Annotated in this window: 117 protein-coding genes, 3 tRNA genes and 2 pseudogenes (2 of these 122 running past the window's edge); 60 read left to right on the top strand and 62 right to left on the bottom strand. The window is 72.0% G+C overall.

The window, feature by feature from the left end; genetic code table 11:
* From ACYVHQ_RS06955 to ACYVHQ_RS06945, 3 genes are all read right to left on the bottom strand, one after another.
* Positions 1–128, bottom strand: the beginning of a protein-coding gene (locus ACYVHQ_RS06955; protein ID WP_460511478.1) for an ArsR/SmtB family transcription factor. 169 nt of this gene lie to the left of the window's left edge; the window shows 128 of its 297 coding nt (coding positions 1–128); it begins with the start codon at positions 126–128; the stop codon falls past the left edge of the window.
* Positions 129–417: 289 nt separating this feature from the next.
* Complete coding sequence (locus ACYVHQ_RS06950; protein ID WP_460511477.1) at positions 418–579, bottom strand: zinc transporter permease; 162 nt, start codon at positions 577–579, stop codon at positions 418–420.
* 574 nt (positions 580–1,153) lie between these two features.
* A complete protein-coding gene (locus ACYVHQ_RS06945; protein ID WP_460511476.1) occupies positions 1,154–2,158 on the bottom strand; it encodes a helix-turn-helix transcriptional regulator in 1,005 nt (334 codons plus the stop codon).
* A gap of 204 nt (positions 2,159–2,362) precedes the next feature.
* On the opposite strand from ACYVHQ_RS06945, the gene ACYVHQ_RS06940 reads away from it, so the two are divergent.
* From ACYVHQ_RS06940 to ACYVHQ_RS06915, 6 genes are all read left to right on the top strand, one after another.
* Positions 2,363–3,076, top strand: a complete 714-nt coding sequence (locus ACYVHQ_RS06940; protein WP_460511474.1) for a GAF and ANTAR domain-containing protein — start codon at positions 2,363–2,365, stop codon at positions 3,074–3,076.
* The gene (locus tag ACYVHQ_RS06935) at positions 3,073–3,792 is read left to right on the top strand and encodes a GAF and ANTAR domain-containing protein (RefSeq protein ID WP_460511472.1); all 720 of its coding nucleotides are present in this window, start codon (positions 3,073–3,075) and stop codon (positions 3,790–3,792) included. Before ACYVHQ_RS06940 ends, ACYVHQ_RS06935 begins: the two co-directional genes overlap by 4 nt.
* A 188-nt stretch (positions 3,793–3,980) precedes the next feature.
* Entirely contained in the window at positions 3,981–4,307 is a 327-nt protein-coding gene (locus tag ACYVHQ_RS06930) for a hypothetical protein (protein WP_460511470.1), read from the top strand.
* Positions 4,308–4,494: 187 nt separating this feature from the next.
* Positions 4,495–4,650 (top strand): hypothetical protein, encoded by a 156-nt coding sequence (locus ACYVHQ_RS06925; protein WP_460511468.1) that lies wholly within the window; start codon positions 4,495–4,497, stop codon positions 4,648–4,650.
* A 175-nt stretch (positions 4,651–4,825) separates the two neighbouring features.
* Positions 4,826–6,082, top strand: coding sequence for a DUF2254 domain-containing protein (locus tag ACYVHQ_RS06920; protein WP_460511467.1), 1,257 nt, complete (start codon positions 4,826–4,828; stop codon positions 6,080–6,082).
* A 44-nt stretch (positions 6,083–6,126) separates the two neighbouring features.
* Complete coding sequence (locus ACYVHQ_RS06915; protein ID WP_460511465.1) at positions 6,127–6,783, top strand: HAD-IA family hydrolase; 657 nt, start codon at positions 6,127–6,129, stop codon at positions 6,781–6,783.
* Between the two features lie 22 nt (positions 6,784–6,805).
* Here ACYVHQ_RS06915 and ACYVHQ_RS06910 read toward each other — a convergent pair.
* From ACYVHQ_RS06910 to ACYVHQ_RS06895, 4 genes are all read right to left on the bottom strand, one after another.
* Positions 6,806–6,879 (bottom strand) — tRNA-Gly (locus tag ACYVHQ_RS06910).
* Between the two features lie 138 nt (positions 6,880–7,017).
* Positions 7,018–7,491 carry a hypothetical protein gene (locus tag ACYVHQ_RS06905; protein WP_460511463.1) on the bottom strand — a complete coding sequence of 158 codons (474 nt, stop codon included), beginning with the start codon at positions 7,489–7,491 and terminating at the stop codon, positions 7,018–7,020.
* Positions 7,488–8,204 (bottom strand): Asp23/Gls24 family envelope stress response protein, encoded by a 717-nt coding sequence (locus ACYVHQ_RS06900; RefSeq protein ID WP_460511461.1) that lies wholly within the window; start codon positions 8,202–8,204, stop codon positions 7,488–7,490. Before ACYVHQ_RS06900 ends, ACYVHQ_RS06905 begins: the two co-directional genes overlap by 4 nt.
* Positions 8,201–8,752, bottom strand: a complete 552-nt coding sequence (locus tag ACYVHQ_RS06895; RefSeq protein ID WP_460511459.1) for an RNA polymerase sigma factor — start codon at positions 8,750–8,752, stop codon at positions 8,201–8,203. Before ACYVHQ_RS06895 ends, ACYVHQ_RS06900 begins: the two co-directional genes overlap by 4 nt.
* Before the next feature lie 143 nt (positions 8,753–8,895).
* Between ACYVHQ_RS06895 and ACYVHQ_RS06890 the strand changes: the two genes are divergently transcribed.
* From ACYVHQ_RS06890 to ACYVHQ_RS06870, 5 genes are read left to right on the top strand one after another with little or no spacing between them, the layout of a single operon-like run.
* A complete protein-coding gene (locus tag ACYVHQ_RS06890; RefSeq protein ID WP_460511457.1) occupies positions 8,896–9,453 on the top strand; it encodes an Asp23/Gls24 family envelope stress response protein in 558 nt (185 codons plus the stop codon).
* Positions 9,450–9,641 carry a hypothetical protein gene (locus tag ACYVHQ_RS06885; protein ID WP_460511455.1) on the top strand — a complete coding sequence of 64 codons (192 nt, stop codon included), beginning with the start codon at positions 9,450–9,452 and terminating at the stop codon, positions 9,639–9,641. Before ACYVHQ_RS06890 ends, ACYVHQ_RS06885 begins: the two co-directional genes overlap by 4 nt.
* Positions 9,638–9,985: a hypothetical protein gene (locus ACYVHQ_RS06880; RefSeq protein ID WP_460511453.1), complete on the top strand. Its 348-nt coding sequence runs from the start codon at positions 9,638–9,640 to the stop codon at positions 9,983–9,985. Before ACYVHQ_RS06885 ends, ACYVHQ_RS06880 begins: the two co-directional genes overlap by 4 nt.
* Positions 9,982–10,563, top strand: coding sequence for a hypothetical protein (locus ACYVHQ_RS06875; protein WP_460511451.1), 582 nt, complete (start codon positions 9,982–9,984; stop codon positions 10,561–10,563). The genes ACYVHQ_RS06880 and ACYVHQ_RS06875 overlap by 4 nt, the downstream gene beginning before the upstream one ends.
* Positions 10,560–11,171, top strand: a complete 612-nt coding sequence (locus ACYVHQ_RS06870) for a hypothetical protein (protein ID WP_460511448.1) — start codon at positions 10,560–10,562, stop codon at positions 11,169–11,171. Before ACYVHQ_RS06875 ends, ACYVHQ_RS06870 begins: the two co-directional genes overlap by 4 nt.
* A 65-nt stretch (positions 11,172–11,236) precedes the next feature.
* On the opposite strand, the gene ACYVHQ_RS06865 is transcribed toward ACYVHQ_RS06870, so the two are convergent.
* Positions 11,237–12,217 carry an NAD(P)H-quinone oxidoreductase gene (locus ACYVHQ_RS06865; RefSeq protein WP_460511446.1) on the bottom strand — a complete coding sequence of 327 codons (981 nt, stop codon included), beginning with the start codon at positions 12,215–12,217 and terminating at the stop codon, positions 11,237–11,239.
* A gap of 38 nt (positions 12,218–12,255) precedes the next feature.
* Between ACYVHQ_RS06865 and dcd the strand changes: the two genes are divergently transcribed.
* Positions 12,256–12,858 carry a dCTP deaminase gene (gene dcd / locus ACYVHQ_RS06860; protein WP_460511444.1) on the top strand — a complete coding sequence of 201 codons (603 nt, stop codon included), beginning with the start codon at positions 12,256–12,258 and terminating at the stop codon, positions 12,856–12,858.
* A gap of 189 nt (positions 12,859–13,047) precedes the next feature.
* Here the strand turns inward: dcd and ACYVHQ_RS06855 are convergent, their stop codons facing one another.
* Positions 13,048–14,025: an AraC family transcriptional regulator gene (locus ACYVHQ_RS06855; RefSeq protein WP_460511443.1), complete on the bottom strand. Its 978-nt coding sequence runs from the start codon at positions 14,023–14,025 to the stop codon at positions 13,048–13,050.
* Between the two features lie 174 nt (positions 14,026–14,199).
* On the opposite strand from ACYVHQ_RS06855, the gene ACYVHQ_RS06850 reads away from it, so the two are divergent.
* Positions 14,200–15,231: an aldo/keto reductase gene (locus tag ACYVHQ_RS06850; protein WP_460511441.1), complete on the top strand. Its 1,032-nt coding sequence runs from the start codon at positions 14,200–14,202 to the stop codon at positions 15,229–15,231.
* Between the two features lie 102 nt (positions 15,232–15,333).
* Here the strand turns inward: ACYVHQ_RS06850 and ACYVHQ_RS06845 are convergent, their stop codons facing one another.
* The 4 genes from ACYVHQ_RS06845 to ACYVHQ_RS06830 all read right to left on the bottom strand — a co-directional run bounded on the left by ACYVHQ_RS06845 (position 15,334) and on the right by ACYVHQ_RS06830 (position 19,013).
* A complete protein-coding gene (locus ACYVHQ_RS06845) occupies positions 15,334–16,245 on the bottom strand; it encodes a tryptophan-rich sensory protein (RefSeq protein WP_460511439.1) in 912 nt (303 codons plus the stop codon).
* A 143-nt stretch (positions 16,246–16,388) separates the two neighbouring features.
* Positions 16,389–16,853, bottom strand: a complete 465-nt coding sequence (locus tag ACYVHQ_RS06840; RefSeq protein ID WP_460511437.1) for a DUF3817 domain-containing protein — start codon at positions 16,851–16,853, stop codon at positions 16,389–16,391.
* A gap of 682 nt (positions 16,854–17,535) precedes the next feature.
* A complete protein-coding gene (locus tag ACYVHQ_RS06835; protein ID WP_460511435.1) occupies positions 17,536–18,438 on the bottom strand; it encodes an FAD-binding oxidoreductase in 903 nt (300 codons plus the stop codon).
* The gene (locus tag ACYVHQ_RS06830) at positions 18,435–19,013 is read right to left on the bottom strand and encodes a molybdopterin-dependent oxidoreductase (RefSeq protein ID WP_460511433.1); all 579 of its coding nucleotides are present in this window, start codon (positions 19,011–19,013) and stop codon (positions 18,435–18,437) included. The genes ACYVHQ_RS06835 and ACYVHQ_RS06830 overlap by 4 nt, the downstream gene beginning before the upstream one ends.
* Before the next feature lie 102 nt (positions 19,014–19,115).
* Here ACYVHQ_RS06830 and ACYVHQ_RS06825 point away from each other — a divergent pair, with 102 nt between their 5' ends.
* Together ACYVHQ_RS06825 and ACYVHQ_RS06820 are read left to right on the top strand one after the other, a co-directional pair.
* Positions 19,116–19,736, top strand: a complete 621-nt coding sequence (locus ACYVHQ_RS06825) for a superoxide dismutase (protein ID WP_460511432.1) — start codon at positions 19,116–19,118, stop codon at positions 19,734–19,736.
* A 491-nt stretch (positions 19,737–20,227) separates the two neighbouring features.
* The gene (locus tag ACYVHQ_RS06820; RefSeq protein ID WP_460511431.1) at positions 20,228–21,346 is read left to right on the top strand and encodes a glycoside hydrolase family 6 protein; all 1,119 of its coding nucleotides are present in this window, start codon (positions 20,228–20,230) and stop codon (positions 21,344–21,346) included.
* Between the two features lie 90 nt (positions 21,347–21,436).
* On the opposite strand, the gene ACYVHQ_RS06815 is transcribed toward ACYVHQ_RS06820, so the two are convergent.
* Positions 21,437–21,790: a MerR family transcriptional regulator gene (locus ACYVHQ_RS06815; RefSeq protein ID WP_460511430.1), complete on the bottom strand. Its 354-nt coding sequence runs from the start codon at positions 21,788–21,790 to the stop codon at positions 21,437–21,439.
* 143 nt (positions 21,791–21,933) lie between these two features.
* Here ACYVHQ_RS06815 and ACYVHQ_RS06810 point away from each other — a divergent pair, with 143 nt between their 5' ends.
* Positions 21,934–23,433, top strand: a complete 1,500-nt coding sequence (locus ACYVHQ_RS06810) for a SulP family inorganic anion transporter (protein WP_460511429.1) — start codon at positions 21,934–21,936, stop codon at positions 23,431–23,433.
* A gap of 180 nt (positions 23,434–23,613) precedes the next feature.
* Here ACYVHQ_RS06810 and ACYVHQ_RS06805 read toward each other — a convergent pair whose 3' ends face one another.
* Complete coding sequence (locus ACYVHQ_RS06805; RefSeq protein WP_460511428.1) at positions 23,614–24,930, bottom strand: C40 family peptidase; 1,317 nt, start codon at positions 24,928–24,930, stop codon at positions 23,614–23,616.
* Between the two features lie 95 nt (positions 24,931–25,025).
* Here ACYVHQ_RS06805 and ACYVHQ_RS06800 point away from each other — a divergent pair, with 95 nt between their 5' ends.
* Positions 25,026–25,898, top strand: coding sequence for an alpha/beta hydrolase fold domain-containing protein (locus tag ACYVHQ_RS06800; RefSeq protein ID WP_460511427.1), 873 nt, complete (start codon positions 25,026–25,028; stop codon positions 25,896–25,898).
* Between the two features lie 233 nt (positions 25,899–26,131).
* On the opposite strand, the gene ACYVHQ_RS06795 is transcribed toward ACYVHQ_RS06800, so the two are convergent.
* The 5 genes from ACYVHQ_RS06795 to ACYVHQ_RS06775 all read right to left on the bottom strand — a co-directional run bounded on the left by ACYVHQ_RS06795 (position 26,132) and on the right by ACYVHQ_RS06775 (position 30,402).
* The gene (locus tag ACYVHQ_RS06795; protein ID WP_460511426.1) at positions 26,132–26,944 is read right to left on the bottom strand and encodes a DnaJ family domain-containing protein; all 813 of its coding nucleotides are present in this window, start codon (positions 26,942–26,944) and stop codon (positions 26,132–26,134) included.
* Complete coding sequence (locus ACYVHQ_RS06790) at positions 26,944–27,435, bottom strand: MarR family winged helix-turn-helix transcriptional regulator (protein ID WP_460511425.1); 492 nt, start codon at positions 27,433–27,435, stop codon at positions 26,944–26,946. Before ACYVHQ_RS06790 ends, ACYVHQ_RS06795 begins: the two co-directional genes overlap by 1 nt.
* Before the next feature lie 83 nt (positions 27,436–27,518).
* Entirely contained in the window at positions 27,519–28,274 is a 756-nt protein-coding gene (gene surE, locus ACYVHQ_RS06785) for a 5'/3'-nucleotidase SurE (RefSeq protein WP_460511424.1), read from the bottom strand.
* A 2-nt stretch (positions 28,275–28,276) separates the two neighbouring features.
* A complete protein-coding gene (locus ACYVHQ_RS06780) occupies positions 28,277–29,200 on the bottom strand; it encodes a 1-phosphofructokinase family hexose kinase (protein WP_460511423.1) in 924 nt (307 codons plus the stop codon).
* Positions 29,201–29,376: 176 nt separating this feature from the next.
* Positions 29,377–30,402 (bottom strand): hypothetical protein, encoded by a 1,026-nt coding sequence (locus ACYVHQ_RS06775; RefSeq protein WP_460511422.1) that lies wholly within the window; start codon positions 30,400–30,402, stop codon positions 29,377–29,379.
* Between the two features lie 458 nt (positions 30,403–30,860).
* Here ACYVHQ_RS06775 and ACYVHQ_RS06770 point away from each other — a divergent pair, with 458 nt between their 5' ends.
* The 3 genes from ACYVHQ_RS06770 to ACYVHQ_RS06760 all read left to right on the top strand — a co-directional run bounded on the left by ACYVHQ_RS06770 (position 30,861) and on the right by ACYVHQ_RS06760 (position 31,977).
* On the top strand, positions 30,861–31,100 hold the full coding sequence (locus ACYVHQ_RS06770; protein WP_460511421.1) for a hypothetical protein: 240 nt from the start codon (positions 30,861–30,863) through the stop codon (positions 31,098–31,100).
* Positions 31,101–31,286: 186 nt separating this feature from the next.
* Entirely contained in the window at positions 31,287–31,601 is a 315-nt protein-coding gene (locus tag ACYVHQ_RS06765) for a DMT family transporter (RefSeq protein WP_460511420.1), read from the top strand.
* Position 31,602: 1 nt separating this feature from the next.
* Positions 31,603–31,977 (top strand): DMT family transporter, encoded by a 375-nt coding sequence (locus ACYVHQ_RS06760; protein WP_460511419.1) that lies wholly within the window; start codon positions 31,603–31,605, stop codon positions 31,975–31,977.
* 101 nt (positions 31,978–32,078) lie between these two features.
* On the opposite strand, the gene ACYVHQ_RS06755 is transcribed toward ACYVHQ_RS06760, so the two are convergent.
* The 3 genes from ACYVHQ_RS06755 to ACYVHQ_RS06745 all read right to left on the bottom strand — a co-directional run bounded on the left by ACYVHQ_RS06755 (position 32,079) and on the right by ACYVHQ_RS06745 (position 34,805).
* Positions 32,079–33,347, bottom strand: a complete 1,269-nt coding sequence (locus tag ACYVHQ_RS06755) for an NADP-dependent oxidoreductase (protein ID WP_460511418.1) — start codon at positions 33,345–33,347, stop codon at positions 32,079–32,081.
* A gap of 145 nt (positions 33,348–33,492) precedes the next feature.
* A complete protein-coding gene (locus tag ACYVHQ_RS06750) occupies positions 33,493–34,446 on the bottom strand; it encodes a hypothetical protein (protein ID WP_460511417.1) in 954 nt (317 codons plus the stop codon).
* Positions 34,443–34,805 carry a PadR family transcriptional regulator gene (locus tag ACYVHQ_RS06745; protein WP_460511416.1) on the bottom strand — a complete coding sequence of 121 codons (363 nt, stop codon included), beginning with the start codon at positions 34,803–34,805 and terminating at the stop codon, positions 34,443–34,445. Before ACYVHQ_RS06745 ends, ACYVHQ_RS06750 begins: the two co-directional genes overlap by 4 nt.
* A gap of 244 nt (positions 34,806–35,049) precedes the next feature.
* Between ACYVHQ_RS06745 and ACYVHQ_RS06740 the strand changes: the two genes are divergently transcribed.
* The 3 genes from ACYVHQ_RS06740 to ACYVHQ_RS06730 all read left to right on the top strand — a co-directional run bounded on the left by ACYVHQ_RS06740 (position 35,050) and on the right by ACYVHQ_RS06730 (position 37,582).
* Positions 35,050–36,006: a glycoside hydrolase family 16 protein gene (locus ACYVHQ_RS06740; RefSeq protein ID WP_460511415.1), complete on the top strand. Its 957-nt coding sequence runs from the start codon at positions 35,050–35,052 to the stop codon at positions 36,004–36,006.
* Between the two features lie 188 nt (positions 36,007–36,194).
* Positions 36,195–37,226, top strand: coding sequence for a hypothetical protein (locus ACYVHQ_RS06735; protein ID WP_460511414.1), 1,032 nt, complete (start codon positions 36,195–36,197; stop codon positions 37,224–37,226).
* Positions 37,223–37,582 carry a GntR family transcriptional regulator gene (locus ACYVHQ_RS06730; RefSeq protein ID WP_460511413.1) on the top strand — a complete coding sequence of 120 codons (360 nt, stop codon included), beginning with the start codon at positions 37,223–37,225 and terminating at the stop codon, positions 37,580–37,582. Before ACYVHQ_RS06735 ends, ACYVHQ_RS06730 begins: the two co-directional genes overlap by 4 nt.
* A gap of 94 nt (positions 37,583–37,676) precedes the next feature.
* On the opposite strand, the gene ACYVHQ_RS06725 is transcribed toward ACYVHQ_RS06730, so the two are convergent.
* Positions 37,677–38,207 (bottom strand): hypothetical protein, encoded by a 531-nt coding sequence (locus ACYVHQ_RS06725; RefSeq protein ID WP_460511412.1) that lies wholly within the window; start codon positions 38,205–38,207, stop codon positions 37,677–37,679.
* Positions 38,208–38,485: 278 nt separating this feature from the next.
* Between ACYVHQ_RS06725 and ACYVHQ_RS06720 the strand changes: the two genes are divergently transcribed.
* Together ACYVHQ_RS06720 and ACYVHQ_RS06715 are read left to right on the top strand one after the other, a co-directional pair.
* Positions 38,486–39,541, top strand: coding sequence for a S41 family peptidase (locus tag ACYVHQ_RS06720; protein ID WP_460511411.1), 1,056 nt, complete (start codon positions 38,486–38,488; stop codon positions 39,539–39,541).
* Between the two features lie 41 nt (positions 39,542–39,582).
* Positions 39,583–39,845: pseudogene (locus ACYVHQ_RS06715) on the top strand (cobalt transporter); the annotation flags it as partial.
* Positions 39,846–39,966: 121 nt separating this feature from the next.
* Here the strand turns inward: ACYVHQ_RS06715 and ACYVHQ_RS06710 are convergent.
* Both ACYVHQ_RS06710 and ACYVHQ_RS06705 read right to left on the bottom strand, forming a co-directional pair.
* The gene (locus ACYVHQ_RS06710) at positions 39,967–41,343 is read right to left on the bottom strand and encodes an ABC transporter permease (protein WP_460511410.1); all 1,377 of its coding nucleotides are present in this window, start codon (positions 41,341–41,343) and stop codon (positions 39,967–39,969) included.
* Entirely contained in the window at positions 41,340–42,083 is a 744-nt protein-coding gene (locus tag ACYVHQ_RS06705; protein WP_460511409.1) for an ABC transporter ATP-binding protein, read from the bottom strand. The genes ACYVHQ_RS06710 and ACYVHQ_RS06705 overlap by 4 nt, the downstream gene beginning before the upstream one ends.
* A gap of 441 nt (positions 42,084–42,524) precedes the next feature.
* Here ACYVHQ_RS06705 and ACYVHQ_RS06700 point away from each other — a divergent pair, with 441 nt between their 5' ends.
* The 6 genes from ACYVHQ_RS06700 (at position 42,525) to ACYVHQ_RS06675 (ending at position 46,615) form a co-directional block, all read left to right on the top strand.
* The gene (locus tag ACYVHQ_RS06700) at positions 42,525–42,866 is read left to right on the top strand and encodes a hypothetical protein (RefSeq protein WP_460511408.1); all 342 of its coding nucleotides are present in this window, start codon (positions 42,525–42,527) and stop codon (positions 42,864–42,866) included.
* A gap of 14 nt (positions 42,867–42,880) precedes the next feature.
* Positions 42,881–43,468, top strand: a complete 588-nt coding sequence (locus ACYVHQ_RS06695; RefSeq protein ID WP_460511407.1) for a GNAT family N-acetyltransferase — start codon at positions 42,881–42,883, stop codon at positions 43,466–43,468.
* A gap of 73 nt (positions 43,469–43,541) precedes the next feature.
* Complete coding sequence (locus ACYVHQ_RS06690; RefSeq protein WP_460511406.1) at positions 43,542–44,066, top strand: hypothetical protein; 525 nt, start codon at positions 43,542–43,544, stop codon at positions 44,064–44,066.
* Positions 44,067–44,232: 166 nt separating this feature from the next.
* Positions 44,233–44,841 (top strand): RNA polymerase sigma factor, encoded by a 609-nt coding sequence (locus ACYVHQ_RS06685; RefSeq protein WP_460511405.1) that lies wholly within the window; start codon positions 44,233–44,235, stop codon positions 44,839–44,841.
* Positions 44,842–44,913: 72 nt separating this feature from the next.
* On the top strand, positions 44,914–45,567 hold the full coding sequence (locus tag ACYVHQ_RS06680; RefSeq protein ID WP_460511404.1) for a class I SAM-dependent methyltransferase: 654 nt from the start codon (positions 44,914–44,916) through the stop codon (positions 45,565–45,567).
* 64 nt (positions 45,568–45,631) lie between these two features.
* Positions 45,632–46,615 carry a hypothetical protein gene (locus tag ACYVHQ_RS06675; protein WP_460511403.1) on the top strand — a complete coding sequence of 328 codons (984 nt, stop codon included), beginning with the start codon at positions 45,632–45,634 and terminating at the stop codon, positions 46,613–46,615.
* Between the two features lie 31 nt (positions 46,616–46,646).
* Here ACYVHQ_RS06675 and ACYVHQ_RS06670 read toward each other — a convergent pair whose 3' ends face one another.
* Complete coding sequence (locus ACYVHQ_RS06670) at positions 46,647–47,696, bottom strand: App1 family protein (protein WP_460511402.1); 1,050 nt, start codon at positions 47,694–47,696, stop codon at positions 46,647–46,649.
* Positions 47,697–47,785: 89 nt separating this feature from the next.
* Here ACYVHQ_RS06670 and ACYVHQ_RS06665 point away from each other — a divergent pair, with 89 nt between their 5' ends.
* Together ACYVHQ_RS06665 and ACYVHQ_RS06660 are read left to right on the top strand one after the other, a co-directional pair.
* Positions 47,786–48,070 carry a type II toxin-antitoxin system Phd/YefM family antitoxin gene (locus ACYVHQ_RS06665; protein ID WP_460511401.1) on the top strand — a complete coding sequence of 95 codons (285 nt, stop codon included), beginning with the start codon at positions 47,786–47,788 and terminating at the stop codon, positions 48,068–48,070.
* Positions 48,067–48,339 (top strand): type II toxin-antitoxin system RelE family toxin, encoded by a 273-nt coding sequence (locus tag ACYVHQ_RS06660; RefSeq protein ID WP_460511400.1) that lies wholly within the window; start codon positions 48,067–48,069, stop codon positions 48,337–48,339. The genes ACYVHQ_RS06665 and ACYVHQ_RS06660 overlap by 4 nt, the downstream gene beginning before the upstream one ends.
* Before the next feature lie 208 nt (positions 48,340–48,547).
* Here the strand turns inward: ACYVHQ_RS06660 and ACYVHQ_RS06655 are convergent, their stop codons facing one another.
* Entirely contained in the window at positions 48,548–48,898 is a 351-nt protein-coding gene (locus ACYVHQ_RS06655; RefSeq protein ID WP_460511399.1) for a hypothetical protein, read from the bottom strand.
* Between the two features lie 298 nt (positions 48,899–49,196).
* Here ACYVHQ_RS06655 and ACYVHQ_RS06650 point away from each other — a divergent pair, with 298 nt between their 5' ends.
* Positions 49,197–49,628, top strand: a complete 432-nt coding sequence (locus tag ACYVHQ_RS06650) for a LexA family protein (RefSeq protein ID WP_460511398.1) — start codon at positions 49,197–49,199, stop codon at positions 49,626–49,628.
* The gene (locus ACYVHQ_RS06645; protein ID WP_460511397.1) at positions 49,621–50,925 is read left to right on the top strand and encodes a Y-family DNA polymerase; all 1,305 of its coding nucleotides are present in this window, start codon (positions 49,621–49,623) and stop codon (positions 50,923–50,925) included. Before ACYVHQ_RS06650 ends, ACYVHQ_RS06645 begins: the two co-directional genes overlap by 8 nt.
* Positions 50,926–50,952: 27 nt before the next feature.
* Here the strand turns inward: ACYVHQ_RS06645 and ACYVHQ_RS06640 are convergent, their stop codons facing one another.
* Positions 50,953–51,429, bottom strand: a complete 477-nt coding sequence (locus ACYVHQ_RS06640) for a hypothetical protein (RefSeq protein WP_460511396.1) — start codon at positions 51,427–51,429, stop codon at positions 50,953–50,955.
* Positions 51,430–51,608: 179 nt separating this feature from the next.
* Here ACYVHQ_RS06640 and ACYVHQ_RS06635 point away from each other — a divergent pair, with 179 nt between their 5' ends.
* Positions 51,609–52,133, top strand: a complete 525-nt coding sequence (locus tag ACYVHQ_RS06635; RefSeq protein ID WP_460511395.1) for a hypothetical protein — start codon at positions 51,609–51,611, stop codon at positions 52,131–52,133.
* Between the two features lie 121 nt (positions 52,134–52,254).
* Here the strand turns inward: ACYVHQ_RS06635 and ACYVHQ_RS06630 are convergent, their stop codons facing one another.
* Together ACYVHQ_RS06630 and ACYVHQ_RS06625 are read right to left on the bottom strand one after the other, a co-directional pair.
* Positions 52,255–52,611 (bottom strand): GNAT family N-acetyltransferase, encoded by a 357-nt coding sequence (locus tag ACYVHQ_RS06630; RefSeq protein WP_460511394.1) that lies wholly within the window; start codon positions 52,609–52,611, stop codon positions 52,255–52,257.
* A 9-nt stretch (positions 52,612–52,620) separates the two neighbouring features.
* Positions 52,621–53,019 carry a pyrophosphatase gene (locus ACYVHQ_RS06625; RefSeq protein WP_460511393.1) on the bottom strand — a complete coding sequence of 133 codons (399 nt, stop codon included), beginning with the start codon at positions 53,017–53,019 and terminating at the stop codon, positions 52,621–52,623.
* Positions 53,020–53,134: 115 nt separating this feature from the next.
* On the opposite strand from ACYVHQ_RS06625, the gene ACYVHQ_RS06620 reads away from it, so the two are divergent.
* Positions 53,135–53,452, top strand: a complete 318-nt coding sequence (locus tag ACYVHQ_RS06620; protein ID WP_460511392.1) for a BsuBI/PstI family type II restriction endonuclease — start codon at positions 53,135–53,137, stop codon at positions 53,450–53,452.
* 95 nt (positions 53,453–53,547) lie between these two features.
* Here ACYVHQ_RS06620 and ACYVHQ_RS06615 read toward each other — a convergent pair whose 3' ends face one another.
* Positions 53,548–54,207 carry a DCL family protein gene (locus tag ACYVHQ_RS06615; protein ID WP_460511391.1) on the bottom strand — a complete coding sequence of 220 codons (660 nt, stop codon included), beginning with the start codon at positions 54,205–54,207 and terminating at the stop codon, positions 53,548–53,550.
* 202 nt (positions 54,208–54,409) lie between these two features.
* On the opposite strand from ACYVHQ_RS06615, the gene ACYVHQ_RS06610 reads away from it, so the two are divergent.
* Complete coding sequence (locus tag ACYVHQ_RS06610; RefSeq protein ID WP_460511390.1) at positions 54,410–54,880, top strand: hypothetical protein; 471 nt, start codon at positions 54,410–54,412, stop codon at positions 54,878–54,880.
* 34 nt (positions 54,881–54,914) lie between these two features.
* Here ACYVHQ_RS06610 and ACYVHQ_RS06605 read toward each other — a convergent pair.
* From ACYVHQ_RS06605 to ACYVHQ_RS06590, 4 genes and pseudogenes are all read right to left on the bottom strand, one after another.
* A pseudogene (locus ACYVHQ_RS06605) lies at positions 54,915–55,412 on the bottom strand (recombinase family protein).
* Positions 55,413–55,948: 536 nt separating this feature from the next.
* Positions 55,949–56,422: a hypothetical protein gene (locus ACYVHQ_RS06600; RefSeq protein WP_460511389.1), complete on the bottom strand. Its 474-nt coding sequence runs from the start codon at positions 56,420–56,422 to the stop codon at positions 55,949–55,951.
* Entirely contained in the window at positions 56,419–57,390 is a 972-nt protein-coding gene (locus ACYVHQ_RS06595; protein WP_460511388.1) for a caspase family protein, read from the bottom strand. The genes ACYVHQ_RS06600 and ACYVHQ_RS06595 overlap by 4 nt, the downstream gene beginning before the upstream one ends.
* Positions 57,380–57,757 carry a TIR domain-containing protein gene (locus ACYVHQ_RS06590; RefSeq protein WP_460511387.1) on the bottom strand — a complete coding sequence of 126 codons (378 nt, stop codon included), beginning with the start codon at positions 57,755–57,757 and terminating at the stop codon, positions 57,380–57,382. The genes ACYVHQ_RS06595 and ACYVHQ_RS06590 overlap by 11 nt, the downstream gene beginning before the upstream one ends.
* Before the next feature lie 435 nt (positions 57,758–58,192).
* Here ACYVHQ_RS06590 and ACYVHQ_RS06585 point away from each other — a divergent pair, with 435 nt between their 5' ends.
* The gene (locus ACYVHQ_RS06585) at positions 58,193–58,894 is read left to right on the top strand and encodes a hypothetical protein (protein WP_460511386.1); all 702 of its coding nucleotides are present in this window, start codon (positions 58,193–58,195) and stop codon (positions 58,892–58,894) included.
* Between the two features lie 303 nt (positions 58,895–59,197).
* Here the strand turns inward: ACYVHQ_RS06585 and ACYVHQ_RS06580 are convergent, their stop codons facing one another.
* The 11 genes from ACYVHQ_RS06580 to ACYVHQ_RS06530 form a co-directional block, all read right to left on the bottom strand.
* Positions 59,198–59,860, bottom strand: coding sequence for a PIN domain-containing protein (locus tag ACYVHQ_RS06580; RefSeq protein WP_460511385.1), 663 nt, complete (start codon positions 59,858–59,860; stop codon positions 59,198–59,200).
* Between the two features lie 180 nt (positions 59,861–60,040).
* A complete protein-coding gene (locus ACYVHQ_RS06575) occupies positions 60,041–61,075 on the bottom strand; it encodes a DUF6414 family protein (protein WP_460511384.1) in 1,035 nt (344 codons plus the stop codon).
* A 298-nt stretch (positions 61,076–61,373) separates the two neighbouring features.
* Positions 61,374–61,802, bottom strand: coding sequence for a hypothetical protein (locus ACYVHQ_RS06570; protein ID WP_460511383.1), 429 nt, complete (start codon positions 61,800–61,802; stop codon positions 61,374–61,376).
* Positions 61,803–61,994: 192 nt separating this feature from the next.
* A complete protein-coding gene (locus ACYVHQ_RS06565) occupies positions 61,995–62,723 on the bottom strand; it encodes a hypothetical protein (protein WP_460511382.1) in 729 nt (242 codons plus the stop codon).
* Between the two features lie 722 nt (positions 62,724–63,445).
* Entirely contained in the window at positions 63,446–64,837 is a 1,392-nt protein-coding gene (gene dnaB, locus ACYVHQ_RS06560; protein WP_460511381.1) for a replicative DNA helicase, read from the bottom strand.
* A gap of 785 nt (positions 64,838–65,622) precedes the next feature.
* On the bottom strand, positions 65,623–66,075 hold the full coding sequence (rplI, locus tag ACYVHQ_RS06555; RefSeq protein WP_460511380.1) for a 50S ribosomal protein L9: 453 nt from the start codon (positions 66,073–66,075) through the stop codon (positions 65,623–65,625).
* Between the two features lie 14 nt (positions 66,076–66,089).
* Positions 66,090–66,350, bottom strand: a complete 261-nt coding sequence (rpsR, locus tag ACYVHQ_RS06550) for a 30S ribosomal protein S18 (RefSeq protein WP_043595327.1) — start codon at positions 66,348–66,350, stop codon at positions 66,090–66,092.
* A 51-nt stretch (positions 66,351–66,401) separates the two neighbouring features.
* Complete coding sequence (locus tag ACYVHQ_RS06545; protein ID WP_460511379.1) at positions 66,402–66,965, bottom strand: single-stranded DNA-binding protein; 564 nt, start codon at positions 66,963–66,965, stop codon at positions 66,402–66,404.
* A 3-nt stretch (positions 66,966–66,968) separates the two neighbouring features.
* Complete coding sequence (gene rpsF / locus ACYVHQ_RS06540; RefSeq protein ID WP_460511378.1) at positions 66,969–67,358, bottom strand: 30S ribosomal protein S6; 390 nt, start codon at positions 67,356–67,358, stop codon at positions 66,969–66,971.
* 182 nt (positions 67,359–67,540) lie between these two features.
* Positions 67,541–68,104 carry a hypothetical protein gene (locus ACYVHQ_RS06535; protein ID WP_460511377.1) on the bottom strand — a complete coding sequence of 188 codons (564 nt, stop codon included), beginning with the start codon at positions 68,102–68,104 and terminating at the stop codon, positions 67,541–67,543.
* Positions 68,105–68,158: 54 nt separating this feature from the next.
* Complete coding sequence (locus ACYVHQ_RS06530) at positions 68,159–69,640, bottom strand: CCA tRNA nucleotidyltransferase (RefSeq protein ID WP_460511376.1); 1,482 nt, start codon at positions 69,638–69,640, stop codon at positions 68,159–68,161.
* 107 nt (positions 69,641–69,747) lie between these two features.
* Between ACYVHQ_RS06530 and ACYVHQ_RS06525 the strand changes: the two genes are divergently transcribed.
* The 6 genes from ACYVHQ_RS06525 to ACYVHQ_RS06500 all read left to right on the top strand — a co-directional run bounded on the left by ACYVHQ_RS06525 (position 69,748) and on the right by ACYVHQ_RS06500 (position 77,729).
* On the top strand, positions 69,748–71,979 hold the full coding sequence (locus ACYVHQ_RS06525) for a DUF6049 family protein (protein ID WP_460511375.1): 2,232 nt from the start codon (positions 69,748–69,750) through the stop codon (positions 71,977–71,979).
* The gene (gene murJ / locus ACYVHQ_RS06520) at positions 71,976–73,643 is read left to right on the top strand and encodes a murein biosynthesis integral membrane protein MurJ (protein ID WP_460511374.1); all 1,668 of its coding nucleotides are present in this window, start codon (positions 71,976–71,978) and stop codon (positions 73,641–73,643) included. The genes ACYVHQ_RS06525 and murJ overlap by 4 nt, the downstream gene beginning before the upstream one ends.
* Positions 73,644–73,801: 158 nt before the next feature.
* Positions 73,802–74,824 (top strand): thioredoxin-disulfide reductase, encoded by a 1,023-nt coding sequence (trxB, locus tag ACYVHQ_RS06515; protein WP_460511373.1) that lies wholly within the window; start codon positions 73,802–73,804, stop codon positions 74,822–74,824.
* 113 nt (positions 74,825–74,937) lie between these two features.
* A complete protein-coding gene (gene trxA / locus ACYVHQ_RS06510) occupies positions 74,938–75,264 on the top strand; it encodes a thioredoxin (RefSeq protein ID WP_460511372.1) in 327 nt (108 codons plus the stop codon).
* Positions 75,265–75,398: 134 nt separating this feature from the next.
* A complete protein-coding gene (locus ACYVHQ_RS06505; protein WP_460511371.1) occupies positions 75,399–76,703 on the top strand; it encodes an aminotransferase-like domain-containing protein in 1,305 nt (434 codons plus the stop codon).
* Positions 76,704–76,763: 60 nt separating this feature from the next.
* Entirely contained in the window at positions 76,764–77,729 is a 966-nt protein-coding gene (locus tag ACYVHQ_RS06500) for a D-alanine--D-alanine ligase family protein (RefSeq protein WP_460511370.1), read from the top strand.
* 2,586 nt (positions 77,730–80,315) lie between these two features.
* Here the strand turns inward: ACYVHQ_RS06500 and ACYVHQ_RS06495 are convergent.
* The 8 genes from ACYVHQ_RS06495 to rpmH form a co-directional block, all read right to left on the bottom strand.
* The gene (locus ACYVHQ_RS06495) at positions 80,316–81,269 is read right to left on the bottom strand and encodes a ParB/RepB/Spo0J family partition protein (RefSeq protein WP_460511369.1); all 954 of its coding nucleotides are present in this window, start codon (positions 81,267–81,269) and stop codon (positions 80,316–80,318) included.
* Positions 81,269–82,177 (bottom strand): ParA family protein, encoded by a 909-nt coding sequence (locus ACYVHQ_RS06490; protein ID WP_460511869.1) that lies wholly within the window; start codon positions 82,175–82,177, stop codon positions 81,269–81,271. Before ACYVHQ_RS06490 ends, ACYVHQ_RS06495 begins: the two co-directional genes overlap by 1 nt.
* Before the next feature lie 880 nt (positions 82,178–83,057).
* Positions 83,058–83,693 carry a 16S rRNA (guanine(527)-N(7))-methyltransferase RsmG gene (gene rsmG, locus ACYVHQ_RS06485; RefSeq protein ID WP_460511368.1) on the bottom strand — a complete coding sequence of 212 codons (636 nt, stop codon included), beginning with the start codon at positions 83,691–83,693 and terminating at the stop codon, positions 83,058–83,060.
* Between the two features lie 34 nt (positions 83,694–83,727).
* Positions 83,728–84,366, bottom strand: a complete 639-nt coding sequence (locus ACYVHQ_RS06480) for a Jag family protein (RefSeq protein ID WP_460511867.1) — start codon at positions 84,364–84,366, stop codon at positions 83,728–83,730.
* A gap of 23 nt (positions 84,367–84,389) precedes the next feature.
* Entirely contained in the window at positions 84,390–85,352 is a 963-nt protein-coding gene (yidC, locus tag ACYVHQ_RS06475) for a membrane protein insertase YidC (protein ID WP_460511367.1), read from the bottom strand.
* A 9-nt stretch (positions 85,353–85,361) separates the two neighbouring features.
* Complete coding sequence (gene yidD, locus ACYVHQ_RS06470) at positions 85,362–85,742, bottom strand: membrane protein insertion efficiency factor YidD (protein WP_460511366.1); 381 nt, start codon at positions 85,740–85,742, stop codon at positions 85,362–85,364.
* Positions 85,739–86,074 carry a ribonuclease P protein component gene (gene rnpA, locus ACYVHQ_RS06465; RefSeq protein ID WP_460511365.1) on the bottom strand — a complete coding sequence of 112 codons (336 nt, stop codon included), beginning with the start codon at positions 86,072–86,074 and terminating at the stop codon, positions 85,739–85,741. The genes yidD and rnpA overlap by 4 nt, the downstream gene beginning before the upstream one ends.
* A 7-nt stretch (positions 86,075–86,081) precedes the next feature.
* The gene (rpmH, locus tag ACYVHQ_RS06460) at positions 86,082–86,219 is read right to left on the bottom strand and encodes a 50S ribosomal protein L34 (RefSeq protein ID WP_157157687.1); all 138 of its coding nucleotides are present in this window, start codon (positions 86,217–86,219) and stop codon (positions 86,082–86,084) included.
* Between the two features lie 338 nt (positions 86,220–86,557).
* On the opposite strand from rpmH, the gene dnaA reads away from it, so the two are divergent.
* The 10 genes from dnaA to ACYVHQ_RS06410 all read left to right on the top strand — a co-directional run bounded on the left by dnaA (position 86,558) and on the right by ACYVHQ_RS06410 (position 97,876).
* A complete protein-coding gene (dnaA, locus tag ACYVHQ_RS06455) occupies positions 86,558–87,970 on the top strand; it encodes a chromosomal replication initiator protein DnaA (protein ID WP_460511364.1) in 1,413 nt (470 codons plus the stop codon).
* Between the two features lie 501 nt (positions 87,971–88,471).
* Entirely contained in the window at positions 88,472–89,620 is a 1,149-nt protein-coding gene (gene dnaN / locus ACYVHQ_RS06450; protein WP_460511363.1) for a DNA polymerase III subunit beta, read from the top strand.
* 58 nt (positions 89,621–89,678) lie between these two features.
* Positions 89,679–90,566 carry a phosphogluconate dehydrogenase (NAD(+)-dependent, decarboxylating) gene (gene gnd / locus ACYVHQ_RS06445; protein ID WP_460511362.1) on the top strand — a complete coding sequence of 296 codons (888 nt, stop codon included), beginning with the start codon at positions 89,679–89,681 and terminating at the stop codon, positions 90,564–90,566.
* A gap of 17 nt (positions 90,567–90,583) precedes the next feature.
* Positions 90,584–91,843 (top strand): DNA replication/repair protein RecF, encoded by a 1,260-nt coding sequence (recF, locus tag ACYVHQ_RS06440; RefSeq protein ID WP_460511361.1) that lies wholly within the window; start codon positions 90,584–90,586, stop codon positions 91,841–91,843.
* Entirely contained in the window at positions 91,840–92,373 is a 534-nt protein-coding gene (locus ACYVHQ_RS06435) for a DciA family protein (RefSeq protein WP_460511360.1), read from the top strand. Before recF ends, ACYVHQ_RS06435 begins: the two co-directional genes overlap by 4 nt.
* 164 nt (positions 92,374–92,537) lie before the next feature.
* Positions 92,538–94,511: a DNA topoisomerase (ATP-hydrolyzing) subunit B gene (gene gyrB, locus ACYVHQ_RS06430; protein WP_460511359.1), complete on the top strand. Its 1,974-nt coding sequence runs from the start codon at positions 92,538–92,540 to the stop codon at positions 94,509–94,511.
* 62 nt (positions 94,512–94,573) lie between these two features.
* Positions 94,574–97,243, top strand: a complete 2,670-nt coding sequence (gyrA, locus tag ACYVHQ_RS06425) for a DNA gyrase subunit A (RefSeq protein ID WP_460511358.1) — start codon at positions 94,574–94,576, stop codon at positions 97,241–97,243.
* Positions 97,243–97,650 (top strand): DUF3566 domain-containing protein, encoded by a 408-nt coding sequence (locus tag ACYVHQ_RS06420; RefSeq protein WP_460511357.1) that lies wholly within the window; start codon positions 97,243–97,245, stop codon positions 97,648–97,650. The genes gyrA and ACYVHQ_RS06420 overlap by 1 nt, the downstream gene beginning before the upstream one ends.
* Positions 97,651–97,700: 50 nt before the next feature.
* Positions 97,701–97,774 (top strand) — tRNA-Ile (locus ACYVHQ_RS06415).
* 29 nt (positions 97,775–97,803) lie between these two features.
* A tRNA-Ala gene (locus tag ACYVHQ_RS06410) sits at positions 97,804–97,876 on the top strand.
* A gap of 195 nt (positions 97,877–98,071) precedes the next feature.
* On the opposite strand, the gene ACYVHQ_RS06405 is transcribed toward ACYVHQ_RS06410, so the two are convergent.
* Positions 98,072–98,614, bottom strand: coding sequence for a hypothetical protein (locus ACYVHQ_RS06405; RefSeq protein ID WP_460511356.1), 543 nt, complete (start codon positions 98,612–98,614; stop codon positions 98,072–98,074).
* A gap of 120 nt (positions 98,615–98,734) precedes the next feature.
* Between ACYVHQ_RS06405 and ACYVHQ_RS06400 the strand changes: the two genes are divergently transcribed.
* On the top strand, positions 98,735–99,274 hold the full coding sequence (locus tag ACYVHQ_RS06400; RefSeq protein ID WP_460511355.1) for a peptidylprolyl isomerase: 540 nt from the start codon (positions 98,735–98,737) through the stop codon (positions 99,272–99,274).
* A complete protein-coding gene (locus ACYVHQ_RS06395; protein WP_460511354.1) occupies positions 99,275–100,126 on the top strand; it encodes a rhomboid family intramembrane serine protease in 852 nt (283 codons plus the stop codon). It abuts the gene before it with no gap.
* A gap of 191 nt (positions 100,127–100,317) precedes the next feature.
* Here the strand turns inward: ACYVHQ_RS06395 and ACYVHQ_RS06390 are convergent, their stop codons facing one another.
* The gene (locus ACYVHQ_RS06390; RefSeq protein ID WP_460511353.1) at positions 100,318–100,569 is read right to left on the bottom strand and encodes a cell division protein CrgA; all 252 of its coding nucleotides are present in this window, start codon (positions 100,567–100,569) and stop codon (positions 100,318–100,320) included.
* A gap of 104 nt (positions 100,570–100,673) precedes the next feature.
* On the opposite strand from ACYVHQ_RS06390, the gene ACYVHQ_RS06385 reads away from it, so the two are divergent.
* From ACYVHQ_RS06385 to ACYVHQ_RS06375, 3 genes are read left to right on the top strand one after another with little or no spacing between them, the layout of a single operon-like run.
* Positions 100,674–101,435, top strand: coding sequence for a class E sortase (locus ACYVHQ_RS06385; RefSeq protein ID WP_460511352.1), 762 nt, complete (start codon positions 100,674–100,676; stop codon positions 101,433–101,435).
* A gap of 1 nt (position 101,436) precedes the next feature.
* The gene (locus ACYVHQ_RS06380) at positions 101,437–101,598 is read left to right on the top strand and encodes a hypothetical protein (RefSeq protein WP_460511351.1); all 162 of its coding nucleotides are present in this window, start codon (positions 101,437–101,439) and stop codon (positions 101,596–101,598) included.
* Positions 101,595–102,233 (top strand): anthranilate synthase component II, encoded by a 639-nt coding sequence (locus ACYVHQ_RS06375; RefSeq protein ID WP_460511350.1) that lies wholly within the window; start codon positions 101,595–101,597, stop codon positions 102,231–102,233. Before ACYVHQ_RS06380 ends, ACYVHQ_RS06375 begins: the two co-directional genes overlap by 4 nt.
* 54 nt (positions 102,234–102,287) lie before the next feature.
* On the opposite strand, the gene pknB is transcribed toward ACYVHQ_RS06375, so the two are convergent.
* From pknB to ACYVHQ_RS06350, 5 genes are all read right to left on the bottom strand, one after another.
* Positions 102,288–103,991 (bottom strand): Stk1 family PASTA domain-containing Ser/Thr kinase, encoded by a 1,704-nt coding sequence (gene pknB, locus ACYVHQ_RS06370; protein ID WP_460511349.1) that lies wholly within the window; start codon positions 103,989–103,991, stop codon positions 102,288–102,290.
* Positions 103,992–104,153: 162 nt separating this feature from the next.
* Positions 104,154–105,950 carry a protein kinase domain-containing protein gene (locus tag ACYVHQ_RS06365; RefSeq protein WP_460511348.1) on the bottom strand — a complete coding sequence of 599 codons (1,797 nt, stop codon included), beginning with the start codon at positions 105,948–105,950 and terminating at the stop codon, positions 104,154–104,156.
* On the bottom strand, positions 105,947–107,419 hold the full coding sequence (locus tag ACYVHQ_RS06360; RefSeq protein ID WP_460511347.1) for a peptidoglycan D,D-transpeptidase FtsI family protein: 1,473 nt from the start codon (positions 107,417–107,419) through the stop codon (positions 105,947–105,949). The genes ACYVHQ_RS06365 and ACYVHQ_RS06360 overlap by 4 nt, the downstream gene beginning before the upstream one ends.
* Positions 107,419–108,855 (bottom strand): FtsW/RodA/SpoVE family cell cycle protein, encoded by a 1,437-nt coding sequence (locus ACYVHQ_RS06355; RefSeq protein WP_460511346.1) that lies wholly within the window; start codon positions 108,853–108,855, stop codon positions 107,419–107,421. The genes ACYVHQ_RS06360 and ACYVHQ_RS06355 overlap by 1 nt, the downstream gene beginning before the upstream one ends.
* Positions 108,842–109,820 carry the 3' portion of a PP2C family protein-serine/threonine phosphatase gene (locus ACYVHQ_RS06350; RefSeq protein ID WP_460511345.1) on the bottom strand. 269 nt of this gene lie beyond the right edge of the window, so only the last 979 of its 1,248 coding nucleotides appear in the window; its start codon lies off the right edge, out of view; its stop codon occupies positions 108,842–108,844. Before ACYVHQ_RS06350 ends, ACYVHQ_RS06355 begins: the two co-directional genes overlap by 14 nt.

The raw sequence follows: 109,820 nt of genomic DNA, 5'->3' as shown, positions 1-109,820 counted from the left end.
GAGGCCTCGACCAGCGCGGAGACGGTGGCCGTCTCGACGTCGAGGAGCCGCAGCAGCCGCAGGCGCGACGCCGACGACAGGGCCTTGAAGAGGTCGGCCGCGGCCTCGAGCCGTTCGTCGTCGGACATGCGGTCCAGGGTAGTCCGGCCCGGCACCGCGGCCGGGCAGCAGCCCCGCCCCCACGGGCCAGGGCTGGCCCGGGACGCGGGCGGCTCCGTCGCCGACGGGCGACCGCGGCCGCCCGCCGACGACGCACTCGCCCACCCTCCGGCGACGGCCCGGCGAGCCGCCGGCACGACGGCGCGGCCGGCCCGCACGCACGACGGAGGGCCCGCCTGTCGGCGGGCCCTCCGGGGTGACGGTCCTGACGGACCGGGGTGCGCCTCCTGCCCGCGTGGGCCACGGAGGCGCGAGCGCTCAGTGCTCGTCGTAGTGGTCGGCGTGCTGCGCGTGCTTGTGGTCGCCGTGCACGTAGTCGACGTGGTCGTCGTGCTGCACGGTCTCGTGGCCGCAGGCCTCGCCGTGCTGGTGCTCGGCGACGGTGTGCTCGGCGTGGGTCTCGGTCTGGGTGTCGGCCATGGTGGCCTCCTTCGTGTCGCGGGCGGGTCGGTGGTCCCAGTAGAGCAGACACATGCACGCATTGCAATGCGTCGATGCAATCGATGACGAGAACGATCATCACCCGCAGCAGCCCGGGCCCGCTCCCGGTCCGGCGCTCGGCGCCAGCTCGTCCGCCCCGCCCGACCCGGGCCGCCCAGCCCGCCAGCCAGCTCGTCCCTCCCGCCCGTTCCGGTCCGCCTGTCCCGGTCCACCCGGCCCGACCCGAGGGTGTCCACGACACGCTGACGGAGCAGCGCGGGACCAGCCGATCGTGGGCACCCTCCTCGCGGGCGTGTCCACGATCGGCGGGTGCAGCGCGCCCGACCCAGCACATCGTGGACACCGTCGACAGCACCCAGCACCCAGCACCCGGCACCGGGCACCCGGCACCGGGCACCGGGCCCGATCGAGGTGTCGCGAACTGCTGCGCCAGGAGGCCCGAGCCCGCATCCCGGGTCACATCGATGTTCCGCGCAGCGTGGGCGGGCGGGCGGGCGCGCGCGCAGCGGGGGCGGGCGCGCGCGCAGCGTGGGCGGGCGCGCGCGCCCCGCGCTCAGCGCCCGCGGCGCAGCGTGTCGCTCGGGTACTCGCCGAAGCGCTCGGCGTACGTCGCGGAGAAGCGGCCGGCGTGCGAGAACCCCCAGGAGCGGGCCACGACGGCGACCGTGGTGGCGTCGACGTCGCTCTGCAGCAGCTCGTCGCGCACCCGCTCGAGCCGCACCTCGCGCAGGTACCCCATCGGGGTGCGGTCGAGCGCGGTCTGGAACATCTGCTGCACGGCCCGGACGCCGAGGTTCGCGCTGGCCGCGATGTCCATCACGGTGAGCGGGAGGTGCGCGTGCGCGTGCACGAACTCGACCGCCTGGCGCAGCGTCGCGTTGCGCGGGTGCAGCAGCTCGGGGGGCAGGCGCGCACCCTGCGGCTGGTAGAGGCCGAGGAAGGCCAGCGAGGTGCGCCGGGTGAGCTCGGCCCACAGGACGCGCGAGACCTGTCCGGCGCCGAGCGCGGACGAGACCTCCGCGACGGTCGCGCGCCACGCGGCCACGGCCTCCTGCGTCACCGGGGCGGTGTGGTCGAAGCGCAGGCCCGCGGCGCCGCCCAGGTGCCCCTGCTCGGCCGCGACCTCCGCGACGCGGTCCTTCGACAGATGCACGATGCGCTGGTCGTAGTCCTCGTAGGTGAACGTGAAGTGCTCGTGGGCGGGGAAGAGCAGGGGCACCCCGGGGCGCACCTGCTGGACGTCGTGCCCGTCGTCGACGACGGCGCGCCCGTGCGAGATCCACTGCACGACGAGCTCGTCGCCCGGGGGGATCTGCCCGGTGAGCCGCCCCTGGATCGCCGACGTGCGCAGCGACATGCCGCTGTCGCCCGCCGCGGTGTAGCGGAACGTGAAGTCGCTCTCCGTCGTGTCGGCCCGCCAGTCGACCCCGTCGTAGAGGGGGGCCAGCTCGATCCGGGCGGCGTCGAGGTCGTGGCCGAGGGCGCGGATGCGGACGCGGTCACCGAGCGGGCGCTCCCCCGGGGACGCGCCGCCGGGGCGGGAGGAGAGATCGGGCACAGCGGTCCGCCCTCCTGGGCCCCGAGGCCCTGTCGCCACCAGGAGCCGCGACGGGCTCCGCACCGGCCTCGACGGCCGGACGGGGCAGCACCACGGCGCCCCTGACGGGACTCGAACATAACATCGAGCGGGCGCGCCGATCCCGGTTGTCCGCTCAGCGCACGGGCGCGATGGGGCACACTGGAGGTCGACGGGGAGGTGCCCATGGGCGACGCACGGTTCAGCGAGGCGGTCCAGCTCCTCGACGGCCTGTCGGGCACGGACGGCCTGCACCGCCCGTTCCTGCACGGGCTGACGGTCGACGGTGCCTCGGTCGCGACGCTCGGCTCGCCCCTGGGCAGCGAGACCGTCGCCGGCAGCGACGACCTCGCCCTGCGCATCGACGAGCTGCAGTTCGACCTCGGCGAGGGCCCCTGCTGGGACAGCCTCGCGACCGACGCACCCGTCATCGAGCCCGACGTGCGCGGCCTGCCGCGGCGCGAGTGGCCCGCCTTCTCGGAGGCGATCCGCGAGCTCGAGCTGGGCGCCCTGTTCGCCTTCCCCCTCCGCGTGGGGCCCCTCCGCCTCGGCGCGGTCGACCTCTACCGGGTGCGGCCCGGCACCCTCAGCGACGACGACCAGGCGCACGCCCTGCGGGTCGCCGACCTCGTCGGCCGTCGGGTGCTGCGGCAGGCCATCGTCGACGCCGCCGACCACGACGACGAGGGCCCGCGCGCCTCCCGCTACACGCGGCGCGCCGTGCACCAGGCCACCGGCATGGTGCTCGCCCAGCTCGGCACGACGCCGGAGGACGCCCACCTGCTGCTGCAGGCGCACGCCTTCGCCACCGGCAGGCCCCTGCGGGAGGTGGCGGAGGAGGTGCTGCGGGGCATCGTGTCCTTCTCCGCGGACGACGACGGGATCGAGGACGACCGATGATCGAGAGCACGCGCGAGGCCCGCATGGTCGACCTCTTCACCACCATGGCCGACACGCTCGTCGACTCCTACGACGTCATCGAGCTGCTGCAGACCCTCGTCGACTCGTGCGTGGACCTGTTCGACGTGGCCGCCGCGGGCCTCCTGCTCGCCGACGACCGGGGCGAGCTCGACGTCGTCGCCTCGACGAGCGAGGCGAGCCGACTGGTCGAGGTCATGCAGGTCGACGCCGCCGAGGGCCCCTGCACCGAGTGCTTCGCCACCGGGACCGTCGTGTCGGTCGAGGTCATCGGCGAGGGAGACCGCCCCTGGCCCCGCTACGAGCGCTGCGCGCTCGACCAGGGCTTCCGGTCGGTGCACGCCATCCCGCTGCGGCTGCGCGACACGACCATCGGCGCCCTCAACCTGCTGCGCACCTCGACGGGGCCGCTCAACGCGCGCGACGTGCGCGCGGCGCAGGCCCTCGCCGACGTCGCGACGATCGGGATCCTGCACGAGCGCGTCCTCCAGGAGGCGGGGCTCGTCCAGGCCCAGCTGCAGGAGGCGCTGGACACCCGGGTGGTGATCGAGCAGGCCAAGGGCGTGCTGGCCCACCAGCACGGGGTGAGCACCGAGGAGGCCTTCCAGCTGCTCCGCAGGAGCGCGCGGTCGACCGGCACGAAGCTCTCCGAGCTCGCGCGGGACGTCGTGGCCCGGCGCGTGCGCGTCCCCCGCTGAGCCGCGCCACCCGGGCAGGAGCCCGGGCGCCGGGCGACGCGTAGCCGACCCCCGACGGCAGCACCACCCCTCTCGGACGGAGCCGCGGCGGCGGTAACGTTCTCGGTGGTCGGAGAACCGACCCCGGACGTCAGCCCAGACCCCGCTCCCGCCTCGGACGCCACTCGGACGCACCACGAGGACCCCCCATGCTCCAGACGCTCCTGACCATCGACGGGCACCGCTACGAGCTGTCGCCCGAGCAGGACCTCGACGTGCTCAAGGCACAGCTCCTCGACGCGGCGAACGGTGGCGCCCGGTTCGTCGAGCTGCTCGTCGCCGGCCAGGGCCGCTGCACCGTCTCGGTGCTGGTCACCCCGCGGGTCTCCGTCCAGCTCGAACGTCGCGAGGTCGACGTGCTGGAGCCCACGGCGGACGAGCACGACCTCTGGCCCGTCGAGCTCGGCCTCCACGACGCCTCGCCGCTCGGGGCGAGCACCCTCCCCCGGAGCACCGGCACCGGCACCGACGGCTGACGCCGGGCGTCGCGCGCCCGGCCTCGGCGCCGCGGCGCAGGCCCGCGGCGGCACGGGCGGGCGGACCTGGGTGCGCGACGCGGCCCGGGGCGTAGACAGCAGGGGACGGGGAACGTCGCGACGGACCCAGCGCCTCCCGGCGCAGGACGACTCAGCGACGAGACGCCCCGTCGGGAAAGAGCCACTCATGGCGAAACCGACGCCGCCCCCCGGTCAGAGCACCACGGGTCCGAGCACGTCCGACCCGAGCGAGACCGATCCCACCACGGCCGACCCGACCACGGCCGACCCCGACACGGGCACCGCGCCCGGTGGCGCGCCCGTCGAGAACCCCTCGGGCTGACGCGCACCGCAGCGCACGCCCTCCCCGCGACGCCGGCCTCCGCCCAGGAGGCCGGCGTCGCGTCGTGCGGTGCCGGTCACGGCACGGTGCAGGAGGCCCGGCCGCGTCGCGAGGGACCGGCCCCGCCTAGGGTGCAGGGCATGGACCTCCTGCTCGATGCCCCGCCCGTGCGCGCATGACCGGCGCCCTGCTCAGGGTCCGGGAGTCGTTCTGGTTCCTGCCCGCCTCGCTCGGCCTCCTGGCCGTCGTCCTCGCCGAGGCGCTCGTCCTCCTGGACCGCAGCCTGCCCGCGCTCGCCACCGACCGGGTGTTCTTCCTGGACTCGCTGAGCGCCTCCGGCGGCCGCTCGCTCCTGTCGGTCATCGGGTCGTCGATGCTCACGGTGGCCGGCACCTCGTTCTCGATCACGATCTCGGTTCTCGCGACGACCTCGTCGACGTACGGCCCGCGGCTCGTGCGCAACTTCATGGCCGACCGCGCGAACCAGTTCGTGCTGGCGACGTTCACGTCGACGTTCCTCTACGCGATCGTCGTCATGCGGACCGTGCACACCGAGGTCGACGACGCGAGCGCCTTCGTGCCGGTCATCGCGGTGCACGTCGCCGTGCTGCTCGGCGTGCTCGACGTCGGGGTGCTGGTCTTCTTCATCCACCACATCGCCCGCTCGGTGCAGATCACGTCGCTGCAGGGGCGCGTGATGGACGACCTCCGCGGCGTCGCCGCCTTCGTCTACCCGGACGAGCCGGGCGAGGGCCTCAGCACCGACCCCGCGCGGGCACGCCCCACGGACCCGGACGCGGGCACGGCCCACGGCACGCTCGTCGGCGGGGCCGACGGCACGAACGTCAGGGCCGCCTCCGACGGCTACGTGCAGGCGGTGGCCTGGGAGCAGCTGCGGCGGTCCGCCGATGGGGCGGGCCTCGTCGACGTCGTCGCGATGCCCGGGAGCCACGTCATCGAGGGCGACGTGCTCGTGACGACGGACCGCCCGGCGCCCTCGGCGACCGTGAAGGCCCTGCGGCGCGCGTTCACGCTCGGCGTGGCGCGGACGCCCCACCAGGACGTCTCGTTCGCCCTGCAGCAGCTGGTCGAGATCGCGGTGCGGGGCCTCGCCTCGGGCAGCAACGACCCCTACACGGCGGTGAGCGCGCTCGACCACGCCGCGGGCGTGCTGGTCCCGCTGTGGCGGCGCGGCGAGGCCGTCACCGCGCTCGTCGACGACTCCGGGGCCCCGCTCGTGCGGTGCTCGTGGCCCGCGGTGGAGGAGCTGGTCGACAGCGTGTTCGACGCGGTCGACACCTACGCGCAAGACCAGCCGGCCGTCCTCGAGGCGGCCACGCGCCTCCTGCGCCGGCTCGACGCGGTCGCCCCGCCGACGCGCGAGGGCCGCCTGTCGGCCCACGAGGCGCGGCTCGAGCGCGCCCTCGCCTGAGCACGAGCGCAGGAGGCGCGGCCCCGGGGCACCAGGATGGTCCCGTGACCACTCCCACGACGCTCACCGCCCGCGCCTTCCTCTTCGACATGGACGGCACCCTCGTCGACTCGCTCGCGACCGTCGAGCGCATCTGGACCGGGTTCGCCGAGCGGTTCGGCCTGGACCCGGCCGAGGTGCTGGCCGCCGTGCACGGGGTCCGCGGCCAGGACAGCATCGCCCGCTTCGCCCCCGCCGGCCTCGACCACGACGCGCTGCTCGCCGAGCTGGCCGCCGGTGAGCTCGAGCTCGCCGGCACGACGGTCGAGGTCCCCGGCGCCCGGGACCTGCTCGCGGCCCTGCCCGCGACCGCCGTCGCGCTCGTCACCTCCGCCGACGCCGAGCTCGCGCACGCCCGCACGTCCGGCGCCGGCGTGCCCCTGCCGGAGGTCGTGGTCACCGCCGACGACGTCGCCCGTGGCAAGCCCGACCCCTCGGGCTACCTCCTCGCGGCGTCCCGGCTCGGCGTCGAGCCCGGCGACGCGATCGTGTTCGAGGACGCCGAGGCGGGCATCCGTGCCGGCCTCGCGGCGGGCATGCGCGTGGTCGTCGTCGGCGGCCACGAGAGCCCGACGACGCAGGGGCTGCCGCGCGTGCGCGACCTGCGCCAGGTGCGCGCGGCGGTGGCGGGCGACGGGAGCGTCGAGGTCTCGATCAGCTGACCGCGGTGCTCGTCGGGGGATCTGGAGCGAGTGACGGGAATCGAACCCGCGCTACCAGCTTGGGAAGCTGGAGTTCTACCATTGAACTACACTCGCGCAGCACGCCGGGGCGTGCGCGACCACTCTAGCAAGGTCGCCGCCGGGCGTGGGGCGGGCCTCCTGCGATCGTGGCCGAGACCGGCCGGTGCAGCGCCACCGGGCCGGGCCGGGCCGCGCCGCGCCACCGGGCCGGGCTCAGGGGTCGACGCCGACGACGCGCAGGTCGACGGACGCGGGCGGCAGCCCGGCGAGGGCAGGATGCGCGAGGAGCGCCTCCGCGACGCGGCGGGCGACGGCCGGGGCGGTGGCCGCCTCGGCGACGCAGAGGTCGACCGTGAGGCGCACCTCGACGTCGGAGAGCGCGATGCCGACGACCGGGCCCGACGGTCCCGCGGTGCGGTCGACGGCCGCCCCCCGGTGCCCGACGAGCGACCGGAGCCCGCCGACCGCACCGCCCAGGGCGCCCTGCACCATCTCGCCGAGGCCGGTGCGCGGCTGGACGCGGGTGACGCCCTCGACGGCGGCGGCGACCGCGCCGAGCGCCGCTCCGAGCGCGTCGGGGTCGACGGGGCCGACGATGTCGTCGGGGCCAGGGCCGGGGGCGACGGGCTCGAGCGGCCCCGCCGGCTCGGGCGGCCCCGCGGGGTCGAGGTGGCGTCCGTCGCTCATCGGGCACCTCCGGTCGGTCCGTCGTCGGTGGTCCGGGGCTCGACGTGCACGTCGCGGACGAGCACGTCGAGGGCCGTGACGACGAGCTCCGTCTGGGCGGCGAGCGCCGCGTGCACGGCGGTGCGCACCCCGTCGGCGACGGTGTCGGCCGCGGCCCCGTACCGGACGCTGACGGCGACCTCGACGGTGACCGGCGCCTCCGGCACGGTGACGTCGCCGGCGAGCGTGCACGACAGCACGATCGCGCCGGGCACGCCGTCGCCCGCGTCGCGGACGAGGGCCCGCACGGCGCCCTCAGTGATGCGGAGCTCGCTGCGCGGGTCGGGCGAGGCCAACGGGATCTCCCGGCCCGAGCGCGCCTCGAGGCGCACGCGGTCCATGATCCCGGCGATCCAGTGCGGTTCGGGCGCGGGCTCGGCGGCGGCCTCGGCGGCGAGCACGTCGCCCGTGACGGCACGGAGGCGCTCGAGCGCGGCGAGCTGGGCGCGGTTGCCGGGGTGCTCCTCGAGGAGGGGGTCGTAGGGCTGGCGGCAGGCGTCGAGGTAGTCGGAGAGCCTCTCGTAGCTGGCGCTGCCGGGCTCGTCCGAGGCCGCGTCGACGGCGGCGCGCGCGTCGGCCTGCGCCTGTGCGGCGGTCGCCGCCGCGGCACCGGGGTCGACCCCGGGCAGGGCAGGAGGCGCGAGGTCCCGCCCGTCGGGTGTGCGCTCGCTCATCGGAAGGCCTCCATCTCGCGCGTCAGCGTCTCACGGGCGCGGGCGAGCTGGCCCCGCACGGCGGTCACGCTCGTGCCGGTCCGCGCCGCGATGTCCTGGTACGACTCCCCGCCCACCTCACGGAGCAGCCACGCCCGTCGCTGCCCGGCCGGCAGCCTCCTGAGGGCCGCGCGCAGCGCCGTCATGGCGTCGCCCGACTCGGCGCTGCGGAGGGGGTCGTCGGTGCCGGTCGTCGGGAGCTCGAGGTCGTCGACGTCGCTCGCGGGCTTGCGGGCACGGATGAGGTCGAACGCCTTGCGGGCGACGATGCGCATCAACCACCCGCGGACCGCCTCCGGCGTGCGCAGCTCGGGCAGCTCCCGCCAGATGACGATCGAGGCCTCCTGCACCGCGTCGACGGCGTCGGCGCGCGAGCCCGTGAGGCGCGTCGCGTAGGCCGTCATGAGCGACAGGTGCCGCCGCAGCAGCACCTCGAAGGAGCGCTCGTCGCCGTCGGCGGCCCGGCTGGCGAGGGTGCCGTCGGACGCCTGCTGGAGGTCCGTGGCCATCTCGCCTCCCCTGCTCGGTCCGGGCCCGGTCGCAGGGCGTCCGGGCGTAGCGTGACGAAAGGACTGGCCGTTGCGTCCCGTCCTTGGTACACCAGCCACGGGCCCCGGTACCGGGGCCGTCCCAGAACGAACGAGGAGCGACCATGGCCGACACGACGAACCCACCCGCCACCGACGCGCTCGGCGTCCCCACCGCAGGAGGCACGACCGCCCCCGGCGGGGCCGCGTCGGCGAGCGCGTCGCCCGGCTCCGGCGCCTCCGGCTCCTCCGTCGCGTCGTCCCCGCGGGCGTCCTCCGCCGGCGCTCGCGACGCCGTCGGGGCCGCACCCGGTCGCACGGTCGTCGCGGACGCCGTCGTCGCGAAGGTCGCCGGACTGGCCGCCCGCGAGGTGCCCGGCGTCCACGCCCTCGGTGGCGGCACGGCCCGCGCGTTCGGGGCGCTCCGCGGCGTGGTCGGCGGCAGCGACGCCGCCCAGGGCATCGCGGTCGAGGTCGGCGAGACGCAGGTCGCCGCCGACGTCACCCTCGTCGTCGAGTACCCGGTGCCGATCCACGACGTCGCCGAGCAGGTGCGCGCGAGCGTGGCGCAGGCGATCAGGCAGCTGGTCGGCATGGAGGTCGCCGAGATCAACGTCGCCGTCGACGACGTGCACATCCCCGGCGACGACGCTGGCGGCGAGTCCGAGGGCCGCGTGCGATGACGACGACGCAGGTGGGCCTCGCGGTCGGCGCCGTCCTCGGCGTCGTCGCGGTCGCGTTCGGCCTCGGCGAGATGCTCGTCGTCGCCGCGTTCCTCGCGGTCGGCGGCCTCGTCGGCCGGGTCGTCTCCGGCCGCACCGACGTGCACGCCCTGTGGGACGCCCTCCGCGGGCGGCGTTCCTCGTCGTGAGCGAGCACGGCCCGGTCGTGCCCGGGCACGTCTCGGTGCGCCCCAGGGTGCTGCAGCGCGTGGCCGGTGCGGTCGTCGCCGAGCAGCTGCGCGTCGAGCGGCACGACGTCCGCGTCGACGCCACGGACGACGGCGGCGACCTGGCGCTCCACGTCGCGACGCCCGTGAGCGTGCCCGCCCTCGACCGTGCGTCCGAGCTGCCCGAGGGCGGCGTCCTGGGCCTGGTCCGCGAGCTGCAGGGCACCGTCCGGTCGCGCGTGCGCGAGCTGACCGGGAGGTCCGTCTCGCGCGTCGACGTCGTCGTCACGGGCGCCCGTGCCGAGGCCCGCCGGAGGGTGTCGTGACCGATCACCGCGCCCTGTACCACCGCCTCCTGCGCCGGGCGACGCACGCGTCGCGGTCGGTGCCCACGGTCGTCGTGGCCCTGCTGCTGCTCGTGCTCGTCGCCTGGGTCGGCACGGAGTCGGCACTGGCCGCGCTCGGCCGGCCCGCCCTGCTGGCGTCGCTCGTCGACCTGCCCGGCACGCTGGCGCGGACCGCCACGGACGCCCCGGCCCTCGTGCTCGCGGTCGGTGCCGTCACCGTGCTCGTCGGGCTCGTGCTGCTCGTGCTGGCCGTGGCACCCGGACGTCGCGGGCGCCACGCGCTCGACGACGCCCGCGTCGCGGCCGTCGTCGACGACGAGGTCATCGCCGCGGCCGCCGCCCGCCGAGCCCGCAGCGCCGGCCGCCTGGGGGCGTCGCAGGTGCGGGCCTGGGTGTCGCGGCGCCGGGTCGGGCTCGACCTGGTCCGCAGCTCGGGCGTCGCCCTCGACGACGAGGCGGTGCTCGCCGCGGTGCGCGACGACCTGGCCGCCGACCCCTGGCGGCCGCCGCTCGAGGTCACGGCCCGGGTCGGGCGGCACGGGAGGATCGGCGCATGAGCCGCAGCAACCGCGCTCTCAGCAGGCTGTTCCTCGCCGTCGTCGGCCTCGTCACCGTCGGCGCGGGCGCGGCCCTGCTCGCCACGGCGAGCGCGGGCAGCGTCGGTCGCGTCCTCCGCGAGGCGCTCGGGTCGACGGGCGACGGCCTGGCCGACCTGCTCGCCCGTACGCCGCTCGACCCCGTGGGCGGCACCGGCGGCAGCTGGCTGCCCCTCGCGCTCACGGTGGCGTGCCTGGTCGTCGCGCTGCTGCTGCTCTGGGCGGTCCTCGCCCATGGCGGCGGCCGCACCGACCGCGTGGTGAGCGTCGACGAGCCCGCGGGCAGCATCGCCGTGTCGGCGTCGTTCGCCGGGACGGCGCTCGTGCACGCGCTGGAGCACCGCCGCGACGTCGCCGCCGTGCACGTCACCGCGTTCCGGGCGGACGGGAGGCCCGCCCTGCGCGTCCGGGTCCGCGTCACGTCGGGCGCGTCCCCCGCGCCCGTCGTCGCCGCGGCGTCGGAGGCCGTCCGCGGGCTGGACCTGCTCCTCGGCACCGACCTGCCGGTGCTCGTGGAGGTCTCCGGCGGGGGCGTCGCGCGCCGCGGCGCGGACTCGCGCGTCGCGTAGCGGACCGCGCCCCCGCGGCGCCCCCTGTCCGCACCGCACCCCGGACGCACCGCACCCGCGGGGCGCTAGCGCACCGCGAGCAGGATCTTGCCGAGGTGCCCGCCGGACTCCATGCGGCGGTGGGCCGTCGCGGCGAACTCGAGCGGGTACACGCTGTCGAGGATCACCCGCACCGCGCCCTGCTCGACGAGCGGCCAGACGTGCTCGCGCACCGAGGCCATGATCTCGCGGCGCTCCTCGAGGGGTCGGGCGCGCAGCGTCGTGCCCCACACGCGGGCGCGCTTCTGCATCAGCAGGCCGACGTCGAGGGTCGCCTCGCGACCGCCCTGGGCGGCGATGACCATGACGCGGCCGCCGACGGCGAGCGCCTCGACGTCCCGCCCGAGGTACGAGCCGCCCACGAGGTCGAGGACCACGTCCACGCCGCGGCCGCCCGTGGCCTCCTGCACGACCGCGACGAAGTCCTCGTCGCGGTAGTCGATGCCCCGCGTCGCGCCGAGCTCCTCGCAGAAGGCGACCTTCTCCGCCCCGCCGGCGGTCGCGTAGACGGTGGCGCCGCGGGCGACGGCGAGCTGGATCGCGACGGAGCCGACCCCGCTCGTGCCGCCGTGCACGAGGAGCGTCTCGCCGGCCCGCAGCCCGGCGGCGAGGAACACGTTGCTCCACACGGTGGCCACGGCCTCCGGCAGTCCGGCCGCGAGCACCAGGTCGACGCCCTTCGGCAGGGGCAGCACGAGGCCCTCGTCGACGGCGACGCGGTCGGCGTACCCGCCGCCGCCCAGGAGCGCCACGACGTGGTTGCCGGCCGCGACCTGCGTCACCTGCTCGCCGACGGAGACGACCGTGCCCGACACCTCGAGGCCGGGCCACTCGGGCGCACCGGCAGGAGGCGGGTACGAGCCCTGCCGCTGGCTCACGTCGGCCCGGTTGAGGCCCGCGGCGGCCACGTCGACGACGACCTCGTGCGGGCCCGGCACGGGCTCCGGCAGCTCGGCGACGACGAGGACCTCGGGTCCTCCGGGGCGGGAGATCGTGACGGCACGCATCCCCCGAGTCTGCCCCCTCGGCCCCTAAGCTCGTCCCCGTGCTGCTCTCGGACCGCGACATCAAGCAAGAGCTCGACGCCCGCCGCATCGGCCTCGACCCCTACGACCCCTCCCTGATCCAGCCGTCGAGCATCGACGTGCGCCTCGACCGGTTCTTCCGCCTGTTCGACAACCACAAGTACCCGTTCATCGACCCCGCCGAGGACCAGCCCGAGCTGACCCGCCTGGTCGAGACGCCCGCCGACGAGCCGTTCGTGCTGCACCCGGGCGAGTTCGTGCTCGGCAGCACGTACGAGCTCGTCTCGCTGCCCGACGACGTCGCCGCGCGCCTCGAGGGCAAGAGCTCGCTCGGCCGCCTCGGCCTGCTCACGCACTCGACCGCCGGGTTCATCGACCCGGGCTTCAGCGGGCACGTGACGCTCGAGCTGTCCAACGTCGCCACGCTGCCCATCAAGCTCTGGCCGGGCATGAAGATCGGGCAGCTCTGCTTCTTCCGGCTCACCTCGCCGGCCGAGCACCCCTACGGCTCCACCGAGACGGGCTCGCGCTACCAGGGCCAGCGCGGACCCACCGCGTCGCGCTCGCACCGCTCGTTCTTGCGCACCGACGTGTCGGCGCACCCGTCGAGCGCCCGCGACTGACGCGTCCCGCCGCGTGACGGGTGTCGACGCGGGGAGCCGACCCGAACGGCCCCCCGCGCCCTTCTCGCAGCCCTGAACCTGACCCTGCGAGGCCCGTCCAGTGTCCGTCGAGCGAGTAGGGAACGCCACGGTCTGTCCGGCGAACGAATCGGTCGACGCTACGGCGAAGGGGCGCGCGACGCGCCCGGCTCAGCGCTCGAGGGTCGTGCGCGGCGGCCGCCCGTAGGACGCCTGGTACGCCGCGGCGAAGCGCCCCTGGTGCGCGAAGCCCCAGCGGGCCGCGATCGCGGCGACGGTGTCGCCCCGGTCCGGACTGGCCTCGACGAGGTCGGCGTGGGCCCGGCGCAGGCGCTCCGCACGCAGCGCGGCGAGGGGCGTCGCGTCGAGGTGGCGCCGGAACGCCAGCTGCAGCCCCCGGGGCGTGAGGCGGGCGGCCTGGGCGATCTCGACGAGCCCGATGTCCCCACCGGAGCGCTCCTCGATGAAGGCGAGGGCGCGCCGCACCGTGCCCGGCAGGGGTGCCGGGTCGTGCTCGAGGTGGTCGTCGACCACGTTGCTCGGGAACGTCTCGAGCAGTGCGGCGACGAACATGCGGAACACCGACCCGCGGACGAGCTCGCTCGACGCCGCCGCCTCGTTGCCGAGGACCTCGCGGTAGACGTGCGACGAGAGCGCCTGCCAGTGCCGCACCGCGTCGGCCGACACCGGGGACGGGTCGAAGAACCGGACGCCGCCCGCGGGCAGGAGGCGGAGGGCCCGGAGCTCCTCCTCGAGCGCCGACCGGTCGAGCATCACCTGGCCGAGATCGAGGTCGTCGTAGCGCGTCCGGACCGGGACCCCGTCGGGGAAGAGGAACGGGGTGCGGGGCACCGTCCGCAGCTGCACGGATTCGTTCGTCACCTCGAGCCTGCCGGAGTGCACCTGGCCCACGCAGACGAAGGGCACGATCTCGGACTCCGACTCGACCGTCCCCGTGTACGAGAAGCGGCCCAGCCCGAAGCGGTGGTCGCCGACGACGCTCTGACGGAACCGGAAGCCGCGCGGGCCCCGGGTCTCGGCCGTCATCGTCCCCACCTTGTAGGTGTCCCGGATGACGGCGTGCGCACGCTCGAGATCGGTGGTGTCGACGGGGCAGCTCGCGGTGCCCAGGACGGATGTGCTCTTCACGTGTCCCCCACGCAGGTCGGGTGACCGAGGTCGCGACGTGGTCGGCGTCGCTCCACGGACCGGCCCCTGATCGGCCGCTCCTCCACGGTACCCGCGGGTACGGAGGTGCGGCAGTCCCCCCGCTCGGGGGCCACGCTCCGCACGCTCGGGGTACAGGCGGCGTAGCGTCGAGTCATGGACCAGAGACTGATGGGCAACAGCGGTGCCGTGGTGTCGGAGCTGACGCTGGGCACGATGACGTTCGGCGCCGAGGCCGACGAGAGCACCTCCCGCGAGATCCTCGACGCCTTCACGGAGGCCGGGGGCACGTTCGTCGACACGGCGGACGTCTACAGCGCGGGCACGTCGGAGGAGATCGTCGGGCGCTGGCTGGCCGACCACCCCACCGAGCGCGAGCAGGTCGTGCTCGCCACCAAGGGCCGGTTCCCGATGGGGTCCGGGGCCAACGACGTCGGCCTCTCGCGCCGGCACCTCACGAAGGCGCTCGACGCGTCGCTCGCGCGGCTCGGCGTGGAGCACGTCGACCTCTACCAGCTGCACGCGTGGGACGCGCTGACCCCGATCGACGAGACCCTGCGGTTCCTGGACGACGCCGTCGCCGCCGGCAAGATCTCGTACTGGGGCTTCTCGAACTTCCTGGGCTGGCAGCTGACCAAGGCCGTGCACCGCGGCGAGGCCCTGGGCACGACGCCCCCGGCGACGCTGCAGCCGCAGTACAACCTGCTCGTGCGCGACATCGAGCACGAGATCGTGCCCGCCTCCCTCGACGCCGGCATCGGCCTGCTGCCGTGGTCGCCGCTCGCGGGCGGATGGCTGAGCGGCAAGTACGTGCGCGACCAGGCCCCCACCGGCGCCACCCGCCTCGGCGAGGACCCGGCCCGCGGCATGGAGGCCTGGGAGGCCCGCAACGCCGACGAGCGCACCTGGGCGGTGCTCGACGTCGTGCACGACGTCGCCCGCGCCCACGACGCCAGCCCGTCGCAGGTGGCGCTGGCCTGGCTGCTCTCGCGGCCCGCGGTGACGAGCGTGATCCTCGGCGTGCGGACCGTCGAGCAGCTGCGCGACAACCTGGGAGCCTCGGGCCTGCCCCTCACCGGCGAGGAGCTCACGCGCCTCACCACGGCGAGCGAGCCGCGCCTCGACGACTACCCCTACGGGACGCTCGGCGTGGCCCAGCGCCACCGCAAGCTGGAGGGCGGGCGCTAGTCGCGACTCCTGCCCTGCGCACGAGAGGCGCCGCACCCCCACGGGTGCGGCGCCTCCTGCTCGTCGGGCGGACGACGGGCCCCGCAGGAGGCCCCGGTCGCCTCAGGCGCTCGCGTCGCCCCGACGACGCCCCCGCGTCACCCGCACGGCCACCGTCACCACCACGACGACCGCCGCCGCGACGAGCGCCGTCACGCCCGCGGTGCCGTTCTCGGGCTCGGCCGTGAGCCGGCCGACGGCGACCCAGGAGAGGCCCCACGCGAGCGAGAGCATGGGCGCGAGGCGTCCGCGCCCGACGACGGCGAGCACCACGCCCACCAGGCCGGCGACGGCCAGCACGACGACCGACCAGCCGTCGACGCCCAGCCCGGCCCCGTCGAAGCCCGAGCTGGCGATCGCGGCCGCGAGGTTCGCCGCGGTCGCGACGCTCACCCAGCCGAGGTAGAGGCCGAGCGTGCCGTCGGTGACGACCGCGTCGACCCACGACGCCGTGCGGGTGCGCAGCAGGAGCACGAAGATCCGGGCCAGCACGAGCAGCAGCACCACGATGACGGCGGCGGCGCCCCACACGCTGCCGAGCTGCACGGCCACGAACAGCCAGGCGGCGTTGAGCAGCAGCGACGCGGCGACCCAGGGGCCCAGGCGGCGGTGGCGGTCCCGCGCCCGCAGGCCGGGCAGCGCCTGGTAGACCGCGTACGCGACGAGGCCCGCGTAGATGACGCTCCAGATCGAGAACGCCTGGGTCGCGGGGGCGATCGTCGTCGCGTCGGCGCTCAGGGCACCGCCGGCCGCGTCGCTCACCTCGGCCCCGCCGAAGGCGCCGGAGCCGAAGGCGGCGAGCACGATCGCGACGACCGCGGTCACGACGACGACGACCTGGCGCACCACGTCGGCGCGGGTGGCGGGGGCGTGCGGGTCGTCGGCGCGGGTGGTGGCGGCGTGCGGGTCGTCGGCGCGGGTGGTGCCGTGGGGGCGGGCGGGGCTGGTGGGGCGGGGCTGCTGCGGGCTGGTCATGCGGGGCACCGTACGCCCTTCAGCTGGCTGATGTCTTAGTGCGTGAAGCTTCTGTCCAGGACCGCTGCCTGGCGACGGGACCCTGCCGCACGGCGCGGCTCAACGCGGCTCGGCACGCTCGAGCGCAGGAGGTGCTGCCCGCGTCAGTCGCCGAGCTGCACGGGCGGCCCGACCGCGAGCAGCGCGGCGAACACGACGCTCACGCCCACGACCGCGACGACGAGCGCGAGCACGGGGTGCGCGAGCACCCACCGGAGCAGGCGGTCGAGCGGCCGTCGGTCCCGGTGGTCACCGGTCGCCTCGCGCCGCCACCCGCCCCGGAGGCGCCCGGAACGGTCGATCCACCGCTCCACCGGCAGGCTGGCGAAGGGCACGACGGCGCTCGCCAGGGCGAGCAGGGTGATGCCCGCGCTCCAGCGCTGGTTGACGGCGACGACGACGCCGGCGACGAGGTACGCCAAGAAGACGAACCCGTGGATCGGACCCGCGATGCTCACCCCGACGTCGGTGACGCGGACGGCGTACTTCAGCAGCATGCCGACGATCAGCAGCGTCCAGGTCACCACCTCGGCCACGGCGAACGAACGGAACAGGGTACGAGGCGACATCAGCACGACTCCGGGATCAGCGGGGAGGGCGGGGACCCGACCATGCTCGCAGCCGCGGGCTGGGGACTCGCCGGGCCCGGCCTCCTGCCGGGCGCCGCCGGGCCGGGCCGGGCCGCCTGCCGGCCGGGCCGCACCTCCTGCCGGGCCGGGCCGCACCTCCTGCCGGCCGCCGCCGAACGCGACAACTTCCGCCCGACACGCCGCCCGAGAGCCACCCCCGCGCACACCACCCCCTCCCGTTGTCGCCTTTTCCGACGAGACGGCGCAGGAGCCCGCCCCACCGCCGCGCCACCGCCGCGCCATCTGCCGGACGCCCGCCGCACCACCGGACGGGCCCCGCACCTCCTGCCGGCCGCCGCCGAACGCGACAACTTCCGCCCGACACGCCGCCCGAGAGCCACCCCCGCGCGCACCGCCCCCCTCCCTGTCGCCTTTTCCGACGAGACGGCGCAGGAGCCCGCCCCATCGCCGCGCCACCGGCCCGGCCACCGCCGCACCATCTGCCGGACGCCCGCCGCACCACCGGACGGGCCCCGCACCTCCTGCCGCCGCCGAACGCGACAACTCGCGCCCGACACGCCGCCCGCGAGCCACCCCCGCGCGCACCGCCCCCGTCGTTGTCGCCTTTTCCGACCAGTGACGCGTGCCGGGCGACAGAGGCCGGACGGGGGCCGGGCCGGCGTCAGAGGCCGCCGAAGCGCTCCGTGCGCACGCGCGTCGGGTCGTGCCCGGCGGCGACGAGCCACTCGGCGACCCGGGCGACGAAGCCGTTCGTGCCGCAGACGTAGACCACGGGGTGGCGTTCGGCGGGCAGGGCGACGTCGAGCAGCTCCCGCTCGGTGAGGCGGCCGGGGGCCCGACCCCCTCCTGCGGGCGCGGCCCGCGTGAAGAGCGTGGTCACCTCCGCCACCCCGGCTGCGGCGTACGCGTCGAGCTCTGCGGCGAACCAGCGCGAGGCGGCGTCGCGGACCGAGTGCAGCAGCCGGAACTCCGGCCCCTCCGCGAGCGCGGCCCGCACCCGGAGCATGCTCACGAGCGGTGCGACCCCCGACCCGCCGGCGACGAGCTGCACCGGCGAGGCGTCGACGGGCGCAGCACCGAGCGGATCGGGCATGACGGCCTGCACGGCCGAGCCCGGTCCGAACCGGGTGGGCGGCCACCGGAACCAGCCGCCGATGGGTCCGCGGACCTCGAGGGGGTCGCCGACCTCCATGGCGTCGACGAGGTAGGGCGAGACCTCGCCGTCGTCGAGGCGCTCGACCGCGAGCTCGATCTCGGGGACGCGACCCGGGCCTCCTGCGCTCGCCCGCACGTCGCTCAGCGAGTACGAGCGCACCGCCTGGTAGCCGTCGTCGGCGGTGAGCCGCACGTCGACGTGCTGGCCGGCGGCCGCCTCGCGCAGGCCGGGGACCAGGAGGCGCAGGGTGCGCCCGCTCCCCGACAGCGGCTCGGTCGACGCGAGGGTCGCGGGCAGCCAGGCGCCCACGACGGCACCCGACGGGTCGACCGGCAGCTCCGACCCCTGCGCGTCAGCCGGCCCGGCCGTCTCGTCCGCGTCGCGGGGCACGGCCGGCTCGACGCTCACGCGTAGCGTTCCTCACGCCAGGGGTCACCGTGCCCGTGGTAGCCCATGCTCTCCCAGAAGCCGCGACGGTCGACGGCCATCGTCTGGATGCCGTGCAGCCACTTCGCGCTCTTCCAGAAGTAGAGGCCCGGCACGAAGAGGCGGGCGGGGCCGCCGTGGTCGGCCGAGAGGGGCTCGCCCTCGTAGCGGTGCACCACCCACGCCTTGCCGCCGAGCAGCTGGTCGAGGGGCAGGTTCGTCGTGTAGCCGCCGTAGCTGGAGGCCATCGCGTGCTGGTGCTCGGTCTCGAGGCCGTCGAAGAGGGTGTCGAGCGAGACGCCGGTCCAGTGCGTGCCGAGCTTCGTCCAGCTCGTGACGCAGTGGATGTCGGTCTCGATCTGCTCTTGCGGGAGGGCGAGGAACTCCTCCCACGACCAGGTGCGCGTCGCGGTCTCGGTGGCGACGGCGAGCTCCCAGCGCTTGATGTTCGGCGTGGGCCCCGCCGAGAGCACGGGGAACCCCTGCTCGAGGTACTGGCCGGGCGGCAGCCTCGGGTCGGTCGCGCGGCGCCTGCCGAACCCTCCGAACGTGGCCATGGGTGCCTCCCGTCGATCGCCTGGGGGTCGCCTGACCCGCGCCTGAACCTACCCCGACCGTGGGCGTACGGTGGAGGCGTCACAGAAAGGACACATCACCTCATGGCTGACTACACCCTTCCCGACCTCCCCTACGACTACGACGCCCTCGCGCCGAGCATCAGCGGCCGGATCATGGAGCTGCACCACTCGAAGCACCACCAGACCTACGTGACCGGCGCCAACACGGCCCTCGCGCAGCTGGCCGAGGCCCGCGACAAGGGCGACCTGGCCAACGTGAACAAGCTCGAGAAGGACCTCGCCTTCAACCTGGGCGGCCACGTCAACCACTCGATCTTCTGGACCAACCTGAGCCCCGAGGCCGGTGAGCCCACCGGCGACCTGCTCGAGGCGATCGGCCGCGACTTCGGCGACCTCGAGAAGTTCAAGGCGCACTTCACCGCCACGGCGCTCGGCGTCCAGGGCTCCGGCTGGTCCGTGCTCGCCTACGACTCGATCGGGCAGAAGCTCGCCGTGTTCCAGCTCTTCGACCAGCAGGGCAACGTGCCGCTCGGCCTCGTCCCGCTGCTCATGCTCGACGTCTGGGAGCACGCCTACTACCTCGACTACCAGAACGTGCGCGCCGACTACGTCAAGGCCTTCTGGAACGTCGTAAACTGGGGCAACGTGGCAGAGCGCTACGCGCGCGCCACCTCGCAGACCTCGGGCCTCCTGGTCCCGTAGCCACCCCCGGCCCCGCGCCCCGACGGCACGGCGTCACCCCTCGATCACCCGCGGGTGATCGGCGGTCGACGCCGTGCCGTCCGTCGTCACCCCGCCGGACCGAACGGTCCACCCGTTCGACGCCCGTTCTCACCAGTTCTCGTACTGCGTCCGACCCCCGCGGCTCCCTACCCTGGGATCAGAGGATGCGTTCCGGGGGGAACGGGGGACCGTCGCGGGCCCGGCCGATCTCCACCAGGAGGCGCCGGGCCCGCGACGTCCGTCCGCGGTGGTGGGCCCGCGGGCGGTCCTCGACGTCGCCCGACCGCGTGGGGTACGCGCTCGGTCCCCGAGACGTCCGGCTGCGGCCGGGGCGTGTCCGTGCTCAGATGGTCAGCACCAGGGACGGTCTCCGTGCCGGTGACCGTCACGACCAGGTCGGTCGCACCCCCGGCCGTCCTCCCGGAGACCCTGCGACCCGGACATCCTGCGACCTGCGAGCCGGAGACCCCGTGAGCCGACGACCCGCCCGCCGCCCGATGGCCGTCGCGCCGTCCCGTCGCGCGGGGCCACGCCTCGCCCCACGGGGCCGGGCCGCCGCGGGTGCCGCCGCGGGTGCCGCCACCGTGCTCGCCGTGGGCGCCCTCCTCGCCGGCTGCACCTCGGGCACCGAACCACAGCCGCCCGCCTCCCCCGACCCCGCGCCGACCTCGACCGCCCTGCGCTCCGACGACATCCGTCGCGCTCCGGTCGACCGGGTCTTCCCCGGCGGCCTCGCCGTGCAGACCGACTCCGTCGCCTCGAGGGCCAGCTCGCAGCTCGTCCGGTCGGGCGACACGGCCGGCGCTGCCGCCGCCGACGACATCGCGGAGCGCCCCGTCGCGCTCTGGCTCGGCGACGGCTGGACCGACGCCGAGCTGCGCGCCGAGATCGCCGAGTACCTCGCCGACGCCCGCGCGCAGGGCGGGACGGCCGTGTTCGTCACCTACGCGATCCCCGAGCGCGACTGCGGCCACCACTCCCGCGGTGGCCTGCCCGCCGACCGCTACGCCGCCTGGAGCGCCGTCGTCGCCGACGCCCTCGCCGGCGAGCCGGCGGTGGTCGTCGTCGAGCCCGACTCGCTCGCCATGCTCGACACCTGCCCGGACCAGGCCGACGTGCGCCTTCCGCTGCTGCGCGAGGCCGTCGAGGGCTTCGCGGCCGCGGGGGTCCCCGCCTACCTCGACGGCGGCAACTCGGACTGGGTGCCGCCGGCGGTCATGGCCGAACGGCTCCGCGCCGCCGGCGTCGAGCACGCGCGCGGCTTCTCGACCAACGTGTCGGGGTTCCACCCCACCGACTCGGAACGCGACTACGCCGGCCGGCTCTCGGCGCTGACCGGCGGTGCGCACTACGTCGTCGACGTGTCGCGGAACGGCCGCGGCTGGCAGGGCACGTGGTGCAACCCCGAGGGCGTGGCCCTCGGCCAGGACCCCCGCGTCGCCGACGGCGACGAGGACCTCGACGCACTGCTCTGGGTGAAGACGCCCGGCCTCAGCGACGGCGACTGCAACGACGGCCCCGGGGCGGGTCGCTGGTTCGCGTCGTACGCCGTCGACCTCGTGGAGCGGCGCGACGCCGACCGCGGCTGACGCGGGGCAGGAGGCGCGGGGCGCGGGGCAGGAGGCCCGGGGCAGGAGGCGCGGGGCGGGGGCGACCCGCGCCTCCTGCCCGGTACGGGGTCAGCGCGCGCGGAGCAGCGCGAGGAACTCGTCGGCCATCGCCAGCTGCGCCTCGAGCCCTGCGCGGCGCTCGGCCGCGCGAGCCGTGAACTCGTCGAGCCGGACCCTCGACGCGGCGTCGGACGGGTCGGCCTCGAGGGCGCCGACGATGCGCAGCAGGTCGGCCATCTCGTCGAGGCTGAAGCCGAGGGGCTTCATGCGGCGGATCACCATGAGGCGCGCGAAGTCCTGCTCGGTGTAGAGGCGGAAGCCGCCCTCGGTGCGCCCCGACGGCGTCAGGAGGCCCACCTCGTCGTAGTGCCGGATCGTGCGCAGGGACATCCCGGCACGGTCGGCGAGCTCTCCGATGCGCATGGTGCGATCGGTCGCCCCTGGCTCGTGCGTCACAGGTCCCCCTCGTGGTGGTCCGGCCCTCCCCCACGCGAGCATAGGGTTGCAGGGTCTCGTCGCCGGCAGGGTCGCCGGTCCGATCACCCATCTTCCCGCAGGAGACCCGCATGTCCGCCGTGACGACCAGCCCGCGCCCGCGCCCCGACGACTCGGTCCGCGCCGTGCTGCGCAGCCCCCGCCTCTTCACCAGGGAGGCCCTGGCCGGCATCGTCACCACGCTCGCGCTCGTCCCCGAGGTGATCTCCTTCTCGGTCATCGCCGGCGTCGACCCGATGGTCAGCCTCGTCTCCTCGATCGTGCTGACCCTGGTCATGAGCGTGCTCGGCGGGCGGCCCGCCGTGGTGACCGCCGCCGCCGGGTCGGTGGCGCTCGTCATCGCCCCGCTCGTCAGCAGCCACGGGGTCGGCTACGTGCTGCCGACCGTGCTCCTCGCCGGGCTCGTGCAGCTCGCCTTCGGGCTCGGGGGCCTCGCCCGCCTCATGCGCTTCATCCCGCGCAGCGTCATGATCGGCTTCGTCAACGCCCTGGGCGTGCTCATCTTCGTGGCGCAGGTGCCGCACGTGCTCGGGCAGACCTGGATCGTCTGGCCCCTGCTCGCCCTCACCCTCGCCATCGTGCTGGGCCTGCCGTACCTCACGAAGGCGGTCCCGGCGCCGCTCGTGGCCATCGTCGTCGTCACCGTCGTCGTGGCCGTCGCCCGCCTCGACGTCGGCGTCGTCGCCGACGAGGGGCGCGTCGGCGGCGGCCTGCCCGGCCTGACCCCCTTCTCCGTGCCGCTCACGCTCGAGACGCTCCAGATCATCTGGCCCACCGCGCTCAGCGTCGCGTTCGTCGGGCTCATGGAGACCCTCCTGACCGCGAAGCTCGTCGACGACCTCACCGGCACGCCCTCGCACAAGGGCCGCGAGTCGTGGGCCCTCGGCGTCGCCAACATGGCCGCCGGTGCCTGGGGCGGCATCGCCGGCTGCGCCATGATCGGCCAGACCGTCGTCAACGTGCGGATCGGGCGGGCGCGCACCCGCGTGTCCACCGTCGTCGCCGGGCTGTTCCTGTTGCTGCTCGTGACCGGGCTCAGCGAGGTCATGGCCCGGATCCCGATGGTCGCCCTGGCCGCCGTCATGATGGTCGTGGCCGTCACGACCGTCGACTGGCACAGCCTCCGGCCGTCCACGCTGCGGCGCATGCCGCTGCCCGAGACCCTCGTCATGGTCGTCACCGTGGTCGTCGTCGTCGCCACCGACAACCTCGCGATCGGCGTCGCCGTCGGCGTGCTGCTCGCCATGGTGCTCTTCGCCAGGAGGGTCGCCCACGTCATCCGCGTCGAGCGCCACCTCGACGAGGCCACCGGCCGGGTGCGCTACGACGTGCGCGGTCCCCTCTTCTTCGGCAGCAGCAACGACCTCGTCGAGCACTTCGCCTACGCGGACGACCCGGAGCACGTCGTCGTCGACCTCACCCACGCGCAGGTGTGGGACGCCTCGAGCGTCGCCGCCCTCGACGGCGTCGTCACCAAGGCCGCCGAGCACGGCACCACCGTCGAGCTCGTCGGGCTCGACGAGCGCAGCGCCGGGCTGCGCGACCGGCTCACCGGGCGCCTCGGGGCGTAGCCGCACGGGCCGGCGCCGGCCACGGGCCGCGCCTCCGCACCGCGGAGTTCGCTCGGCACCGTGGACTTTCACGGTGCCGAGCGAACGTCACGGTGCGCCGCAGGAGGCGCGGGGAGCAGGAAGCGCAGCGCGGCAGGAGGCGCATCGGGCAGGAGGCGCGACGGGCGACCTCCGCGGGCGTCAGCCGTCGATGCGGACGAAGTGGTGCGCGGGCGTCCAGATGGGCCGGACGTCGACGAAGCCGCCCGGCTTCGGGGCGTCGAGGATCATGCCGTCGCCGGCGTAGATGCCGTCGTGGGCCAGGTCGTCGAAGACGACGAGGTCGCCGGGCACGGCCTCCGAGGCGGGGATGCGCCGCCCCTCCTGCTCCTGCGCCGGCACGTAGTGCGTGAGCTCGATGCCGAACTGCGCGTACACGAACGTGATGAGGCCCGAGCAGTCGAAGGCGGAAGGGTCCTCGCCGCCGTGCACGTACGGCGTGCCGAGGTACTGCATCGCGACGGCGAGCACCTGGTCGCGGTCGAGCTCGTCGTAGAGGGGGTCGGCGAGGTGGTCGGCCGTGGTGGGCCCGGTGTAGTCGCTGGCCACGGCGGCCGTCACGTTGCGCCGGTTCTGCGTGGCGAGGTCGACGAGCGAGGTGGCTCCGTAGGGGTCGCGGGTCGCGTCGGCGTCGGAGACGTCCGCACCGACCGACAGGCGCTGGCCCGTCGAGGCGACGTAGGGCGACTCGGCCCCGTCGGCCTGGGCGGCGGACCCGCCGGCCCCGCCGAGCAGCGGCAGCACGGTGCTCGCCGCCAGGCCGACCGCGGCGACGACGAGCGCCGACTTCTTCGCGGCGCCGAGCACGCGGGCGGGGAACGACGCCACGGGCTGCGGAGCGCCGGAGGCGGTGGTCACCGAGGCGACGGACGCGCGACCAGCCGGGCGGCGCGACGACGGCGCCGCGGCCGCGGCTCCCGCGGCCAGGGCGGCACGGCGCGAACGGAGGACCTGCGGCGCGGCGGCGGGCGCGGGGCCCGTCACGGGAGCGACGGCGGGATCCGCGCCGACGGCCGGAGCCGGAGCGACAGCCGCGGCCGGAGCGACGGCCGGGGCCGGGGCCGGGACGACGGCGGACGCGAGGGGCGCGCCGGCAGCGGGGCGGGCCTCCTGAGCGGTCGCAGCCCCGGAGCGCGGGTCGGTGGCCGGCACGGGAGCGAGCGGGTCGAGGGCCGGCTCGGGAGCGCGCGTCACCGCGGCGGGACCGGTGGCCGCACGCAGCAGCGCCTCGGAGGGGACGAAGGAGTCCCGGCGGCGGGGCGGCAGCACCGCGGCCTCGGCCCGCCGGCGGGCCTGGGCGGCACGACGCTCGCCCGGCGCGACGGCCGCGGGCGCGTCGACCTCGGTGCGGGCCGCACGACGACCGGACCCTGCTCGGCGACCGTGCCCGACGGGGCCCCCGCCGCCTCCTGCGCGCTGCTCGTCGCCGGCGGCAGAGGGGGAGGCAGGGTAGGTCACGCGGAACGTCCTCACGTCGAGCGGTCGTGGGCCGTCCGACCTTATCGCGGCCCGCCGACGACGCCAAGGTCGGGCCGGGCTGCTTGACTCGGTCCATGTCGATCCGCCTGGCGCTCACCCGGGGCCTCCTGCGCACCCTGCCCCGGCACACGGCGACCGCGGAGAGCCTGCGCACCTCGCTGCCCGACCGGGGTGCGGCGGCGGGGGCAGGAGGCGCGGTCCGTCGCGTCGCCGTCGTGCGCGAGACCGCCGTCGGCGGCTGGCCGGTGACCCTGCTGACGCCGCGTCGCGGCACCTCCGGCACCCATGTCGTCTACGCGCACGGCGGTGCGTACGTGCGACCGCTGAGCCGGTTCCACTGGTCGATCCTCACGCGACTGGTGCGGTCCGGCGCCAGCGTGAGCGTGCCCCACTACGGGCTCGCGCCCGACCACGGCCCCGACGAGGCCCTCGAGCTGATGGCCGCGGTGCACCGGAGGGAACGTGCCCGGCACGACCGCGTCGTCGTGGCCGGCGACTCCGCGGGCGGCGGCCTCGCCCTGGCGCACGCGATGCGCGACCGCGACGCCGGGCGCCCCGCCGCCGACGCCCTGGTCCTGTTCGCACCCTGGGTCGACGTCACCCTCGCCGACCCGGCCGCGGCGGCCCTCGAGCACCGCGACCACCTGCTCGGCGTCGAGGGGCTGCGCGAGGCCGGGCGTCTCTGGGCGGGCGACCGCGACCCGCGCGACCCCTCGGTGAGCCCGCTCTACGGCGACCTCGGCGGGCTGCCGCCCGTGTTCACCTACCAGGGCGACCGGGACGTGCTGCTGCCCGACGCGAAGTCGCTGACGCGCGGCGTCCAGGCCGCCGGCGGCCGGGCCGAGCTGCGCATCGCCGCGGGCGGGTTCCACGTGCACGTCGCCGCGGGGTGGACGCCGGAGGCCCGCCGCACCTTCGCCCACGTGGACCAGGTGCTGCGCGGCTGACGCCGCGCGCCGCCCTGCCGTCCGCGCGCCGCCCTCCGGTCCGCGCGCCGCCCTCCGGTCCGCACGAACCACCCACCGGGCCACGCACCACGCCTAGGCACGGGGAGCACCGCCGCCCGGAGGTTCACGCACGGCGGACGCAGGGCGCCACGGGGCACCGGCACCCGCAGGGGCGTCAGCGCCGGCGGCACAGCGGCGCGTCAGCGTCAGCGCCGGCGGCGCAGCGGCACTCGTCAGCGCCCGCGGCGCGCCTCGCGGGCGGCACGGCGGCGCTCGCGCCACGTGGGCGGCGGCGGGGGCGCCGCCGCGGCCGCCGCGCGACGTCGCTCGTCGCGCCGCTCGCGCCAGCGCCGCAGGTCGTCGTCGACGTCGCGGGTGGGCGTGACGACGGGTGGGCCTCCGGCGAGCTGCCGACGCGCCTCGACGACCCTCGCGTTGAAGTCCTCGACGGCCTCGCGCACCGCCCGCTCGGTCGTCAGGGCGTCGAGGGACGCGTCGAAGCGCGCGTGCTCGGTGCGCAGCGACAACGCGGGCGGCGCGAGGCCGGAGAGGTTCTCGCGCTCGATGAGGCCCTTGATCCACCAGTCGGGGTCGTGCGTGCCGGTGAGCCCGGTCAGCGGCTTGCCCGCACCCGGGAGGTCGTCGAACTCGCCCCGGGCGATCGCCTGGTCCAGCCGGATCCGCGCGATCACGTGCAGCTCGTCGACCGTCGGCAGCCGCTCGGGCTCCGCGGCACCGTCGTGCGCGGCACCGTGCGCCGCACCGTCGGCGGCAGGGCGGCCAGCGGCAGCACCATCGGTCGCAGCACCATCGGCCCCAGCGTCGTCGGCAGCGGCGTCGCGCGCGACGCGGTACCGGGCCGCCCGGAGGTTCGGGTCGCGCCGGGCGGCCGCCGCGCCTCCGGTGCCGGAGCGGCCGGGGCCTCTTGCCCCCGTGCCCTCCCCGGGCTCGACGTGGTCGGCCCCACGGCCCGCACGAGCACGCCCGTCGGTCCCGGCGCCGCGACCGGCACCGCCCGCGGCGCCACCCGCGTCGCGCGCCGCCATCAGCGGAAGCCCTCGCCGAGCTGCCGCAGCAGCGTGCCGAGCTGCACCTGCTGTTGGGGCGTGAGCGACGCCAGCCGTTCGTCCTCGGCCTCGACGAGGTCGAGCATCGCCTGGTCGACGCGGCGCAGGCCCTCGTCGGTGAGCTGCACGACGACCCCGCGGCCGTCGTTCGGGTCGACGCGCCGCTCGACGAGACCGCGTTCGACGAGACGGTCGAGCCGGTTCGTCATGGTGCCGCTCGTGACCATGGTCGCCGCGACGAGGTGCTTGGGGCTCAGCTGGTGCGGCTCGCCCGAGCGGCGCAGGGTCGACAGCACGTCGAACTCCCACGTGTCGAGGTCGCTGCGACCGAACGCACCGCCGCGCACCGAGTCGAGCCGGCGGGCGATGCGACGCAGGCGCGAGAACACGTCGAGCGGGGCGAAGTCGATGTCGGGGCGCTGACGGGCCCAGGCGTCGATGATGAGGTCGACCTCGTCGTCCGTGGCCACGGCTGCTCCTTCCGTCGGGACCACGCTAGCCGGGGCCCCCGACAGTCGCCCCTGCACCGCGTCCGGGTGGACCGGGCGCCCGGTCAGAGCGCGCCGACGTCGAGGCCCGACGGCACGGTGCCGACCGAGGTCAGGGCCGTCAGCGTGGCGACGCCCGTCGCCAGGCGCGCGGCGTCGTCCTCCGGGTCGTGCACCTCCGGCACCCGCACCGCCAGGCGGAGCGCCCCGCCGACGTCCTCGGTGACGGTGGTCTGCACGACGCCGAAGTCCGCGAGGGGCGACTCGACGAGGCGGACGTCCGCCGCGCCTCCTGCCGGGACGTTGAGGTTGAGGACCGTGCCCGCCCCGAGGTCGCCGAGCACGGGCAGGAGGCGCGCGGCGACCCCGGCCGCGGCCTCCCAGTCGGCGTGGGGCTCGTGCTCGGGCGTCGGCAGGTCGAGGGACGTCGCGAGGGCCGTGATGCCGTTCACCCCCGCGGTGAGCGCCGCGCCCACGGTCCCCGAGTGGAGCACCGCGCGACCCACGTTGGCACCGTGGTTGACGCCCGACAGCACCAGGTCGGGAGGCGCCCCGAACGCGCCGTGGGCGGCCAGCAGGACGATGAGCGCCGGGGCCGCCTCGACCGCGAAGCAGGGCACGCCCTCGAGCCCGGGCACCTCCCGCGGCTCGGAGGGGACCGATCCGTCCTCGTGCTGCGCCGTGATGCTCGCGCTGCTGCCGCTGGCCTGGACGGCGGGGGCGGCGACGACGACCTCGTGGCCCGCGGCGACCGCGGCCCGGGCGAGGGCGTGCAGCCCCGGGGCGTCGATGCCGTCGTCGTTCGTGACGAGCGTGACCATGGTCAGACCTCCTCCAGGACGACGAGCTCCTCGAACGCCGTGATGGCCTCGGCGTCGCCCGACCCGAGACCGTGGCGCGTGACGTTGAGCGCGCCGGCGGCCGTGCCGGTGACGACGGCCTCCTCGACGCTGCCGCCGCGCGCCAGCACGGCGGTCATGGCGGCGGCGAGCGAGTCGCCCGCACCCCGGGTGTCGACGACCTGCATCTGCGGCACCGTCACGCGCAGCACGCGACCGTCGACGAGCAGGAGGGTCGGGGCGTGCGACCGGGTCACGACCACCGTGTCGGCACCGCGGCCGTGCAGGTCGTGGAGGGCCCGGACGACCTCGTCCTCGTCGGGGCCCGCGCCCGTCAGGCCGTCGCGCTGGAGCTCCTCGTCGCTGACCTTGAGCAGGGTCACGCCGCCCTCGAGGACGGCCTCGAGCCGCGCTCCGGCCAGGTCGGCGACGACCGTGCGGCCCAGCGTGCGCAGGTCGGCCGCGAGGCGCCGGTAGACCTCGGACGGCAGGGTCTCGTCGAGGACCGTGCCGCTGAGGATCGTCGCGTCGGCCGCGAGGGCCGCCCGCAGCGCCATCGTGTACAGCTCGTCGACGTCGTGCCGGGTGAGCTCGTCGCCCGCGCTCTCGGCGATCGAGCGCCGCTCCCCGCTGCGCCGGTCGTGCACGTACGCGGCGCCGTGGCCCGCGACGTCGACCCCGAGCACCGGGATCCCCTCGTCGTCGAGGAGGTGCTGCACGATCCGCCCGGTCTCGCCGAGGAACGCCGCGACGACGGTCACCTCGGCACCGAGCGTGCGCAGCATCCGTGCCTGCCAGACGCCCTGGCCACCGGCGTGGACGTGCACGTCGGCCACGTCGTCGTCGTGGTCCTCGAGGGTGACCGTGAGGACGGGGGAGGGCGCGAAGACGGCGACGCGACCGGCCATGGGGGCTCCGTTCGTGGGGCCCGGCATCCGTCGTCCGGGTCTCGCCACGACGCTGCCACGACGCGACCGCGCCGGATCGCGACGCACAGGGGGTTCCCGGCCGGGCCGCGCGCACCGGCCGGGCCGCGCGCACCGGCCGGGCCCTCCTCGTGCGGCCGGGCCGGGCCTCCTGCGGGTCAGCCCTTGCGGAGCCGTTCCACGAGCGCCACCTTCGACAGGCGCGACACGTTCGTCAGGCCACGCTCCTTGGCGAGGGTCCGGAGGCTCACCAGGGTCCGCGCGGAGAGGTCGCCCTCGTCGTCGCCCCGGGGCAGCGGAGGGCTGAGCTCGTCGTCGGTGGGGTGCACGTCGGCGTCGGCGGCACCGGCTTCGGCATCGGCGTCCGCGGCACCGCGAGCGCCGTCGGCGGCACCGGCTTCGGCGTCGGCACCGCGAGCGCCGTCGGCACTGCGAGCGCCGTCGGCGGCGGGCACCCCGAGCGTCTCCGCCTCGGGCGGTGCCACCGGGGCGTCGTCGGCCGCGGCCACCGCGGCCTCGACCTCGTCGCGCGACCGCACCGGCAGGTCGGCGTCGTCGGCGTCCCCGGACGCGTCGCCGCCGTCCTGCTCGCCCACCCCGGCCGCCTTGAGCCTGCCCTTGGCCTTCGCGGCCTTCTTCTCGGCCTTCTCGGCGCGGCGCACGGCCTCGTCGGCGCGGGAGTCGGCCTTCCTCGTCGCCTTCTCGGCCGCCTCGGCGCGCTGTGCAGCGGCGGTGGCGCGCTGCTCGGCGTCGGCGGAACGCTGCTCGGCGTCGGTGGCACGCTCCTCGGCGGCGCTCACGCGCTGTTCGGCCGCGGCGAGGCGCTGCTCGGCGGCGACCGCGCGGGCGGAGGCCTCCTTGGTCGCCTTCTCGGCCTCGGCCAGGCGCCGCTCGGACTCGGCGAGGTGCCGTGCGGCCCGCTCGCCGACGTCGGCCTGCGCGCCGAGCTCGCCCTTCGTGGCCCTCTTCGCCTCGGCGGCGGCCTTCGCGGCCTCGCCGACGCGGTCCTTGGCGGTGCCGAGGGCGTCGTCGAGCGCGCTGCGGACCTTCTTCGCCTTCTTCGGGTCGGACGCCGCCTTCTTGCCGCCGAGGTCGTCGGCGCGGCGCTCGGCCTCGGCGACGGCCTCGAGGGCGGCGTCGAGGGCGTGGTTCGCGGCCTTCTGCAGCTTCTTGGCGCTGGGCACGGGGAGCCTCCTGGGTCGGATCGTGGTCGTGCTGCCAGCGTGCACCGCCGCGGCGGTGGCGTCCGGAGGCCGTTCCCAGTCGCCGAGGTCCGCTCACCTCGGCGGGCCGGTGGTGGGCCTCCTGCCCTGGCCCCCGCGCGCGCCGGCCGCGCACCGGCCGCGCTCGACCCCCGTGCCGGGCCGAAAAGGCGACCGTGCGCGGGCGACACGCCGTCGGAACATGGTGCCCAGACGGCGCGCTGCCCGCCGTTGTCGCCTTTTCGCGACAGATCGCAGCACCACGGGCGACGGCGCGCAGGAGGCGCGGGCCGGGTCCGCACGAGCGCGGAGGACGACGCGCAGGAGGCGCGGGCCGGGTCCGCAGAAGACGCGCACGCCGGCGCCGCGAACGGCCGCCGGCACCGGATCGTCACCAGCCGGACGCGCCCCGGACACCTCGGCCGTGGCAGGCTCCGGGCATGTCGACCGCCGAGCCCTTCCTGCCGAACATCGATCCCGAGCGCGAGCGGGACGCCTCCGCGGAGGTCGACGACGACCTCGCGCTGGCCTCCGCCGACGACGACGCCGCGACCGGCGACGCCGAGGCCCCCGCCGCCGAGCAGCAGGACCCCGCCGCCCCCGAGACCCGCGACGCCGCGTTCCGCACGCCGACGCCGGGCGACTCGCTCGACGCCGACGAGCTCGCCGACGAGTCCTGACGGCCCGTCCCCTCCTCCCCCGTCGGGACCCGATCCGTCGCGCCCGCGCGCCCCGGCCGCCCGCGCCTCCTGCACATCGTCTGACCAGCTCCCAGCCCTACCCTCGTGGCAAGGCGTCGCGACGACGTCCCGCGGACGAGGGAGCAGTACCCGCACACGACGACTGACTCGCTACAGGAGGTCGTCGTGACGTGGTTCGTGCTCATCGCAGCGGGGGTGCTGGAGGCCGTCTGGGCCACGGCGCTCGCGCGGTCCCAGGGGTTCCGGCGCTGGAGGCCCGCCCTGGTCACCGTCGTCGGGCTCGTCGGCAGCATGGCGGGCCTCGCCTACGCCATGACCGAGCTGCCCACCGGCACCGCCTACGCGGTGTGGGTCGGCGTCGGGGCCTCGCTCACGGTGCTGTGGGGCATCGTCACCGGGCGCGAGCGGGCGACGGTCGCGCGGGGACTGCTCCTCGTGCTGCTCGTCGGCTCCGTCGTCGGCCTCAAGGTGGTGAGCTGACGTGCCGTGGATCGTCCTGCTCGTCAGCGCCGTGCTCGAGGCCGTGTGGGCCACCGCGCTCGGCCGCTCCGAGGGCCTCACCCAGGCCGGGCCCACCGTCGTCTTCGCGATCGGCCTCGCCCTCAGCATGATCGGCCTGGGCTGGGCCGTGAAGCACATCCCGATCGGCACCGCCTACGCCGTCTGGACCGGCACGGGCGCCGCCCTCACCGTCGCCTACGCCATGGCCACCGGCGACGAGGCGGTCTCGGCGCTCAAGCTCGTGTTCCTCGTGGGGATCGTGGGCGCGGTCGTCGGCCTCAAGCTGCTGCCCGCGGACGCGGCGCCCGCGCCGGGCACGGCCGACGCCCCCGAACGGCCTTCGCACCCCGCCTAGGCAGGGTGTCGAGGCCGCTCGGGGGTGTCAGGCCGCGGCGGGCGCCGGGCCGGGTGCAGGGCGTCCAGCGCAGGAGGCGCGTCACAGCCCGGCGCACCAGGTCAGTTGCCGCCGGGGTGCGCCGAGTTCGGCTCCTCCGGGAGGTCCGAGGCGTCGGTGACGGGCTCGCCGGGCAAGGGCTCGTCGGCCACGAGGGCGTCGAACTCGGCGCCGGGACCCGTCGGGCCGGACGCCCCGGGACCGCCGCCGGCCACGGCGCCCGAGGGCACCCCGTCGTCGTCGACGGCCCGGGACTCGTCGACCGCCGCGGTGTCGTCGGACGCGGTCGCGACTCCTGCCGCCCGGGCCTCGCCGGCCTCGCGGCGGGCGTCCTCCGCGTCGCGGTAGGTGCGCGACTTCTCGGAGCGGTACCAGTCGAGGCGGGCCCCGGTCTCGACGGTCTTCATGCCGACGACGACCTTGCCGCGGGAGCGCATCTGCGCGAGGTCCTCGTAGGCGTCGACGATGAACTCGAACGGGTAGAAACCGCTGATCAGCACGCGGAGCCTGTGCCGTTCGACCATGGTCGCGAGCTCCTGCAGCAGCTCGCGCGCCTCGCGGTCGCCGGCAGGGGCACGGAGGAACCGCAGCTCGGTGTCGCGCCGCTGCTCGCTCGACACGAAGCGGTGCGGCTCCACCCCGAGCGCCTCGGCGAGCGGCGCGGCCGAGGGCACGCCGTGGTTGTCGATGAAGGCCGTGATGCCGCGGGCTCCGGCGATCTCGCGGAGGCGCTCCTCCTGCCCGTCGCCGTAGCGCACCGGCAGGGCGCCGATCTGGCGGAGGAAGTCGTGGTTGCCGGCACTGCCGAGCCCGATGACGCGGGCCCCCGCGGCGAGCGCGAGCTGGCACTCGAGGTGACCGACGCCTCCTGCGGCCGCGCTCACGACGACCGTGTCGTCGGGGCCGAGCCGGAGGCCGCGGATCGTCGCGAGGGCCGTGCAGCCCGCCAGGTAGAGGCCCCCGGCGACCTCGTAGGTGACCGAGTCGGGCTTGGGCACGACGGCCTCGACCGGGACGGTCAGCCAGGTGGCGTGCGCGCCGCCGTGCGGCGCGTGGCCGATGACCTCCGCGCCGACCTTGAACTGCTTCACGCCCGCGCCGCGCCGGGCGACGATGCCCGCGAAGTCGACGCCCTGACCGGACGGGAACTGCACGTCGACGTGGTCGCGCAGCCGGCCCTCGCGGACGAAGCGCTCGATGTGGTTGAGGCCGGAGGTGATCACCTCGACGACGATCTCGCCGGGCCCGGGCTCGGGCCGCTCCTGGGGGACGACGTGGACCACGTCGAACCCGCCGTACTGGTCGAACTGGACTGCAGTGCCTGTGCGCATGTCGGACTCCTTCGTTCACCCGCCCGTCTACTCCCGGAGCCTGCGGGGCGCCCTGGGGGTGGCCGCTGTACGCGAGGGCGGCCCGTCGTCGCCGTGCGACGGGTGCGCGGGCGGAAGACGGGCGCGCCGGGAGCGACGCGGGCCGTCAGGCGGCCCGGGGAGCCCGCCACGACCGTCGGCGAGGCCCCTCCTCGGGCAGTCGGCGCAGGGCGACGACGCCGAGGGCCGCGGCGACCAGCGTCGTGGTCACGAAGAGCGACACCTGGTCGGGGCTCCCGGTGACGACGGTCACCGACGCTCCGGCCAGCCACGGCACCAGCGTCGCCAGCACGACGACGGCCGTGGCGGACCTCCTGAGCAGCACGAGGACGACGGCGAGGAGGACGACGGGCACCGTCGCCAGGCCTACATTGGCAGGGGTCGCGATGCGGGCCCAGAGGACCCGGTCGCCGATCGAGGTGAGGACGTCGGCGTAGGCGTAGAGGCCCACGAGGCCTGCCGTCCAGCCGAGGCAGGCCACCCCGAGGCGCCCGAGGCGGCGGGGGCTCCCCACCGCGGCGAGCACGGCCGTCACGCCGAGGACGACCAGGTTCGTCGTCGACGGGCCGTCCCACTCCGGCCGGGCCGCACCGAGCACGGGCAGCAGGAGCGCGACGGGGACCGTGCCCAGGAGGACGGAGCGGGCCGGCCCCGACCGACCGGCCAGGGTGAGCAGGAGCGCGACGGCCCAGAGGCCACAGGGGATGACGCCGGGGTTCATGGAGGGGCCGAAGTGCAGGCTCTCGCGGAACACGTCGCGGCCCTGCCCGAAGGGCGCCCAGGCGTGCAGGACGAAGTACGTGGCGGCCAGCGCGACGCCGAGGGCCAGCGCCGACGAGGCGATGCCGTCCCGCACCCCCCGGAGGACGACCCTGTCGACGCGCACGGCCGCACCGCGCACGACGAGGTCGGCACCGACGTCGAGCCCGGGCCTGTCTCGCCCCTCCGCCTCGGCGGCGTCGAGGAGGGTCCCGAGCAGCGCCTCGCCGTGCTGCTCGCGCCAGGAGCGGGGGTACGCGGCGAGGAGCCGTCGACAACGGCGCTCGAGCGCGGCGCTCACGAGGCCACCGCCGGTCCGGAGGTGCGCACGCCCGCCCGGGCACGTCCGGCGAGCTGCGCCCTGGCCTGGCGCGCGTTCGCCTCGAGGCGCTCGGCGGCGGCGGCCAGCTGGGCGGCGCCGAGGTCGGTGAGGCCCAGGTAGCGGCGGGTCCGGCCGTCGACGACCTCCTCCCGCGTCGTCGCGACGAGGCCCTCCCCCTGCAACCGGTCGAGCGCCGCGTACAGCGTGCCGGGCTTGAGGCGGACCCGCCCCTCGGAGAGCCGCTCGGTCAGTTCCATGAGGGCGTAGCCGTGCTGGTCGCCCCCGGCGAGCGCGGTGAGGACCAGGAAGGTCGGTTCGCGCATCTCTGTCGTGGTCATGCCGCGACTTTATGGTCAGTTCATCTGAACGTCAAGACATCTGAGCATGCGCGACGGGGGTCGAAGGGCGACCGGGGCGTGCGGCACAGGAGGCACGGGTCCCCCACGAGGAGGACTGCGGCGGGCACGGGGCCCGGCGTAGCGTCGCGAGGGCCGGACGACGACGTCCGGCCCCGACGCCCGGCGCCGGGACGTGAGGCACCACCGACGAGACGACCCACGAGGCCGCCGGAGGAGATCGACGATGATCGAGGACGTCCACCCCCAGGAGACGCACCACCAGCACCACCAGCACTCCCCGCACGACGAGCACGACCGGGGCCGCACCGCGGCGGTCCGCACCGCCCCGTCCGGCACCGCACGGAGGCGGCGGCGACGCCTCAGCACCCTCGGCCTGGCCGGGGCCGCGACGCTGTCGCTCGCGGTCGCGCCGGTCCTGGCGGGGCCGAGCGCGCCTCCTGCCGAGGCCGCCACGCAGGCGACGCAGGGCGTCGTCTGGTCGCAGGAGTTCAACGGGGCCGCGGGCAGCGCCCCCGACGCGCGCGTCTGGAACCTCGAGACCGGGGGCGGCGGCTGGGGCAACGGCGAGCTGCAGACGTACACGAACAGCCGGGCGAACTCGGCGCTCGACGGGGCCGGCAACCTCGTCATCACGGCGAAACGGGAGTCGAACGGCGGCTACACGTCGGCCCGCATGACCACGCAGGGCAAGTACGCGCCGACCTATGGCCGCATCGAGGCGCGCATCCAGATCCCGCGGGGCCAGGGCATCTGGCCGGCGTTCTGGATGCTCGGCGCGGACCTGCCCACGGCCGGCTGGCCGTCCTCCGGCGAGATCGACGTCATGGAGAACGTCGGCTTCGAGCCGCACCTCGTGCACGGCACGGTGCACGGCCCGGGCTACTCGGGCGGCGAGGGCATCGGCGCGGCGTACATGCACCCGCAGGGCTGGTCGTTCGCGGACACGTTCCACACCTTCGCGGTCGACAAGAAGCCCGGCGAGATCACCTGGTCGGTCGACGGGCAGGTGTACCACCGGGTCACGCGCGCGAGCACGGGCGGCGACCCGTGGGTGTTCGACAAGCCGTTCTTCCTGATCCTCAACGTGGCGGTCGGCGGCCAGTGGCCGGGCTACCCCGACGGCAGCACGCAGCTGCCGCAGCAGATGAAGGTCGACTGGATCCGCGTGTCGTCGAACTGACGCGGCACGGAGCGGCCCGGCGACGGGCGGGCCCGGTACCGGGCAGGAGGCGCGGGGCGGCAGGCCCCGCGCCTCCCGTGCGCCACGCGGCGGATCGCGGCGATCGTCCTTGCACTACTTCGGTAGTACAAGTTTGTGCTAGCTTCACGGTACAAGACGCCGACCGTCCGACCCACCAGGAGGTTCCCGTGCTCTGGACCGCCCTCAGCGCCCTGCGCTCCGTCCTGCCACCCCTCGAGATCGCGGCCTCCTTCGGCCTCGTCCTCTTCGTCCTGTCGTGGCTCCTGCCCCACCGCATCGCGTCGATGCCCCGGGACCCCCGGCGCAGGGCCACGGCGACCACCGTCGGCATCGGGGGCGGGCTGCTGATCGCCGCCACCGCCACGGTCGCGAGCACGCTGGCCTCGACGATCCCCGACACCAGCGGCTTCGACGGGTGGTGGCAGCGCCCCCTCCCGCTGCTCGTGGCCGTGGTCGTGGTCGGCCTCGCCGGGCTGGCCCTCCGCGGCACCGCGTCGCCGCCCGCCGGCGACCGGGCACTGAGCCCCCGGCGCCCCTGGGACGCCTTCGCGCCGCGCGGGCTGCTGCGGGTCGGAGCCGGGGCGGTGTGCGCGCTGCTCGTCGTCGCGGGCTGGCACACCGTCACCGCGACCTCGGCCCCCGTGGAGGGCCCGTTCTTCGGGGAGGTCCCCCGGTGGACCGAGCTGCCGATCTACACGCGGTTCAGCGGCTCGTTCGGCTACCTCGCGGGGGCCGGCTGGCCCAACCACCTGGCGACGCTCGTGGTCGCGGTGCTCGCCGTCGTGGTGCTCGTCGTCGTCCTCCGCACGGACGCGGACCGTCCCGCGGCGACCCACGACCCGGCGAGCGCCGTCCGCGCCGACCGGGCACCCCTGGCGCGGATGCTGACCCTCGTGCTGCTCGTGGGCCTCCTGTCCACGCTGGGCGCCGTCCTCATGCACGTGGGAGCCTCCGGCTACGGGTCCGTGGGGCTGCCCGGCGACGGCACCAGCGACGACCCCGACGGCCTGGTCTTCGTCTCGAGCGCCTACGACGCGATCGCCCGCCCGATGAACCTGCTCGGCTACGCGACGCAGGGCGTCGGCTTCGCCCTCGGCCTGCGCCTCGCGGTCGACACCCTGCGGGCTCGCGTCCGCAGGGCAGGGGGCGCCACCTCCCGCCCGGGGTCGGTCGCGACCGCCCAGGGAGGTCGAGGGTGAGCACGGAGCGCCCCCGCTCCGCCGAGGACGTCGCCGCGCTCTTCCGCGGGGCGATCAGGTCGGGCCGCCTCGGTGACGGCGAACGCCTGCCCACCGTGCGGCAGACGGCGAACGACTTCGGCATCGCCCAGGCCACGGCGGCGAAGGCCTACCGGAGCCTCGAGCAGGACGGCCTCGTCGTCACCCGGACGGCGGCCGGCACGCGCGTGGCCCCGGGTGCCGCCCGGGCCCCGAGGGCCGTGCTCGAACGTGCACGCGACCTCGTCGAGGCGAGCGAGGAGGCCCAGGTGCCGCTCGACGATCTCGTCGCGATCCTGCGCAGCCTCTGGCGGAGCGACGAGCCTCCGCTGGGGTGAGCGTGCTCACGAGCCCCCCGCACCCCGGGAACCCGCGCGCACCCCAGATCGAGACCTGGGGTGCGCGCGGGTTCCCGGGGAGCGGGCGCGCCGGTCACTCGCCCGACGAGTCGCCGTCGAACGGCGAACCACCGCCACCGGGGCCACCGGGGGCGGGACCGTCGACGCTGATCCCCGGGCGGCCGCCACCACCGAGGGTGCTGCCGAGGGCGAAGCCGCCCGCGCCTCCTGCGACCAGGCCCACGACGAGCGCGGCGACGCCGACGATCAGCGGCAGCAGCCAGAGGCGCCGACGCCACACCGACTCGCGCTGGCCGGCCGCCGGTGCCGCCTGCCAGCCGGGGTGGACCGGCTGGCCGTGGCCGTACGGGGCCGGCTGGCCGTACGGCTGCTGGCCGTAGGGCTGCGCGTACGGCTGCTCGTAGGGCTGCTCGTACTGCTGCCCGTAGGGCCGCTCGTACTGCTGCTGCTCGGCGAACGGCCGCGGGGGCGCCTGCTCCGCGGACGACTCCTGCGTGGCGGCCGCGGGGCCGTGCACGGGCTCCGTCGCCGTCGTGGCGGTGGCCGCGCCACCCACCTGCTGCTCGCGTCCCCGCCCCTCGACGGGTCGGTCCTGGTCGCTCATGTCTGCTCCTCGGGTCGGTGCCGGAGGCCCGGCTCGGGCACCGTACGGAGCGCGCCTTGCCCGCTCCTCGCGGGAGCCCCGCGATCAGCTGAGAACGCCGCCCTCGCCTCCTGCGACGACCCGCGACGCCCGGTCGGCAGCGCGGGCCCTCCGCGTGCGCGCGGCAGGAGGCCCGGCTCAGGCGGGCGGATCGACCTCGCGCACCCCCGCCTCCCGGCGGACGGCGGTCCACCGACAGACGGGTGCGACACCCGTCGTGCGGACGCCAAGCTGGGGACGTGCTGCACCGAGATCGCGCCCGTGTCCCCTCCCGCTCCCGTACGGCCCTGCTCGTCGGCGTCGGCGTCGTCGCGCAGCTGGCGCTCGTCGCCGGGGTCGCGGTCGCAGCAGCGCCCGAGCTCGAGCGCTTCGGCGTGTTCCTCGTGCCGCCGTCGCCGCAGCGGTACGCCGAGATCGCCCTCGACCGGATGCGGGACGGCCTCGACGCGGACGGGCCCCGGTACGCGGAGGTCCGGGAGCGCACGCTCGCCGAGGTCGCCCCGGCCCAGGACTACGCCGGCACCTACGCCGCGCTCGCCCGGGCCGCGGGCGAGCTGGGCGGTGAGCACACGGCCTTCCTCGAGCCCGCGGAGGCCGCCGCGATCTTCGGCGGCGGCCCGGCGACGGACGCGAGCGGGGCGGGCGACGCCGACGAGCCTCCTGCGCTGCCCACCGTGACGACGACGGACGGCGTCACGACGCTCACCCTGCCGACGCTCGTCGGGGGCGACGCCGACCAGCACCGCGCCTACGTCGAGGCCGGTGCCCAGGGCCTCGTCGACGCGGCCCCGGCGACGACCAGCGGCTGGGTCGTCGACCTGCGCGACAACCACGGCGGCGACCTCTGGCCCATGCTCGCCGCGGTGTCGCCCCTGCTCGACGAGGGGCGGGTGCTCTCGTTCGAGCACCGCGACCGCTCCGACGTGGTCGAGGTCGGGGGCGGGGTCGTCACGCTGCGCGGCGCCGCGCAGGCCGCCACCACGGCCGGTCGCCTCGACGACGGGCTGCCCGTCGCGGTCGTCGTCGACGGGATGACCGGCAGCTCGGCCGAGGCGGTCGCGATCGCCTTCATCGGCCAGGAGGGGGTGCGCGTCCTGGGTCGGCCCAGCTACGGCGTGAGCACGTCGAACGAGCCCAGGAGGCTGTACGACGGCGCCGTCGTGAACCTCACCGTGGCCGTCGACGCCGACCGCACGGGCACGCGCCACGGTGGTCCGATCGTGCCCGACGTCGTCGTCGGCGACGACGCGGAGCTGGCGGCGGCGCTGGAGGAGTGGTGGTCGAGCAGGGGCTGACCCTCCCGGACGATCGGTCAGCCGACGCTGCATGGTCAGCGCGTGCGGGCCGCGAGCTCGGCTCGGCCACGGCCGTCGCCGACTCGAAGCAGACCCTGCTCTGCAGCTACCTGTCGGCCGCCGTGCTGCTGGGCCTCGTGCTCCACCTCACGCTCGGCTGGACCTGGGCCGACCCCGCGGCGGGGCTCGCGATCGTCGCGTTCGCGGTGCGCGAGGGCCTCGAGGCCTGCGGGGCGACGCGTGCGCCGTCCCGGTGGCCGCGCTCACCGGTGAGCGCGAGGTCCCGGCCTGCGACTGCTGCTGATCGGGCGCCGCGCGACGAGGCACGAGCGGGCGACGACCCTCCCCAGCCCGGTGCCCGCGCACGCCGACGCCCCGGCACCGGCCCGGAGGTCCGGGGCGGTGCCGGGGCACGAGCGGAGACGTCACGCCACGGCGAGCGCTTCGGTCGGGGCGACCCGCGTGACTCGGCGGACGGGCCCGAGCGAGGCGAGCACCGCGATCAGCAGTCCGCCGACGACCACGAGCACCATGGTGCCGGTGGACAGTGCCGGGGTGAGCGGGGCGTGGACGAGGGCGCCGAAGAGCGACACCGTGCCGGCCCAGCCGTAGAGGACTCCGAGGGCCGTGCCGAGCACGAGCGCGGTGACGACCATCTGCACGGCCTCGGCGATGATCATCGTGCGCGCCTGCGCACCGGTGAAGCCGACGGCCCGCAGCAGCCCGATCTCGCGGCGGCGCTGCAGCACGCCGAGGGCGAGCGCGTTGACGACGCCGACGGCGGCGATGACGGCGGAGAAGCCCGAGAGGAAGGTCACGATCGCGGTGAGCGCCGCGAAGGTCTCCTCCGGCACCCCGGCCTCCTGCGTGAGGGCGGGCACGATCCGCTGCTGGTACATGGCGAGCACGACGCCGAAGGTGACGAGCAGCGTCACCCCGATGACGAGCCCGATGGTGGCACGCGACGAACGCCCGGGAGCGCGGAGGGCGTTGCGCCCCGACAGCAGCACGGCCGGGTTCCCGGCGCCGATGCGGCCCACGAGCGCGAGCACGGGAGGCACGAACAGCGCCGCGCCGACGGTCACGCCCGTGAAGGAGAGGAACCCGCCGGCCATGGTGACGAGCACGGCCCCGGTCGAGCCGGCCGAGGCGACGACGCCCGTCAGCAGCAGCATCACGCCGCCGACCACGAGCAGGACGGCCAGGACCGAGCGCAGGCGGCTGCCGCGGAGGTCCTCGGGTCGCGCCTCGACGGTCGACGACAGCGCCTCGAGCGGACGGACGGTGAGCACGCGGCGCGAGCCGACGAAGAACGCAGCGGTGGTCGTGAGGACGACGGCGACCACGGGCACCAGGAGGCTCGGGGTCAGCACCGCGTAGTCGCCCTCGGGCAGGGCGCCCCGGTCGCGGAGCACCGCCACGCCGACGAGGCCGAGCCCCACGGCGAACGCGGTGCCGACGAGGGCGCCGGCCGCACCGACGAGCAGGCCCGTGGAGGTGATCTCGCGACGCAGCCGACCGGCGGGAGCGCCGAGCAGCCTCTGGAGCGCGAGGACGCGCGTGCGGCCGGCGATCACCGTCGAGCAGGTGTTGGCGGTGACGATGGCCGCCACGTAGAGGGCGAGGCCGAGGAACACGTAGCTGATGAAGTCCAGCAGCTCCTGCAGCTGCTCGATCTCCCCTCCCCCGGAGGCGTTGACCCAGCTGGCGAGGACGCTCGAGCAGATGAGCATGACGGCCCCGAAGGCCGAGCCGAGCGCGGCGACGAGGACGGACGACGAGAACTCGCGGAGGGTCTTCATGCGGACGTCTCCAGGGCGAGCACGGCGCTGCTGATCTGGTCGGCGGTGAGCCCGCGGCGGTCGGCGCGGATGCGGCCGTCGCTGAGGACGACGACCCGGTCGGCGACGGCGGCGGCCGCGGCGTCGTGGGTGACCATGACGACGCTGTGCCCCTCCTCGCGGGTCACGTCGCGGAGGATCTGCAGCACCTCGCGGGAGGAGCGGGTGTCGAGGGCACCGGTGGGCTCGTCGGCGAAGATGACGGGTGGCCGGGTGGCCAGGGCGCGGGCGATGGCGACGCGCTGCTGCTGGCCGCCCGACATCTCGGACGGGCGGTGGTGGACCCTCTCGGCGAGGCCGAGCCTCCTGATCAGGCCGTCGATCCGTTGCTGCTCCTCGCGGGTCGGGCGACGGCCGTCGAGCACGAAGGGGAGCCGCACGTTCTCGGCGACGTCGAGCGTCGGCACGAGGTTGAACGACTGGAAGACGAAGCCGATGCGGCGACGGCGCAGCTCCGTGAGCTCCTTGTCGCCCAGGCGCGTGATCTCCTGCCTGTCGACGAAGACGGAGCCCTGGTCGGCGGAGTCGAGCCCCGCGGCGACGTGCATGAGCGTCGACTTGCCGGAGCCGCTGGGGCCCATGATGGCCGTGAACTCGCCCGGGGCGAAGTCGAGCGAGACGTCGTCGAGCGCGGTGACCGTGCCGCCGTAGCGCTTGGTCACGTGCTCGAGGCGGATGACCGGAGAGGATGAATGGGTCATGGAGGTGTCGTCCTGTTCTTCGGGAGGGACGCGGGGCCCGCGTCGAGGTCTGCCTCCATGCTCGTGAACGCCGCGGCGCGGGACACTGCGGCAGACCCCCGCTTCGCACAGGAGGCCCGCCCCAGCGCCGCCCCTCCTGCCCGCCGCCCCGCCGCCTCCTCACCCCGCCCCCCTCGGTGCACCCCCCTCGACGCAAAAGGCGACCGGCGGCGAGCGCGCCGCCGACCCCGAGGCCACCCGACCGGCGTGTCGCCGCCGTCCTGTCGCGTCCGGCGCCGAACGCGACAGGACGACCTCCCTCGGCACAGCGCACCTCGACGCACCCACCGGTCTAAGCAGGCGACGGCGGACGAGGTCGGCGGGGAGTGGACGGTGCGGAGCGGCCCGGCCGAGCGGTCCTGCGACCTGGGAGGAGGGCGCCGCGGCGCCTACGGTGGCGTCATGACGACGACGCAGACCATGGGCTCGAGGCTGCGGCACGCCCTCGGCCTCCGCTGGTTCCGGGCCTGCCTCGGGGTCTACGCGATCATGGGGCTCGTCGCGCTCGGCAGCTGGGTCTTCGGGTACTCGTGGTCCTGGGTGACGACGGCCGTCGCCCTCGGCGGGATGGTCAGCTCGCTGCTCGTCTTCCGCGGGCTGTGGCTGGCGTCGGCCCCTGCGCAGCCGCTGCCGGCCGTGCCGTACGACGACGACGACGAGGGCGACGAAGGCGACGACGCCACGAACGACCTCCCCGCGACCCCGGCCGGCCGCGACGTGCGGGACACGTCGTCGCCGCGCTGAGCTGGCCGGAGGCGGTGCCGCTGGGCACCGCCCGGCTCGCCCTGGAGCCGCTCGCCCCCGGGCACGCGAGCGAGATGGTCACGGTGCTCGCGCCTCCTGAGCTCTACGCGGTCACCGGCGGCAGGCCGCCCACGGCGCAGGAGCTGCGGGCCCGGTACGAGCGCCAGTCCCGCGGGCGCTCCCCCGCGGGCGACGCGGGCTGGCTCAACTGGGTCCTCCGCACGCGTGCCGACGCCCTGGCGGTCGGTACCGTCCAGGCGACGGTGACCCGTCGGGACTCGGGGCTCGTCGCCGACCTCGCCTGGCTCGTCACGCCGTCCGCGCAGCACCGCGGCCTCGCGGTGGAGGCGGCCGGGGCGGTGCTCGAGTGGCTGCGCGAGCAGGAGGTGCGGGTCGTGCGGGCGATGATCGCCCCCGGTCACGAGGCCTCGGCCCGGGTCGCCCGGCGGCTCGGGCTCTCCCCCACGCCTGCCGTCGTCGACGGCGAGGTCGTGTGGGAGCGCCGGTCCGACGACGCGACCCGGCCGGGCGTCACGGGCCGCGGGAGGATCCCGGGCCGATCGTCAGGTGACGGGCGTGGCCGAGGCGGGCGCGACTCCTGACGCTCCTGCGCTCCTGACGACCGCTACTCTCGGCGCTGGGGAGGGCGAGACCGCGTCCCCTGGGGAGGACGACATGACCGACACCGGCACGGGGGACCGCGAGCGCACAGGGCAGCAGGAACCGCTCTTCACCACCCGCCGACCGACGTGGCAGCGCCTGCTCTGGCTCGTCCTGGGCGGCGCGACGATCGTCGTCGGGCTGGTCACGGCCCTTGGCGACGCCACGTCGGGCGAGCCCGGCGCGACCACCATGGCGGTCACGTCGCTGATCGTCTTCGGCGGCTTCGGCGCCCTGCTGCTCCTGCTCGGCGCGGCCCTGCGGGGGTCCGTCGTCGAGGGGTTCGACGACCGCCTCGAGGTGCGCAAGGGCCTCGGGCGACGGCGCACGGTGCGCCCGACCGACATCACGCGCCTCGATCAGGAGGTCGTGGCCAGCAAGGCGAGGTCGTGGCCGACGATCGTCGCTCGCGACGAGCGGGGCAGGAAGCTGTTCCAGGCGGTCCAGGGCTACCCCGGGTCGGCCGAGCTCGCCGCCTGGCTCCGGACCCACCGACCCCAGGAGTGGGCGGCGTTCGCAGGAGCCGACGAGCGCTGGTGACCCCGGTCGGCTGAGCGTCCCGACCCCCTGCCGGGCGTCCCGACCTCCGGCCCCGCGTCCCGACCGCCTGCCTCCTGCCTCCTGCCGCTCCGACGCGTCCGGTCCACCCGTGGACGTTCCGGCCCCACCCGGACACGTCTCGGAGTGAACCCACCCAGGAGGAACGATGCCCCACCACCACGACCCCCTCGACGCTCTCCTCGACCGCAGCGCACCCGGGGGCGCACCCGCCGACCCGACGCTCCGCCGCGACCTCGCCGTGATGGCGTCCGAGGCCCGCACGGCCTCGAGGCCGCGCCGCCGCCCCGGACGCCTCGCCGCGACCGCGGGCCTCGCCGCCCTGCTCGCCAGCGGTGCCGGTGCCGCCGTCGCCGCGTCGGTCTTCGACTGGGAGCCCTGGGCGCAGGACCCCGACCTCGCCTACCCCTTCGTCCTGCCCAGCGGGCGCGCCTGCGAGGCTCGCGTCTCGGTCTACGACGTCCTGCGCAACCACCACAGGGGGTCACAGCGCCGCTGGGCGCTGGCCGATCGCTTGCGGGGACACGCCGCGCTCAGCGTGGCCGCGCCTCCTGCCGACAAGCACCTCGAGGTGCACGACGCGATCGCGCGGCTCGACCCCGACCTCGCCGAGATCGTCCGTCTCGTGCACTGGGACGGCTTCACGCTCACCGACGCGGCCGAGCTCGTGGGCGTCCCGGCCTCCACCGCCCGCGGCCGCTACCAGCGCGCGAAGGAGCAGCTGCGCGTCGCGCTCGACCCGGCGACGGTGCCGTGAGGCGGGGGCGGTCGGCCACGGCCAGCCAGCCGACGCCACCGCCGCCACCACCGCCACCACCACCGCGCTAGCGTGGCGCCCGAGACCAGGGGGCCGACCATCGACGACGATCCGCACGACCACCGGCGCGACGTCGCCGGCGCGTACGCGCGGCGGGCCGTCGAGTACGCGGAGCACCTCGGCTCGATGACCGCCGTGCACCCGGCCGACGAGCACCTGGTGACGTCGTGGGCGGCGCAGGTCGACGGCCCGGTGCTCGACGCAGGATGCGGTCCCGGGCACTGGACCGCGCACCTCACCGCGCGAGGCGGCGACGTCCGCGGCCTCGACCAGGTGCCGGCCTTCGTCGAGCACGCCCGGGTCGCCCACCCCGGGTCGTCCTTCGACCTCGGCAGCGTCGACGCCCTCCCCTACGAGGCCGCCCGGTTCGCCGGGGTGCTGGCCTGGTACTCGCTCGTCCACCACGAGCCGAGCACGCTCCGCCGCCCCCTGGACGAGTTCGCGCGGGTGCTCCGCCCTGGCGGCCGGCTGCTGGTGGGCTTCTTCGTCGGGGACGAGGTGCAGCCGTTCGACCACGCGGTCGTCACGGCCTGGCGCTGGAGCGTGGAGGCCCTGACGGAGCAGCTGCGCGCCTCCGGGTTCACGACGGTCGAGGCCCACACCCGCGTCGCCGCCGCGCCGTGGCCCCGGCCGCACGGCGCGGTCCTCGCGCGGCTCGGGGCGTGAGGGACGCCCGCTTGCCAGGGCCCCTCGACCCCCGAACGGGGCCTATGGTGTGGAGGAGTGGCCCGTGCACCCGGGACCCGCGGCTCACCCGACGATCGCCGCCGCCTCCGTCGCCGTGTCGGTGCTCGTGTTCGGGCCGTTCGTGCTCGGATCGATGCTGGCTACCTGGGACCGTCGGCACTCCGAGACGGTCCGGCGGCTGTTCCGCCGCTGGCTCGTCGGCATCGTCGCCACCGAGGTCGCGTCCGTCGCCGTTATCGTGGCCTACGCCGTGGTCAACGGCTCACCGGCCTGGCTCCCCGTGCTGGCCACCGGGACGTCCGCCGTCCTGATGGCGGTCGCCGCCCTGGTCGGCCCTGCGCTCCTGCGGCACCACCTGGCCCACCGTTCCGAGGCTCCTGCGTGGCTGCCGGTGACCCGCGAGCAGATCGTGCGCGGCGTGGTCGTCGTCGCGGTCACCTTCGGGGCGTTCCTCGTGCTCGGCACGGTCGTGGTGGCCGGCCTCGTCCGGACGTTCCTGGGATCCTTCGACGACCTCGGCCCGGGGCTCGTCCTCGCGACGTCGCTGGCCTTCTTCGCGAGCTCCGTCGCGTGCATCGTCGTGTGGCTCCGGCTGAGCCGCACCCTGCGAGGGACCGCGGAGCGCGACCCGGACCTCACCGCGAAGGTCGCGAAGGTCGTGCTGCGCCGCAAGCCCCTCGAGCTCGACGCCCACGAGCAGGTCTTCGCCGCCCGGTACGCCCACGTCGCCGGCATCACGGTGCCCTTCACCCTCGCGTACGTCGTGCTGCTCTACGCGGGCCTCGTGCTCCAGCAGGTGCAGGCCCCGGGCACCGACGGCGGGTTCCTCGCCCCGTACGCGCTGGCCCTCTTCGCGGTCGGGCTCGTCGCCGTGGTGCCCCTCTCGGTGGTGCGCATCGTCCGCGCCCGCCGCTACGCCGCGGACCACGCCGACCTGCTGCAGGACGCCCCGGCCGGGCAGGAGGCGCCGGTCACGCCCGCAGCGCCGGCCGGCACCCCGGGTCAGGGCGCGCCGACCGCCCCCTGACCGAACTCCTGCGCGGGCGCTCCGCCGGAGCTCAGCCCTTCGCCCTCCGCGCCAGCGCGTCCCGCAGCAGCGGGAGCAACGCGCGACCGTCGGGCCCCTGGACGACGGGGACCCCGTGCGCGCTCGTGACCCGGTCGCGGTCGCCGGCCGGCGCCTCCTGCACCCTGCGGACGGCGATGGCCGCGACGGCGTCGCCGTGCTCACGGGCGAAGGTCGTGTAGAGCTCGGGGTCGTGCTCGCCGTCGTCGCCGATGAGCACCCAGGTGACGTGCGGCATGTCCTCGCGGAGGCGGGCGAGGGAGGAGCGCTTTTGCTCCTTGCCGTCGCGGAACCAGTGGGTCGGGGTGATGCCCCAGTCGGTCATGAGGAGGGTGCCGGCCGGGAACCCGTTCTTCTCGAGGAACCGCGAGGCGATGCCCGCGAAGTTCCACGGGCCGTTGCTGAGGTAGACGACGGCGGGCTGGTCCTGGCCGCGCACGGCCTCCTGCACGAGCTCCGCCATGCCGGGCACGATCCTCCGCTTCGCGCTCGTCCCGAAGAACGTGCGACGTGCGGCCGCGAGGGGGTTCGAGAGGCCGGTGACCCAGACGGTGTCGTCGATGTCGCAGACGACGCCGCGGGTCCCGCCCTCGGCGACGACGTGGATCGGGACGCGGGTCGGCGCCCGGTCGGGGACGCGCAGGACTGCCTCGACGTCGCCCTCGCCGAGCGGTCCGTCGAGGTCGACGGTCACGTCGAGGATCCCCTGCTCGTCGCTGACCGCCGTCGTGGTGGTGCCGCCGAGCTCGATCTCGACCTCGACCGAGGGGCGCTCCAGGGTCAGGAGGCGCTTCCACGCGGCGATGCCGCGTCGCGCGGCCGGGTCGGCCGAGAGAGGGGCGAGCACCACCCTGGCCAGGACGCGCCCGTGCTCCGCGTCGGCGTAGCCGGAGTACGGCAGCAGGGCGGGCCGCCAGCCGAACCGGGTCAGGAGGTGCGCGAGCCCCTTCCGCACGCCGGTGACGGCCGCGTAGGTGAGGGTCAGGGGGCCCAGGTGCAGGGTCTCGCGGGTGCCGGCGCGGGTGCGGGTCAGGTGGGGCATGCGTCCAACCTACGGATGGGGTCCGGCAGCACGGACACGGCGCGTGCAGCTCTCGAAGCCCCAGGAGCCATGACGCTAGAATCGTGTACATGACGGTCCTCTCGGTCGCGGATGCCCGCGCGTCGCTCAGCAAGCACATCGACTCGGCGGTCGTCACGCACGAGCGCTTCGAGATCACGCGGAACGGCTCCCGCGTCGCGGTGCTCTTGAGTGCCGACGACTATGACTCGCTCGTCGAGACGGTCGACGTCCTCAGCGACCCCGAGGAGGTCGCCGCGTTGACCGCAGCGCTGGCCGAACTGGAGGCGGACGACGTCTCGTCGGTCGACGAGGTGCGCGAGGCCATGGCGCGCCGGGGCCGACTCCCCCGGTGAGCACGTACGAGGTCGTCTTCACCAGGTCGGCACGACGAGCCCTGGAGAACACGCTCCCGGAACAGGTCGCCGCGGCAGCCTTCGAGTTCATCGTCGGACCGCTCGCCGAGAACCCGAAGCGCGTCGGCAAGCCCCTGCGCGCACCGTTGGAACCCCTGTGGTCCGCCCGCCGCGGCGAGTACCGCATCCTGTACCGGATCGAGGACCACCGCCTGGTCGTCCAGGTCGTCACCATCGAGCACCGGCGCGACGTCTACCACCGCTCCTGAGCAGGACGGCGGAGGCGCCCGTCGCTCGTCGGCGGTCGCGCGCAGCCGCAGCAGCAGCACGTGCGCGGCACCTCGGGTCACGACGGACCGAGCACAACGTACCCGAGCTGCGTCGCCGCGAACGCGACGAGCGCGTCGGCGGTCACGTCGTCGAGCCCAGCGGCGTGCGCTCTAGAGGCGGAGCAGGGACCGGTGGCCTCGTCAGCCCCTACCCCGTGCTGCCCGAGACCGCTTCGATCGACCAGGTCACGAACCCCGAGAGCATGACGGCCAGCTCCTGCACCGAGTACGTCTGAAGCACGACCCCTCCGGCGACGACCATGAGACCGGCGAAGCCGGCCGTCCACACGGCCTGCTCGTCGAAGGAGCGCTGGTTGTGGTGGATGCGGCAGTAACCCCCTCGAGGGGTCGCGTTCTGGCAGTAGTAGTTGCGGGTCCGCGAGCGGTTGGGCGCGAGGCACGAGCGCGCGGGCTCGTGGTGCACGCGCCGGTAGTTCTTGCGCCGGACCATCAAGACGACGAGCCCGACCGCGAACAGCACCGCGATGCCGACGTACATCACCACTCCCCCTGCGAGGAGTCCCTCGCCCCCGCGCTCGTCCCTATCGACAGTCCCGACGGTCCCGTCAGTGCGAGCACACCATCGACGAAGCGTCAGCAACGGGCTCCGTAGCGTCACTTATCGCGGACAAGTGACGGTAACGACACCCGTAGCGTCACTTGTCCGCAGAAAGTGTCGGCGTTCAGCCCCCGTACCGCCACCGTCGGTGGTCCGAGGCAGAATCGTCTCGCTCCCCCTCCCAGGAGCACGACCCGCGCCCGCGCGCCACCTGCCGCCCGACCCGAAGGAGCCCCCGATGACCACCGTCGTGGGCCCCGTCTCCGGCCCGGACCGCCCCGACCACCTCCTGCCGCAGCTGGCGCTCGAGGCGGTGCCGGCGGGCTTCCCCTCCCCCGCGCAGGGCTACTACTCGGGCCCGGTCGACCTCAACCGGCACCTGATGCGCGATCCGACGGCGACGTTCCTGGTCCGGGTGAGCGGCGACAGCATGACGGGCGCCGGCATCTTCGACGGCGACGAGCTGGTGGTCGACCGGGGCCTGGACGCGCACGACGGAGCCGTCGTCGTCGCGGTCGTCAACGGCGAGCTGACGGTGAAGCGGTTGCTGCGTCGCGAGGGCCGCACGGCCCTCCTGCCCGAGAACCCCGCCTACCCCGTGATCGAGCTGTCGGAGCTCGACGAGCTGACGATCTGGGGCGTCGTGACGAGGTGCCTCCACCGTGTCTGACAACGCAGGAGGCCCGGACCGCGCCCGGCACGTCGCCATCGTCGACGCCAACAACTTCTACGTCTCGTGCGAGCGCGTCTTCGACCCGTCGCTCGAGGGCCGTCCGGTGGTGGTGCTGTCGAACAACGACGGCTGCGTCGTCGCCCGGTCGCAGGAGGCGAAGGACCTCGGCATCGAGATGGCCGTGCCCTGGCACCGCATCGCGGCCCAGGCGCAGCTGCACGGCGTGGTGGCGCGGTCGAGCAACTACGAGCTCTACGGCGACATGTCGGCCCGGTCGGCGGAGGTGCTGAGCCGCTACACCGCCAGCCAAGAGGTGTACTCGATCGACGAGAGCTTCATCACGCTCACCGGCACGGTCGACGACGCGATCGCGCAGGCGCGCGAGATCAGGGTGGCGATGCGCAAGCTCATCGGGCTGCCGATGAGCGTCGGGATCGCCCGCACGAAGACCCTCGCGAAGCTGGCGAACCGCGGTTCGAAGTCGAACCCGTCGCTGGCGGGCGTCTGCCACCTCGACGCCTACGGGCAGGAGCAGCAGACCGCCATCATGCGCACCGTCGACGTCGGCGAGGTGTGGGGCATCGGTGGCAAGACCGCTCGCAAGCTCGCACCGCTCGGCATCCACGACGCCGCCGACCTCCGTGACGCCGACGCGGCCCTGATCACGAAGCGCTTCAGCGTCGTCCAGGGCCGCGTCGTGCAAGAGCTGAAAGGCATCGACTGCCTCCCCCTCGAGGAGGTCCAGAGCGACCGCGACCAGATCCACCACTCGCGGTCGTTCGCGGTGCCGATCAGCACGGTCGCCGAGCTCGAGGAGGTGCTGTCCGTCTACACGCAGAGGGCGGCAGCGAGGCTCAGGAGGCAGGGGTCGCTGGCCCGGGCGATGCGCTGCTCCGTCTCGACGAGCCCCTTCGCCGTCGCCGAGCACACGAACCACGTGGTGTCGGTGGCGTTCCCCGAGGCGACGGACGACGCGGCGGAGTTCTACCGTGCCGCCGTGGCTGCCCTCGGTCCGCAGTTGGAGCCCGGCAAGCAGTACGTGCGGGCCGGGGTGACCCTGGCGGAGCTCACCCCGCGCGACGAGTACGCCACCCTCGACATCTTCGGCACCCAGCCCTCCCGTGCCCCCTCGGCGGCGGTCGTCGACGACATCGCCGCGAAGTTCGGCGAGGACACCCTGGGCCTGGGCCTCGCCGGCCTCCGCACCCGCCGCGCCTGGACCATGAAGCGCGACATGATCTCCCCGCGGGCGACGACGCACTGGGACGAGCTGGCGGTCGTCTCGGCGAAGTGACCCGGCCCCGCCGAGGAGAGCGGCGCCTCAGGAACAGTTGGCGTGCACGTCCTCCTGCACCCCGCTGGGGTCGCCCAGCCTCGCCTTCTCGAGGTTCTCGGCGAGGAACGTCCGGGTGGCGTCATCGGCTCTGGAGTCCGCCAGGTAGGCCATGGAGGAGGCGGTCGCCAGCTGCCCGAGCGCCCGCTCGGCCTCGACGGGGTCGGTGTCGCGGGCGTCGAGCCACTCCTGCTCCCAGGCGCACTGCCAGACGAAGTGGGCGCGGGTGTCGCCGTAGGTCTCTTGGTAGGTGGTGCCAGCGGGGTCGTCGTCGATGTCCGCGACGGTCCTCGGCGGGGCGTATCCTCGGGGGAACTCCAGTTCGGCGACGCTGGCTCGGTAGGCCGCGTTCACTCCCTCCCGGGAGACGGAGGCTTCGGACGAGTCGTCCCTGGTGCTCGTGCAGCCGGTCACGGCCACGAGCCCGACGCTCGCCACGAGGGCGAAACTGATGATTCGACGCATGCGATCTTCCTCTGATTCGGCTGGAGCGCGTGGCGGGAGGCGGGCCTCCGGCTCCGCCGCACACACTCGCGATCGGTGGTGGAGGGTGCACCCGCGGGGCGCGGCACGATCTCGGTCGTCTGTCACGCCCCGGCGCCGACCCGCAGCACAACACCCGTAACTGGTATCACCCATTCTGTATGCTAGCGAGCGGATCGAGCGACTTGTTAAGCAGCGCCCAGGATGTCGAGGGGAGCAAGGATGGTTCGGGCGAGCAGGTCTCGGCCATGACCCTGTCGCACAGGGACTTCACCGACCTCCTGGAGGTGGCCGACGAACGCGTGCTCGAGGTCCTCGCCCGCGACGAGGAGCTGCCCAGTGCCCACTACGAGCTCTTGGTGCAGCTGGCGAACGGGACGGTCGCCGGCACGCTGCTGCAGAACCACTCGGTCCCCGAGAGCGCGCTTCGCCTGCTGCTCGAACGGTTCCCCGAGTACGAGGACATGGTCCGCGCCCACCCCGACTCGCCCGACGACTGGAAGCTCGACCTCCCCAACGAGCACGTCACGACCGAGGCATTATCTCGGTTCTTTCGTCGCATGAAGGCGACCCGTTCCGAGAGGGACAGGATGCTGCGGCGCTGGTCCAGGGACGGCCAGCGACGCTTCGGCGACTGCTGGGCAGAAGTGAGACCGGGTCCTGACCCTGACGCCTGGTCCACCTAGGTAACGGTCACCTACTAGGCCCCTGCTCCTGCGTTGGCATCATGTCGCATGTCACCTAGGGCGTCGTGGTGGCGACGCCGTCGTATACGCGGCAGGCTGGTGGGTTGTCGGTCGCCGTGATTCAACGGACGACACTCGCGCCTTCTCTGGAGGCGACAACTGCAGCCTCCCGTAGAAGTGCAGTTGCAACGCCTCTCCCTCGAGCTGCGGGCGAGGTGAAGAGATCGTTCAGGTAGAGCCCGAAAGTGGCGGTCGAGGGGCGGGCGAAGCGCCTGAGATTGGCGAGACCGAGCAGCGTGTCGTCTGCATCGGTCGCGACGAGGCCGATGAGTCCGTGGGCGCCCTCAAACACCCACTGCCAGGTGTCCGCCACGGCGTCGTCGTCGTCGGGCAACCTGTAGAACGAGCGATAGCCGGCGTAGAGGACGGACCACTGCCACTCGTCGCGAGCGAGGACCGGACGAACGTGAGCTGTCAACTCGCAAGCCTAGGAGCCGTAGCGAGAGCTAGCGCAACGGCCGGCGGTCTTATTCGCCGGCTTCCACACGAGCCATTTGCGGGCGACCTCGGCCTCGAGGTCGATGTCGAATCGCCGCGCAAACAGAGGCACCTGAGCTAAAACGTCGGTCAGCTCCGCCCGGAAGTGGTCGTCGAGCTCGGACCTGGAGCGCCCCTTGTCCCACGCCTGCCCACTTCGAGCAAGGTATGCCTGGGTCAGCTCCCCCACCTCCTGGTGGAGCTTGAGCACTAACCACTCATCAGTGCGATCGATACCGTGCTTCTCCGCATGGAAATCGGACACGGAATCGACCTCTTGGCTCGAATCTTCGACATTCACCCGGCGAGCGTGCCAATGAGCACGACGCTCGACGAGCAGAACGGTCACCGATCATACTTTCGTACAGGTGACCGATCAGCTACTGGGACGGGGTCGGTCTGGCCCAGTCGCTCCTCCCTAGACGTCGCCACGATAGGCCACTGATCGTCTGCGAAAGCACGACGTGAGCTGGCGGGCCGACGACAAGGGGGAACCCGTGACCCAGAAAACGGACGAAGACTGGTCTAGATCATTAGAGGCCGTTGCGACGGACGGGCCGATTGACGAAGCGCGAAGGCTGCTGCTGCTCGAGGGGGCGGCACACCAGGGCAGACCCATCGAGCACTGCCACTTTCTCACCGCGTTTGAGTGCAGACACAGCCCCGCGGCGCGGCGTCGACTCGAAGACCTTGCCGACGACACCTACGCCTGGTTCCTTGACGACCCCGATTGCGAAAGCGCACCATCGACTCCCTGGCATCACTCGCACGTCCCGCAATAGTCACTTCTATCTCCAAGCCACCTGCATGACGGCCTGACGGCCTGACGGCCTGACGGCCTGACGAGACGATTCATCAGACACATCGAACGGTGCGGCTAGGGCTTCTTTGTGATGATCGGAACGGCGTTGCTTAACCAATAGTCACGCCATGCTGTCGCATCAGCGCCATCCAAAAGCCGTCGGCCGATCTGTATGCCGCCGTTCCCGGTGTGGGTGGCTATTGCATCCCAACCGCCGCGCGTCGTAGCGAAGTCGCTCGTGAGCTGCGTCCAGGACGGATTCGAGTAACGGACTTCTGCGTCTTCCCTCCTAGCGATCACTTCACCCGTTACGGCGGACACGGCCGTCTTGCCGTCCTCGAAGTGGCTGTCTTTGAAGTCATCGCGCAGGTCGAGAATTTCGGACCGCAAGGCGTCTCTCACCTTCGCTGCGGCCGAATTTCCATCGACGGCCTTAATGAAACCGAAATCTACCGGCCCTTCGTCCCGTTGCACGACGAAAGTGCGCAGGTCCTTCGCGGCGTAAGTCTTAAACTTGTGGGTTAAGTCGACGTAGAAGTACTTGATCCCCGTGCCGATTTTTTCGTCCGCATCGTCTTTTCGCATGAGGAGGTCCGTCAGGACGTCTATGTGATCCGGATTCGTGATCGGCACCATTAAGGGCGCGGCGTTGAGAATCTCCGTGCTAACCCAGCACTTCGCGGCAGTTTTGTTTGCAAAGTCGTGGCTGGCGAGGGATATCGGGTGGGAGACCATGGCCTGATTCTAGCCACGTCGTAGGACGTCTGGAGATCGTCTTTCGGGCACCTGTAGCGCCTACGCCTGGAGAGACATCGCCTCGAGACCCTTTTGCGGCAAGATTTACACGTGGCGCATCGATTGGTCATCCCGACACGGGTAATGTACTGGTGGCACATCACCTAAGAGCTACTGTCAGATTTGGCCGGAGGGAGCAGACATGGACTGGTCGATCATCGGCGGCATCTTGGCCGGTGCGGCGGCTGTGTGGGCTGCCGTCTACACGCTCGTTCGTGAACGTGCCCCAATGCGAGAACTGGAACGCGTGACTGCCGTCCTGAAGGACACACCCAAGGATGCTCTCAATCGAGTCGACCTAGAGGTGGTGCGGGACCACCTCAGCCTTCGCATCAACTACGGCTACCGAGCACCCCGCGGGCTTGGCTTTCTACTTCTGGGTTGGACCGGCCTCCTGAGCGGCGTCGTTCTGTTCTTCGTCGTATTCGGCGTCGAACTGACTGGGGAGCAGACCTTGTCTACGGGGCGCAGCATCCTCCTCGGGATGATGAACGGAATAGTCGTCGCTCTAGGTCAAGCCGCGTTGTTCGCCCGCTGGAGAGCACGGAACAAGTGGCTTGAGGAAGTCCAGGGATCGGGTGACAACTGGTCTACAGAGAGGTCTCTCGTCTAGCACAGAGCTCGGGCGCTACCCCTAGGGCCCGAAGCTATAGGACGGCCCGCTGGTCTGCGCGATAGACCGTCAAACGAGCGACACCGAAGAGCTGGCGATCTCGCTGGTCGTGTGGGCGCCGGTGCGGTGCAGCTGTACGAGGTGCTTCTCCTGCGAGGCCGTGAGCTTGGGATTGGGCTTGCGACCGTAGAGCTAGCCGGCGGCCTTCGCGATCACCATGCCCTCGCGGGTGCGGGCACGGATGAGATCCCCCTCGAAGTCGGCCACCATGCCGAGGACGTTGAACAGCAGCCGGCCGACAGGGTCGGTGGGGTCGTAGACCGCTCCCCCCAGGTTGAGCGAGACGCCCTTCTTGGTGAGCTCGTCCGCGATGTCCGTCGCATCCCGCAGGGATCGGGCGAGACGGTCAAGCTTCGTTACGACGAGGACGTCCCCGGCATGGCACGCCGCCAACGCCTCGCGCAGGCCTGGCCGTGCCCGACAGGCCGTGGTCGACGTGGACGTGATCGTCGTTGACACCGAGGGCTTTCAGGCCGTCGCGTTGCGCGGCGAGATCCTATCCCGAGGTCGAGACGCGGGCGTATCGGATGAGCACGAAGCGACTGTAGCGTTCCAACCCTCTTCACCGGGCTTTTTTGCGGGACAGACATACGCGGATCCGCACACCCGGCGCCACTTGGCCTCGGACGACCGAAACGGCCCCGCGCAAGTGTGCCGATGAACAACCGACTATCGAACGCAGATATCTCGGCGACAATGTGGGGCCAGACGAGCCTCGTTATGAGCCTCGCGACATGACGTCGCGAGGCTGCGCCATTGACTGGGGTTACCCTAAACGCATGGATCTCTAGATGGCGGCGAGATCCAGAGGAGACCCATTCCAGGTAACTGCACTTCCGTCCGTCGTTCTCGACAGGAAGTGTCAGCTGCCAGGCAACGAGTCTCGAAAACTGACGTACAGGTCGTAGTCTGACACCGCCTGTCCGGACCCCCTGCCAAATAACTTGTCCGATGTCGACGTCAGACCGCCAGGGCACCGAGCGGCAAGGGTCTGTCGACCGTTCGAGCTCAGCGTGCGAGACCAGATGGCCAAACTATGTGAACAGGAATACCGCCGTCCTCTGCATAGCTCACCGCGTCAGCTGTTCCGCCGCGGCCTCGCGCGGGTCCGCCGTCCCATACGGCGATGAGCACATCGCTGTGCTCGACGACACGATGTCCAGCCGCGGTATAGGCGGGCTCACCGGGCGCCTCGAACGGTAGCTGCTGGACACTAGTCGCCTGGTCAAGGAGAGCACGATAGGCGTTGCGATGAGCCTCGTCGAAGGTCGTGGCGTAATTCTCGGAGGGGATGATGGCATGAAGGGTCCCCCCGAGCGCGAGCACGCTGCGGGCGAAAAGCTGATCAGCCCCCTCCGCAAGGCTGCTGTAGCCCTCCAACGGCTCAGCCAGGCCGACCAGCAGCGACCTTATTCCTTCGACAATCGGCTTGACCGCGTCCTCTGGAATCTTCTGATGCCCCGTGATCCCGACCCTCGTCATATCCGCTCCGATTGGGCCAGCTGCCAGTAGTGCCGCCCTAGGGGCGTCAGTCGGCATCCGGTAGATCTCATCGCGGCGTAATACAGGTGCTCTTCGCCGATTGGTTCGATAAGCCTGCAAGCACGAAGCCGCTGGAAAGCTTTGAAGATAGCTTCGTGCTCAGGGCTGCGGGGCTCAACAGTGTCCTCGTAAGACGGATCCAACGGATAGTCGTGGTCCGGGGTCGGGAACCAGGCGGGCAACTCGCGAAGGTCTCCGAGGGGTACGCGAGGATCGCAGACTCGGATGTCGTGCAGCCGATCAATGTTCGCTTTGAAGGTTGGGCGCTGTTCCCAGGCACCAAATGACTCGGAGAGATACGCGTAAAGACCAGAAACGTTGATGTGTCCCAGAACGTCGGCAGCGCCTCCATCGAGGGCTCCTTCGAGGTAGGTCGAAAACAGCCCCCTTCCTGCGGGCGTCTCAGCGGAAGTTTGGTCGTTGCGACTGGCGGTGAGCACGGACAGTCCGGGCCTCAGGTTGGCTAGGGCGGTGCCAAGAGCGCCGATGGTGGTGGCTCCACCGGAGAAGCAACAGTCGAGGATGACGACAACTTCTTGTACTGGCGAGGCGACGATGCGTTCGAGGATCTCACTGAACTGCACCCCGGGCGAGTGTTCAGTGCCGTCGCTGGTCACTAGAGCCACGTCTCCACGAACCGGAGCGCCGTGCCCAGCAAAATAGAACAGGGCGAACTCCGCCCCCGGGGCGAGAGTGGCGTCGATCATGGGCAGGAGATCGTCGCGCGTAACCCGCGAACCCGGGTTAGTTGCTATGACGAGCTTGCAATCGAGGTTGGTCGAAACGTCTTCGTTGCGCGCCAGCAGTGGCTGCAGGGCGATAGCGTCATTAGCGCAACCCGCGAGGCCGTTGAACTGGTCGTAGTAGTCGATGCCGACGACGAGCGCCCGCTTCATGTCAGAGGCCATCGATGAAGTTCGCGACGTTTTCCCACGTCCAAGCGACACACCGTGCTGAGGCGATCTCCGCCGGCTTCGTGCGGTAGCCGTCCTCGATCCAGATCCCGATCACCGGGACGCCCTCCTCCACGGCGCAGCTGATCTCCCAGAGCTGGCCGGTCGCCTTCGGCGTACTGCTGCTGATCAGCGCAATAACGCCATCGGAGCGACGAATGCGAGTGCGGACTCGTGTCTTCCACTCCGAGGAGTAGGGCTCCTTGACGGACATGTCGGTGAACTCGAACGGAGTGTCGGGATGGACTCGCTGACCAGTGAACAGGTTGCGGGTGGTCTCGTCCTCTTTCGCGAACGCGATGAAAACCGTCTTGGACGCCATTAATGATACTCCCTCGGATCGATGTGTCTGCGCTAGCGTACCGGCGAGGCCCGCCACTGCCAAGGACGAGGGAACCTATATAGGAAGCGAGCAGCTCAAGCACACCGACGGCTCCACCTGGGGACACCATCGATCCGAAGTCGCGGCCTCGATGAATCGACCGACCACACCTGACGCCCGCATACTTGGGCACTCGACGCCCTCGCGGGATGGCACTTTGCCGAACGAGTACAGGACAGGTACCAGACATAGCGGCCGGTGAAGGACGACACGCACTTGGACCAAGCCCTGCTGCAAGAGCCAGATATTACTGTGAAGCAGGCGTGCCGATGCGGCCGCTACGAATAGGGTTTCCTATAGTCCGACCCGGGTGGCCCACTGACTCCCTTACGGGGGCCGAGACGCGGCCGCACGCGTGCACCTATTCTGATGCCCATGACTCTTGACGCTCCCTCAACTGCAGGCCCACTCAACGCCGCCAACCTTCCGAAAAAGAAGAGGCGTCAAATCTTTGTCGCTTACCCCTACCGCATCTACGCGAAAGAGGATTACCGGAAGGTATACCAGGACCTGGCTAAGGCCTTCAATGTCAAGTTCATCTTCGCGGACGAGCAGATTAGCTCCTTGACTGTTCTCGACAAGATTCGCAACTACATCGAGCAGTCCGAGTTTGGCATCTACGACATTTCGGGGTGGAACCCCAACGTCACCCTTGAGCTGGGCCTCGCCTTCGGAGCAGCCGAGCGTGCTTACATCGCCTTCGATCCGAGCAAAACCAACGAAAACGAAGTGCCCACCGACCTCCGCGGGATTGACCGCATTCAATACTCATCTTTCCACACATTGGGGGAGGGGTTGGCGAAGCTGTTAGCTCAAGAGATGCCGGTGCCAACCACTCATGACGCGGAAAATCAGCTGGATGAACTGCGGCGGCAAGCCCTGACGCTGCTCAGCACTGAAGACGGCCTCAAGATTGAGGACGTCGCTACGCTGCTCGGAGTGACCAAGCCACTAGCTCAGCTGGTTGTCAAACCGCTGGTCAACAATGGACTTCGCACTGAAGGCAAGACCAAGGGCACTAAGTACTTCACTGTCACCTCTGAGACTACTCGGGCTCCGTTGACCACTGACGGGTAGGGCGCAAGCTCCTCTACTGGCGCACTCATGCGCCCAGCGCTTGGGCGCGCAGCTACGACGCTGAAAGCCGCTCCGAGGCGCCGCTGAGCACTAGTAAGACCAGAAGCACCCGCGGGGACCCGCAGGAAGCAGAACCGACGATTTTGACCCTCGACGCGAACATCGTCGTGCCCAACGCCGAGTTGAACGGGTCAGCTTGGGCAGACATCACCGCGGCGATCAACGAGGGCGTCCTCAGCGTGGTCGTGCCCACGATCATGGTCGCCCCGACAGTGCAGGCCGAGCCCCGCCGGCAGGAACCGGCTACAGGTACTGCTGCTGGTCTCTTGCCGCGGCGAACGCCTGTGCGTTGAGGCGCGTGTTCCAGATGCGCCGGTTCTTGTCGGTAGGTCGAATCTCACGGCTGCGGTGGTACGCCTTCGCCGAGTACCAGGAGGCAGTCTCGACCTTCACCGTGTTCAAGTCCAAGGCTTCGTCGATGGCCGGCCTGAGATCGCTGTCCTGGGAGGCGAGCAGGACTACATCGACGTCAGGTTCGCGGGCTTCACGCACCATCGCAAGGGCACAGAGCACGTCGATGCCCTTCTCCCGTTTGCCGGTAGTGATTTCGTTCCCCGTGGCGTCAGTCGCCTTCCGGCCGTCAGCGTCTCGCTGGTAGTCGTACGTCAGCGGCCGCATCTTCACCTTGACACGTGGGTCCTTCTCCCACTCGGTCTGCTGTGCCATGTTCCGGGCGTAGGCCTCGGGGTCATGGACCGCGCTGGGGAGACCTCGGTAGACCAAGACCTGCGTGAGCACCGCCTTCGATTCTCCATCGCGTTGGTTGGCGTTGCGTGCATGGATGATCTGGTTCGCGAAGTGCAGCGGGTGGACCAGACACTCGTGAGGCGCCTTCGAAGCTTCAAACACGGCTCGGCCCACGAGGTGGACGTTCTGGTAGTCGATGATGACCGTGGTTCGCAGCATGGTTGGAAGCCCCCGGATATGAAAAAGCCCCACCAGTCCCGGAGGACGGTGGGGAGTTAGGTTGGCAGCTTACAACCCGAATCGCGCTGCCGTCCAGTCAGCGGCGGAATCGGGGCCCTTCGCCCTGAGCCCGCCTCCGCAAACGCCCTTTCGGGGCCTACTTGGAGTCAGGCCTGGAGCTTACGAGAAGATGGCGAGGGGTATGACTCGCAGTGACGCTCCTCGCACACGGGAATCAAGCTTGAGGTCCACGTAGTCGGAGGGGGAAGCGCCGCCGACTTCGGGCGCGTTTTCAAGGAGCTCGTGGAGGCGCTCGATGCCGGCGTCGAGCGCGCTCGGTGCGAGGTTCCGCAGCAGCTTGTTCCGGCCGAAGGTCGGAACGTCGGTCGCGACCGGGGCAATGACCTTCCCGAGGACGGTGAACGTCCCATCGAGGAGCCGGTCCGGATCCTCGATGATGAAGTGCGTTCGCTCACAGACCGTGATCGCGGTCAATGGGGGACCGCTCGCGACGCGCCCGTAGTACTCGATCGTCGTCGCCTGGCGCGTGTCGGCCTTGACCGCTTCCGTAATGGCTCTCGCGAGCTCGCCTTTCGCGCTCGACTCAATGTCCATCTTCTCGGCGTGCTGGACACGAGCCTCGTGTCCTCCGTCCACTGGGAATGACGAGAGGTAGTCGCGTCGCACCAGATAACGGGCGACGGCGTCGACTAGTTCGGGCGAGATGACGTCCAGCGCAAGAGTCAGCTCAACCGGATCGAATGACGTCGTGTACTCGACAAAAGCGCCGGGCTGCAGCGCAGCTGCTCCGTCCGCCGTCGTGAGCTTCGCGAGGAGGCCCTTCTGGGCAAGATGCTCCCGGACAAGATGGAGGTAGTACGCCTGGGAGTACACGAACTGCTGCCGAGATGCCGTCCCGGTGTTCTGGGTCCAACTGGTCTTCAAACCGGCCTGTCCTTGCAGACCGAGCTCGGCGCCTCCAACGAACGGGATACGTGCCTTCCCCGCTGCGTCTCCGCTTGCTGAGGCATCGGCGCCGATGTCGGATCCGGTGTCAGCTGAAGTATCGCGGGTCTCGTCAGTGATGAGTGGCTGGCGGAATATCTGCTGGAGGATGCCCGCGATCTGGTCCGAGTTCTGATAGATCGTAGCGATCGGCGTCGTGGCCGGGCTGTGCTCTGACGAGGTTTCGTAGACAGCGTTATCGGGATTCATACATCGATGATGCTCGCGCGTAGTGGGAACCGACCCGACGCACCTAGGACTCGCTCGACACCCAGGACCCCGACTGCGGCATCGGTCTGATCGGCGGACGGGCCCGAGTAGGCCACGCACTCGCTCAGGAACGGTCGCAAGCGAACCTCCAGTCGTATTACCGGCAGTTGACCGTCTCAATCGCGAGCGATGACCGGCCACCCGCTTGGAGGGATCGCTTCAGCATGAAACGGCAGGCCGATACCGGCAGACGAAGGCGCTGTTCACTTACGTCAGACGTCTCTAACCCGCCGGGCTCTCAGCTATCGGTGATGCGCGATTCGTCGCGTATCCAGCGCCGGCGAGCCCGAGTGGCTCTACGGGATTCACTCCGTTCCCAAACAACGCCGGTGCCACGGCCTCCGCGTGGCTCGAAGCCCAGGCTCTGCAGAAGACGAGCCGTGTCAGCCTCCGAGATCTGCATCAACTTCGCGAATCGGGGCAGCTCCCATTCGCTCTTCGTGTCGGTGAAGGTCCGGAGCTGCCACGGCTGAGCAACGCCGGCGCGCAACATCGCGCGCGCGGTCCGGCGTGCCGCACGGACCACTCCTCGTCGTAGCACCGCGCGGCGTACCGCCTTGAACCCACTCCAGCCTGCCAGCGCGTACTCCAACCAATGATCGAGTAGGAAGGTCACCACGTCGTGGTAGACGCTGGCATCTCCGAGGCCCATCGGAGCGACCAGCACCAGGCAATCATTCGTACCGTTGCCGAACTCACCTGCGGAACGCGCGACGTCGCCGACCGTGATGTTTTCGTGGAAACCGTCGTCGGAGACTAGGGAGCCGTCTGCGCGAATTCTGTAGATGGGCGCGTCAAATCGCTTTGTCCACGCGATCGATGCGGCGTCGTCGTCGTCCGCTCCCGAGAGGACAAGGAATCAAATCCGGACATTTCCGTATACGTTTCTCCGGTAGGCGCCAATCACTTCGATCGATTCGTCCATCATGTCGATGGCTACCTGCACCGCGCGCGCTACCGTGACCGCGGACCCGAATATATTCGGAACTCCATAGGGGTTGCCGAAGCTGCAGCCCCTAGATTGCTTGATGGGAATGCGGTTGATCGTGTTCTCGGCCGCCGGGCCAGCACCGATCAACGCCGCGGGCTCACGAACCAGCATCATCTCCGTCTCGGTGACCTCGTCTCCGAGCTCGAAACTTCGGTTGTCGCGAACCAACCGAACCTTCCCCTTCGTCAGGTTCCGAACCGCCGCGAGTTGCATACGGGTCAGCGGCCCATAGATTTCGTCCCCAGGAGCGAAGATGCCAACTTGGAACAATAGCCGACCGAGCGTCACCGTGACTGTGTTGCTGGTTGCGCTATTGGCTCCCGGCATCACCCACGACGTATTGTTATCCCCGTGCGGCATCTCGCACCGCGCCGCCTGAACGACTAGTGGACCGAACGGCTGTCGATGCCGGTAGAAGTCGTGGAAGCGGTCTTCGTGTGCCTGCTGCGCGTGGGCTTTATCCTGCAGAGTCCTTACCAGGGCGATCTTTGTAGCCCAGCTTCGAAACGTCGCGGCGTCGGAGGCATCGATCCTTGACGTGGTCATCTGTCCAAGCGCAACAACCATCGCTTTGGCGGTTTCATCTAGCTCCGCCATCCAACCGTTGTTACAGGTAGCGCAGACATCCCGAACCTGCTCATCAAACTGATGATTAGCCCCTCGGCGCGCAATGTGACCGTTCGGTGTCGTTTGAAAGACATTTACAGGACCGGTCCCGCTCCTCGGGAACAGGCTTGCCCAACTTCGCGGATACACGTGTTCCTTTGTCAGCGGTGAGTCGGTAAGTCCGCAGAACACGCATGGCCGATAAATGTTCACTACTGAAGCGTAGCCACAGCGTCCGACACTGCGGGCGCCCACCCGAAAGGGTATGGACCAACCCGGGCTGTCGCTCGCTGTGCCAGAGCTGCGCCGGGAGCGCGGTTCCGCTCAGTGGCGAGAGGGATCGCGTCGGCGCTGCGCGGCGGACCCGTGGACCTCTGTAGCTGCGACGTGTGTGTCTGTTAGCCAGTCCTCCAGTGGACCCCCGGGTGCTTACGGATGGCCCCGGACTCCTATAGCCCTGCTCCGGGGCGAACTCCGTCTCACATAGGTGGTCCGCGAATTATGCCAATTCACGCACGCCATACGGACACCTCCCCTTGTACGAAGACTTAGCCGACCCCTGGTCAACGGGACCCGTCTCTGCTGCCAAACATCGTGTCCCTGACCATATTTCAGACACGTTGAGTGGCAGTCGGACAAGTTAGCTGGCGGACGACAGGAAGCGACGAACTAGCCAGCAGTTCGACAAACTAACTCGCGGACGAGAACAACCCCTACTGGTTCGGCATGTCCACGAACCGCGAGAACATGCCGTGGAACGCCACGGTGATCGTGTCCGTGGGGCCGTTGCGGTGCTTGGCGACGATGAAGTCGGCCTCGCCCTGGCGCGGGTTGTCCTTCTCGTAGGCGGACTCGCGGTGCAGCAGGATCACCATGTCGGCGTCCTGCTCCAGCGAACCCGACTCACGCAGGTCGCTGATCGCGGGCTTCTTGTCGGCACGCTGCTCCGGACCACGGTTCAGCTGCGACAGCGCGATCACGGGCACCTGCAGCTCCTTCGCCATGAGCTTGAGCGCACGCGAGAACTCCGAGACCTCCTGCTGACGGCTCTCGACGCGCTTTCCGCTCGTCATCAGCTGCAGGTAGTCGATGACGATGAGGCGCAGCCCGTGCTGCTGCTTCAGGCGCCGGCACTTGGCGCGGATCTCGACCAGCGTCATGTTGGGCGAGTCGTCGATGAACAGGGGCGCGTCGTTGATGCGGCCGCGCACCTGGGCGATCTTGTTCCAGTCCTCCTGGTGGATCGTCCCCTTGCGCATGCTCTGCAGCGGGATGCTCGACTCCGCCGACATCAGGCGCATCGCGATCTCGCTGCGCCCCATCTCGAGCGAGAAGAAGACGCTGGGCATGCCGTTGCCGATCGACGCCGCCCGCGCCAGGTCGAGCGCCAGCGTCGACTTGCCGAGCGCCGGTCGAGCCGCCACGATGATGAGCTGCCCCGGGTGCAACCCGTTCGTCAGCGCGTCGAGCTGCGAGAAGCCCGTCGGCACACCGGTCATCTGACCGTCACGGCCCTTGGCCGCCTCGATCTCGTCGATGGCCGCGGTCACGGCGTCCGTCAGCGGGACGTAGTCCTCGGTCTGCACTCCCCCGGCCACGTTGTAGACCTCGGCCTGCGCGTTGTTGACCAGGTCGATGACCTCGCCCTCGCTCGCGTAGCCCATCTGCACGATGCGGGTCCCCGCCTCGACCAGACGACGCAGCACGGCCTTCTCGGCGACGATCGACGCGTAGTAGCCCGCGTTCGCCGCGGTCGGCACGAGGCTCGTGAGCGTGTGCAGGTACTCGATGCCGCCGGCGCGCGACAGCTCCCCCGACTTCGTGAGCTCGTCGCTCACCGCGATCACGTCGGTCGGCTCGCCGTGCGAGTACAGGCCCATGACGGCGTCGAAGATGACCTCGTGCTTGGGCAGGTAGAAGTCCATGCCGCGCACGGTCTCGATGACGTCGGCGACGGCGTCCTTCGAGAGGAGCATGCCGCCGATCGTGCTCTGCTCGGCCAGCAGGTCGTGCGGGGGCACCCGGTCCATCGGCATGCCCTGCTGCTGCGAGTGCGACCTGTCGCGGGACTGGTCCGACGCGAGACCGAGCTGGGCGATCGACACGGTGGGGGCCTCCTGGGTGGCACGAGTGGCGGGGCCGCGAGCAGAGCTGCGGCGGGGGTCTGGGACCGTTCTACGGGGACCCTCCGACACTGCGAGCGGGCCCGTGTCGAGCGCTCCCGAGAGACGCTGGTACACCGTAGGGACACCTCGTTCTCCACAGCAAATCAACCTGTGGATAACTCTGGGGAGAATCCGTGGGAAACGCGGGGCGGTGTTGTTGACAACTGTGGACTGGCCTGTGGACAGAGAAGTATTTCGGCCCCGCTCCCCCGCCTTGATCTGGGTTTTTCGTGTCCCCACCCTGTGTGCACAAAAAGGTCTCAACGGGCGGCTGAAGGTTGCCCTCGAGGCCCGTTTCTCCACATCCGTAGTTGACAGCGACTGTTGCGGGCCAGTAGTGCCTGGGAGCGCTCCCAGGCTCGCGTCACCCGGACGAGTCCTCCCGGACCCCACCCGTCCACCCGCGCGCAGGAGGCCCGTCACGCCCTCAGGAGGCCCGCCCACGCCTCCTGCCCCACCGAGGTGACCCGACCTGCGACCTCGCTCCCCCGGAGGCAGCAGAACGGGTCACACCGCCCCACCCCACTCGCGCACACGCCTCCCCCGCGCATCGAGGTGACCCGACCTGCGACCTCGCTCCCCCGGAGGCAGCAGAACGGGTCACCTCGATGGCAGCCACCACCCCCACGCGCACGAACGCCGAGAGCGGCGGACCCCCGGGGGGGACCCGCCGCTCTCGGCGTGAGACGTGCGACGCACAGCGCGCACGAGGCGCGCAGACAGTGCTACTTCGCGGTGACCACGTTCAGGACGATCGTCGCGACGACGTCCTCGCGGAGGCGCAGCGTCGCCTCGTGCTGACCGACGACCTTGATCGCCGACGTGATCTCGACCTTGCGCTTGTCGATCGTGGCGACGCCCTGGGCGCTCACCGCGTCGGCGACGTCGCCGGGACGGACGGAGCCGAACAGGCGGCCGTCGGCACCGGTCTTGACGCGCAGGGTGATGGGGTTCGCCTCGAGGCGAGCCTTCATGTCCTTCGCCTCTTCGATGGTGGCGAGCTCGCGAGCGGCACGAGCGGCACGGATCTGCTCGACCTGCTTCTCGCCGCCACGGCTCCAGCCGACCGCGTAGCCCTGGGGCACGAGGTAGTTGCGGGCGTAGCCGTTCTTGACGTCGACGACGTCGCCGGCAGAGCCGAGACCCGTGACTTCGTGGGTGAGGATGACCTTCGACATGCTCTACCCCTTTCTCAGCGGCCGGAGCCGGCGTAGGGGAGGAGCGCCATCTCGCGGGCGTTCTTCACGGCACGGGCGATGAGGCGCTGCTCCTGGACGGAGACGCCGGTGATGCGACGGGCACGGATCTTGCCGCGCTCCGAGATGAACTTGCGAAGGGTCGCGACGTCCTTGTAGTCGATGACGCCGACGCGGATCGACTTCGCGGGGGCGGCGTTCTTGCCGCCCTTCCCGCGGAGCGGCTTGCGGCGGTCGCCGCTGCTCTTTCCAGCCATTGTTTTCTGCTTTCGAGTTCAGATGAAGAAGATGTGAGGTGCGACGGAGGCCTAGAAGGGCGTCTCGTCGTTGTAGGTGCCGCCGGGGGTGTTCCAGACGTCGCCGGACGAGGAGGAGGACCCTCCGCCGGCGGGCTGGCCCCAGGGCTCCGCGGCCTTCTGGCCGCCTCCGGACTGCTGCTGACCGCCGCCGACCTGGCCCTGCTGACCGCCACGGTCGCCCCCGAAGGAGCCACCGCCGTCGCGGGACGAGGAGGCGCGGGTCACCTGGGCGGTCGCGTACCGGAGCGAGGGGCCGATCTCGTCGACCTCCAGCTCGATGCTGGTGCGCTTCTGCCCGTCGCGGTCGTCGTAGTTGCGCTGGCGGAGCCGGCCCTGTGCGACGACGCGGCTGCCCTTGGTGAGGCTGGAGGCCACGTGCTCGGCGAACTCCCGCCACACGCTGGCGCGGAGGAAGAGCGCCTCGCCGTCCTTCCACTCGTTCGACTGGCGGTCGTACGTGCGGGGGGTCGACGCGATGGTGAAGTTCGCGACCGCGAGCCCGTTCTGCGTGTAGCGCAGCTCGGGGTCACTCGTGAGGTTGCCCACCACTGTGATGACGGTCTCGCCTGCCATCGGTTACTCGGCAGCCTTCGGAGCGGCGTCGGCCTTCGGAGCAGCGGCAGCCTTGCGGGCGGCCTTCTCGTCGGCGGTCTTCTTGGCGGTGGCGACCATCGCGATGGCCTCCTCCGCGCGGAGGACCTTCGTGCGGAGCACGGCCTCGGACAGGCCCAGCTGGCGGTCGAGCTCGACCGTGGCGGAGGCGTTGGCCGTGAGCGCGACGACGGCGTAGATGCCCTCGGTCTGCTTCTTGATCTCGTAGGCCAGGCGACGACGGCCCCAGATGTCGACGTTGTCGACGGTGCCGCCATCGTTGCGGATGACGTTGAGGAACTTGTCCAGGCTCGGAGCGACCGTGCGCTCGTCGATACCCGGGTCGAGGATGACCATCAGTTCGTACTGGTGCATGGGTGACCCACCTCCTTCGGACTCGAACGGTCGCGGTATCTCCGCGACAGGAGGGTGTGCATGCTGTGGTGCACCCGTCTCCGGGCACACGCAACCTTCAGAGCGTACCGGCAGGAGGCTCGGAGGACAAGGCGGGCGACGTCACGCCACCGACGCGGCGGCGCCGCCAGCGGGGGAGCCGCTCAGCCGGCGGGGTGCCCGAGGTGCGCCTGCCCGTCGACCGAGCCGGCCCAGGCGAGCACGCGGGCGACGGCCTCGCGCCGCTCGCTGGAGGCGTTGCCGACGAGGGCGACGTCGGTCGCGTGCTGCGGCACGCCCCAGAGGGTGCCGTCGCTCGAGAAGCGGCTGACGAGCGCGGGGGACCAGGCGCTGCGCGAGCGGGAGCCGAGCGCGGCGTCGACGTCGACGAGGTGGCCGGCCTCGGCGTGGGCCCGGATCGAGCGGGCGTCGAGCCAGAAGACGTCGGGCGCCGTCCCGTCGACGAACCCCTGTGCGAGCACGTCGTCGCGGTCCTCGCGGGGGAGCACCGTCACCTCCACGTCGAGGTCGGGGTCCATCTCCTCGAGCTGCGTGAGCGACATGGCGTAACCGGCCCGTGCGGTGTCGTTCCAGACGGCGACGGTGATCGGGGCCGTCCTGGGGGACCGGTCCGCCCCTCCTGCCGCACCGGCGCCCGTGGCGGCGGCACCGCCGACGAGGGCGAGGCCGAGCGCGGCGGCGGCGAGGGTGACGAGTCTGCGGGGCACGCCGCGAAGATACGCGTCAGGAGGCCCGAGCGCCGCCCCGGTGCGCGATCCGGCCTACGAGGCGGTCGCCCCGCCCTCCGCGGCCGGGGCCTGCGCCGCACCGTCGCCCGCACCCCGCCCGGCCCACCAGGCCAGGAGCCGCCGGGTCGCCTCGTCCTCGCCGAGCGGCCCCTCCTCGGTGCGCAGCTCGAGCAGGAACCGGTACGCCTCGCCGACCTCGCGACTGGGCCCGATGCCGAGCACGGCCTGGATCTGCACGCCGTCGAGGTCCGGGCGGAGGGAGTCCAGCTCCTCCTGCTCGCGGAGCTCGGCGATGCGCTGCTCGAGGTCGTCGTAGGCGAAGGCCAGCCGGTCGGCCTTGCGGCGGTTGCGGGTGGTCACGTCGGCCCGGGTGAGGACGTGCAGGCGCTCGAGCTGGTCGCCCGCGTCGCGCACGTAGCGCCGCACGGCCGAGTCGGTCCACGCGCCCTCGGTGTAGCCGAAGAAGCGCAGGTGCAGCTCGATGAGGCGCGACACCGCCGAGATGGTGTCGTTGTCGAAGCGGAGGGCCTTGAGCCGCTTGCGGGCGAGCTTCGCGCCGACCACGTCGTGGTGGTGGAACGTCACGACCCCGCCGGGCTCGAGGCGGCGCGTGGCCGGCTTGCCGCAGTCGTGCAGCAGCGCGGCGAGGCGCAGCGTGAGGTCGGGCGCCGCGTCGGGGTGGCGCTCGCGCTCGTGGTCGATGGCCTGCTCGAGCACCGTGAGGCTGTGCTCGTAGACGTCCTTGTGGTGGTGGTGCTCGTCGACCTCGAGCTGCATGGCGGGCAGCTCGGGCAGCACCCGCTCGGCCAGGCCGGTCTCGACGAGCAGCCGCACGCCCTCGGTCGGGGCGGGGGTGCGCAGCAGCTTCGAGAGCTCGTCGGCGACGCGCTCGACGCTCACGATCTCGAGGGTGCCGGCGCGCTCGGTCATCGCCTCGTGCACCTCGCCCGACACCGTGAAGCCGAGCTGCGCCGTGAAGCGGGCGGCGCGCATCATGCGCAGCGGGTCGTCGCGGAACGAGTCGACGGCCGCGCCGGGAGTCCGCAGGCGGCGGGCGAGCAGGTCCTCCACGCCGCCCGAGGGGTCGACGAGCACGCGCTCCGGCAGGCGCAGGGCCATCGCGTTGACGGTGAAGTCGCGCCGCACGAGGTCGTCCTCGAGGGTGTCGCCGAACTCGACGACGGGCTTGCGGGTCTCACCGTCGTAGACGTCGCTGCGGTACGTGGTGATCTCCACGTCCTCGCCGTCGATGCGCGCCGCGATCGTGCCGAACCTCCTGCCCACGTCCCACGTGGCCTCGGCGATCGGCGTGACGATCGCGAGGATCGCGTCGGGGTCGGCGCTCGTCGTGAGGTCGAGGTCGTTGACGGGGCGACCGAGGAACGCGTCGCGCACGGGGCCGCCGACGAGGGCGAGCTCGTGACCGGCCGCGGCGAAGGCGGTCGCGAGGCGCTCGATGCGGGGGGAGCCGGCGAGACGTTCCAGTCGCTGCAGGGCCGAGGAGACGTCGTCCATGACGCACCAGCTTGCCACGTCGCAGCAGGTCGGCCCGGGCGCCCAGGTCGCCGTTGCCTAGACTCGCACTGCCCCGGGCTCGACCGAGCCGCGCGGCACCACCGCCCATGAAGCCTGCATCCGCCCTCCTCGCCGTCGCCGCGTCGACCCTCGTCGCCGTGGGCCTGGCCGTGCCGACCGCTCCGGCGACCGCGGCGCCGAGCCCCACGCCGAGCACCAGCGCGAGCGCCGGGTCCGCGGCCGACGCCGGTGCCGCGTCGATCACCGTGGCGCCCGCCGCCGGTGGCGTGCTCGCGCCGGGCGACGACCTCGAGGTGCGCCTGGCGGTCTCCAACGACACCGACGAGGACCTCCCCGCCGGCACCCTGCGGCTGTTCCTCGACCGGCCGGCCTTCGAGACGGCCGCGGACGTCGACGGCTGGCTGCACCCCGACGACCCGAGCGGCTCCGACTACCTGGGGTCGCTCGTCGCGAGCGTCGACGTGCCGGCCGTCGCGGCGGGCGAGCGCGTCGAGCTCGACCCCGTCACGGTGCCCGAGTCCCGGGTCGCCCTGGCCGGGCGCGACTGGGGAGCGCGCGCCCTCGGGGCCCGCTGGCTCGTCGCCGGCTCCGAGCAGGCGCAGGCCCGCAACAGCGTCACCTGGTACCCCGCCCAGGACTTCACCCCCACGCGCGTCGCCCTGGCCGCCCCGATCACGACGCCCGAGTCGACGACGGGCGTGCTCGACGCCGCGGCCCTCGCCGCCTACACGTCGCCGCGGGGCACCCTCACCCGCCAGCTGCGGCCGCTGCTCGACCAGCCGGTCGCGATCGCGGTCGACCCGATGATCCCGGCCAGCATCCGCCTCCTGGGCTCCGAGGCCCCCGACTCGGCGGTCGCCTGGCTCGACGCGCTCACCTCCGCCGACAACGAGCTCTTCGCCCTCTCGTACGCCGACGCCGACCTCGCGGGCCTGAGCCAGGCCGGCAGCCCCGTCCTCGGGCCGACCTCGTTCGAGCACCTCGTCGACGCGTCCCGCTTCGACGGCACGGCCACCGCGCCGCCCACCGCGACGATGACGCCCTCGGCCGACACCGAGCCCTCGAGCAGCGACCCAGGAGGCTCGTCCGACCCCGGCACGGAGCCCACGCCCGCCCCGTCCACCGCACCGCCGCTGCCCACCCTCGAGTCGCTCACCTCGGTGCCCACCGACCTGCCGCGGCTCGCCTGGCCCGTCGACGACACCGTCGTCGCCGCCGACCTGGCGACCTTCGCGACCGGCGGCTACGAGGGCACGATCCTCTCGAGCGACAACGTGGCGGCCCCCGAGGGCCCGACCGAGAACGCGCACGCCACGATCGACGGGTCGACCGCGCTCGTCGCCGACGGGGCGCTCTCCGAGCTGCTCGACGAGGCGGCGGGCGCCCGCGACGACCTCGCGCTCGACAGCGCCTCGGCCCGGCTCTCGGCGACCCTCGCCACCATCACGCACGAGCGCCCCAGCGACCGCCGCACCCTGCTCGTCACGCTCGACCGCGAGTGGGACACCTCCGCCGACCGGCTCGGGCCCGCCCTCGACGCGCTCGAGGCCCAGCCCTGGTCGGCCACGGCCACCCTCGCCGACGCCCTCGCCGCCCCCGCGACCGAGACGACCGTCGTCGACCGGCCCGAGCCCGACGCGCGGGTCGACGCGCTGCGCGAGCTCGTGGCGGCCGACCGTTCCGTCGTCGACTTCTCGACGGTGCTCGAGGACCCCGCCGTGGCCACGGCCGCCCTGCGCCTGCGCACGCTCGCCCTGGCGGCCCCCTCCTGGACCGCCAACGTCGACGGCTTCGCCGGCGAGGTCGACGCGCAAGAGGCCCGCGCGGCCCAGATCACCTCGAGCGTCGCGGTGGTCGAGGGCAGCGACGTCGCGATCCTCGGCGACCGGTCGTCGCTGCCCGTCTACGTGCAGAACGAGACCGACTCGCCCGCCACCGTCTACCTCACCGTGGTGCCCTCGAACTCGTTCCTCTCCGTCGAGGAGAGCTCCATCCCGGTCACGGTGCAGGCGCGGTCGCAGGGCCGCGTCATGGTGCCGGTCACCTCCATCGCGAACGGACCCGTCGTCGTCAACATGACCCTCGCCAGCCAGACCGGGGCCCCCGTCGGGGTGCCCGCCTCCGTCGCCATCACCGTGCAGGCCGGGTGGGAGACCGCGATCACGTGGACCCTCGGCGGGCTCGTCGTGCTCCTCTTCGGCGGCGGGATCCTCCGCAGCGTGCTCAAGCGGCGCCGCGCGCGGGCCGCGGGGACCGACGGCACGGACCCGTCCGGTGCCGACCGGGCCGGCTCCGGCACGGCGGGGCGCACCGCGTGAGCGGCCCGAAGGGCGGGCTGGGCAGGGCGAGCGTCCTCCTGGCCTCCGGCACCATGGTGTCGCGCGTGCTGGGCTTCCTGAAGACCGCCGTGCTCGCCGCCGCCATCGGCCAGACCGGCAGCCGCGCGGCCGACGCGTTCGCGACCGCGAACCAGCTGCCCAACAACGTCTACGCGCTCATCGCGGGCGGCCTGCTCAGCGCCGTGCTCGTGCCGCAGATCGTGCGGGCGGCCGCGCACGACGACGGTGGCCAGCGCTTCATCAACAAGATCGTCACGCTCGGCACGGTGCTCTTCGCCGCGGTGACGTTCCTCGCCACGCTGCTCGCTCCCGTGCTCGTGCGGGTGTACGTGCAGAGCGCCGACGACGGCGGCACCGGCTTCGTGCCGGACCAGCTGGACCTGGCGACGGCCTTCGCGTTCTGGTGCCTTCCGCAGATCTTCTTCTACGCCATGTACTCGCTGCTCAGCGAGGTGCTCAACGCCCGACAGGTGTTCGGCCCGTTCACGTGGGCGCCCGTCGTCAACAACGTCGTCGGCCTCGCGGGCCTCGCGGTCTTCATGCTGGCCTTCGGGGGAGCGGGCGAGAACTCGTCCGTCGACGTCTGGGGCCTCGGCCGCACCACGGTGATCGCGGGCACCGCGACCCTCGGCGTGATCGCGCAGGCGGTGTTCCTGGTGGCATTCTGGCGCCGGGCCGGGCTGACCTTCCGGCCCGACTTCCGCTGGCGCGGCGTGGGCCTCGGCGCGACCGGCAAGGCCGCCGGCTGGCTCTTCGGCATGGTGCTCATCACCCAGCTGGCGGGCGTCGTGCAGAGCCGCGTGGCCTCGCTGGGCTCCGACGTGGGGGCCGCCAGCGCGACCCTCGCCAACGCCTGGCTGCTCTTCATGCTGCCGCACGGCATCATCGCCGTGTCGATCGCGACGGCCTACTTCACGCGCATGAGCGGCCACGCGGAGCGGGGCGACCTCGGCGCCGTGCGCGCCGACCTGTCGAGCTCGCTGCGCACCATCGGCCTGTTCATCGTCTTCGCGGCCGTCGCCATGTGCGTCGTCGCCTACCCGTTCGCGCGCTTCTTCGAGGGGACCTTCGCGGGCGCCGCGGCCATGGCGCACGTGATCCTCGCCTACATGCCCGGGCTCGTCCTGTTCAGCCTCCTGTTCGTCGTGCAGCGCGTCTTCTACGCCCTGCACGACCAGCGGACGCCGTTCTTCATGCAGCTGCTGCAGTCCCTGGTCTTCGTGGCCGGGGCGCTCCTCGCGGCCGCGGTCGTGCCTCCTGAGCGCATCGGCGTCGCGATCGCGATCACGACGACCGTCGCCGGGTCGACGCAGGCGCTCGTCGCCCTCGTGCTCGTGCGCGAGCGCCTCGGCGGCATGGACGCCACGCTCGTGGTCCGCCGCTACCTGGTCTTCGTGCTCGTGGCGCTGCTCTCGGCGGTCGTCGGGCTCCTCGTGGCGCTGGGCATGGGCTCGTTCTCGCCCGACGGCTTCGCGCAGTCGGGGCGCCTGCAGGGCGTGCTCACGGTCGGCGTCGCGGGCGGCGCGATGGCCGTCGTCTACTTCGGCGTCCTGGGGGCCGCGCGCCTGCCCGAGCTGGCCGCGGTGACGGGCCCGCTGACCTCGCGACTGGGGCCGCTCGTGGCGCGCCTGCGTCGCCGCTGACCGCTCCTGCACCGTCCGGCCGCGCCGCGTGGCGGGCAGGAGGAGCGCCCCGCCTGGACGCTCCCTGGCAGCCCGTCAGCACCCGGGAACATCTGGCCGCTACAGTGCGTTCCATCGATCGGCAACGCGATCACGAAGACTTCCGAGGGAAGGTGCCCATGCGCCAGATCATCATCGTCGGCTCCGGCCCGGCGGGCTACACCGCCGGCATCTACGCCGCACGAGCCGGGCTCGAGCCGCTCATCGTGGCGAGCTCGGTCGAGGCGGGCGGCGAGCTCATGAAGACCACCGAGGTCGAGAACTTCCCGGGCTTCCCCGAGGGCATCATGGGGCCCGACCTCATGTACAAGCTCCAGGAGCAGGCCGAGAAGTTCGGTGCCGAGGTGCGCCTCGACGACGTCGAGAGCGTCGACCTGACGGGCGACGTCAAGCGCGTCACGCTGGGCGACGGCTCCGTCGAGGAGGCCGTGACGGTGATCTTCGCCACGGGCTCGGCGTACCGCAAGCTCGGCCTGCCCGACGAGGAGCGCCTCAGCGGCCGCGGCGTCAGCTGGTGCGCCACCTGCGACGGCTTCTTCTTCAAGGAGCGCACGATCGCGGTCGTCGGCGGCGGCGACTCGGCGATGGAGGAGGCGACCTTCCTCACGCGCTTCGCGTCGAAGGTCTACGTGATCCACCGCTCGAAGACGCTGCGCGCCTCCAAGATCATGCAGGAGCGGGCCCTCGCCAACGAGAAGATCGAGTTCCTGTACGACAAGCAGGTCACGGCGATCCTCGGCGACGAGAAGGCCACCGGCGTGCAGCTGACCGACACGGTCGACGGCACCACGAGCGACCTCCCGCTCGACGGGCTCTTCATCGCCATCGGCAACGACCCCCGCGTGCACCTCGTGCACGGTCAGCTCGACCTCACGACCGACGGCACCATCGCGGTCGAGGGGCGCAGCTCGCGGACCAACCTCCGCGGCGTGTTCGCCGCCGGCGACGTCATCGACCCCACGTACCGCCAGGCGGCCACCGCGGCCGGCTCGGGCGTCGTGGCGGCCCTCGACGCCGAGCACTTCCTCGCCGCGCTCGACCAGCACTGGCTGGCCGACCACACCCCCGGCGCGGCCGAGGGCCTCGACACGGCCGAGTCGGTCGCCGACGAGCTCACCGTGGAGGAGACCGTCACCGCCTGACGGGCCCTCCGTCACGACGTGCCCCACGTCACGTCGACCCCGTCGTCACGACGTGCCCACGTCACGATCCCGGCGCCGCACGGCGCCCCGCAGCTCCACCGAGAGGAACCACCATGAGCACCACCAAGGCAGTCACCGACGCGTCCTTCGAGGCCGACGTCCTCACCTCGGACAAGACGATCCTCGTCGACTTCTGGGCGGAGTGGTGCGGCCCCTGCCGCGCCGTCTCGCCGATCCTCGACCAGATCGCCAGCGAGCACGCCGACAAGATCGAGATCGTCAAGCTCAACGTCGACGACAACCCCCAGACCGCGATGAAGTACCAGATCACGTCGATCCCGGCGATGAAGGTCTACCGCGGCGGCGAGGTCGTCAAGACCGTCATCGGCGCCAAGCCCAAGCCGGCCCTCGAGGCCGACCTCGCGGAGTTCCTGGCCTGATCCGGCCGGACCCCCAGCACCACCCCGTGAGCCCGTCCAGCACCCGCTGGGCGGGCTCTCCGGCGTCCTGACCACCTCCGCGGGCTCCGGGCTTATCCTGGGCTGCACCCCCACTCGACAGGACAGGGACGCACATGACCGAACAGGGCACCAACCTCGACCCGTGGTACGACTCCTACGCCGAGCGCACGGCCGGCCTGAGCGCCTCCGAGGTCCGAGCCCTGTTCGCCGTCGCCTCCCGTCCCGAGGTGGTCTCGTTGGCCGGCGGCATGCCCTTCGTCTCGGCGCTCCCGCCCGAGCTGCTCTCGGGCTCCATCGACCGGGTGCTCTCGAGCAACGCCGCCATGGCCCTGCAGTACGGCTCGGGCCAGGGCACCCCCGCCATCCGCGAGCACATCATGCAGGTCATGGCGATGGAGGGCATCCGCGGCAGCGCCGACGACGTCGTCGTCACCACCGGGTCGCAGCAAGCCCTCGACCTCGTCACGCGGCTCTTCGTCGATCCGGGCGACGTCGTGCTCGCCGAGTCGCCCAGCTACGTGGGCGCCCTCGGCGTCTTCAAGGCCTACCAGGCCGACGTGCAGCACGTCGCGATGGACGACGACGGCCTGGTGCCGGAGGCCCTGCGCGAGACCATCGCGCGGGTGCGGGCACGGGGCGGTCGCATCAAGTTCCTCTACACGATCCCGAACTTCCACAACCCGGCGGGCGTGACGCTCACCTGGGCGCGTCGCGTCGAGATCCTCGAGATCTGCCGCAGCGAGGGGATCCTCGTCCTCGAGGACAACCCCTACGGCCTCCTGTCGTTCGACGAGCCGGCGCCGCACGCCATGCGCTCCATCGACGACGAGGGCGTCATCTACCTCGGGTCCTTCTCCAAGACGCTCGCGCCGGGGTTCCGCGTCGGCTGGGCGCTGGCCCCCCACGCGATCCGCGAGAAGCTCATCCTCGCGAACGAGTCCGCGACCCTGGCTCCGAACTCGTTCGGGCAGTTCGTCATCACCGAGTACCTCGACCAGGCCGACTGGCGCGGCCAGATCGACACGTTCCGCGACCTCTACCGCGTCCGGCGCGACGGGATGCTCTCGGCGCTGGGGGAGTACCTCCCCTCGCTGTCGTGGACGAAGCCCGACGGAGGGTTCTTCGTCTGGCTGTCGCTGCCCGACGAGCTCGACTCGAAGGCGATGCTGCCCCGTGCCGTGAAGGAGCTCGTCGCGTACACGCCCGGGACGGCCTTCTTCGCCGACGGGGGAGGGCGGCAGAACATCCGCTTGTCGTTCTGCTACCCGACGCCGGAGTCCATCCGCACGGGCGTGGCCCGCCTCGCGACCGTCGTCAACGGCGAGCTCGACCTGCTGCGGACCTTCTCCGGCGCCGGCCTCGAGCACCGCTCACCGAGCCGGCAGGGCGTCTCCACCCCACCCTCCAACACCCTTTGATCAGCATTTTCCTTGACGGGCCATGGTGCGCGTCGTCCGGCGAGAACGGGAGATCCCTCCGTGAACAGCTCCACCCTGCGCACCGTCACCGTCCTGGCAGGAGGCATCAGCCACGAACGCGACGTGTCGCTGCGGTCCGGCAGGCGCGTCCTCGACAGCCTGCACGCCAACGGCCTCACCGCCGAGCTGCGCGACCCCGACGCGTCCCTGCTCGGACACCTCGCGGAGTCCCGCCCCGACGTCGTCTGGCCGGCCCTCCACGGTGCCAGCGGCGAGGACGGCGCGCTGCGGGGACTGCTCGAGGCGCTCGACGTCCCCTACGTCGGCTCGACCGCCTCGGCGGCCCGCCTCGCCTGGGACAAGCCCACCGCCAAGGAGCTCGTCCGCCGTGCCGGCGTCCGCACACCGCGGAGCATCACGCTGTCGCACGACGCCTTCCGTGAGCTCGGGGCCGCGAGCGTGCTGGCGGCACTCACCGAGGAGCACCCGGTGCCCCTGGTCGTGAAGCCTGCGCGCGGGGGATCGGCGCAGGGCGTGACCGTCGTCGACGACGCGGGAGCACTGCCGCGCGCCATGGTCGACGCCTACACGTACTGCGACGACGTGCTGGTCGAGCAGAAGATCGTGGGCACCGAGGTCGCCGTCGGCGTCATCGACACGGGGGACGGCCCCCTGGCCCTCCCTGCTGTCGAGATCGTGCCACGTCACGGCGTCTACGGCTTCGAGGCCCGGTACAACGCCGGTGAGACCACCTTCTACACGCCCGCGCGGCTCGACGGCGACGCCTCGCAGGCCGCGGCGCGGGCGGCCGTCGTCGCGCACGAGACCCTGGGGCTGCGTCACCTCTCGCGCGTCGACCTCATCATCGATGCGGCCGGGACGGCCTGGTTCCTCGAGGTGAACGTCCTGCCGGGGCTGACCGAGACGTCCCTGGTACCCATGGCCCTCGACGCCGCCGGCTACGAGCTGGGCATGGTCTACGCCGCCCTGGCCGAGAAGGCCGTGCGGGACCACGCCTCGGAGTGACGATCGATCCCTCAGCGAGGTGGCGGGTGAGTAGGCGTTTCACGTGAAACGTCGACGTTGACCTGTCAGTGCTCCAACACGCGAGTGCACAGATGCCCTGGTGAACGGCTCATTCCTCGCGCGGTCCCATCCCGGGCCGCCGCGCGGTACCTGACCGGTTCGCTCGGTCCCGTGGGTGCCCACGGGGAGCCGAGGGTCCGGAGGAACCGGGCGAGCCGGGGAACCGGGCGAGCCAGCGAACCGGGCGAGCCGTGGAACCGGGGGAGGCGGGGAACATCTGTGCCTCTCCCCTGGAGGACCACCGTCGCGAACTGCCTGGTCGGCGCGCACTGACACGCCACCGTCCGGACTCGTCGCCTCTCTACGCTGACGGCCACGACTGACCGGGACTCCACCGGCTTCGAGAACTGCCCCGCGCTCAACTCGGGGGGACGACGCCATCTGACAGGTCTGGTAGCACTCGCCCGGACGACGTCACGTGCCCGCCTGGAAGGGGAGCGTGAGGTCCAAGTCCAGGGCGGGATCTCGTGGGCTCCGCGTTCACCCCTCGACGAGCGTCCACGTTGTCGTCGATCAGGGGTCGGTCCGTGTACCGGTCCATCGCTCGGCGTCGAGCCGCAATGTGCACGCTCGATGCACGGGAGCAGGTCTCCGGGAGAACGCGAGCGCAGCATCTGCGGCCCCGAGCTGAACTGGGCAACCGATGGTGGTCGATGCACCCGCGGACCAACACTGTGTCTCTCGTGCACGCCTGAGGCTCGCGCCGACGGAAGCCCGCACCAAAAGGGGGGAGACAAGTCCGCCACGTGGTCGACACGCATCACCTCTCGCGCATCGCTTCTCTCGCCATGTTTCACGTGAAACGAAGAACGATCTCGCAAGGGTCCTCGCTCGACCTCCTCCACAGAAGAAAGGTCCTGACCAAGTAGGGAGGCTGCAGCCACGCCGATCGCCTGTAACGTACGTTCGACCTGTGGCCCCGCTCGATCCCACGAGGCACTCCCAGTGACGTCTGCTGGACCGCTTGCCCGCTGGGCCGCTGGGCCGCTGGGCCGCTGGGCCGCTGGGCCGCTGCGACCGCTGGGACCACTGCGACCGCTGCGATCGGTGCGATCGCTGCGACTACTGCGACTACTGCGACTACTGCGACTACTTCGAATGCTGCGACCACTGCGACTATTGCGACCGCGACGACTGCTGCGACCACTGCGACCACTGCACATGCTGCGGCTACTGCGACTGCTGGCCGTACCTCGTCGATAGCCGGAGCGCGCTTCAGGTCCGCCCCGGCAGGTGTGGCGCCCTGGGCAGGGTCTCTGCGATGGAGGCGTCTCCTGCCGACCGGCTACGACAGTCAGGGCCCTGGTGCCGGTGGCTATGTTTCACGTGAAACGCCTCGCTACGGCGCAGCGGCGGGATGGGTCGCTCGCACCGTTTCACGTGAAACGCCCGCGATGCAGGACGAGAGCGGGGCACACCTCCGTCGGCTGGGTCGGCCGACCCGGACCGGGCGATGACACACCTGACCGTGCGCCACGATCAACAGGGCCATCGAATCCCACCGCTCATCGAGTACGCCCCGCAGATGACCCATGAGAAGTCTCATCAGCCATTCTCGTTCGTCCCCCCCTGCTCTTTCGCGAGGTGGATGCAGTCACCTCGCCGGAAGGGAAGGGTCGTTGGCAGCGAGCCGGGCCCGGAGGAAGGCGCTTGGTGATCCCTACGGAGGGTGTCAGCTCGGAGTGGACCGGGCCCTCCGTCGAGGACGGTCCCAAGAACGCCCGCAGCTACGACGTCTTCCGCGCCGCACAGGGTGGCGTGGCACGGCGTGCTCCCTCCATGACGTCGCGAGCCTACCTACCTGCCTGCCGGACGACCGGACTCTGGGTTCTCAGTCCGTTCCGCATGGCCGCCTGGCCGCCTGGCCGCCTGGCCGCCTGGGGGCCTGGGGGAGCGTGCGACCCGCTGGTCGGTCCGTGCGAGACGCCACCGCAGCTGGTCATGTGACGAGCGGGGTGTCATCCAGGGGCGATGCAGGCCGCCCGGAGGCCGCCCGGCCGCTCGCCGCCCGGAGGCAGCCCGGCAGTCCGCCGTCCGGAGGCGGACCCGATTGCAGGCTGACCGTGAGGGACCGCCACGCCGACGCTGAGGGCCTGATCATGACGTCGGTCCAGGTTTGGGGAACGCGGTGCACGACCGCCAGAGGAGGGTCACGTGACCGATGGGCGCCACGGTCCCGCAGCTGGTCCGTGACGCGTCCGTCCACCCCCGCGCGGCTTCCGGTAGCACGCAGGTCACCGTCCGTGCTGATGAGGGCATCTTTCGATGATCTCTGCCCACCGCTCGGGGATGGCCGTCGTGCCCGTGACGACCGCCTGCGCGCACGGCTCAGAGCGAATCCGCCGCTGCTGTCGGAGAGACACCCGTAGAGGCGGCGGTCCTGGCAGCTCGCACCATACGTCGGAGGTGCACCGCCCGACGCCACGTAGAGCGAGAGGCATCGGACACCCCTACGCTCTCGTAGCCCGTGCCGCGGGGCACTACTGCGCCCAGGCGATGTCCCACGCCCGTTCCACGTGGAACGGTTCAGCTCAGAGCGCCTTCTTCGCCGAGCTCGGCAAGGATCCGGTTGAGATCGGTCATCGTCGCGAAGTCGATGGTGATGGAGCCCTTGCTGCTCCCCATGCTCACCTTCACGCGCGTCTCGAAGCGGTCACCGAGGTGCTCCGCGATGCTGTTGAGGTGGGCCTGCTGCTCGCTCCTGGCCCCGGTCTGCCGTGTGGTCCTGGGCTTGGCGCTCATGCTCGCCGCGGCCGCCTCAGCGGCCCTGACCGAGAGGTCCTCGTTGACGATCTTCTCCGCGAGACGTTCCATGAGGGTGGCCGTGCCCGTCGAGAGGATGGCACGAGCGTGACCAGCGGACAGCACCCCTGCAGCGACCCGCTTCTGCACGCTCGAGGGCAGTCGGAGGAGGCGCAGCGTGTTGGAGATCTGCGGCCGGCTACGACCGATCCTGACGGACAGCTCCTCCTGGGTGATGCCGAAATCGGAGAGGAGTTGCTGATACGCGGAGGCTTCTTCGAGAGGGTTCAGCTCTGCGCGGTGCAGGTTCTCGAGGAGCGCGTCCCGCAACATGGCCTCGTCGGAGGTGTCTCGGACGATCGCGGGGATCGTCGCGAGACCGAGCTCCTTCGTCGCGCGGAGTCGCCGCTCACCCATGATCAGCTCGTACTGCGGACCGGTCTTCTTGGCGCCCGTGAGCGGCCTGACGACGACGGGCTGCAGCACGCCGACCTCACGGATGGAGGCCATGAGCTCTTGCAGCTCCTCCTGGCGGAACTCCGTCCTCGGCTGCTGAGCGTTGGGGACGATGTCGAGTGGGTTCAGTCCCGCCAGTCGCGCACCGGGCACGGCCACGAGGTCTTCGGCCGTCTGCTGCCCGGAGGGGAAGAAGACGTCGACGGGGCGGTCCTGGTTCTCGTCACCGACGGGGATGAGCGCGCCGATGCCGCGTCCGAGTCCGGTTCTCTTGGTGGCCACTACTGGGGTGCTCCTCGACGTGCTAGTTCGGCGGCCGCCTCGAGGTACGAGATGGAACCGGGGGAGTTGGTGTCGTAACTGATGACGGTCTGCCCGTAACCGGGGGCCTCGCTGATGCGGACGGACCGTGGGATCAGTGTCTGCATGGCCTCGTTCGGGAAGTGCTCGCGGACGTCTGCGGCCACCTGCTGCGCGAGGTTGGTCCGGCCGTCGTACATGGTCAGGAGGATGCTCGAGACCCGGAGCGACGGATTGAGGTGCTTCTCGATGAGCTGGATGTTCCTCAGCAGCTGGCTCAGACCCTCGAGGGCGTAGTACTCGCACTGGATCGGGATGAGCACCTCGTGGGCCGCGACGAACGCGTTGATCGTGAGGAGCCCCAGCGAGGGTGGGCAGTCGATGAAGACGTAGTCGTATCGGTCGCCAGCCTTCTCCGTCTCCTCCAGGTACTCGGAGAGGGCACTGCGGAGCCGCTGCTCGCGAGCCACGAGGGAGACGAGCTCGATCTCCGCACCTGCGAGGTGAATCGTCGCAGGAATGCAGAAGAGGGTGGGGAACTCGGGTGACTGCTGGACGGCGTCCTCGACCTTGCCGTCGCCGACCACGACGTCGTAGACACTCGGCGTCTCGGCACGGTGCTCGACTCCGAGTGCCGTGGACGCGTTGCCCTGAGGGTCGAGGTCGATGACGAGGACTCGTGCACCGCTGCGCGCCAGGGCGGCGGACAGGTTCACCGTGGTCGTGGTCTTGCCCACGCCACCCTTCTGGTTCGAGACCGTGATGATGCGGGTCTCCGCAGGGGCGGGGAGCGGCTCAGTGGAGAGCGCCTGGCGGCGGCGCTGCAGGTCGGCGATCTCGCGGGCCAGGGGAGTGCTGTTGTCGTACTCCGTGGATGATGCACTCACCAGCTGGTCTCCAGATCGCTGTGTTTCACGTGAAACGGTCGATGCTCAGACGCCCGGTCACCGCGGCGCCGATACGACTCCGCAACTCTAACAAGTCGGTGCCCGCGGGACACCGAGGCGAGGCCGTGCAGGGCACTGACCATCGATGCCCCGTACTGGGGAGGAGCAGACGCCGCTCCTGCGCCCACCCCGAACCGCGCCGGGGCCGGCGGGACTCTGGACTCGTTCGACGCGCTGAGGACGTCGCACCACGCTCGTCACCCTGCACGCGAGCCCCGTGCCGCGCCCTGCCCGCCCACCTGCGTCTCGGGGTCGAGCTCGGGGCGGCACCGGACGACGAACCGCGTCACACGCCCCCTGACCCGGACGCCGTACGCCGTACGCCGTGCTCCACACCCCGCACCCCGCAGGGCCCTGCCGGCACTGCTCGATGTCCGATGCCCGCTCGGCAGCGCACTGCGCGTCGCACGGCGTCGTCACCAGCGACCAGCACGACGTGCCAGGACACTCGTGGCGGAGTCCGACCCGGCGCGAGCGAGGCCCGGTGCATCGTGCTCCGCCTCCGGCCCCCTGCTGCTCGCGCCGGGGCAGGAGCCCGACCACCCCGCGGAACCGAACGGCCGACCTTGTCGTTCGACACGCGCGCACCGAGACCGCCGATCGGCGTCCGCGCACTCGTCAGCAAGGCGCCAGAGCATCGTTCTCCCCCAGGTTGTCCACACGTGGAAGAACCCGGAAACCCCTGATCAGAGAGGGGTGCAGAAACGCACTCCACACGTTGTCCACAGGCCGGGCCCGAGGAGGGCGACACGGACGGAGGAACCTCGCGACGGGCCGGGGCGCGCCCGACGCGGGCGGCCCTCCTGCCGGGGAGCGCTCGCGCTCAGTCGAGCGTCGCGCGGAAGACCCTCGTCGTCTCGACGCCGAGGTCGGCACCCAGCTCGAGCGTCTCGACGTCGACGAGATGGTGCCGCGCGATGACCTTGCGGGCGGCCGTGACCTCGTCGTCCACGCGCGCGCCCTTGAGGAACACCAGTTGTCCGCCTGTGCGCACGAGCGGCGCCGTCAGCGGGATCAGCTTCGACAGTGCCGTCACGGCCCGCGCCGTCGCCTGGTCCAGCCAGCCGTCGAGCTCGACCTCTTCGGCGCGACCACGGACGACCTCGACGTTGGTCAGGCCGAGGCGTTCGGTCTCGGCGCGGAGCCAGTCGGTCCGCCGCTCCATCGGTTCGATGAGCACGAGCGTCGAGTCGGGGCGAGCAGCAGCCAGCACCAACCCGGGCAGTCCGGCTCCCGAACCGATGTCGCCCACGCGCCCGGCGACGAGCAACGGCGCGAGCAGACCGCAGTTGACGATGTGCCGCGTCCACAGGCGGGGCAGCTCGAGCGGCCCGATGAGGCCGAGCTCCTCGCCGTGCTCGGCGAGGTCGTGCGCGTACTGGCGCACGACGTCGAGGCGATCGCCGAACACGCGTGCGGCGACGGCGGGCTCGGGCTCGAGCTCGGAGGGATCGGTCATGGCAGGAGGTACGGGTCGGCCGGCGGGACCGGCGTCAGCCGCGCTTGACGACGGTGTGGCGGTCGCGGCCCTCGCCCTCGGACTCCGAGACGAAGCCCCGGGCCGCGACGATGTCGTGGACGAGCTTGCGCTCGTACGACGACATGGGCGGCAGGGCAGCGGCGGTCGCGCCCTCCTCGAGGCGCTCCACCGCCCGCTCGACCATCGCGTTGAGCTCGGCCTCGCGCGTCGCGCGCGAACCACCGATGTCGAGGATCAACCGCGAGAACTGACCTGTCTCGGTCTGCACCGCGATGCGCGTGAGCTCCTGCAGTGCGGTGACCGTCTCGGGCTTCGAGAGCACCCGGAGGTTGCTGTCGGCGTCGGAGTCGGCGCCCGACTCGACGGAGATGTAGGCGCGGCCGCCCCGCGTCTCGATGTCGATGTCCCCGTCGAGGTCGCAGATGTCGAGGAGCTCCTCGATGTAGTCGGCCGCGATGTCGCCCTCGTCGCGGTCCTCGGACGCGTCGCCGTCGGCGACGTCCCCGTCCGCGTGCGCAGCCTCGTCGGCGCCGTCAGCCGTGACGGCCGGGCCGTCGGAAGGCGCGGCCACCGTGGCGGGGCCGGCCACGGCCTCCTGCGCCTCGCCCTCGGTGGTGGGCGTCACGGCGTCGGTGTTCTCGTCGGCGTTCATGGCGGTGTGCTCCTCGGGACCGGTCACTTCTTCTGGCTCTGCTTCTTGGCGCGGTTCTTGCCGACGGGCTGCGTGCGCTGGGTCGTCGACCTGGCGGGCGCCTCGTCGGTGATCTCGGTGACCGTGATGTCGTTGATCGACGGGAGGCCCTTGCGCTGCGCACGCTTGGCGAGGCGCTGCTCACGGGCGAGGGCGGCCTCGCTGCCGGGCGTGGGCATGTTCCGGATCACGATGAACTGCTGCACCATCGTCCAGATGTTCGAGGTCAGCCAGTAGAACATGACGCCGAGGGGGAACGAGAGGCCCGAGAAGACGAAGACGAGCGGGAGGATGTAGAGCAGCATGCGCTGCTGCTTGAACATGGGGCTCGCCTTGGTCTCGGGCGACATGTTCTTCGAGACGATCTGCAGCTGGGTGATGAACTGCGACGCCGTCATGACGACGACCAGGCCCGCGGCGATGAGGCGGACCTCCCACGTGGTGGCCGTGAGGAAGGTCTCCTTCAGCGGCGCGCCCCACAGCGTCGACTCACCGAACGAGGTCGAGAGGGTCTGGTTGAGCAGGCCGACGCCGATGCCCTCGTGCTGGGCGTTCTGCAGCACCGAGAAGAGGCTGAAGAAGATCGGCATCTGGATGAGCAGCGGCAGGCACGAGCTCAGCGGGTTGGTGCCCGTGTTCTTGTAGAGCTCCATGGTCTCGCGCGACATCGCCTCGCGGCTGAACTGGTCGCGCTTGCCGCGGTACTTGTCCTGGATCTTCTTGAGCTGCGGCGCGATCTCCATCATGCGGCGCTGGCTCTTGATCTGGCGCACGAAGATCGGGATCAGCAGCGCGCGGACCACCAGAACGAGGCCGACGATGGAGAGCACCCAGGTGCTGCCCCAGTCGGTGCCCATGCCCGCGCCCGTGAGCAGCGTGTGGAACCCGACGAGGATCGCCTCGACGACCCACTTGAGGGGCCAGAGGATGGTGTCGATGAAGCCCATGGTGTCGGGTCAGCCCTTTCGGTGGCTCGGTGCGGCGAGCACGAGGCTCGAGAGGGGCCGGAGGTCCGGCCCGGCCGGGGAGGACGCGTCGCGTCGCCGGGGGACCACGAAGCCCGCGTCGGTCACGACGTGGCGGTCGTGGCGGGGGAGGGGCGGATCGTCGACGCCGCCCTTCGACCACGGGTTGCAGCGCAGGATCCGCCACGACCCGAGGGCCACGCCGGCGACGACCCCGTGCCGTTGGATCGACTCGAGCGCGTAGCGCGAGCAGCTGGGGTGGTAGCGGCACACGTCGCCGTAGAGCGGCGAGACGACGGCACGGTAGGCGCGCAGGACGGCCACGCACGCGTTGCGGGGCAGCAGCCCCACCACCTGCACCAGTGCCTTCACGCTCTCACGACCTTGTCGACGACCCCCGAGATGTCCGAGAGCAGGGTAGACCACGGAACGTCGGGGCTGCCTGGCAGTGCGCGGATCACCACGTCGGTGCCAGGAGGCACGGACGGGAGGATCTCGTGGCACACGTGCTTGAGCCTGCGGCGGACCGTGTTGCGGGCGACCGCGTTGCCGACCGTCTTGGCCACGATGAAGCCGAACCGGACCAGGTCGTCGTCGCGACGACGCACGTAGACGACCGAGTGCGCCGTGCCCGACTTGCGGCCACGGCGCACTGTGGTTCGGTAGTCGTCAGCGCGGACGATCCGGTTGGCCTGGGCCAACACGGGGTCGTCAGGCGGACAGCTCGGTGCGGCCCTTGGTGCGGCGGGCGGCCAGGATGGCGCGGCCGGCACGGGTGCGCATGCGAGCACGGAAGCCGTGCTTCTTGGCGCGGCGACGGTTGTTCGGCTGGAAGGTTCTCTTGCTCATGGGTTCATCTCCGAGGGGGAAGCGGACCTGGCCGGCTGCCGTGATCCGAGAAGTCTTGTCGCAGCCCCTGGGGCTGCCCCAACTGCACGATCGTACGCGCCAGCCGACGCGCTGGTCAAACGCGCTGGGGCCAGGAAGTTGTCCACACTGTTGACAACTCTGCTCGCGGTCTCGGGGGAGAGCGAACTAAGGTGGGACTCCCATCGCGCCCCGATCCCTGATCCGGCGCGGAGAACGGCAGCACGACCGCCGGCCCCGGACTCCGAAGGCCCGTGGAGAACGCTGTGGACAAGTCGGTGGACAACAGCATCGGCACCCGACAGGAAGAGCATGCAGTGGTGAACGCCGTCGATCCGGTCCAGGACCTCTGGAGGTCCGTCCTCGCGGGCCTCACGGTCGACGACCGCATCACCCCCCAGCTCCGGGGCTTCGTCAGCCTGGTCGAGCCGAAGGGCGTCCTCGCCGGCACCCTCTACCTCGAGGTCCCCAACGACCTCACGCGAGGCATGCTCGAGCAGCGCATCCGCGGTCCGCTCCTCGAGGCGATCGCGGCGCAGGGCGACCCGAGCGTCTCGAACTTCGCCATCACGGTGAACCCCGACATCACGCCGGAGGCCCCGGCCCGTCCGGTCGAGCGCACCGAGCCCGCGCAGTACGTCGAGGCCCCCTTCGTGCCGACGCCGGTCGAGTCGCCGAGCGCGGGGTCGCGCGCCGACTCGCGGCTCAACCCCAAGTACAACTTCGACAACTTCGTCATCGGCGCGTCCAACCGCTTCGCCCACGCCGCGGCGGTCGCCGTGGCCGAGGCGCCGGCGAAGGCCTACAACCCGCTCTTCGTCTACGGCGACTCCGGGCTGGGCAAGACGCACCTCCTGCACGCGATCGGGCACTACGCCGAGACGATGTACCCGGGCATCCGCGTCCGCTACGTCAGCAGCGAGGAGTTCACGAACGACTTCATCAACTCGATCGCCAACAACCGTTCGTCGCAGTTCCAGCAGCGGTACCGCGAGATCGACATCCTGCTCATCGACGACATCCAGTTCCTGCAGGGCAAGGACTCCACGCAGGAGGCCTTCTTCCACACCTTCAACACGCTGCACGACCACGACAAGCAGCTGGTGATCACGAGCGATCTGCCGCCCAAGCAGCTCACGGGCTTCGAGGACCGCATGCGCAGCCGCTTCGAGTGGGGCCTCATCACCGACGTGCAGGCGCCCGACCTCGAGACGCGCATCGCGATCCTGCGCAAGAAGGCCCAGAGCGAGAAGCTGCAGATCCGCGACGAGATCCTCGAGTACATCGCGACGAAGGTGTCGAGCAACATCCGCGAGCTCGAGGGCACCCTGATCCGGGTCACGGCGTTCGCGAGCCTCAACCGGACCGAGGTCGACCTGACGCTCGTGCAGACGGTGCTCAAGGACCTCATCACGCTCGACGAGGACAACGTCATCGCGCCGGTCGACATCATCAACCACACGGCCGACTACTTCCGGCTCACGGTCGACGACCTCTACGGCTCGTCCCGCTCGCAGGCCATCGCCACGGCCCGCCAGATCGCGATGTACCTGTGCCGCGAGCTGACGAACCTGTCCCTCCCCAAGATCGGCCAGCTGTTCGGCAACCGGGACCACACCACGGTCATGTACGCGAACAAGAAGATCAGCGAGCTCATGAAGGAGCGCCGCTCGATCTACAACCAGGTCACCGAGCTGACCAGCCGCATCAAGCAGGACAACCGCTACAAGTAGTGGGGTCGGGGTCGCAGGAGGCCCGCGGCGCCACGAACGCCCGTCACCGTCTCGAGACCGGTGGCGGGCGTCGTTCGTCCGCCCCCGAGCCTCCTGCGACCGCCCCGACACGCCCTCGGGGAGGGATCCATCCCACAGTGTGGACAACTTGTGGAAAGCCGTGGACAACCACCCCTCCAGGTGGGGAGCCGAACGGGTCGCCTGTGCACGGAGCCCTCCGGGGGTCCGTCGACCGCCCCGAGACCACCACCTCGGCTCCACACTCTCTCAACAAGTCACACGCGTGTAGTTCCCCGTCGCCAGGCGGTTTCTGACAGGTTGTCCACAGTGTGCACAACGGTTAAGACTGTTACTCCTGAATGACAAAGAATCCGCGAGGGAACAACCTTGTGGACAGATCGGCCCCGGCTCACCGGCCCGCCCTCCGGCCGGTCGGGGCGCTCCCGCGCTGTGGCAGGATTGGCGGGCCGTGCACGTGAACCGTCGACAAGGGGTCCCAGCGTGAAGTTCCAGGTCAACCGCGACGTCTTCAGCGATGCCGTCTCCTTCGCCGTGAAGCTGCTCCCGCAGCGCACGACGCTCCCGATCCTCAGCGGCGTCCTCATCGAGGCCACCGAGGACGGCCTGACGCTCTCGTCCTTCGACTACGAGGTCTCCGCGCAGACGAGCATCGCGGCCGAGGTCGACGAGCCCGGCACGATCCTGGTCTCCGGTCGCCTCCTGGCCGACATCGCCAACCGGCTCCCGGCCGCCCCCGTCACCTTCACGACCGACGACAACCGGATCGCCGTCTCCTGCGGCTCGGCCAACTTCTCGCTGCTGAGCATGCCCGTCGAGGAGTACCCGACCCTGCCGTCCGTCGGCGAGGCCACGGGCGTCGTCCCCGGCGACGCCTTCGCCCTGGCCATCTCGCAGGTCGCGGTCGCGGCCTCCCGCGACGACGTGACGCCCGTCATCACGGGCGTCCAGCTCGAGATCGCCGAGAACGCGCTCTCGCTCGTCGCGACCGACCGCTACCGCGTCGCGGTCCGCGGCATCGACTACGACCCCGGCACCGCCGGCAGCACCGAGTCGCTCACCGCCCTCGTCCCCGCCCGCACCCTGCAGGAGGTCGGCAAGACCTTCGGGAACGCCTCGCAGGTGTCCGTCGCCATCACGGGCGGCGACGAGCGCGAGCTCATCGCGTTCCAGGCCGGCGACAAGACCGTCACGTCGCTGCTCATCAAGGGCAACTTCCCGCCGGTCCGCCGGCTCTTCCCCGACACGGTCGAGAACTACGCGGTCGTCGCCACGGCCGACCTCGTCGAGTCGGTCCGCCGCGTCTCGCTCGTGCTCGAGCGCGAGGCGGCCCTCCGGTTCTCCTTCACGATCGACGGGCTCACCCTCGAGGCCATCGGCAGCGAACAGGCGCAGGCATCAGAGTCGATCGACGCGCTCCTCACGGGGGAGGACACGGTGGTCTCGCTGAAGCCGCAGTTCCTCCTCGACGGCCTCGGTGCGGTCCACTCCGAGTTCGTCCGGATCTCCTTCACCAAGACGGAGAACCCCAACAAGCCCGGTCCCGTGCTGATCACCAGTCAGTCCTCCAAGGACCAGGCAGGGTCTGACAGCTACCGCTACCTGCTGCAGCCCAACCTCCTCCTGCGCTAGACGCGCTCACACCGCAGGCGCAGCCGGCTCGACTCGCCTCCCCGAACAAAGGAACCCCATGCACATCGGTCTCGTCGGTCTCGGCAAGATGGGCAACAACATGCGCGCTCGCCTGCGCGACAAGGGCATCGAGGTCACGGGCTTCGACAACAACCGCGAGGTCTCCGACGTCGCCAGCCTGTCCGACCTCGCCGCGGCCCTCCCCGGCCCGCGCATCGTCTGGGTCATGGTCCCCGCCGGCGACATCACCGCCGCGGTCATCGAGGACCTCTCGAAGATCCTCTCCGAGGGCGACCTGGTCATCGACGGCGGCAACTCGAAGTTCACGAGCGACTTCGCCAACGAGTCGCTCCTCGGCTCGAAGGGCATCAAGTACGTCGACGCCGGAGTCTCGGGTGGCGTGTGGGGCCGCGAGAACGGCTACGGCCTCATGGTCGGCGGTGCGGCGGACGACGTCGCGATGGCCCAGCCGATCTTCGACGCGCTCCGCCCCGACGGCCCCCGCGAGGAGGGCTTCGTCCACGCCGGCGACACCGGCGCGGGCCACTACGCGAAGATGGTGCACAACGGCATCGAGTACGCCATCATGCAGGCCTACGGCGAGGGCTACGAGCTCCTCGAGGCCCGCAGCGACCTCATCAAGGACGTCCCCGGGACCTTCAAGGCCTGGCAGCGCGGCACGGTCGTGCGCTCCTGGCTGCTCGAGCTCATGGTGCTCGCCCTCGAGGCCGACCCCAAGCTCGCCGAGATCTCGGGCTACGTCGAGGACAGCGGCGAGGGTCGCTGGACCCTCGAGGAGGCCATCGACCACGCCGTGCCGATGCCCGCCATCAGCGCGTCGATCTTCGCCCGCTTCGTCTCGCGCCAGGGCGAGGGCTCGCCGACCATGAAGGCCGTCGCCGCCCTGCGCAACCAGTTCGGCGGCCACGCCGTCAAGAAGGCCTAGCCGCCACCTCGGCCCGCGTGCGAGTACTGCATCTCAGCCTGAAGGACTTCCGGAACTACGCGTCCGCCGAAGTCCCGCTCGCGCGCGGGCCGAACCTCTTCGTCGGCAGGAACGGCCAGGGCAAGACGAACCTCGTCGAGTCCCTCGGCTACCTGTCGACGCTCGGTTCGCACCGGGTCTCGTCCGACGCGGCCATGATCCGGCAGGGGACCGACTCGGCCATCATCCGTGCCCGGCTCGAGAGCAACGGGCGCGAGCTGCTGGCCGAGGTGCAGATCAACCGGTCGTCGGCGAACCGCGCGCAGGTCAACCGCGGGGCGATCAAGCCCCGGGAGCTGCCGCGCTACTGCTCGACCGTCCTCTTCGCTCCCGAGGACCTCGCCCTCGTGCGCGGCGAACCGTCCGGTCGGCGGAGGTTCCTCGACGAGCTGCTCACCACCCTGGCCCCCCGCTTCGCGGGCGTCCTCGCCGACTACGACCGCGTGCTGCGCCAGCGCAACACGCTCCTCAAGTCGGCCCGCGCCTCGGGGCTCCGCGCTGGCAGCCTCGGCACGCTCGACATCTGGGACGAACGCCTCGTCGCGCTGGGCAGCGAGATCCTCGTCGCCCGCGACCGCCTCGCGGAAGAGCTCGCCCCCGAGGTCGCCCGGGCCTACGCGCTCGTCGCCGGTGAGGACCACGCCGCGCGCATCTCGACCGTGTCGAGCATTCGCGGCACCTCGGCGGCCGCGCTCGAGGACGACGCCCCCGGTCCGGAGGCGCCCGTCGCCCCGGTCCCGGCCGAGCAGGTCCCGGAGGTCTTCCGTGCCGCGCTCGAACGCGTGCGGTCGTCGGAGCTCGACCGTGGCTTGACCCTCGTCGGCCCGCACCGCGACGACCTGCTCCTCGTGCTCAACGGCCTGCCCGCCCGGGGCTATGCGAGCCACGGCGAGTCGTGGTCCTTCGCCCTCGCCCTCAAGCTCGCGTCGGCCGCGTCGATCCGGGCGCAGTCCGCGACGGGCGACCCGGTCATCGTGCTCGACGACGTCTTCGCCGAGCTCGACGCCGGCCGTCGCGAACGGCTCGCCGACGCCGTCGCCGACTACGAGCAGGTGCTCATCACCGCCGCCGTCGAGGAGGACGTCCCCGAGCGGCTCGCCGCCCACGTCGTCCGCATCGTGCGCGGCACGATCGCCGAGGAGCCCGCCGTCGCGTCCGCGCAGGAGGCCGTGCCCGCGCCCGACGCGGCGCCCGCGCCCGGCGCGCCCCCGGCCTCCGGCGCCGAGGTCCGCCCGTGACCACGACGCCGCGGCCCCCGGGCCGGAACGGCGGGGAGCCGCCGGTCGAGACGGAGTCCGCCCGGGTCTGGCTGCACTTCCGCGAGGTGTTCGGCGACCCGTCGCAGCGCTCCGGCGACGCCAGGAGGCGCAAGGCCGTCCGCCTCTCGGCCACCAGCCAGCCGTTCGGGCTCGGTCGCGAGCCCAAGGGCATCGCGGACGTGCTCGCGGGCGTGACGAGCGAGATGGGCTGGAAGTCCCCCCTCGCGCAGTCCGAGCTCATGTCGGCGTGGCCGCAGCTGGTCGGCGACGAGCTCGCGGCGCACTCGAGCCCGGTGGGCATCGACGACGGCACGTTGACCGTCCGCTGCGACTCGACCGCGTGGGCCACGCAGCTGCGCCTGCTGCGCGCCCAGGTGACGACGACCATCGTGCAGCGGTACCCCGACGCCCGCATCGAGTCGGTCAAGTTCCTCGGGCCGGACGCCCCGTCCTGGAAACGCGGTCCCAGATCGGTCCCAGGGCGCGGTCCCCGCGACACCTACGGCTGACCGGCGTGATCCGCCCTCCGGAGGGGAAGAGCCCGGAGAACGCTGCTCAACGCCCTGCTGGAGGCCCCTCTGCGGTAGACTCGGAAGGTCGTCCACGAGTCCCGTGACAGCGTGTCGCGGGTCGGGCGGCGACCTCGTCCCAGACGGCAGGAGCACCCACGCACATGGCATCGACCCCCAGCGACGTCCAGCCCGACGACTCCTACGGCGCCGGTGCCATCCAGGTCCTCGAGGGGCTCGAAGCCGTCCGCAAGCGCCCCGGCATGTACATCGGGTCGACGGGCCCGCGAGGCCTGCACCACCTGGTCTACGAGATCGTCGACAACTCCGTCGACGAGGCCCTCGCCGGCCACTGCGACCACATCGAGGTCACCATCCGCGAAGACGGAGGGGTGCGCGTCGTCGACAACGGCCGCGGCATCCCCGTCGACGTGCACCCCGTCGAGGGGCGCTCGACCGTCGAGGTCGTGCTCACCGTCCTGCACGCGGGCGGCAAGTTCGGCGGCGGCGGCTACGCGGTGTCCGGCGGCCTGCACGGCGTCGGCAGCTCGGTCGTCAACGCGCTCTCCAGCGAGCTCGACGTCGAGGTCCGCCGTCAGGGCGCCGTTTGGCGCCAGAGCTTCACGAACGGCGTGCCCGTCGCGCCGCTCTCGCACGACGAGGACAGCTCCGACACCGGCACGACCCTCACCTTCTGGCCGAACGTCGAGATCTTCGAGACCGTCGACTTCGACTACGAGACGCTGCGCACCCGGTTCCAGCAGACGGCGTTCCTCAACAAGGGCCTGCGGATCGAGCTCACCGACGAGCGCGTGCCGGCCGAGGGCGAGACGGCGCGCCACGACGTGTTCCACTACGAGCGCGGGCTCGTCGACTACGTCGAGTACCTCAACGCGACCAAGAAGGTCGAGGCCGTCCACCCCGACGTCATCAGCTTCGAGGCCGAGGACGCGGAGCGCCGCATCTCGCTCGAGGTCGCGATGCAGTGGAACACCTCCTACCAGGAGAGCGTCCACACCTTCGCGAACACCATCAACACGCACGAGGGCGGCACCCACGAGGAGGGCTTCCGCGCGGCGCTGACGACGCTCGTCAACCGGTACGCCCGTGAGCAGAAGCTGCTCAAGGAGAAGGACGACAACCTCACCGGCGACGACGTCCGCGAGGGCCTCACCGCCGTCATCTCCATCAAGCTCGGCGAGCCGCAGTTCGAGGGGCAGACCAAGACCAAGCTCGGCAACACCGAGGCCAAGTCGTTCGTCCAGCGCGTGGCCGGCGACCAGCTCGGCGACTGGTTCGGGCGCAACCCCGCGCAGGCGAAGGACGTCGTCCGCAAGGCCATGCAGGCCTCGCAGGCCCGCCTCGCCGCGCGCAAGGCGCGCGAGCAGACCCGCCGCAAGGGCCTGCTCGAGTCGGGCGGCATGCCCGGCAAGCTCAAGGACTGCCAGTCGAAGGACCCCTCGCTCAGCGAGATCTTCATCGTCGAGGGCGACTCCGCCGGCGGCTCGGCCGTCCAGGGCCGCAACCCCGAGACGCAGGCGATCCTGCCCCTGCGCGGGAAGATCCTCAACGTCGAGAAGGCCCGCCTCGACCGCGCGCTCGGCAACGCCGAGGTGCAGGCCATGATCACGGCCTTCGGTGCCGGCATCGGCGAGGACTTCGACACCGCCAAGGCCAGGTATCACAAGATCGTGCTCATGGCCGACGCCGACGTCGACGGCCAGCACATCACCACGCTGCTGCTCACGCTGCTCTTCCGCTACATGCGTCCGCTCGTCGACCTCGGCTACGTCTACCTGGCGCAGCCGCCGCTCTACAAGATCAAGTGGAGCAACGCCCCGCACGAGTACGTCTACACCGACGCCGAGCGCGACGCGCTCCTCGCCGCCGGCAAGGCCGAGGGCAAGCGGATCCCCAAGGACAACGCGATCCAGCGCTACAAGGGCCTCGGCGAGATGGACTACAAGGAGCTCTGGGAGACCACGATGGACCCCGAGACCCGCACGCTCCTGCAGGTCACGCTCGACGACGCGGCCGCCGCCGACGGCGTCTTCAGCACCCTGATGGGCGAGGACGTCGAGTCCCGCCGCACCTTCATCCAGCAGAACGCGAAAGACGTCCGCTTCCTCGACATCTAGGCGGGCCCCGCGCCCGCCCTCCTCCCGCGCCGTCGGGAGGCCACGACCACAGAGAGAGAACCATGGCCGACGAGCCCGACGAGACCACCGAGCCCGAGCAGACCGGGACGGGCAACGACGGCCCCCTGCAGGGCGGGTTCGCCGTCGCCGCGAAGCGCGAGTCGGTCGAGCAGGTCGACCTCCAGCTCGAGATGCAGCGCTCCTACCTCGACTACGCGATGAGCGTCATCGTCGGTCGCGCGCTGCCCGAGGTCCGCGACGGCCTCAAGCCCGTGCACCGCCGCGTCATCTACGCCATGTACGACGGCGGCTACCGCCCCGACCGTGCCTTCTCGAAGTGCTCGCGCGTCGTCGGCGACGTCATGGGCCAGTTCCACCCGCACGGCGATTCGGCCATCTACGACGCGCTCGTCCGCCTCGTCCAGCCCTGGAGCCTCCGGTACCCCCTCGCCCTCGGCCAGGGCAACTTCGGCTCGCCCGGCAACGACGGCGCGGCCGCCCCCCGGTACACCGAGACGAAGATGGCCCCGCTCGCGCTCGAGATGGTGCGCGACATCGGCGAGGACACCGTCGACTTCCAGGACAACTACGACGGGCGCACGCAGGAGCCGGCGATCCTGCCCAGCCGGTTCCCGAACCTCCTGGTCAACGGCTCGGTCGGCATCGCCGTCGGCATGGCCACCAACATCCCGCCGCACAACCTGCGCGAGGTCGCGTCGGGTGCGCAGTGGTACCTCGAGCACCCCGACGCCACGCGCGAGGAGCTCCTCGACGCACTGCTGCAGCGGATCAAGGGGCCGGACTTCCCGACCGGGGCGCAGATCCTCGGCGTCAAGGGCATCCAGGACGCCTACCGCACCGGCCGCGGCTCGATCACCATGCGCGCCGTCGTCTCGGTGGAGGAGATCCAGGGTCGCACCTGCCTCGTCGTCACCGAGCTGCCCTACCAGGTCAACCCCGACAACCTCGCGATCAAGATCGCCGAGCTCGTCAAGGACGGCCGCCTCTCGGGCGTCGCCGACATCCGCGACGAGACCTCGGGCCGCACCGGTCAGCGCCTCGTCATCGTGCTCAAGCGCGACGCCGTGGCCAAGGTCGTGCTCAACAACCTCTACAAGCACACCCCGCTGCAGGAGAACTTCGGCGCGAACATGCTCGCCATCGTCGACGGCGTGCCGCGCACGCTCGCGCTCGACGGCTTCATCTCGGCCTGGGTCGACCACCAGATCGAGGTCATCGTCCGGCGGACCCGCTACCGCCTGCGCGAGGCCGAGAAGCGCGCGCACATCCTGCGCGGCTACCTGGCGGCCCTCGACGCCCTCGACGAGGTCATCGCCCTCATCCGCCGCTCGCCCGACGTCGAGGAGGCCCGCACCGGCCTCATGGAGCTGCTCTCGGTCGACGAGATCCAGGCCAGGGCGATCCTCGACCTGCAGCTGCGCCGCCTGGCCGCCCTCGAGCGCCAGAAGATCCACGAAGAGGCCGAGGCGCTCGAGCTCGAGATCGCCGACTTCCAGGACATCCTCGCCCGCCCCGAGCGCCAGCGCAGCATCGTCGGCACCGAGCTCGGTGAGATCGTCGACAAGTACGGCGACGACCGTCGCACCGAGATCATGTTCGGCTTCGACGGCGACGTCGCGGTCGAGGACCTCATCCCCGAAGAGGAGATGGTCGTCACCATCACCCGCGGCGGCTACGTCAAGCGCACGCGCAGCGACAACTACCGCAGCCAGCACCGCGGCGGCAAGGGCGTGCGCGGGGCCCAGCTGCGCGCCGACGACGTCGTCGACCACTTCTTCGTCACCACGACGCACCACTGGCTGCTGTTCCTCACGAACAAGGGTCGCGTCTACCGCGCCAAGACCTACGAGCTGCAGGAGGCCGGCCGCGACGCCAAGGGACAGCACGTCGCCAACCTGCTCGCCATGCAGCCCGACGAGCAGATCTCGCAGGTGCTCGACATCCGCGACTACGAGGTCGCCGACTTCCTCGTCCTCGCCACCCGCGACGGGCTCGTGAAGAAGACCGCGCTCACCGAGTACGACACCAACCGCTCCGGCGGCATCATCGCGATCAACCTGCGCGAGGGCGACGAGCTCGTCTCGGCGCTCCTCGTCGACGAGCAGGACGACCTCCTGCTCGTGTCGCGGCACGGCATGTCGCTCCGCTTCACCGCCGACGCCGCGTCGCTGCGGCCCATGGGCCGCTCGACCTCGGGCGTGAAGGGCATGACCTTCCGCGACGGCGACACCCTGCTCTCGGCGTCGGTCGTCGGCGAGGAGGGCCACGTCTTCGTGGTCACCGAGGGCGGCTACGCCAAGCGCACCTCCGCCGACCAGTACCGCATCCAGAACCGCGGTGGCCTGGGCATCAAGGTCGCCAAGCTGGCCGAGGCGCGCGGCGTGCTCGCCGGTGCGCTCATCGTCGGCGAGGACGACGAGGTGCTCGTGGTGCTGTCGAGCGGCAAGGTGGTACGGTCTGCCGTGGCCGAGGTGCCGGCCAAGGGCCGCGACACCATGGGCGTCGTGTTCGCACGGTTCGCCGCGGACGACCGCATCATCGCGGTGGCCCGCAACAGCGAGCGCAACCTCGTCGGCCAGGCCGACGACCTCGCCCCCGCCGAGGAGGGCGAGAACGCGGCCGCGCCCGTCGTGCACCCCGAACCCGTGGGAGCCGACGAAGTACCCGACACCTCGGTGGACGACACCACCGCCGGAGAGGAAGACATCTGATGAGCAGCGTCGCCGACAGGCTCCAGAAGAAGGCCCCCCGGCCCGCCAGCACCAAGCAGGTGCGGCTCAAGCTCGTGTACGTGGACTTCTGGTCCGTGCTCAAGCTGTCGTTCCTCATCTCCGTCGCGCTCGGCATCGTGACCGTCGTCGTGACGTTCCTCGTCTGGGTGATCCTCAACCAGACGGGCATCTTCAACGACCTCGACAGCCTCCTCGGCGACATCCTCGGCGACAGCGGCTTCACCATCCAGGACTCCTTCTCGGTGGCCCAGGTCATGCTGTTCTCCGTCGTCGTCGCCGTGCTCAACGTCGTCGTCGGCACCGTGCTCGGCGCCATCATCGCCGTGCTCTACAACCTCAGCGTGAGGATCACCGGCGGCCTGCTCGTCGGCTTCACCAACAACTGACCCGATTCGTCGTCAGGCGTCAGCATGCTGTACGCTTGACGATGGTCCAGGGGGCTATAGCTCAGGCGGTTAGAGCGCTTCGCTGATAACGAAGAGGTCACAGGTTCAAGTCCTGTTAGCCCCACTCCCGAACACCGGGGGTCCACCCCACTCGGGGCCTTAGCTCAATTGGTAGAGCGCCTGCTTTGCAAGCAGGAGGTCAGGGGTTCGATTCCCCTAGGCTCCACGAGAACACGAACGCCCCTGCTCCTGACTCCGTCAGTTCGGCAGGGGCGTTCTCGTCGTGCGGGCGTACGAACACCCGCGAGCACCTCGGGAACCAGGCCCAGGGGAGGCGTCCGGGCCGCTGGCGGGTGTGCCACGCCCGCACGACGAAGGGCCCCGCGCGGTGCGCGGGGCCCTTCGGGTGGGACGGGGCGGGTCAGGCCTTCGTGTCGGCGTCGTCGTCGGCGACCCAGAGCTCGTCGTCGGCGCGCAGGGTCTGCACGGCGGCGAAGACGAGGCCACCGAGCGCGACGACGCCCAGGACGATGAGGGCGATGCCACCGGCACCGGGGCCCGACTTCTTGGGGGTCGGCGCGTAGCCGTACTTCTTCGCGACCTTGAGGCCCTGCTTCTTGGCGTCCTTGACGGCCTTCTGCACGCGGGGGTCGTTGGCGATGTCGCTGTCGGACAGGGCCGAGGTGAAGGCGGGGTACACGTCGTGGACGAGCTTGTCCTTGGCCTTCGTGGCGTACGTGGTGCCGGCCGAGAGGCCCTGCGACACGACGGGGCGCACGTTCGAGTCGACGGTCTTCTTGACCGAGGGGATGACCTGCTGGTTCGCGACCTTCACGCCTGCGTCACGGTAGCCGCCGAGGACCTTGCCAGCGTGGTCCAGGACCTGGCGCTGCTCACCCCACACGGTGCTCGCGTGCTTGGCGAGCTTCTTGAGCTCCTTCTTCTGCTTGCGTGACAGGGCCATGGTGTTCCTCCAACGGATCGGCAGCGGTAGAGGCCAGTCTGGCACGGAGGCCGCTGGCAGGTCACAGGACGGCCGCTGGGGACTCGCTGACGGCCCAGCGCCGTGTGGAAGGATCGACGCATGACCACCCACACCGCAGTCGCCACCTTCACCACGAACCACGGGACCATCAAGGTCGACCTGTACGGGGACCACGCCCCCAAGACCGTCGCGAACTTCGTGGGCCTCGCCACGGGCACCATCGAGTGGACCCACCCGTCGACCGGCAAGGTCAGCACCGACAAGCTCTACGACGGCATCGTCTTCCACCGCATCATCCCCGAGTTCATGATCCAGGGCGGCGACCCGCTCGGTCAGGGCACCGGCGGACCCGGCTACCAGTTCGACGACGAGATCCACCCCGAGCTGACCTTCCAGCAGCCCTACGTGCTCGCCATGGCGAACGCCGGCACGCGCGGCGGCAAGGGCACGAACGGTTCGCAGTTCTTCATCACGACCGTCCCCACCCCGTGGCTCCAGGGCAAGCACACCATCTTCGGCCAGGTCTCCGACGACGAGTCGAAGAAGGTCGTCGACGCGATCCAGGCCGTGAAGACCGACGGTCGCGACAAGCCCCTCGAGGACGTCGTCCTCGAGAGCGTCACCATCGACGAGGTCTAGGTGACCCTTCCCGACCAGCCGGCCGGCGCCTCCGGCGACACCTGCTACCGCCACCCCGACCGGCAGAGCTTCGTGCTCTGCCAGCGGTGCGGGCGCACCATCTGCGGGCAGTGCCAGACGCCGGCCGCGGTCGGGGTGCACTGCCCCGAGTGCGTGCGCGAGGCACGCGCCTCAGCACCCCGCGTGACGTCGCCCGTCATCGGGCGCGTCCGCTCGGCCGCCCGGAGCGGCGCGCCCGTCGTGACGTACGGCATCATCGGCGTGACTCTCCTCGTCTGGCTGCTGCAGCAGGTGACCGGCGGGGCCCTGACCAGCCAACTGCTCTTCGCGGCTCCCTACGGGCTGAGCGAGCCCTGGCGCATGGTCACGACGCTCTTCGTGCACGGCGGGTTCTTCCACGTCCTGTTCAACATGTACGCGCTGTTCATCTTCGGCGGGCACCTGGAGCGCGTGCTGGGCCGGGCCCGGTTCGCCGCCCTCTACGGGCTCGCGGGCATCGGCGGCTCGGCGGCGGTGGCGTTCCTCGCGCCGTTCACCACGGTCGTGGGTGCGTCGGGTGCCGTGTTCGGGCTCATGACGGCGTTCTTCGTCATCGAGCGCAGCCTCGGCCGCAACTCGGTCCAGCTGCTCGTGCTCGTCGGCATCAACCTGGTCATAGGGTTCGTGCTGCCGAACGTGGCGTGGCAGGCCCACCTCGGCGGCATCGTGGTCGGGGCGCTCGTCGCCTGGATCCTCACCAGGACGCGGCATCGCTCGAAGCTCCCGCTCCAGGTGGGTGCGCTCGTCGGCCTCGGCGTCGTGCTCGTCGGCCTCGTGGTCGCCCGGGCGGCGCAGCTGCTCGGCGTCCTCTGACGTCGACGCCCACGGAGACGTCGAACACGACGACGAAGGGCGGTTCCCCCACCGGGGGAACCGCCCTTCGTCGTCCCGGGCCCATCGGTCCAAGACTTCTCCACCGTTTCTCCACAGCCTGTGCACGAAGTTGTCCACAGGTGTGTACACAGTGGGGAGAACTTACACAGCTGTGCTTTCGAAGCCGTGTTCTAGCGCCAGCGGGTGGTCATCAAGAAGCCGACGAACATGATGCCGAAGCCGATCACGATGTTCCACGAGCCCAGCGACGCCACCGGCAGCTGGCTCTGGCTCACGTAGAAGACGATGATCCAGATGAGGCCCAGCAGCATGAAGCCGAACATGACCGGCTTGAACCAGACCGGGTTCGGCTGCGGCTCGGAGCTCGCGCTGGCGCCCGGGCGTCGCTCGGGCTCGGAGGGTCGCTGTGCGTTCTTGGCCATGGCGCACAGTGTAGCGTCCGCCTCCCCGCGGACCTCAGGAGGGCAGGGGGCGAGGGGTGCGCGCTCCCATCGCGTCGAGGGGCCGTACGGCTACCATCGACCCCATGACCGACGACCTGCGTCGCCCGCGGCGTGCCCGTCGCCCCCGGCGTCCCCGCCGCCGTGCCACGGTCGTGAGCGTGCTCGGTGAGCTCCTCATCACGGCCGGCGTGCTCGTCCTCCTCTTCATCGGGTGGCAGCAGTGGCTCAACGACAAGATCGTCGCCGGCGAGCAGTACGACCAGGCCGCGGCGCTGAGCCAGCAGTTCGCCGCGCAGGAGGGTCAGGGCGCCGCGGGCCCTGACGGGGAGCCTCCGGTGACGGCGCAGCCCGCCGAGGCGGAGGAGTTCGCCAACTTTTACGTGCCGCGCTTCGGTGCGGACTACGCCGTCCCGATCGCGGGAGGCACCAGCACCGTCCGCACCCTGAACGAGCACGGCATCGGCCACTACGACGACACGCAGATGCCGGGCGAGGTGGGCAACTTCTCCATCGCGGCGCATCGCACGACGTACGGCGCACCCTTCAACCGGATCGCCGAGCTCCGTGAGGGTGACAAGCTCTACGTGCAGACCGCCGACGGCTGGTACACCTACGCGTACCGCAACTCGCAGTACGTGCCCGCCAGCCAGGTGTCGGTCCTGCAGCCCGTGCCCGACTCGCCAGACGTCTCCGCGGCCTCCGGCGACCGCCTCCTGACCATGACCAGCTGCCACCCGATGTTCACCGCGCAGGAGCGCATCGTCGCCTACGCGGTGTTCGAGGGCTGGCAGCCCCTGAGCGACGGCCCGCCGGCCGAGCTCGCCGCCCTGGGACTGGGAGCCTGACATGTACTCCGCCCTCTGGAGGGTCCTGCCCGGACCCTGGATCGTGAAGCTGCTCCTCGTGCTGGTGCTGCTCGCGGCCGCCCTCTACGCCCTCGTCGAGTGGGTCTTCCCCTACGTCAACACCCTCGTCCCCGCACCGGACGTCACCGTGGAGCAGCCATGACCTCCGTCCTCGTCGTCGACAACTACGACAGCTTCGTCTACACCCTCAACGGCTACCTGCAGCAGCTGGGCGCCGAGACCGAGGTGGTGCGCAACGACGCCTTCTCGCCGCAGGACGTCGCCGCCCGCATCGCCGGGTACGACGCCGTGCTGCTCTCGCCCGGCCCCGGAACGCCGGGCGACGCCGGCGTCTCGATCGACGTGGTGCACGCCGCCCTCGCGGCGGACAAGCCCCTGCTCGGCGTGTGCCTGGGCCACCAGGCGATCGCCGAGGCCCTCGGTGCCACCGTCACGCACGCCGAGGAGCTCATGCACGGCAAGACCTCGAAGGTCGAGCACGACGGCGGCGACTTCTACGCGGGGGTGCCGCAGCCGTTCACGGCCACGCGGTACCACTCGCTGGCCGTCGTCGACGACACCGTGCCCGAGGTCCTCGAGGTCACGTCGCGCACCGAGGGCGGCGTCATCATGGGGCTGCAGCACCGGGGCGCACCCGTCTACGGCGTGCAGTTCCACCCCGAGTCGGTCCTCACCGAGGGCGGTTACCGCATGATCGGCAACTGGCTCGGCGTCGCCGGCCTGCCCGAGGCCGCCGTGCGTGCCGCCGACCTCACGCCGCTCGTCGACCTCCGCTGACGGCTCGGGCCGCCCGGCGCGTCGCGCGGCCGGGGGCGTCGCCCGGCCGGGAGGTCAGGAGGCGCTGCAGATCGTGAGCACGACGGCCGACCCCTGGGGCGCGTCGCCCGGTGCCAGGGACTGCGTCGAGACCGAGCCGCCGCTGCAGCCGAGGTCGGGCTGCACGGTGACCTCGAGGCCCAGGTCGTCGCCGAGCGTGCGCACGGCAGCCTCCTGCGGCTGACGGATGACGTTCGGCACCTGCACCAGGCCGTTCGAGAGGACGAGGTCGACGCGCGTGCCGGGGTCGACCTCCTCGCCGTCGTCGGGCGACGCGGCGAGCACGGAGTCGGCCGGGATCGAGGACGAGTAGTCGCTCGACTGCTCGCCCCTCGCGAGGCCCGCGGCGTCGACGGCCGACCAGGCGTCCTCGACGGGCAGCCCTTCGAGCTCCGGCACCGTCGCCCGCGCGGGGCCGCTCGAGACCGAGACCCGGACCTCCTGCGCGTCGCCGACCTTCGTGCCCTCGCCGGGGTCGACCTCGACGATCTGGCCCTCGGGCACCTCGTCGCTCTCGACCTCGAGGCGGATCGGCACGAGCCCCAGCTCGTCGATCTGGCGCTGGCCGTCGTCCCAGGTCTCCCCGACGACGTCGGGCACGGCCCGGCCGCCCGTCAGCGAGGGCGGGGTGAGGTTCAGCACCCAGAACGCGGTCGCCACGACGACGACGGCGACGAGCAGGATGCCGACCCAGATCCAGGCGACGGGAGGGCGCGTCTGCGTGCGCTGCGGCCGGTCGTTGTCGTCGGAGTCGAGCTCGCGCAGCATCGCCTCGCTGCCCGCGCTCGCCGCCGGGTCGACGCCGAAGAGCGTGCTCGACGGGTCGATGACGGGGGCCCGTCGCACGGGTGCGCGGCCCTCGGCGGCGGCCGTGAGGTCGGCGCGGAAGTCGGCGGCCGTCTGGAACCGGTCGAAGCGGTCCTTCGCGAGCGACCGCAGGACGACCGCGTCGAGGGCCGGCGTCACGGCGGTCTCGATCGTGCTCGGAGCCGGCGGCACGGCGCTGACGTGCTGGTAGGCGACGGCGACGGCCGAGTCGGCCCGGAACGGTGGTCGACCGGTGAGCAGCTCGAAGAGCAGGACGCCCGTGGAGTAGAGGTCGGACCGCGCGTCGACGGTCTCGCCGCGCGCCTGCTCGGGGCTGAAGTACTGGGCGGTGCCGAGGATCGCCGTGGTCTGCGCCACGGTGGCCGAGGAGTCGGAGATGGCGCGGGCGATGCCGAAGTCCATGACCTTGACCTGGCCGCCGTCGGCGACCATGACGTTGCCGGGCTTGATGTCGCGGTGCACGACGCCGGCCCGGTGCGAGTACTCGAGGGCCGTGAGCACGCCCTGCGTCACGCGCACGGCCTCGGCGGGCTCGAGGGCACCGTCGCGCAGGAGGTCCTTCAACAGGCGCCCCTGGACGTGCTCCATGACGATGAAGGGCACCTGCACGTCGTGGCCGGAGCGGTCGCGGACGGTCTCCTCGCCCGCGTCGTAGACGCGGACGATCGTCGGGTGCGCCATGCGCGCGGCGGCCTGCGCCTCTTGGCGGAAGCGCGTGCGGAAGGCGGGGTCGCTGGCGAGCTGCGGCTTGAGGAGCTTGATGGCGACCTTGCGGCCCAGGCGCGCGTCGGTGCCCACGTGCACGTCGGCCATGCCGCCCCGCCCGATCAGCTCGCCGATCTGGTAGCGGTTGGCGAGAAGGCTCAACCCTTCGCGGACACCGTCAGACACGCCACGTTCTCCCTACGGCCAGACCCTCTCCCCGGGGCGGGGCCGGATCCAGTGTACGTCGCGGCCGTCACCCGTCCGGGTGCCGGGGGTCGTCCCTCGGGATGATTGTCAGTGGATCGTGTCCGGGGCGCGGTGGGCGCCCCGGGCACGACCCACCGGTCGTCAGCCCGCGGGGTCGGTCGACGGAGGCGTTCCCGGCTCTGTCGGTGCCGGGGTCTCCGTGGGCTCGGCGGGCACGGGCTGGACGGTGACCGTGACGCCGGCCGACTCCGCCGTGGTGAGCGAGCCGCAGGAGGCCGTGTAGGTCACCGTGAGGTTGCCCGGGGCGTCGGACTGCACGGGGACGCCGAGCACGTTGGTGCCGACCGTGCCCGAGGTCTGGCCGTTGCCGTCGGTGCCGCCCGTGATCGTGTAGGTGTACCCGGTCAGCGAGTAACCGGCCGGGCAGCCGGCGTAGGCGGGCCACGTGACGTCGGCCGAGTCGTCGCCGTCGGCCACGATCTCGGTCACGGAGGCCGTGGGGGCCTCCGGGTCGCCGGGCGTCGGGGCGGGCTGGTAGACGTACAGCGTGATGGTGCGGCCCTCGGTGACGGTGCCCGTCGGGTCGAGCCGGTAGACGGTGCCGACCTGCTCGGGCGAGGGTGCCGTGTTGCCGCCCTCGGCGCTCTCGACGACGAGGCCCAGGGCCCCGAGCTCGCTGCGCACGTCGGCCTCGGGGCGACCGACGTAGTCGGCCTGGTCGATCGCGACGGTGGTGGGTGTGGGCGTGGGCGTCGTGGGATCGGGCGTCGGGGTGCTGGACGTCGTCGTCGGGGCCGGGCCCGGCTCGTCGGCGTTCATCACGGCGTAGGCGACGAGCCCGCCGAGGCCCAGCACGAGCAGGACGCCCAGGACGATGAGCGGCCAGAACCAGGGGCTGCGCGGCTTCTTCTCGTCGGCGGTCTCGTCGTCGTCGCCGCGGAGCGCCTCCGGGTCGGCGTCGCCGGGGACGAACGCGGTCGTCGCGGCCCCCGCCGCGGCGGCGCCCGCCGGGTCGAAGAGCTGGGTCGTGGCGTCCTGGGTGCTCATCAGCTGCGTGGCCTGGTCGGCGGCACCTGCCGCGAGGCCGATCGCGGGCACGGCCGTCGTGGCCGCCGCGACGTCACCGCGGCGCAGGGCGCGCGAGGCCGTGGCGAGGGCGCTGGCCGAGCCGGGGCGCTCGGCGGGCTTCTTGGCGATGCAGGAGAGCACGAGGCGGCGCACGGGCTCGGGGACGCTCGACGGCAGGTCGGGCGGCGTCTCGTTGATCTGCGCCATGGCGATGGCCACCTGCGACTCGCCCGTGAAGGGGCGACGGCCGGCGAGGGCCTCGTAGGCGACGATGCCGAGCGAGTAGATGTCGGTGCTCGGCGACGCGGGGTGACCGCTGGCCTGCTCGGGCGAGAGGTACTGGACCGTGCCCATCACCTGGCCGGTGGCGGTGAGGGGGACCTGGTCGGCGATGCGCGCGATGCCGAAGTCGGTGATCTTGACGCGCCCGTCGGGCGTGATGAGCAGGTTGCCGGGCTTGATGTCGCGGTGGACGAGGCCCGCCGCGTGCGCGGCCTGGAGGGCGGAGGCGGTCTGCGCGACGATGTCGAGCACCTTGTCGGTGGGCAGGACGCGGTCTCGGTCGAGGATCGTCGACATGGCCTCGCCGGGGACGAGCTCCATCACGAGGTAGGCGCTGCCCTCCTCCTCGCCGTAGTCGAAGACGTTGGCGATGCCCTCGTGGTTGACGAGCGCGGCGTGGCGGGCCTCGGCGCGGAAGCGCTCGAGGAACCCGGGGTCGCCGAGGTACTCGTCCTTGAGGATCTTGATGGCCACCGTGCGCCCGATCACCAGGTCGGTGGCCTCCCAGACCTCGCCCATGCCGCCGATGGCGACGCGGGTCGACAACTGGTATCGCCCACCGAAGGTGAGTCCGCCCGTAGGTCTCATTTGTTCAGCACCGCCTCTAGTACGTTCTTCGCGATCGGGGACGCGACCTGGTTGCCGAAGGCCGACTGGCCCCGCCCGCCGCCGTTCTCGACGACGACGGCCACCGCCACCTGGGGGTCGTCCGCCGGGGCGAACCCGGTGAACCACAGCGTGTAGGGCTCGCCGGCGCCGTTCTCGGCCGTGCCGGTCTTGCCGGCCACCTCGACACCGTCGATTCTCGCACCGCTGGCCGCACCGTCGGAGACGTTCTGGACCATCATGTCCGTCATCGTCCCGGCCGTCGCCTCGCTCACCGGGCGTGAGAACACGTCGGGGGAGAACTCGCGGACCGGGCTGAGGTCGGGGTTGAGGATGCTCTCGACGAGCGTGGGGGTCATCTCGGTGCCGCCGTTCGCGATGGCGCTCGAGACCATGGCCATCTGCAGCGGCGTGACCCGGTCCGAGCCCTGCCCGAACGACTGCAGCATGAGCGTCGCGTCGTCGATGGGGTCGCCGTCGGCGTCCTCGGTCGGGAACCGGCTCGGGGTCGCGCGCTGCGGGATGTCGACCGACCGGCCGAAGCCGAAGGCCTCCGCCTGGTCGGCGAGGGCGTCGGCGCCGAGGGCCCGGCCGAGCTCGGCCATCGGGATGTTGCACGACAGGCGCAGCGCCGTGGCGAGGGTCGTGGTGTCGCCGCCGCCGCACGAGCCGCCCTCGGCGTTGTTGATGTTCGTCTCGGTGCCGGGGAGCGTGAGCGTCGCGGGGTTCGGGAACGTGCTCTCGGGCGTGTAGTCGCCGCTCTCGAGCGCCGCGGCCGTGGTCACGAGCTTGAAGGTCGAGCCGGGCACGTAGAGGTCGCCCTGGATCGTCTTGTTCTGCAGCGGGTCGGACGGGTCGGAGACGAGCTGCTCGTACGCGGCGGTCACGGCGTCGCGGTCGTGGCTGGCGAGCCGGTTCGGGTCGTAGGAGGGCTTCGAGACCATCGCGAGGATCTTGCCCGTCGACGGCTCGAGCGCGACGACCGCACCGGCGTTCGCCCCGAGGGAGTCCCACGCGGCCTGCTGCACGGCGGGGTCGATGGTCGTGTTCACGGCCGCGCCGACCGGGTCCTGGCCCGTGAGCAGGGTGTTGACCTGGTCGAAGAACTGGGAGTTGGCGTTGCCCGTGAGCTCGTCGTTGAGGGCGTCCTCGAGGCCGCGGGCGCCCTGGCCGAGCGTGTAGTAGCCCGTGACGGGGGCGTAGAGCTCGGGCTGGGCGTAGCTGCGCTGGAAGCGGTACTGGTCGTCGACCGGGGTCGACTCGGCGACGGCGGTGCCGCCGGCGAGGATCGGCCCGCGCTGGGCGCTGTAGCTGGCGAGCAGCGCGCGGGAGTTGCGGCCGTCGCTGCGGAGGCTGTCGGCCTGGAACGCCGTGATGTACGTGCTCGAGGCGAGCAGGGCCACGAACATCGCCAGGACGACGAAGCTCACGCGCTTGAGTTCTCTGTTCATCAGCCGATCACCAGTCTCGGTTGGTCCCTCACGCCGTCGGACAGCCGCAGCAGGAGGGCCGCGATGATCCAGGTGCCCACGAGCGACGAGCCGCCCGCGGCGAGGAACGGCGCGGTGAGGCCCGTGAGCGGGATGACGCGGGTGACGCCGCCCACGACGACGAAGACCTGGAGGGCCACGACCGAGGCGAGGCCGACGCCGAGCATGCGCCCGAAGTCGTCCTGGCCCACGAAGCCGATGCGGAAGCCGCGGGAGACGAAGAGCAGGTACAGGGCGAGGATCGCGAAGAGGCCCGCGAGGCCGAGCTCCTCGCCGAGCGAGGCGATGATGTAGTCGCTCTCGGCCAGCGGCGTGGTGTCGGGGCGCCCCTGGCCCAGGCCCGTGCCCACGAGCCCGCCGGCAGCGAGGCCGAACAGGCCCGTCACCAGCTGGAAGGAGCCGCCCACGGCGTCGTAGGTCGTCTGGTCGAAGGGGTCGAGCCAGGCCTGGAAGCGGCCCTGCACGTACGACAGGAAGGTGCTGGCGACGAGGGCGCCGCCGACGAAGAGCCCGACCCCGAGGACGACCCAGCTGCCCCGGCCCGTGCCGACGTAGATCATGACGAGGAACAGCCCGAAGTAGAGCACCGAGGTGCCCAGGTCGCGCTGGAAGATGAGCACGCCCATGGCCACGGCCCACACGACGAGGATCGGTCCGAGGTCGCGCGGCCGCGGGAAGCGCATGCCGAGCACCTTCGGGCCCATGAGCGAGAGGCTGTCGCGCGCCGTGACGAGGTAGCCGGCGAAGAAGATCGCGAGCGTGACCTTGCCGAGCTCGCCCGGCTGGAACGAGAACGGGCCGATGTCGATCCAGACGCGGGCGTTGAGGCCCGTGCGACCCAGGCCCGGCACGAGCGGCAGCAGGAGCAGCACGATCGACGTCGCCATGGCGACGTAGCGGTAGCGCGAGAGCACGCGGTAGTTGCGGATCACGAGCAGCACGGCGAGGGCGATGACCATGGCGAGCACGGTCCAGACCATCTGCTTGATGCCGAGGGCGCCCCAGCCGCTGCGGTCCTCCGCGAGGTCGAGGCGGTAGATCATGGCGATGCCGAGGCCGTTGAGGGTCAGCGCGATCGGCAGCACGAAGGGGTCGGCCTCGCGCGCGACGACGCGGAGCACCACGTGGAAGACGAGGGCGAGGCCGAGCACGCTCGTGCCGGCCACGAGCGGTGGCACGTCGATGCGGCCGAGGGCGCCGAGCTGCACGAGGACCATGGCCCCGGCGCAGACCGCGCAGGCCAGCAGGAGCAGCAGCAGCTCGAGGTTGCGCAGCTTCGCCGGCTGGCGCAGCTTGATCGTGATCGCCTGCGTGAAGGCGGTGGGCTCGACGGTGCGGCGCGGCTTCGTGGTGCCCACGCGCCCGAGCGCCTCGGTGGGGGAGTCATCGTGCGGCATCGGCGAGCCTCTCGACGATGGCGCGGGCGTCGGCGAGGTCGTCCGCGCTGATGGTGTCGGCCACGCTCTGCTGCGTGTAGTTCGGCAGGTCGGCGACCCGCACGTCGGTCCCTTCGTGCACGCTCGACAGCGTCCACGGGCCGATGCCCTGCTGCACGCCCTGGTAGATGACGACCGTGCCCCCGTCGGCGCCGACGTAGTAGTGGTCCTGGGTCCACTGGTAGGCGAGCACGAGGCCCGCGACCAGGGCGGCGACCGCGACGAGCACGGCGACGGACCAGGTGGTGCGGCGGCGTCGGCGGCGGCGCTTGTCCTCCGCGATGAGCTCGGCGAGGTACTCGTCGGACTCGGGCTCGAAGTGGCTGTCCTCCGGCGTGCTCGCGACCTTGAGCGGGTGCAGCAGGATCGTGGGCAGCCGCAGGGGCTTCTTGCCGGCCTCGCCCTCGAAGGTCAGGGGCGTGGCGGCCGAGCCGACGGTCTGGGCCGGGTCGCAGGCGGAGTCGCCGCTCTCGTCGACGTCGACGACGACGACGGTGACGTTGTCGGGCGCGCCGTGGTCGAGGGTCTCCTTGACGAGGCGCTTGACCACCTGCTCGGCGTCGAGCTCGGCGGCGAGGGCCTTCTTGATCCGCTCCTCGGCGAGGTAGCTGCTGAGCCCGTCCGAGCAGATGAGCCAGCGGTCGCCCGGTTGCGTGCCGAGGGTGGCGGTGTCGATCTCAGGAGCCGCGTCGACGTCGCCGAGGACCCGCATGAGCACGCTGCGGCGCGGGTGCACGGCCGCCTCCTCGGGCGAGATGCGCCCGCTGTCGACGAGGCGCTGCACGAAGGTGTGGTCGGCGGTGATCTGGCTGAGCTCGCCGTCGCGGAACAGGTACACGCGGGAGTCGCCGATGTGCGCGACGGCCATGCTGTCGCCGACGCGGAGCAGCGCGCTGACGGTCGTGCCCATGCCCGTGAGCTCCTGG

The organism is Frigoribacterium salinisoli (genome assembly GCF_054781095.1).
Note: the sequence above shows the minus strand (reverse complement) of the source record. Positions and strands in the feature narration are given on the sequence as shown.

Coding starts and splice junctions, on each gene's coding strand:
- ACYVHQ_RS06950 (WP_460511477.1), bottom strand. CDS start 579: ATGGCCGACACCCAGACCGAGACCCACGCCGAGCACACCGTCGCCGAG.
- ACYVHQ_RS06940 (WP_460511474.1), top strand. CDS start 2,363: ATGGGCGACGCACGGTTCAGCGAGGCGGTCCAGCTCCTCGACGGCCTG.
- ACYVHQ_RS06935 (WP_460511472.1), top strand. CDS start 3,073: ATGATCGAGAGCACGCGCGAGGCCCGCATGGTCGACCTCTTCACCACC.
- ACYVHQ_RS06930 (WP_460511470.1), top strand. CDS start 3,981: ATGCTCCAGACGCTCCTGACCATCGACGGGCACCGCTACGAGCTGTCG.
- ACYVHQ_RS06925 (WP_460511468.1), top strand. CDS start 4,495: ATGGCGAAACCGACGCCGCCCCCCGGTCAGAGCACCACGGGTCCGAGC.
- ACYVHQ_RS06920 (WP_460511467.1), top strand. CDS start 4,826: ATGACCGGCGCCCTGCTCAGGGTCCGGGAGTCGTTCTGGTTCCTGCCC.
- ACYVHQ_RS06905 (WP_460511463.1), bottom strand. CDS start 7,491: ATGAGCGACGGACGCCACCTCGACCCCGCGGGGCCGCCCGAGCCGGCG.
- ACYVHQ_RS06900 (WP_460511461.1), bottom strand. CDS start 8,204: ATGAGCGAGCGCACACCCGACGGGCGGGACCTCGCGCCTCCTGCCCTG.
- ACYVHQ_RS06895 (WP_460511459.1), bottom strand. CDS start 8,752: ATGGCCACGGACCTCCAGCAGGCGTCCGACGGCACCCTCGCCAGCCGG.
- ACYVHQ_RS06890 (WP_460511457.1), top strand. CDS start 8,896: ATGGCCGACACGACGAACCCACCCGCCACCGACGCGCTCGGCGTCCCC.
- ACYVHQ_RS06885 (WP_460511455.1), top strand. CDS start 9,450: ATGACGACGACGCAGGTGGGCCTCGCGGTCGGCGCCGTCCTCGGCGTC.
- ACYVHQ_RS06870 (WP_460511448.1), top strand. CDS start 10,560: ATGAGCCGCAGCAACCGCGCTCTCAGCAGGCTGTTCCTCGCCGTCGTC.
- ACYVHQ_RS06865 (WP_460511446.1), bottom strand. CDS start 12,217: ATGCGTGCCGTCACGATCTCCCGCCCCGGAGGACCCGAGGTCCTCGTC.
- ACYVHQ_RS06850 (WP_460511441.1), top strand. CDS start 14,200: ATGGACCAGAGACTGATGGGCAACAGCGGTGCCGTGGTGTCGGAGCTG.
- ACYVHQ_RS06845 (WP_460511439.1), bottom strand. CDS start 16,245: ATGACCAGCCCGCAGCAGCCCCGCCCCACCAGCCCCGCCCGCCCCCAC.
- ACYVHQ_RS06840 (WP_460511437.1), bottom strand. CDS start 16,853: ATGTCGCCTCGTACCCTGTTCCGTTCGTTCGCCGTGGCCGAGGTGGTG.
- ACYVHQ_RS06830 (WP_460511433.1), bottom strand. CDS start 19,013: ATGGCCACGTTCGGAGGGTTCGGCAGGCGCCGCGCGACCGACCCGAGG.
- ACYVHQ_RS06825 (WP_460511432.1), top strand. CDS start 19,116: ATGGCTGACTACACCCTTCCCGACCTCCCCTACGACTACGACGCCCTC.
- ACYVHQ_RS06815 (WP_460511430.1), bottom strand. CDS start 21,790: ATGCGCATCGGAGAGCTCGCCGACCGTGCCGGGATGTCCCTGCGCACG.
- ACYVHQ_RS06810 (WP_460511429.1), top strand. CDS start 21,934: ATGTCCGCCGTGACGACCAGCCCGCGCCCGCGCCCCGACGACTCGGTC.
- ACYVHQ_RS06800 (WP_460511427.1), top strand. CDS start 25,026: ATGTCGATCCGCCTGGCGCTCACCCGGGGCCTCCTGCGCACCCTGCCC.
- ACYVHQ_RS06795 (WP_460511426.1), bottom strand. CDS start 26,944: ATGGCGGCGCGCGACGCGGGTGGCGCCGCGGGCGGTGCCGGTCGCGGC.
- surE (WP_460511424.1), bottom strand. CDS start 28,274: ATGGTCACGCTCGTCACGAACGACGACGGCATCGACGCCCCGGGGCTG.
- ACYVHQ_RS06780 (WP_460511423.1), bottom strand. CDS start 29,200: ATGGCCGGTCGCGTCGCCGTCTTCGCGCCCTCCCCCGTCCTCACGGTC.
- ACYVHQ_RS06770 (WP_460511421.1), top strand. CDS start 30,861: ATGTCGACCGCCGAGCCCTTCCTGCCGAACATCGATCCCGAGCGCGAG.
- ACYVHQ_RS06755 (WP_460511418.1), bottom strand. CDS start 33,347: ATGCGCACAGGCACTGCAGTCCAGTTCGACCAGTACGGCGGGTTCGAC.
- ACYVHQ_RS06745 (WP_460511416.1), bottom strand. CDS start 34,805: ATGACCACGACAGAGATGCGCGAACCGACCTTCCTGGTCCTCACCGCG.
- ACYVHQ_RS06740 (WP_460511415.1), top strand. CDS start 35,050: ATGATCGAGGACGTCCACCCCCAGGAGACGCACCACCAGCACCACCAG.
- ACYVHQ_RS06725 (WP_460511412.1), bottom strand. CDS start 38,207: ATGAGCGACCAGGACCGACCCGTCGAGGGGCGGGGACGCGAGCAGCAG.
- ACYVHQ_RS06710 (WP_460511410.1), bottom strand. CDS start 41,343: ATGAAGACCCTCCGCGAGTTCTCGTCGTCCGTCCTCGTCGCCGCGCTC.
- ACYVHQ_RS06705 (WP_460511409.1), bottom strand. CDS start 42,083: ATGACCCATTCATCCTCTCCGGTCATCCGCCTCGAGCACGTGACCAAG.
- ACYVHQ_RS06700 (WP_460511408.1), top strand. CDS start 42,525: ATGACGACGACGCAGACCATGGGCTCGAGGCTGCGGCACGCCCTCGGC.
- ACYVHQ_RS06690 (WP_460511406.1), top strand. CDS start 43,542: ATGACCGACACCGGCACGGGGGACCGCGAGCGCACAGGGCAGCAGGAA.
- ACYVHQ_RS06685 (WP_460511405.1), top strand. CDS start 44,233: ATGCCCCACCACCACGACCCCCTCGACGCTCTCCTCGACCGCAGCGCA.
- ACYVHQ_RS06670 (WP_460511402.1), bottom strand. CDS start 47,696: ATGCCCCACCTGACCCGCACCCGCGCCGGCACCCGCGAGACCCTGCAC.
- ACYVHQ_RS06665 (WP_460511401.1), top strand. CDS start 47,786: ATGACGGTCCTCTCGGTCGCGGATGCCCGCGCGTCGCTCAGCAAGCAC.
- ACYVHQ_RS06655 (WP_460511399.1), bottom strand. CDS start 48,898: ATGTACGTCGGCATCGCGGTGCTGTTCGCGGTCGGGCTCGTCGTCTTG.
- ACYVHQ_RS06650 (WP_460511398.1), top strand. CDS start 49,197: ATGACCACCGTCGTGGGCCCCGTCTCCGGCCCGGACCGCCCCGACCAC.
- ACYVHQ_RS06640 (WP_460511396.1), bottom strand. CDS start 51,429: ATGCGTCGAATCATCAGTTTCGCCCTCGTGGCGAGCGTCGGGCTCGTG.
- ACYVHQ_RS06635 (WP_460511395.1), top strand. CDS start 51,609: ATGCTAGCGAGCGGATCGAGCGACTTGTTAAGCAGCGCCCAGGATGTC.
- ACYVHQ_RS06615 (WP_460511391.1), bottom strand. CDS start 54,207: ATGGTCTCCCACCCGATATCCCTCGCCAGCCACGACTTTGCAAACAAA.
- ACYVHQ_RS06610 (WP_460511390.1), top strand. CDS start 54,410: ATGGACTGGTCGATCATCGGCGGCATCTTGGCCGGTGCGGCGGCTGTG.
- ACYVHQ_RS06600 (WP_460511389.1), bottom strand. CDS start 56,422: ATGACGAGGGTCGGGATCACGGGGCATCAGAAGATTCCAGAGGACGCG.
- ACYVHQ_RS06595 (WP_460511388.1), bottom strand. CDS start 57,390: ATGGCCTCTGACATGAAGCGGGCGCTCGTCGTCGGCATCGACTACTAC.
- ACYVHQ_RS06590 (WP_460511387.1), bottom strand. CDS start 57,757: ATGGCGTCCAAGACGGTTTTCATCGCGTTCGCGAAAGAGGACGAGACC.
- ACYVHQ_RS06585 (WP_460511386.1), top strand. CDS start 58,193: ATGACTCTTGACGCTCCCTCAACTGCAGGCCCACTCAACGCCGCCAAC.
- ACYVHQ_RS06580 (WP_460511385.1), bottom strand. CDS start 59,860: ATGCTGCGAACCACGGTCATCATCGACTACCAGAACGTCCACCTCGTG.
- ACYVHQ_RS06575 (WP_460511384.1), bottom strand. CDS start 61,075: ATGAATCCCGATAACGCTGTCTACGAAACCTCGTCAGAGCACAGCCCG.
- ACYVHQ_RS06565 (WP_460511382.1), bottom strand. CDS start 62,723: ATGGCGGAGCTAGATGAAACCGCCAAAGCGATGGTTGTTGCGCTTGGA.
- rplI (WP_460511380.1), bottom strand. CDS start 66,075: ATGTCGAAGGTCATCCTCACCCACGAAGTCACGGGTCTCGGCTCTGCC.
- rpsR (WP_043595327.1), bottom strand. CDS start 66,350: ATGGCTGGAAAGAGCAGCGGCGACCGCCGCAAGCCGCTCCGCGGGAAG.
- ACYVHQ_RS06545 (WP_460511379.1), bottom strand. CDS start 66,965: ATGGCAGGCGAGACCGTCATCACAGTGGTGGGCAACCTCACGAGTGAC.
- rpsF (WP_460511378.1), bottom strand. CDS start 67,358: ATGCACCAGTACGAACTGATGGTCATCCTCGACCCGGGTATCGACGAG.
- ACYVHQ_RS06530 (WP_460511376.1), bottom strand. CDS start 69,640: ATGGACGACGTCTCCTCGGCCCTGCAGCGACTGGAACGTCTCGCCGGC.
- ACYVHQ_RS06525 (WP_460511375.1), top strand. CDS start 69,748: ATGAAGCCTGCATCCGCCCTCCTCGCCGTCGCCGCGTCGACCCTCGTC.
- trxB (WP_460511373.1), top strand. CDS start 73,802: ATGCGCCAGATCATCATCGTCGGCTCCGGCCCGGCGGGCTACACCGCC.
- trxA (WP_460511372.1), top strand. CDS start 74,938: ATGAGCACCACCAAGGCAGTCACCGACGCGTCCTTCGAGGCCGACGTC.
- ACYVHQ_RS06505 (WP_460511371.1), top strand. CDS start 75,399: ATGACCGAACAGGGCACCAACCTCGACCCGTGGTACGACTCCTACGCC.
- rsmG (WP_460511368.1), bottom strand. CDS start 83,693: ATGACCGATCCCTCCGAGCTCGAGCCCGAGCCCGCCGTCGCCGCACGC.
- ACYVHQ_RS06480 (WP_460511867.1), bottom strand. CDS start 84,366: ATGAACGCCGACGAGAACACCGACGCCGTGACGCCCACCACCGAGGGC.
- yidC (WP_460511367.1), bottom strand. CDS start 85,352: ATGGGCTTCATCGACACCATCCTCTGGCCCCTCAAGTGGGTCGTCGAG.
- rpmH (WP_157157687.1), bottom strand. CDS start 86,219: ATGAGCAAGAGAACCTTCCAGCCGAACAACCGTCGCCGCGCCAAGAAG.
- gnd (WP_460511362.1), top strand. CDS start 89,679: ATGCACATCGGTCTCGTCGGTCTCGGCAAGATGGGCAACAACATGCGC.
- gyrB (WP_460511359.1), top strand. CDS start 92,538: ATGGCATCGACCCCCAGCGACGTCCAGCCCGACGACTCCTACGGCGCC.
- gyrA (WP_460511358.1), top strand. CDS start 94,574: ATGGCCGACGAGCCCGACGAGACCACCGAGCCCGAGCAGACCGGGACG.
- ACYVHQ_RS06420 (WP_460511357.1), top strand. CDS start 97,243: ATGAGCAGCGTCGCCGACAGGCTCCAGAAGAAGGCCCCCCGGCCCGCC.
- ACYVHQ_RS06405 (WP_460511356.1), bottom strand. CDS start 98,614: ATGGCCCTGTCACGCAAGCAGAAGAAGGAGCTCAAGAAGCTCGCCAAG.
- ACYVHQ_RS06400 (WP_460511355.1), top strand. CDS start 98,735: ATGACCACCCACACCGCAGTCGCCACCTTCACCACGAACCACGGGACC.
- ACYVHQ_RS06390 (WP_460511353.1), bottom strand. CDS start 100,569: ATGGCCAAGAACGCACAGCGACCCTCCGAGCCCGAGCGACGCCCGGGC.
- ACYVHQ_RS06385 (WP_460511352.1), top strand. CDS start 100,674: ATGACCGACGACCTGCGTCGCCCGCGGCGTGCCCGTCGCCCCCGGCGT.
- ACYVHQ_RS06380 (WP_460511351.1), top strand. CDS start 101,437: ATGTACTCCGCCCTCTGGAGGGTCCTGCCCGGACCCTGGATCGTGAAG.
- ACYVHQ_RS06375 (WP_460511350.1), top strand. CDS start 101,595: ATGACCTCCGTCCTCGTCGTCGACAACTACGACAGCTTCGTCTACACC.
- ACYVHQ_RS06365 (WP_460511348.1), bottom strand. CDS start 105,950: ATGAGACCTACGGGCGGACTCACCTTCGGTGGGCGATACCAGTTGTCG.
- ACYVHQ_RS06360 (WP_460511347.1), bottom strand. CDS start 107,419: ATGAACAGAGAACTCAAGCGCGTGAGCTTCGTCGTCCTGGCGATGTTC.
- ACYVHQ_RS06355 (WP_460511346.1), bottom strand. CDS start 108,855: ATGCCGCACGATGACTCCCCCACCGAGGCGCTCGGGCGCGTGGGCACC.